The following is a 113,050-nucleotide window of genomic DNA, read 5'->3' on the forward strand; positions in this document are numbered from 1 at the left end:
CGGTGTGCTCGTGCCGGCCGCTGTAGGAGTGGCGGACGAAGAACGCGTCGAGCGCGGCGACGTCGGGCAACAGCTCTCCGTCGCGGCCCGCGGTGTTGACCAGTGCGGCGGTGGCGATCAGCGAACACTCGGTGTCATGAGCGAATAGCATCTTGACTCCTGTCAGGGCGGACGCTTAGCGTCATCAGTACAAGGATAGTTTGCTCATGACACGGTGCCGTCCCCGAGGAGCGCGACATGCACTCACGACCTGCTGCCGGCGCCGCGTTGGCGCTGCTCTCCGCGGTCACCTTCGCCACCTCCGGCACCTTCGCGCGATCCCTCATCGAGGCCGGCTGGTCGGCCGAGTCGGCGGTGATCGCCCGGGTCGGCGTGGCCGCCCTCGTGCTGGCGATCCCCGCCCTGTTGTCACTGCGGGGCAGGTGGTCAGTGCTGCGCGGCAACGCCACGTCGATCGGGATGTTCGGGCTCCTCGGGGTGGCCCTGGCCCAGGTCTGTTTCTTCAACGCCGTGCGCTACCTGCCCGTCGGTGTCGCGCTGCTGCTCGAATACCTGGGCATCATCCTCGTCGTGGGCTGGATGTGGCTGCGACACGGGCAGCGACCCCGCCGGCTCACCGTAGCCGGGTCGGTGGCCGCCCTGGTCGGGCTGGCGTTCGTCCTCGACCTCGCCGGCACCGCCGACTTCCACCCGGTGGGTGTGCTCTGGGGGCTGGGCGCGGCGTTCGGCCTGGCCGGCTACTTCGTGCTCGCCGGTCGGGTCGACCCCCGGCTGCCCTCGGTCGCCATGGCCAGCGGCGGAATGGCGGTCGGTGCCGGCGTGCTGCTCCTCGTCGGGCTGACCGGTCTGCTGCCCCTGCACGCCACCTTCGGCGACGTCACCTTCGCCGGACAGACCACCAGTTGGCTGCTGCCCATCGCCGGGCTGTCGCTGGTGGCCGCCGTCATCGCGTACCTGGCCGGGATCGCCGGCACCCGCATCCTCGGCCCCCGGCTGTCGTCGTTCGTCGGGCTGACCGAGGTGCTGTTCGCGGTGTTGATCGCCTGGCTCTTCCTGAACGAGCTGCCCACCGGCTGGCAACTCTTCGGCGGCGCGTTGATCGTCGCCGGCGTCGCGCTGGTACGCCTCGACGAGCTGCGCGGGTCGCCTTCGGAGCCGATGCCGGTCTCGCCCGAGCCGGCCCTGGCACTCGATGGCCGGTAGGCGTGCCGGGTCCCGGGCAACTCGGTGCCTGCCGCCGGCGCGCTGGTGCGCGTGCCGGCGCTCTCGGTCGGTGAGACAGTGGGCGTCGTGCTGACCGCCGTGGTGTTCGACGCCGATGAAACCCTGCTCGACCTGCGGCCGGCGGTGACCGGCGGGTTGGTCGCCGTCCTCGACGAGATGCGACGGCGCACCCCGGCGGCGACCGAGGTGACGCTCGACGAGCTGGAGTCGGACTGGGGCGCGGTCTTCGGCGAGCTGGCAGCCGCCCCGGTGATGGAGATCCGCCGCGCCGCGCTGGCCCGGTCGCTGGCCCGCGCCGAGCTGGGCGACCACCTGGACGAGTTCGCGGCCCTCTTCTTCGCCCGCCGGTTCGCCCTCACCCGACCGTTCCCAGACGTGCCGGCGGCGCTGGCCACGCTCCGCCGCAGCTACACGCTGGGTTTCGCCACCAACGGCAACAGCCGCGCCGAACGGTGCGGGCTCGCCGGGGAGTTCGCCTTCGAGGTGTACGCGCACGAGAACGGCCTGCCCAAGAAGCCCGCCCCCGAGTTCTACGACGCGGTCGTCAGCGCGGCGGGGGTGCCGGCCGAACAGATCGTGTACGTCGGTGACTCGTGGGAGCACGACGTGGTGGCGCCCCGGCACGCCGGCCTCCGCTCGGTGTGGCTGAACCGCGCCGGCCTGCCCCGCCCGCCCGGTCACACGCCCGATGCCGAGGTGTCCACCGTGGCGGACCTGTCGAAGGCGCTGGCATCGCTCGCGCCCGGAGCCGAGCCGGTCAGGTGAAGCAGAGATTCGCCGCCATAACGGACGTTCAGCTGGCGTAAATCTGCCGGGTGTTGTGTGATGGCTGCCACGTCCCTCAACGAGAGGATCCGATGTGGTGAGCAAGCGCTTCACCGCCGGTGCTGTCGCGACAGCGGCAGTGTTGGCACTGACGGCTGCGGGGCTGGGTGTACCGGCCAGCGCCGCGCCGAGCACCTCCCGCACCTTCACCGTCGTCGCCGAGGACGGCGTCGCGGCCGAGACGGCGGTAGCCGCGATCCGGGCGGCCGGTGGCACCGTGGTGTCCCGGTCCGACGAGGTCGGCATGTACCAGGTCACCAGCGACCGGGCCGACTTCGCGGCCAGGGCGACCGCCGCTGCGACGCTGATCGGCGCCGCCGAGCAGAAGGCCATCGGCCGCAAGCCCAAGCTGGACCGGGTCGAGCAGGAGCACCTGACCGCAGCCACCCGTGCTGCTGCCGCTGGTGCCGCCGCCCGCAAGGGCGCCAAACTCGACCCGCTCGACGACAAGCTCTGGGGCCTGACGATGCTCCGGGCCGACAAGGCCCGCAAGATCGAGCCGGGTGACCGTCGGGTGACCGTCGGCGTGCTCGACACCGGCGTCGACGCCAGCAACCCGGACATCGCGCCCAACTTCAACTGGGCGCTGTCGCGCAACTTCGCCCCCGACCTGACCGATGTGGACGGCCCCTGCGAGGTGCCGAGCTGCCTCGACCCGGTGGGCACCGACGACGGTGGGCACGGCACCCACGTGGCCGGCACCATCGGTGCCGCCGCCAACGGCTTCGGCCTCTCCGGTGTCGCCCCGAACGTCTCGCTCGTCGAACTCAAGGGTGGCCAGGACTCCGGCTACTTCTTCCTCGAGCCGGTGGTCAACGCCCTCCTACACGCCGGCCGGTCCGGCATCGACGTGGTCAACATGTCGTTCTACGTCGACCCGTGGCTCTACAACTGCACCGCCAACCCGGCCGACACGCCCGAGGACCAGGCCGAACAGCGCGCCATCATCAAGGCGATGAAGCGGGCGTTGGTCTTCGCCCACAACAAGGGCGTCACCCTGGTCGGTGCGCTCGGCAACAACAACGAAGACCTGGGCGCGCCGCGCACCGACACCACCAGCCCGGACTACGGCGCCGACCCGTACCCGCGACCGATCGACAACGAGAGCTGCTGGGACCTGCCCACCGAAGGCCCGCACGTCATCGGTGTGTCGTCGGTCGGCCCGTCCGGCAAGAAGTCGGACTTCTCCAACTACGGCACCGAGCAGATCTCGGTGGCGGCCCCGGGTGGTTGGTTCCGGGACGGCTTCGGCACCGACACGTTCCGGACCGACGCCAACATGATCCTGTCCGCGTACCCGAAGCACGTGCTCCAGGAGGAGGGCTCGGTCGACGCCGACGGCAACATTGTCGCCGGTTTCGAGGAGTCGGTCTTCAAGCAGTGCAAGGCCAACGGTGAGTGCGGCTACTACACCTACCTCCAGGGCACCTCGATGGCGTCCCCGCACGCCGCCGGTGTCGCCGCGCTGATCGTCAGCCGGTACGGCAAGGCGCAGGGCCGGTCCGGCTTCGGCATGTCGCCGGACCTGGTCGAGCAGCACCTTTACCGCACGGCCGCCGAGCACGCCTGCCCGGAGCCGCGGTTGCAGCAGTACCGCAACGAGGGCCGGGACGAGACCTACGACGCGTACTGCGCCGGTGGGGTCAACTTCAACGGCTTCTACGGCTACGGGATCGTCGACGCCTACGCGGCGGTGAAGACCCCGCTCAAGCCGAACGCCCGCCCGTAAGGCACCACCCGGCGGGCCCGGTCGACAGGGGTCGACCGGGCCCGCCGGCGTATCGGGTCGCTCGCCGGCCCTTCCGTGCGGGCCGCTCGCCGGCCTGGGTTTGATCCACTCGCGTTCTTGGAAATCGCGCTATCGAAGGCCGGTTGACACCGCGCTTGCAGGGAATTCGAGTCGATCAAGGCGGCCGGAGTGATCACCGTCGCCAACCTCGGCTGGCCAGCGCGGCACGTACCTCACGGAGCACCGCTGGGAACTCGCCGTGCAGTCGTCGACTCGTCACGTGCAACACCAGCCAACCCGCGCCGACCAGGAGGTTCAGTCGGCGGCGATCGCGGTGCAGCTGGTCTGCGTCGGAGTGCCACTGCCCGTCGTACTCGACCGCCACCCGATATTCCGGCCACGCCAGATCGGGATGCAGGACCACCCCGGTGGGCAGGCGTATCGGATGCTGGACGACCGGGCGCGGCAGCCCGCCGAGTATGAGACGCACGCGCAGGTGCGACTCCGGCGGAGACTGGGCTCCGCCGTCGGCCAGGTCGAAGAGCCACCGCGCCCGCCGCCCACCCGGCCGGTCGGCGTTGTGGTCGGCCATGGCGGCCAGCGCGCCGCGATCGGTCAACCCCTGACCGAGCAGCGAGTCGATGATGGCGACAGCGCGGAGCGGGTCAAGCCAGACGGCCGTTTCCCAGGCTGCCCGCTCGGGGTCGGAACGGGGGATCAGGCCACCCGGGTGACAACTGAAACCGGGCATCAAGGCAGTCGTCCGACTGTCGCCCGGTCGGAATGTCCTGGCCTCTGGTCCGACCGTCAACGCATTGGGACTGGTCGCCGTGTCTCCTGGCCTGGCGGTCGTGCCGTCAGGTCTGGTGGCGGTCGTGCTGCCAGGTCTGGTCGTCATGCCGCCCGGTGGCCGGCCTGCGCCGGGTGGTCGGCCTGCGCCGGGTGGTCGGCCTGCGCCCGGTGGACGCCCAGGGCCTGTCGGACGCCCAGGGCCGGGTGGACGGCGGAGGGACGGTGACTGCCCGGCTCGCTCCGGTGCCCCGCTGTCGGGCAGTGGGGTGATGGCGTTGACGTGCACGCGGAGGCCGCGCTGTGGCCCGATCCGAGGCGATCGCGGCACGAGGACGTGTACGTCGTCGGTGAAGGCCGCGGCGTGTTCGACACCGAGCAGGTACGCGGCCGATGGGCCACCGACGGTCACCCCGGGCGGAAGTCGGAGGAGCGCGGCGCGACAGGCCAGGGTGTGGTCCCGGTCGAGCCGTGCGTCGGCGTAGATGTCGTGGCGCAGCCGCACCCAGGCGGCGCTGCGTAGCTGGTGCTCGGTGAGCAGGCCCTCCCGAACGGCGTTGGAGCCACGGAAAACCTGCCAGGTCAGAGCATCGGGGCGGTGCGGACGAGGTGGCATGCGGAGCAGCCTGCCGACCGCCGACCGACCACCGGAACCCCTGTGGACAACCCGACCCGGGACGACCGGCCGAGCCTGTGGACGACCGGGACTCCGCACACTGATCGTGGTATGACCCGCCCGGCGTTGTGGGCGGAAGAGGCCGGTCATCGGGGGGCGATCCACTCGCGTTACTGAAAGTCGGGCCATCACTGGCAGTGCGATACCCCGTCATTCAAGAACACGAGTCGATCAAGCGCGTGTTGGGGCGGCGGGCGGTTGAGTGGAGAGCGGGCGGACAGCGAATGGGTCAGCTCAGGGCGTTGGCGATGGCTTCCGCGGCGGCCCGCACCTGGGGGCCGATCGTGTCGACGTCCAGCGGGGCGAGCGCGACCACCCCGACGCTGGCCTCCAGCCCGGGCACACCCAGCACCGGTGCGGCCACCCCGTACGCCCCGGCCTGCAACTCTCCGCTGCTGCTCACCGGCTCCGCCAGCCCGGTTCGACCGGCCAGGATGGCCCTTCCCGCCGCCCCCCGGTCCAGCGGATGCCGTGCCCCGGCCCGGTACGCGACGTGGAACGACGTCCAGCTCGGCTCGACCACGGCCAGCGCAACGCCGTCGCCGGCCTCGACCACTGTCAGGTGCGCGGTCGCGCCGGCCTGCTCGGCGAGACGTCGTAGTGCGGGCAGCGCGCCCTCGGCGAGCAGCGGCTGAGCGCGTCGGGCCAGGTGCAGCAGCCCGGCGCCGAGGCGCAGTCGGCCGTCGCTGTCCCGCCGCAGCATGCCGTGCCCGATCAGCGGACTGACCAGTCGATAGACGGCCGCGCGGCCGATGCCGAGTTGGTGCGCGGCCTCGGTGACGGTCAGACCGCCCGGGACGTCCGCGACCAGGTGCAGCAACCGCAACCCCCGGTCGAGGGTCTGCGACGCCTCCCCGACCCGCCCCGTGACGCCGCCGGCCTGTCCCGCACCGGTGTCGGCCTGTCCCGCGCCGGTGTCGGCCCGCCCCGCGCCGGTGTCGGCCCGCCCCGCCGGGCCACCTGCCCGCTCAGCAGAACCGTCGGCCCGCCCCGCCGGGCCACGTGCCCGCTCAGCAGAACCGTCGGCCCGCCCGGCAAGGCCGTCGGCCTGCACCGCTACGCCGTCGGCCTGGCTCGGGAGCCCGGCGGCGGGGGCGCTGGGGTCGGCCGGAGTCGCACCGGAGCGTGCGGTCGCATCCACGCCTGGCAGCGTACGACCCGGCACCGGCGGACCCGGACAGGCACGGACAGCTACCCTTGTGAGGTGACGCTACGCCTGTATGACACCGCCACCCGATCGGTGCGGGACTTCGTCCCGCGGGAAGCCGGCAAGGTGGGGGTCTACCTGTGTGGTCTCACTCTGCAGGCTCCGCCGCACATCGGTCACCTTCGCTCCGGCGTCAACTATGACGTGTTGCGTCGCTGGCTGCTGGCCGCCGGCTACGAGGTCACCTTCATCCGCAACCTGACCGACATCGACGACAAGATTCTCGTCAAGGCGGGTGACCAGGGGCGACCGTTCTGGTCGATCGCGTACGCGAACGAGCTGCTCCTCGCCGAGTCGTACCGGTCGTTGAACGTGTTGCCGCCCACCTACGAGCCGCGCGCCACCGGGCACATCCCGGAGATGCACGAGCTGATCACGAAGTTGATCGCGGACGGGCACGCGTACCCGGCCACCGACGGGTCCGGCGACGTCTACTTCGACGTGGCGTCCTGGCCGGCGTACGGGTCGCTGTCGGGTCAGTCGCCGGACGCGATGCAGTCGGCCGGGGACGCACCGGACCGGGGCAAGCGGGATCCGCGGGACTTCGCGCTCTGGAAGGGTGCCAAACCGGACGAGCCGGCCGACGCGTACTGGCCGTCGCCCTGGGGGTTGGGCCGCCCGGGCTGGCACATCGAGTGCTCGGCGATGTGCTGGCGCTATCTGGGCCCGGAGTTCGACATCCACGGCGGCGGGCTGGACCTGACGTTCCCGCACCACGAGAACGAGATCGCCCAGTCCCAGGCCGCCGGGCTGCCGTTCGCCCGCTACTGGGTGCACCACGGGCTGCTCAGCATCGGTGGGGCCAAGATGGGCAAGTCCGCGGGCAACGCGCTGGGCCTGGCGTACGTGGATTCGCTCGGGGTCCGGCCGGTGGAGCTGCGTTACTACTACGCCGCCGCGCACTACCGCTCGGTGATCGACTACTCGGAGGATTCGCTGCGCGACGCGGCCACCGCGTACCGCCGGATCGAGGGTTTCGTGCAGCGGGCGGCCGAGCGGGTCGGCGCCGGGCAGTTGGGCGAGCTGCCGGCCGGGTTCGTGGCGGCGATGGACGACGACCTCAACACGTCCGCCGCGCTGGCCGTGCTGCAACAGCACCTGCGGGACGGCAACACCGCGCTGAGCGCCGGCGACGATGTGACCGTCCGCACCACCCTGGCCGTGGTACGGGCAATGCTGGATATCCTCGGGATCGACCCCCTCGACCCGGCCTGGACCGGTGGCGGCCAACCAGATGATCTGCGTGCCGTGGTGGACTCCCTGATCGCGCTGGCCCTGGAGCAGCGCGCGCAGGCCCGGGGCCGCAAGGACTGGGCCGCCGCAGACGCGGTACGTGACCAGCTCAAGGTGGCCGGCGTGGTGGTCGAGGACACCCCCCAGGGCCCCCGTTGGACTATTGGAGAGCAGGACTGATGGCCGGCAACTCGCAGCGCCGTGGCCGGCGACTGACGTCGAAGGCGGGCGCCCCCAAGGGCTCCGGCGGCAAGAACAAGGACTCGTTGGCCGGACGGGGTCGCACCCTGCCCGCTGACGAGCGGCCGTGGCACAAGGGCTACTCGGGCACCGAGAAGCTGCCGCAGCGCACCGCCTGGAAGCAGGACAAGGAGCGCCGGGTGGCGGCCGAGGAGGGGCGCGCCCCGAAGATCGGTCAGCCGGGCACCAAGGACACCACCTGGGGCAAGGGTGGCGGTCGGGGCGTACCGATGGGTCGTGGCGCGACCGGCGGTCGGGGTGGCAAGCCCACCGCGCGGTCCGGTCCCCGGGTCTCCCCGGGGCGCAAGTCCAACCCGTCCAAGGACGCCCCGGAGCTGTTGGTCGGGCGTAACCCGGTGCTGGAGGCGCTGCGCGCCCAGGTGCCGGCGACGGCGCTCTACACGGCCCAGGGCATCGACGTGGACGAGCGGACCAAGGAGATCATCCGGACCGCCGCCGACCGGGGCATCGCTAACCTGGAGATCAGCCGGGCCGAGTTGGACCGGATGACCGGTGGGGTGCTGCACCAGGGCGTCGGGTTGCAGGTGCCGCCGTTCGCGTACCAGCCCTTCGAGGACATGGTCGCCGCTTCCCTGGAGCAGCAGGCCCCACTGCTGGTCGCGCTGGACGGTGTCACCGATCCCCGCAACCTGGGTGCGGTGATCCGGTCGGCTGCGGCGTTCGGCGCGCAGGGTGTCTTCGTACCCGAGCGTCGTGCTGCCGGAATCACCGCGACCGCCTGGCGGACCAGCGCCGGCGCGGCCGCGCGGGTGCCCGTGGCGCAGGTGACCAACCTGACCCGGTCGTTGAAGGCGTGCCGGGACGCCGGCTTCATGGTGGTCGGCCTGGACGCCGACGGCGACACCGACCTGTACGACCTGGAGGCCGCCGTCGGCCCGCTGGTGGTGGTGGTCGGTTCCGAGGGCCGGGGTCTGTCCCGCCTGGTCGGGGAGACCTGCGACCTGACCGTCAGCATTCCGATGATCTCCGAGGTCGAGTCGCTCAACGCCAGCGTGGCGGCGGCGGTCGCCCTGGCCGAGGTCGCCCGGCGGCGGTCCGTCGAGCTGTAGACCCGATCCAGCCCCTCCCGCACGCGGGAGGGGCTAGATCTGGTGGGTCCACGCGATGAAGAGCAGCGCCCCGGCGACCGCCATCAGCAGCACGGTCGGCAGCAACCAGAACGGGCTCCGCTCCCCGTGCAGGCGACCGGTGAGCCGCTGGTGCACGGCGGCGATGCCGATCAGCGCGACCAGCCCGGCGGCGGCCAGCGGTAGGCCGATGAGGAAGTGCGCCAGCCAGGCGCCGCCCCGGGTCGGGCCACCCCAGGAACTGTCGTACGGGCCGGGCTCCACCACGCCGTACAGCACCCCGCGCAGCACCATGAGCACCTCGACGCCGATCGGGAGCAGGGCCACCGCACCGACGAGCAGGCTGAGCGCCGCGTGGCCGAGCACCGCGATCGTCCCGGGCCGTCGGCCGGGCTCGGCCGTCGACGGCAGTCGAAGCAGCCAGGTACGCAGAGCGCGCCACCGTGCGACAGCGGCGGCGGAGCGCCCCAGTGGGGCGGCCACCAGTGCGAACACGGCGACCGGGACCAGCGCCGCGGAGTAGGCGAGGCTGCGGCCGGCCAGGCGGGCGGCCCGGTACGGCCGACCGGGGATGGTCGGGTGGGCGGTGGCGGTCGTGCGCATGGTGTCTCCTCGGCGTCGGGATGCCGTGAAGATACGACCATGTCCGCGCGCGCCGGGTCACCCCACGGAGCCATTTCCGCGCTGGCTCCAGGGTCTGACAACCCCTCGCCGGTACGACGAAGGGGGCGGCCCGCCGAAGCGGACCGCCCCCTGTCGGTAGGGCGTTACGTCAGATCCGGCTGCCGGTGGAGGCGTGGAAGACGTGGCTACGACCGGCGGTCGGCTTGACGAACACGGTGTCGCCCATGTTCGGCATGTTGCGCCGGTCGGTGCGGACGACGAAGCGCTCCGAGTTGCCACCGAGCGCGGCGTGACCGTAGACGTTGGCGTCCGAGCCGAGGTCCTCGACCAGCTCGACGACGACCGGCATGCCGCCCTCGGTCGGGCTGACCAGCTCGCAGTCCTCCGGGCGGAAGCCCACGGTGACCTTGCCGTCGCCACCCTCGGCGCGGGCCGCCTCGACCTGCTCCCGGGTCAGCGGGATGTACATCTCGGCGAACTCGGCGCCCTTCTCGTTCAGGGGCACGGTCTTGATGTTCATGGCGGGCGAGCCCATGAAGCCGGCGACGAACACGTTGGCCGGGGTGTCGTAGAGCGCCCGCGGGGTGTCCACCTGCTGGAGGACACCGTCGAGCAGCACCGCGACCCGGTGACCCATGGTCATGGCCTCGACCTGGTCGTGCGTGACGTAGACCGTGGTGACGCCCAGCTTGGCCTGCAGCGACGCGATCTGGGTACGGGTCTGCACGCGCAGCTTGGCGTCGAGGTTCGACAGCGGCTCGTCCATGAGGAAGACCTGCGGCTCGCGGACGATCGCCCGGCCCATCGCGACACGCTGACGCTGACCACCGGAGAGCGCCTTCGGCTTACGGCTGAGGTATTCCTCCAGCTGGAGCAGCCCGGCCGCCTCCTTGACCCGCCGGTCGATCTCCGACTTGGAGGTCTTGCGCAGCTTGAGGGCGAACGCCATGTTCTCGTACACCGTCATGTGCGGGTAGAGCGCGTAGTTCTGGAAGACCATCGCGATGTCGCGGGCCTTCGGGGGGAGGTGGGTGACGTCACGCTGGTCGATGTAGATCGAGCCGGCGTCCACGTCCTCCAGGCCGGCGAGCATCCGCAGGCTGGTGGACTTACCGCAACCGGAGGGGCCGACCAGGACGAGGAACTCACCGTCGCCGATCTCGAGGTCCAGCTCGTTGACGGCGGGACGCTCTTGGCCCGGGTAGACCCGGGACGCCTTGGAATAGGTGACCGTAGCCATGGTGAAGCGCTTCCTTTCACCGGCAGGAACGTGCCGGACGATCCGAGTGAAGGAGCGACCGGCACGTGTCCGTGCCGGCCAACGGACGGCGGCTCGGTCGCGAGGGCGCCGGGTCGTCGTCCGTGTCATGAACCGTAAACGTGTTTCCCCGTGCTGCCAAGGTGAGGGAGCAGGGAACGACGGTGGACCGGCTACGCATTCCGGTCACTCCGGCACGCTCGGACATCAATCGGCACACCGCCGAGCGCCGTGAAGGCGTATCGGCGTCGGGTTGTTGACGTTTCCCGTGCTCGGGAGGCCTCGCGAGCGGGATATCCGGAAGTCACTCGCTATGCTGACCTCGACACACGCGCCCCTGTAGCTCAGCTGGCCAGAGCACTCGCCTTGTAAGCGAGATGTCGCCGGTTCGATCCCGGCCGGGGGCTCCATCTATACCCTCCGATCCCGCATCGGGGGGCGCAACGGTCGACCGGGTGAGACAGAGGCCGATGAGTCGGGCGGTGGAGGAGTCGAACCGGGCGATGCTGCGCGCCCGGGATGCCATGGACCGGGCGTACGCCGAGCCCCTGGACATCCCCGCCCTGGCCCGGATCGCGCACGTCTCCGAAGCCCACTTCATCCGTACGTTCCGGGCCACGTTCGGTGAGACCCCGCACCGTTACCTGCAACGTCGTCGGGTCGAGCGGGCCATGACAATGCTGGTGGAGACCGACCGGGACGTGACAGACGTCTGCTACGCCGTCGGCTTCGGCAGCCTGGGGACGTTCAGCCGGACGTTCCGGCAGATCGTCGGCGAGTCACCCTCGGATTTCCGGCGTCATCGCGTCGCGTCGGCCAACGTCCCGTCGTGCTTCACCAAAGCCTGGACGCGACCCAGCAGTTTTGGATAAGCAGCAGGTCACGGTCGACCTCTAACGTCATGGGCATGACGATGAACGCGATCAGCCGCTCCCAGATCTACGTCCTCGACCAGGACGAGGCGCTCGATTTCTACGTGAACAAGCTCGGCATGGAGGTCAACACCGATCAGGATCTCGGCTTCATGCGGTGGCTGACTGTCAACCTGCCCGGCGACCCGGAGCGGGAGATCCTGCTGGAGAAGCCCGGCCCACCGGCGATGGACCCGGCCACCGCCGAGCAGGTCCGCGAGTTGCTCACGAAGGGCGCCCTGGGCGGGTACCTCTTCATGACCACCGACGACGCCCACAAGACGCACGAGGACCTCGTGGCGAAGGGCGTCGAGATCACCGACGAGCCTACCGAACGCCCGTACGGGATCGACTTCGGCATCCGGGACCCGTTCGGCAACAAGATCCGCATCGGCCAGATGTTCCCGCGCGCCTGACGGCGCGCAGCCGGAAGGCGCGGGGTCGCAACCGCGCCTCCCGGTGTGTTGGGGTGTTCGACATGGTGACCCGACTGCTGTACCTCGCCCGGCACGCCGAACAGGACCTGACCGGTCTGAGCGGCGCCGCGACCGAGGAGCCCGACTCCGGCCTGTCGGAGCGGGGCCGGCAGCAGGCAACCCTGCTCGGCGAACGGTTACGGGGCCGGCGGTTCGCCGCTGTCCACCACGGGCCGCTGCGCCGGGCCGCGCAGACCGCCGAGCTGATCGCCAGGTCGCTGCCCGAGGTTCCGGTGTACGAGACGGAGCTGGCCGGTGACCACCTTCCACACGACACGGATCCGACCGGCCTGCCGCCCGCGTACGCGACGTTTCTGGCCCAGTTCACGGCGGCCCAGCGGGTCGACGGGCCGCGGGTGACGGCGGCGGCCGTGCGGCGGTTCGCCGGGCCGGCCGTCGAGGCGACAGCCGGTGACGAGCCGGTCCGGGAGCTGGTCGTGACGCACACCTTCCTGATCGGCTGGCTGGTGCGGCACGCCCTCGACGCCCCGGAGCGGCGCTGGCTGGGCTTGAACTCGCACAACGCGGGGTTGACCGTGATCCGGTACAGCCCCTCCGGCCCGCCGAACCTGCTCGCCGTCAACGACGTGGCTCATCTGCCGCCGGAGTTGCGGGCCACCGGCCTGCCCCCGGACTACCTGGTGTAGGTGCCGGTGGCCCGTAGCAGCAGCTTGACCACCGCCTGGGTGGCCGGCGGCGGGCTCGCGTCGGCCGGGCAGTCGGCGTACCCGCTCTCGTTGCCGCCGACGGTCAGCCGGTAGTGGAACACGTCCGAGCAGCTGGTCGAGGTGGGTGGCGGCCCCGCCTCGGCGGCCAGCCGGGGGTCGGCGGCCAGGTTGGTCAGGGTGCCCAGGTCGGCGGGAGTGAGTGTGCCGCTGCGTCGACTGCCGGCCCGGTCGACCATGGTCCACCGGCCGTCCGGTTCGACGGTGATGGAGTCACCACGCCCGGCGAAGCCGCCGGACATCCGTAGCGTCACCTGGGCGGCGGCACCGACAGTCGGCGCGACCGTGGGGGTGACGCCGGGCGTCGGGGTGCCGGTGGCCGGGACGGTGGCCGTCGGGGCGGGGGTCTCCGGAGGAGGATCTCCGGCGGTGCCGTTCCGGTCGATGCTGGTGCATCCGGCCAGCAGGGCGACCAGTAGCGCGACGGTGACGCCGGTTGTCGACGTGGCTCTCATCCTCGTTCAGACGCGCTGTCCGCGGCGTCGGTTCCCCGTCGACGGCTTCCTCCGGACGGCGTCGTCGATCCCGTGCCGCGCTCGGTTATGGTCGCCGGGCCTGGGGTGCGGCGTCGCGGGGTCGGGCGCGTCGCCGGTTGGTCGGCGTCGTTGCGCACTGTGGTGCGGATGGGGAGGTGGGCGTGTCGGACGCGGAGTTGACAGTCGAGGTGACCGGACCGGTCGCGACGGTGGTGATCCACAACCCGGCTCGGCGTAACGCGATGACGGCAGCCATGTGGCGTCAGCTCCCCGAACTGCTCGACCGGCTGGAGCCCGACCCCGACGTACGGGCGTTGGTGCTCACCGGCTCCGGCGACGCCTTCTGCGCGGGTGCCGACCTCGGTGATCTGGCCGAGTTGCTCGACGCCGGTGACGCCAGCATCGCAGTGGACGCCGAGGAACGGCTGGCCCGCTTCGCCAAGCCGACAGTGGCGGCCATCCGGGGTGCCTGCGTCGGCGGTGGCGCCCAGCTCGCGGTCGCCTGTGACCTGCGGATCGCCGCCGAAGACGCCCGTTTCGGCGTACCGCCGGCCCGGCTCGGTCTGGTCTATCCGGCACCGACGACGCGCCGGCTTGCTCGGCTGGTGGGCCCGTCCGCCGCCAAGCACCTGCTGTTCACCGCCGAACTGATCGACGCCGAACGCGCCCTGCGGGTCGGCCTGGTCGACGAGGTGCTGCCGGCTGACCGGCTCGCCGGACGGGTGGACGAGCTGACGGCGACGATCGCTCAGCGGTCGCCGGTGAGCGTCGCCGCCGCGAAGGAGATCATCGACGATCGGGCCGGGTCGGCGCGGGTGGCGTGGTGGCACCGGAAGGTGCTGACCACGGGCGAGGCCAGGGAAGGTGTCGCGGCGATCGTCGAGCGTCGTACGCCGCGCTTCGCGTGGCAACCACCGGCCGGCGACTGACCACAGGGGTCTGTGCGGGGCTGACCTGCACCCATTGCGAGACCTCGATCCCGGGTGGCCCAACGTCGGGGCGGTACGGCAGGCTGTCGGTCGTGCAGCGTGATCAGTTGCTTGCGGGCCGCTACCGGCTCCTGGAGCGCCTCGGCAGTGGTGGCATGTCGGAGGTGTACCGGGCGTACGACGAAGTGCTCGAACGGGATGTCGCGGTGAAGGTGCTGGTCGCCTCGGACGCAGGCGCGCGGCAGCGGATCCAGGGCGAGGCCAGGGCGGCGGCCCGACTGTCGCACCCGCACGTCACAAGCGTCTACGACTACGGCGAGTCGTCGGTCGACGGCGTCCAGGTTCCGTTCGTGGTGATGGAGTTGCTCGGCGGCCACACCCTCGAACAACGGCTCGCGGTCGGGCCGTTGCCGCCGCGCGCCGGTCTGCGGGTGTGTGCCGAAGTGGCCTCCGCGCTCGCCGACGCGCATGCGCAGGGGTTGGTGCACCGCGACATCAAGCCGAGCAACGTGATGCTCACGCCCAAGGGCGCGAAGGTGCTCGACTTCGGCATCGCCGCGGCGGCCGGAGACTCGGAGATCGACTTTGAGGGGCGGCTGCTGGGTACGCCCGCCTACCTGGCCCCGGAACGGCTGGAGGCCGGCGAGGTCCTGCCGGCCTGCGACGTGTACGCCCTGGGCCTGCTGCTGCACCGGGTGCTCACCGGTCGGCTGCCCTGGCCTGCCGAGGCGCAGAGCGGGATGCTCCGTGCCCACACGCACGTCGAGCCGGCCCCGCTGCCCCCGATCGACGGTGTGCCGTCCGAGGTCCACCGTCTCTACCGCTGGTGCCTGGCCCGCGATCCCGCCGACCGGCCGCCGGCCGTCGAGGCGGCCCGCATCCTGCTCGCCGCCGCCGCCGCTGCCAGCCCGGCCGCCGGGGTCGGCGGGACCGCTGCCGGCCCGGCTGCCGAGGTGAGCGGAACAGCCAGCCCGGCCGCTGGGGTCGGCGGGACCGCTGCCGGCCCTGCCTCCGAGGCCGCCGAGCCGGCCGCTGGCACGGGTGGGACGGCCGCCGAGCCGGCCGCTGGCACGGGTGGGACGGCTGCTGGCAAGGCAGGGACGGCTGCTGGGCCGGGCGTGGACGCGGACGGGTCGGGCGCCGGCGCGCGGGCGGGCGGCACCGAAGACGACCCCGTGCCGCGCGCCGATCCGACCGCACGAGGGAGCGCCGAGCCGGCGCCCCGGCGGGGGACGTGGCGTCGGCGACGGGCCATGGTGGCGGTCAGCGGAGCGGTGCTGGTCGCGGTGGCGATGGCCGGGTCGCTCGGCGACTCGGACAACCGCCGGCACGGGCCGAAGGGGCCCACGACGGGCAGCGGGCCGGGCACCACCACCGTGGGGATGCCGAGCATCGAGGAGCCGCCCGTGGTGGGCGACACGGGACCGGCCGCCGTCCCGTCGTTCCGCACCGCCGCGCCGGCTACCCGGTCGGTCCCTCCGGCCGGACCGAGCCCGTCCGTCAGCAGTCCGGCGCCGAACCCGACCGGGAGCCCGACCGCGGTCGGGCCGACGCCCACCCCGGGCGAGGGTACGTCGGCGGACGCCCGCGGCGGGACCGTCACCTTCCGGTGCGTCGGGAAGTCGGTCGAGGTGCTCGCGGTGACGACCGCCCCCGGCTTCCGGGTCGAGGCGTATGACCCGGGCCCGGCGAAGCAGATCCAGGTCGACCTGACCTCTGTGGAGCATCGCAGTGAGATCCGCGTGAACTGCCCCAACGGTCGCCCGAACCCGAAGGTCAAGGAGCGCCCCGTCTGATCGGGGGCCGGCGGGTGCCGTGCCCGGGACGTACCCGGACACGGCCCCCCGTTCCCGCCGGCCGGTCCGTCACCGCCCGGCCAGCGCCCCCCAGCCCGGGTTCACCGGTTCCCGACGCAGGGGCATGCCTGCCTCCGCCGGCGTCCGGTCGCCCTTGCGCTGGTTGCAGGCGTAGCAGGCGGCGGTGGTGTTCCGCCAGGTGTTCCGGCCGCCGCGCGAGCGGGGCAGGATGTGGTCGATGGTGGAGGCCGCTCCGCCGCAGTACGCGCAGCACCTGTCGTCGCGGCGCAGCACCCCGGAGCGGGACCAGGCCGGTCCGGAGCTGAAACGCCACCTGGTGACCACGTAGCGGACCAGCCGTACCACCCGGGGCATCGGGAAGACCCCGATCACCTGGTCCGGCTCGGCCTCGTGGATCTCGGCCACCCGACGGCAGAGCATCCGGACGGCGTGTTGGACGGTGACCCGGTGCAGCGGGCCGAGGTCGGCGTTGACGACGAGGACGGCGTCCACCGGGACTCCTTTCCCAACGGTGACCGGACAGCGAAGAGCCGCCCGGTCCGGCTGTCGGACGGGCGGCTCGACGCGTACGGGGACGCGTCAGTCGGGCCGGCCCGCCCTTGGGCGTTCCGCTCGCCAACCGTCGCTGGGCAGCGACGACGGCACGGTGGTGACGTGCGACATCGTCATAGCTGCTCCTGCGGTGGTGGTTGACCTTGCGCGATCACGGTAGGTCGGCGGGGGAGACACCGGCAACGTATTTCGATCGGCCCGCGTTCTCGGGACGCCGCTGGCGGCGAGACGTCGGCCGCGGCGGCGTCTGCGCGGTGGTCAGTGGTCGGTTCAACCGCACGGCCATCCGCGCGGTGAGTTCGCTGTCCAGCAGGGGGCGGTTGACCTCGCCCGCGACCGCCAGCGCCGGCCCGGACACCGACCGCCAGATCGCGGCCAGTCCGGCGCCGAGGCCCACCAGGGCGACGGTGGCCCGGGTGGCCGGTGAGCCGGCGGCCGCGGCGGCACTCACGCCCACCACCGCGACGAGCAACGCCAGCACGGGTACGAGCACCGGCCAGAAGATGCCCCGTGCCGCCTGCGCCACCAGTCGCCGGTCCCGGATCATCAGGTTCCTGGCGATCACCGCGTAGTCCTCCTCGTCGAGCAGGTCGCGCGGGTGCAGGCCGCCGGTGAGCACGTCGCGCCAGAGGTCGCCCTGACCGCGTAGCGCCCGGCTCAGCTCGGCGGGCGTCGGCACGGCCGGGTCGCCGTGGCCCGCCCTGTCGACGGCGTTCGACCAGGCGGCCAGTGACCGACGCACCACGGCTGCCGAGTACGGGGGCAGGACAGTGGCCAACTCGTCCAACCACCTGCTGATCTGGATCTGCCGACCGCCGAACTGCCTCAGCAGTTGGGTGGCGTCGCCGGCCCGGACGGTGTCGGCCACCGACCGGCCCAGCCGGTACGACAGACCGACCCGGTGGTTGGTGGCCATCGCCCAGCGGAGCACGTCCACGTTGAGGTCGTCGAGCGCGAGCAGCAGGGGTGCCGGGCCGACGTTGTCGGGCCGGTCCAGGTCGGGCAGGAGGGCCCGGGCGGCGGCGGTGTCGGGCACCGGCCCGTTGTGTCGGGTGAGTTCGGCGATCTGGGCCAGGGCGACGTCCACGCCGTCGAGGTACATCCGCATCCGTCGGCGCGGGGACATCTCGGTGAGGTTGGAGAGTTTGGCCGGCGGCACGGCGGGACGCGCCTCGGCGGACGCTGCTGCCAGGTCCGCGTGCTGACCGTGGTGGTAGGCGTCGGCCATCCACCAGCCCAGCCGTAACGCGGTGACGATGCAGGAGCGCTCGTCGCGGATCAGGGGGTACGCGTCGTCGCGGCCGATCTCGTCGACATGGTTCTCGCCGCCGGCGCGGTGCAGTGGTGACATCGTCCGCTGCCCTCCCGCCCGGCCGATCGACGGTTGATCAACCGAGCGTACGACAGCTTATGCGGCTTATGTCGGGTTTTGTCGATTCGGCTTGCCTCGTCCGGCCAGCAGCCCTCGCGGCCGGATCGACCGAACCGGCTCGGCCGACGCTCCCTCCGCCCGCAGGATGTGGTTCGCGGCGATGATCCCGGTCGCCGCGGAGCGTTCCATCAACGCGCTCGGGAAGTCCGTGGCGATACCGTCGCCGGCCAGGTAGACGCCGGGCGCGTCGGTGCGTACCCCCGGACGCCAGGCATGGCTGCCCGGCGTGAACGCCGGTGCCTGCGCCTCGACCCGGGCCCGCAACTCGCGGACCCGCAGGTCGCCGGCCTCCGGCCAGAGCGCGACCAGCTCGCGGCGCATGCGCTCGGCCAGCTCGTCGGCCGGAACGTCGGGCTCGCAGGCGTACGCGTGCAGCTCGATGACCGACCCGCCGGTCTGCCGCGCCCAGCGCCTCGGCTCGTTCTCCAACCGGTGGTAGAGCGTCACCGAATCCAGGGTGGGCTGCCGGGACACCCCGCTGAACACCGCCCGCTCGGCGGCCACGTCCCCGTCGCACCAGTAGCGCGCCACCGCGTACGGCGGACCGGGCCGGCCGAACGCGGGCATCCGTGCCGCCAGCTCCGGTGCCCGCTCGACCAGGTCGGGAGACGCCGCTACCAGCGCGGCGAGCGCCGGCGGGTCGACGGCCAGCACCACGTGCCCGGCCGGGTGGCTGCCGCCGTCGGTGGTCGTCACCCGCCAGCCGTCGGCGTCGCGGCGCACACCGGTCGCGGCGGAGCTGGTGAGCACCCGCCCGCCGTGCTTCTCGACGTGCCGGGTCAGCGGCTCCCAGATCGCCGTGGCGTAGTCCTCGTCGGGGCAGTCGAACGCCAGCCCCTCCGGATTGCCGAGCAGGTAGAAGTGGAACTGGGCGACCATCTCCGCGGCCGACATCTCGGCCTCGTGGTTGAAGAACGAGTGCGAGAAGACCTCGAACAGCATCGCCCGGGCCCGGTCCGGCAGCCGCAGCGAAGCCAGCAACTCGTCGGCGGTGGTGTCGTCCAACTCGGCGTAGGTGCGCACCGGATCGTAGGTGAGCAGCGGCAACGCGGCGTCCCGATCCATCAGTCGCAGGTCGGCCAGGCGCAGGCTGGGGCTGCGCAGCAGCAGCGCGAGCAGGTTCGCCGGTGGCGCCGGGGGCAGCCTGCCGAACTCCTCGGTCGGCCACTGTGCACTGAGGATCGGGTAACCCGGGACGGGCTTGAGGAAGCCCAGGTCAGCGTCGACCCGACGGAGGATCGAGCGCCAGTTGTAGTACTGCCGGAAGAACGCGTGGAAACCGTGCTCGTTCTGCTGACTGCCGTCAGGGAGCGCCTCCGGCCAGGCGCCCAGTCGACCGCCGAGCGTCGCTGCGGCCTCCAGCACGGTCACCGTCACACCCCGCTCGGCCAGCACCACCGCCGCCGACATGCCGGCGATGCCGCCACCGACCACCACCGCCGTGGTGGGTCGCGGCACGCGGTCCGCGCCACCACCGCCCGGGTCCACCACGTGTTGTCGTACGCCGACGAGCCGACCCACCACTTGCGACAGCGCCATGGCACACCTCCGTCGGCCAGTCTCCCCTACGGCAGGCAGCGGCGCTCGCGGTCCGAGGCGGGCCAGACGTACTCCAGGTCCTCCGGCACGTCGTCACCGAACAGGGGGCGGTAGTGCGACGGGTCCTTGCGCAGCAACGACGAGCGGTGGCTCAGGTGCAGGTCGTCGCGACCCAGCCACGGCGGCAGCTCACCGGCGCGATCCAGCTCCGCCTGGGTGCGTACGACAGTGGCCCCGCAGGCGGCGGCGAGGTCGACGGTCATCGTGGTGGCGCAGGTGTCCGCCCGCCCCGGCTCGGTCCACACCGCGCACATGTCCAGCCCGTAGCGGGTGAGCGCCTCCTCGTACCCGGCCCACATCTTCACGGCCGGGTGGTTGCGCCAGCCGTAGTCGGGTCGGGTGAGCCCGCGCAGCACCTGGATGGCCTCCACCCGCTGCTTGCCCAGCCGCTTCTGGTCCAGCGTGCGGGCGCTGGCCAGGAAGTCCGGGTACGGGAGGAACGTCTGCATGCCGCTGCTCTACCCGTCGCCGGGTCGGGCATGCCTGACCCGGGGGATGATCCGGACAGGGTCGCCCAGCAGGGCAGCGCTGATTACGATCCGGGCATGGCAGAGCCGTGGCGGGACCGGGCGCGACGGGCGGTCGAGTGGAACTGGCGGCTGCGCTCCGCCGGCGATCCGCGCCCGCACTACGTGGTCTGCGGCAAGGACGCGCTCGCCTACTACGTGGCCCGGGCGATGCTCGAATCCGACCTGCCGGTCGGTGGGGCCCGGGTGACGGTCGTGGTGCCCGAGCGCTACCGCAGCAACGGCCCGGACGTGGCAGCGCTGCGGGGGGTCCGGGTGGTCCGCTCGGATCGGCTGGACGTGGCCACCTTCGAGGCCGCCGGTCTGGTCGGGGCCGCCGGGTTGGCCCTGCTGCACCAGGACGACGTGGGCAACCTGCACGCCGCGCTCTGCGCGCAGGCCGTCGACCAGCGGGTCCGGCAGGTGCTGCGGATGTTCAACGGCACCCTCGCCGACGGCGTACGCAAACTGCTGAAGGCACCGGTCGAGGTGCTCTCCGACGCCGAGATGGCCGCGCCGGCCTTCGTGGCCGCCGCGCTCGGCGAGGTCGACCCCAGCTCCTTCCAACATCGGGACAAGACGCTGCGGGTGGCGCGGCGGGCCGACGTCCGACCGCAGGACGTGGTGTGCGCGTTGGCCCACCTCACCGAGGCGCAGGGCGTGGAGTTGCTGCCGGCCGAGCAGGCCGGCGCGGACCTGGTGCTCGCCGAGGCGACCGGGCAACCGCCGGGCACCGAGGTCGCCGCCCGTCGGTTGGTCCGGGCCCGTCGACGGCGTCGCCCGGTCGCCGTACTGGTGCGGGCCGTACGGGGTTTCGCCACCCGCAAGATCGGCATCGCGGTGATGCTGGTGCTCGCGCTGATCGCGGTGCTGGGGGCGCTGATCTCCCGCGCCGAGGACGTGTCTCCGTTGGAGGCGTTGTATCTGACGCTCGTCACCACGCTCAGCGGCGCCGACCCGGACACCGCCAAACCGGCGGACGCGCAGATCATGCAGGTGGTGCTCAACCTGGCCGGGTTGGCGCTGATCCCGCTGATCACCGCGGTGGTGGTGGACGGCATCGTCAACGCCCGGCTGGCCCTGCACACCGGCCGGTTGCTGCCGGCCCGGGCCGGGCACGTCGTGGTGATCGGCCTGGGCAACGTCGGCACCCGGGTCATGGCGCAACTGCGCGAGTACGACGTCGAGGTGGTGGCGATCGACAAGGATCCGGAGCCGCGCGGTGCCGCCCTGGCCCGTCAACTGGAGGTGCCGCTGGTCGTCGGGGACGCCGCGCTGCCGGAAACGCTCGTCGCCGCGTCGGTGGGGGACTGCCAGGCGCTGGTGGTGGCGTCCACCGACGACGTGGCCAACCTGGAGGCGGCGCTCGCCGCTCGCGATCTGCGCAGCGATCTGCGGGTGGTGCTGCGGTTCTTCGACGGTGACTTCGCCGAGCGGGTGGAGGAGACCTTCGCCCTCGGGGTGTCCCGGTCGGTCTCCTACCTGGCCGCCCCGGCCTTCATCGGGGCGCTCACCGAACGCGCGGTGATCACCACCATTCCGGTCGACAGGCACGCGCTGCCGGTGGCCGAGGTGCCGGTCGCCGCCGGCTCCGAGCTGGACGGACGACCGCTGGACGTGGTCAACCGGGACGGGCAGGTCCGGCTGATCGCCCGGACCCCGGCCGGCGGTGGCCGGACGATCTGGTGGAAGGACCTCGACCCCCGGCAGGTGATCTTCGCGGGCGACCGGTTGACGGTGGTCGCCCGGCGGCGTGGGCTGGACTGGCTGACCCGACAGTGCGCGCCACCCGTGCCGGGCCGGACGCTGACGCCCCCCGGCCACGTCGGGTCGGTGCCCCGGCCCGTGCCGGCGGCACCAGGTGCCGCCCGATCGCTGCCCGTCCCCGCCGAGCACGACTCGGCGGTTGGGCCGAGCGATCAGGAGGTCGCGGCCTCCGCCCCGGGCGCGGCCCACCCGGTGTCACCGTCCCGCTCGTCGGCCGTCGGGGCCGTGCCGCCAGCCCAGGTTGGGGGCGCTGACCTGTGGTCCGGCCCTTCGACGGATGACGCCCGTACCCGGGACGAGCCTGATCCCCACGCGACACGGTCGGGCTGATCGTCCTGCATCTGCCGGCGTGGTTGTCGCACCCTGGCGTACGTTGTGCGTACAATCGTCTGGTGAGTGCGAAAGCGGAGCGGCTGCATCTACGGATAGACGAGCAGCAGAAGGCGTTGTTGGAGGCGGCGAGTGAAGCCGCCGGGGACAGCGTGTCGACGTTCGTGTTGAAGGCGGCGACCGAGGCGGCGGCCGACGTGTTGGCTGACCGGCGGGCGTTCCTGCTGGACGAGGAAGCCTGGCGGGTCTTCGACGAGGCGTTGCAGGGGCCGGCGCAGGACGTCGCCGGGCTGCGGGAACTGTTGACCGGCCCGACGGTGCTCGACCCGCCGAACGACGGTGCGTCCCGGTGAGTTCCCGCTTCTCGGCTGTCGAGCCGCTGTCGGCGGGGTGCGTGGTGAACGGGTTCGACTGCGGCTCGCGCGCGCAGTCGATGTGGCTTGTCGACCACGCCCTGCAAGCCCACCGGGCGGGTTTGTCGCGGGTGTACGTGGTGCGGGACAACGAGCACTCGGATCAGCGAGTGGTCGGCTACTACGCCCTGGCTGCCGGCAGCGTCGCCCCGGCAGACGCCTCGCCCCGGCTACAACAGGGCGCTGGGCGCTATCACCAGCCGGTGGTGATCCTGACCCGGCTCGGGGTTGATCGCAGCGCCCAGGGCGTCGGGCTCGGTCGGGCGTTGGTGGTCGACGCCCTGCGACGAATCGCGGCTGCTGGCGAGGTCATCGGCGTGCGCGCGGTGCTCATTCACTGCGAGACAGACGCCGCCCGTGACTTCTACCAGCGGTTGGCGAAGTTCGAGGCCAGTCCGACCGACCCCATGCATCTGCTGCTGCTGATGAAGGATCTCCGCCGCGCGCTCAGCGGCTGACCCTGCCGAACCGGGCAGTCGGCGGATCGGGCCGTAGGGACCGACCGGCGCTGAGTGACAATCCATGCATGCGATTCCGCATCCTGGGGCCGACCCAGGTGCTGCTGGCCGACGGGCGCGAGATTCCCGTCGGCGGCCCTCGGCTGCGCGCGTTGCTGGCGCTCCTCCTGCTCGACGCCGGACGCGTCGTCTCCGCCGACCGGCTGATCGACGGCCTGTACGGCGAACACCCGCCCCGGGGCGCGGCCAACGCGCTCCAGTCCCAGGTGTCGCGCCTGCGGCAGGCGCTGCCCGCCGAGGAGAACCCGGTCGAGCTCCACCCGGCCGGTTACCGCCTCGCCGTGGACCCCGAGGACGTCGACGCCTACCGGTTCGAGCGACTCGCCGAGGCCGGGCGGCGTGCGCTCGACGGTGGTGACTGGCCCCGAGCGGCGACCGTGTTGCGCGAGGCGCTGGAGCTGTGGCGTGGCCCCGCCCTGACCGATGTGCCGGGCAGACCCGCGCGGGCGGCCCGGCTGGACGAGCTGCGGCTGGCCGCGATCGACGACCGGGTCGACGCGGACCTGGCGATGGGTGCGTCGGCCGCACTGGTCGCGGAGCTACGGGAGTTCGTCGTCGCGCATCCGCTGCGGGAGCGGTCACGGGGCCAGCTCATGCGTGCCCTGTCCGCACTGGGTCGGCCGGCGGAGGCGCTGGCCGAGTTCGAGGCCGCCCGAAGCACGCTGGCCGAGCAACTCGGCACCGACCCGTCGGCGGAGCTGGCCGCGATCCACCTCGCGGTGCTGAGGGGCGCGGAGAACGGGTCGACCCGACGGGCGTTGCCGAGCCAGCTCACCACGTTCGTCGGCAGGGACGAGGAGCTCAAGCGCGTCGGTGAGCTGCTCGGTGAGCGGAGGCTGGTCACCCTCATCGGTCCCGGGGGAGCGGGCAAGACCCGGTTGGCGATCGAGGCAGCCGGCCGCCAGGACGGGGAGGTGTGCTTCGTCGAGTTGGCCGGGTTGGCAGACGGTTCGGACGTACCGCAGGCGGTGTCGACAGCGCTCGGCCTGCGCGACGCGGGCCTGCGCGCCCCGGCCGAGCCGGGTCGGCAGCCCACCGACCGGCTGGTCGAGGCACTCGTCGAGCGTCGGCTGCTGCTGGTGCTCGACAACTGCGAGCACGTCGTCGCCGATGTCGCCCGGCTGGCCGCCCGGCTGTTGGGCGCGTGTCCGGCGTTGCGTGTCCTGGCCACGAGCCGCGAGCCACTCGGGTTGGCCGGCGAGGCGCTGTGCCCGCTGTCCGGGCTCACCGTGCCACCAGCGGGTGCGTCCGCGCGGCACGCCGACGACGTCGCGGCCGTCCGACTCTTCGCCCAGCGGGCCGCCGACGTCGCGCCCGACTTCACCGTCACGACGGCCAACGTCGACACGGTGCTGCGCATCTGCCGCACCCTCGACGGCCTGCCGTTGGCGATCGAGTTGGCCGCCGCCCGGCTGCGTGCGCTGCCCGTCGCCGAGGTGGCCGCCCGCCTCGACGACCGCGTGCGACTGCTGTCGATGGGCAGCCGGGCCGCGTCGCCGCGACACCGCACCCTCCGGGCGGTGGTCGAGTGGAGCTGGGACCTGCTCGACGACGCCGAACGCAGACTGGCCCGCCGCCTCACCGTCTTCGCCGGCGGCGCGACGCTGGAAGCTGCCGGCCAGGTCTGCGGCCTGCCCGGCGAGGACTTCGTGGAGGCGCTGACCGGTCTCGTCGACAAGTCCTTCGTGGAGATGTCCGGTGGTCGCTACCGGATGTTGGAGACGGTCCGTGCGTTCTGCGCCGAGCGTCTCGCCGACGCGGGCGAGGCCGACGACCAGCGTCGCGCGCACCTCGCGTACTTCCTGGAGTTCGCCTGGACCTCCAGCGACCACCTCCGGCGCTCGGAGCAGTTGCACTGGTTGCGACGGCTCGACGCCGAACGGGACAACCTCCACGCCGCGCTGCGCCGCGCCACCGCAGCGGGCGACGCGGCCGACGCGGCCGGGATGGTCGCGGCCCTGTCGTTCTACTGGTGGCTGCGCGGCATGCGCGGCGAAGGCGCCCGGCTGGCCGCCGACGTCCTCGGTCTGCTCGGCGTCGAAGCGCCTCCGATGCTGCGCGAGGAGTACGCGCTCTGCGTCTACAACGCCTCGCTCAGCGGAGCCGGGGCGCTGGACTCACTGGGTACGCAGCGTGCCGTCATCAGCAGTCTCGACCGACCGCCGCGGCAACCCTTCCTGCTCTATCTGTCGGGAATCTCGGCCGGCCCGCCGTCGGGCGGATCCGAGCACGTCAACGAGCTGATGCGGGAGCTGCGGCGGCTGGTCGGCTCGGACGTGTGGATCAACGCGCTGGGCACGATGGGGAGCGGCTCGGCGCAGATGTGGAGTGGTGAATGGGACCAGGCCGGGACGCAACTGGAGATCGCCCTCGACGGTTTCCGACAGGTCGGGGACCGCTGGGGATCCATGATCACTCTGGGGGCGCTCGGCGAGCTCGCGGCCTGGCGCGACGACCCCGAAGCGGCGGGCGCCTACATGGACCAGGCCATGAGGCTGGCCGAAGAACTCGAATCGGTGGTCGACCAGGCCGACATGCTGCGTACCCGGGGCGAGATCAGGCTGCGCGCCGGTGACCTCCCCGCGGCGCGCGACGACTTCGCCGCCGCCCTGCTCCTCGCGCAGCGCAGCGGCGCACCGGAGTTCGTCTCCGCCGCCCGGCTCGGCCTCGCCCAGGTGGCACGACTGGGCGGCGACCTGGTCGAGGCGAGGCGGTTCTGCGAAGCGGCGTTGACCGGTGGCCTCACCGGCTGGTACGTCGGCGAGGCCACGAGGACGGAGGTCATGTTCGTTCTCGGACAGATCGCCGAGGCGGAGAAGGCCGGGCCTGGTGCGCTGCCGTCAGCGGACGGTGCGTGACCCGTCAGCGGACCCCCGCACCGTGGGGGCATGACGACATTCGAAGTGGTCGCCGAGGGCCTGGGCAAGCGGTACGGCCCGACCCGCGCGCTGGACTCGTTCGACCTGGCCGTCCCGGCCGGCACGGTGTACGGGCTGCTCGGCCCCAACGGCGCGGGCAAGACGACGGCGGTACGGATCCTTGCCACGCTGCTGCGTTTCGACGCGGGCCGGGCCAGCGTGGCCGGGTACGACGTGCTGCGCCAGCCGGACGAGGTGCGCGCCCGGATCGGGCTGACCGGGCAGTACGCGGCGGTCGACGAGACCCTCAGCGGCCGGCAGAACCTGGAGCTGTTCGGCCGGCTTTTCCGGCTCGACCGTCGGGCGGCCCGTCAACGCGCCGACGAGCTGCTGGAACGGTTCGCACTGGGGGACGCGGCGAGTCGCTCCGCCGGTGAGTACTCGGGCGGGATGCGCCGACGGCTGGACCTCGCCGCCAGTCTGATCCGTACCCCGCGGGTGCTCTTTCTCGACGAACCCACCACCGGCCTGGACCCGCGCAGCCGCAACCAGGTGTGGGACCTGGTTCGCGCCCTCGTCGCGGACGGGACCACAGTGCTGCTCACCACGCAGTACCTGGAGGAGGCCGATCAGCTCGCCGACCGCATCTCGGTGATCGACGCCGGGCGGGTGGTGGCCGAGGGCTCACCGGACGAGCTGAAGGCGATGACCGGCGGTGACCGGGTCGAGGTGGTGGTCCGCGAGGCCGTCGCCCTGACCCGGGCCGCCCGCGTCGTCGCGTCGATCTGCGACGCCGAACCCGACGTCGACCCGGAGGTCCGGCGACTCAGCGTCCCGGTGGCCGACCGGGTCGCCGGGCTGGTCGACGTGGTGCGTGCGTTGGACGACGCCGGAATCGCGGTCGAGGACATCGGTCTGCGGCGCGCGACGTTGGACGAGGCTTTCCTGTACCTGACCGGGCACCGGCCCGACGAGGCTCGCGAGCCCGTCGGGGTGGGACGAGAGGCGGACCTGGCATGACGGCGGCGGTGGCCGACGGTTGGACGATGACCAGGCGGAACATGATCCACGTGGTCCGCTCGCCGGAGGAGCTGATCCTCTACTTCTCACTGCCGATCATGTTCGTGCTCGTCTTCGGGTACGTGTTCGGCAGCGGCATGCAGGTGGCCGGCGGTGGCAACTACCGCGAGTTCCTGCTGCCCGGTGTCTTCGTGATGACGATGCTGTACGGCCTGGGCGCCACCGCGACCGGCGTGGCGTTGGACCTCAGTCGCGGTGTCGTGGACCGGTTCCGGTCGATGCCGATGGCCCGGTCCGCCCTGATGACCGGTCGCAGTGCGGCCGACCTGCTCCGCGCGCTGCTGGAGATGTCCACCCTGCTGGTCTGTGGTCTGCTCGTCGGGTGGCAGTGGCGGGAGGGTGTGGGCAGGGCGCTGCTCGCCGTCGGGCTGCTCCTGCTGCTGCGCGTCGCGATCACCTGGATCGGGATCTACCTGGCGCTGCTGGTCCGCAACCCGGACACCGTCGGCGTGATCGTCTTCCCGGCCGCGTTTCCGCTCACCGCGATCTCCAACGTGTTCGTGTCGCCCGAACTGATGCCGCCGGTCATCGGAACGATCTCGGAGTGGAACCCGTTGTCGGCCACCGTCGCGGCGATGCGTGAGCTGTTCGGCAACCCGGGGCTGGGTGGCGACTCCTGGCCGGCGGAGCACGCCCTGCTGTTGGCGGTGCTGTGGCCGGTGCTCCTGATCGCGATCTTCGCCCCGTTGGCGGTGCGCCGCTACCGGCGGTTGAGCCGCTGACCGGACCGCCGGTGGCCCGCGCGTAGCGCGTACCAGGCGGCCCCGACGGCGAGCACGCCGAACCCGGCGAGGACGCTGCCGAGCGGCAGGTTGACCGCGAGCAGCAGACAGCCGACCAGCCCCAGACCGGCGACGACCCGGACCGGCAACCGTCGGTCCGGGTCCCGGCCCAACGTGAGCGCCGCCGCGTTGGTGATCGCGTAGTAGACCAGCACCGTGCAGCTGGAGAAGCCGATCGCCTGCCGTACGTCGCCGAGCAGCACCACGACGATCACCACGGCGGCCACCGCCACCTCGGCCCGGTGGGGCACCTGGCGTACCCGGTGCACGGCGGCCAACGCCCCGGGCAGGTCGTGGCGGCGGGCCATCGCGAGGGTGGTCCGGCCCACCCCGGCGACCAGGGACAGCAGCACGCCGACGACCGCGATCGTCGCCCCGGCCCGGACCACCCAGGCCAGGCCGGGCAGCCCGGCGGCGGTCACCACGTCGACCAGGGGCGCGGCGGACCCGGCCAGCCGGTCGGCGCCGAGCACGCCGAGCGTGACCACGGCCAGCACCAGGTAGATCACGAACACCAGCCCGAGGGCCAGCGGCACCGCGCGGGGGATGGTCCGGTGCGGGTCGCGGACCTCCTCGCCGAGGGTGGCGATCCGGGCATAGCCGGCGAAGGCGAAGAACAGCAGCCCGGCCGCGGTGAGCACGCCCCGGGCGGAACCGCCCGGCTCGCCCAATCGGTCCAGGCGCACCGGACCGCCCACCACGCCGACCACAGCGACCACTGTCAGCACCGCGAGCACGAGCACCACCAGCAGCTTCGTGGCGGTGGCCGTCTTGGCGATGCCGCGCAGGTTCACGGCGGTCACCGCGAGGACCGCGCCGACGGCGACCAGCCGGGCCTGCCCCGGCCACAGGTACGCCCCGATGGTCAACGCCATCGCCGCACAGCTCGCCGTCTTGCCGACCACGAATCCCCAACCGGCCACGAACCCGGCGAACGGCCCGAGCCGTTCCCGCCCGTAGACGTAGGTGCCGCCGGACTCCGGGTACCGGGCCGCCAGCAGCGCCGAACTGGTCGCGTTGCAGAAGGCGATGAAAGCGGCGAGCACCAGCGCGGGCAGCAGGCCGGTGCCGCCGGCCGCCGCCGCGGCCGGACCGAAGACCACGAAGACGCCCGCGCCGAGCATCGAGCCCAACCCGATGACAACCGCATCGGGTACGCCGAGTCGCCGCGCCAGTTGATCCACGGACCGAAACCCTAGGGGTACGACGTGAACGGTCGGTCCCGTTTTCGTAACCGGCCGGGAAGGGGGAGGTCGTCCCAGGGCACCCGGTGCAGCAGCCGGTCCAGGAGGAGGCCCAGCAGCAGCCCGGCCACCGAGTCAGTCAGCCAGTGCCAACCCAGGTAGGTGGTGGTGGTGAGGACCACCAGCGGCGGGACGACGCGGATCACGGTGACGAGCCGGCTCGGGAGTTGCCGGCCGAAGCTGCGGGCCAGCGGAGCGAGCAGGAGCGCGATGACGCCGTACCAGACGATGGCGTTGGCGACGTGCCCCGAGGGGTAGGACTGGGCGAATCGCACCGGCAGGTCGTCGTGGAACAGCGGCAGGGTCTGCTCGGGTGTCAGGAACGGCTCCTTGACGCTGGCGCTCGGTGCCGCCCGCGCGGTCCAGACCTTCAGCGGACCGATCGTGAAGGTCGTGATCACGAACCCGACCACCGGCAGCAGGATCGGCCGCACCGACCGCAGCCGGACGGCCAGCAGCACGCCCAGCCCGACGCCGATCAGGGTCAGCGGGGTGCCCTGGCCGAGGAAGTTCAACACCCGGGCGACCCAGTACGCGGCCGTCGGCCGATGCGCGTCGGCCCAGTCGGCGACAGCCCGGTCCAACCCGAAGAGCTGATCGGCGGCCAGCGCCACCGTCAACCCCACCAATCCGACCAGCAGCAGCGCGTCGAACCACCAGCCGGCCGGGCGGACGGGCCGTAGCCGCAGGTCACGTCGTACCGCCGTGGGTGTGAACACGCGACCACGCTACCGGCCCGGCGCGAGGCCGGGGTGTCCGGCGCTGTGGGCCCAACCACGATCAGAGGCGGATGCGGGGGGCGAGGCGTCATGCTTGTGCCCGTGCGGATCACGTCTGCCCTCGTGGACCCGGCGCTGCTCGACCTGCCCTGGTCGACTCCGCTGGAGGAGTGGCCTGCCCAACATCTGGTGGCCCTGCCGCAGGGCATCTCCCGACACATCGTCCGGTTCGTCCGGCTCGGTGACTTCGTGTACGCGTTCAAGGAGACCCGCGAGCGGATCGCCGAGCGGGAGTACGACCTGCTCCGGGCCCTGGAGCGGATCGACTTCCCGGCGGTCGAGGCGGTGGCGGTCGTCGCCGACCGGCAGACCGAGGACGGCGAGCCCCTCGAATCCGTGCTGATCACCCGGCACCTGCAGTTCTCGCTGCCGTACCGGGCGCTCTTCTCGCACACGCTGCGACCGGAGACGATGAGCCGGCTGCTCGACGCGCTCGCCGCCCTGATCGTGCGGATGCACCTGACCGGCTTCTTCTGGGGCGACTGCTCACTGTCGAACACACTGTTCCGCCGGGACGCGGGCGCGTTCGCCGCCTACCTCGTGGACGCGGAGACCGGCGCCTTGCACAACTCGCTCTCCAACGGTCAGCGCGGTGAGGACCTGGAGATCGCCCGGGTGAACATCTTCGGCGAGGCGTTGGACCTTCAGGCCGCCGGCCTGCTGCACGAGTCCATCGACCCGGAGGTGGTCTGCGAGGAGGTCGTGCAGCGCTACGAGCGGCTGTGGCACGAGATCACCTACGAGCAGGCGATCGAGCGGGAGGCCCGGCGCGACATCGAGGGCCGGATCCGCCGCCTCAACGAACTGGGCTTCGACGTGGCCGAGGTGGCCATGTCGGGCGGCGAGGACGGGCGTTTCCTGGTCCGGCCGAAGGTGGTGGACGCGGGTTACCACACCCGGCGGCTGTTACGGCTGACCGGTCTGGACGCCGAGGAGAACCAGGCCCGCAAGCTGCTCAACGACCTCGACGCCTACCGGGCGGAGAGCGACCTCGTCGACGAGCAGCAGGCCGCGCACCGTTGGCTGACCGAGGTCTTCGAGCCGGTGGTCCGGGCGGTTCCCGCGCACCTGCGTCGCAAGTTGGAGCCGCAGGAGCTGTTCGCGCAGATCATCGAGCACAAGTGGCTGCTCTCCGAGCAGGCCGGCCGGGACGTCGGGATGCGCCACGCGGTCCAGTCGTACCTGACCGACGTGCTGGTGCACCGCCCCGACGAGCAGGCCATCCTCGGCGTGGAAGTCTCCAGCCTCAGCTGAGGCCCACGCCGACCGCGACCTGCTGATCCGGGCCTGGTCGTCTGGGCGTGGTCGTCCGGGCGTGGTCGTCCGGGCCTGCTGGTTGTCCGGGCCTGAGCTCTCATGGATGCTTCGTCGGCTCGGCGACCGGACTATCTGTCGGCTGCCTTTGGAGCTGATGTCGTAAACGATTCAGCCCTGGCCGGTTTGGGCCGGGCCGGTTTGGGCTGGGCCGGTTTGGGCTGGGCTGATTGGGCTGGGCCGGGTTGGGCTGGGCCGGGTTGGGCTGGGCTGATTGGGTTGGGCTGGGCTGGGCTGGGCTGATTGGGTTGGGCTGGTTGGGTTGGGCTGGTTGGGCTGGGCCGGTTGGCTCGGTTGGTCAGTTCGGCGGGTCGGCTGGGGCCGGTCAGGCCGGCTCGGCTGGCCCGTGCTCCTGGACTGCCGGGCCGCTCGTTGCCCGGTCGCGTCGCATGGCCGGGGCACGCCGCTGACGAGACCGATGTCGTAAACGATTCAGCTCCAAAGGCTCTGAGTGCCGTGTCGAGTTGCCCCCGACGTGGGCAGCGCGACGTGACCGGCACTGTGCAGGCGATCCGGCGTCAGGCTGCTCGCGTGCCTGTTCTGTTCCCGGATGTGGGGCCGCTCGACCGGCGGCGCAGCCGGCAGCGGCCGAGGGTCACTCCACCCAGGAGCCTCCGTGCAGCACGCGCACGACGTTCAGGTCGTCGTCCAGCACCACCAGGTCGGCGCGGAGTCCGACCTGGAGGGCGCCGACCCGGTCACCCAGGCCGATGGCCCGGGCCGGGGTGGTGGCCACCATGCGAGCCGCGTCGGCCATCGGGATTCCGGCATTGACGGCGTGCCGCAGTGCGGCGTCCATGGTCAGGGTGCTTCCGGCGATCGCGCCGTCGCGGGCGAGTCGGGCCACGCCGTCGGTCACCGTGACGGCCTGACCGCCCAGCTCGTACTCCCCGTCCGCCATTCCGGCGGCGGCCATCGCGTCGGTGATCAGCGCGGCCCGGTCCGGACCGGCGGTCGCGGCGACGTAGGTCAGCATGCCGTCGTGCAGGTGCACCCCATCGGCGATCAGCTCACAGGTCACTGTGGGCGCGTCGAGCAGGGCGACCACCGGGCCCGGCTCACGGTGGTGCACCGGTCGCATGCCGTTGAACAGGTGGGTGCCGACACTCGCTCCGGCGGCGACGGCGGCCTGGGTCTGCGCGTACGTGGCGTCGGTGTGGCCGACCGCCGCCACCACCCGCTGCGAGGCGAGCAGCCTGATCGCCTCCAACGCGCCCTCGCGTTCCGGAGCGAGGGTCACCATCCGGACCGCGCCCCGACCCAGCTTGATCAGCTCGGTCAGCTCGTCGGTCGACGGGTCGCGGAGGTACTCCGGGTTCTGCGCGCCGCACCGCACCGCGGAGAGGTAGGGCCCTTCGAAGTGGACACCTGCCAGCACGCCCTCCTCCACCAGCGGGGCGAACGCCTCGGTCGACGAGCGCATCAACTCGAAGGGAGCGCTGACCAGGCTCGCCAGCAGGGTGGTCGTACCGTGCGCGAGGTGGAAGTCGGCAGCCGCCCGGGCCTCGGCGGCATCGCCGGTGGTGAAGGTGTGCCCGCCCCCGCCATGCGTGTGCATGTCCACGAAGCCCGGCAGGATCCAGTGCCCGTCCCGGACCGACGGGTACTCGGCGACCGCGGTGATCCGATCCCCGTCCCACTCGACACAGCCCTGTCGGATGACACCGGTCGGGGTCACCACGCGGCCGTTCACCCGTACCGTCATCGTTTCTCCTGGTGGTCGTGGCCGCGCGCGGCGTCCAGTGCGAGCAGGGCGGCACCGAGGCAACCGGCCTCGTCGCCGAGGGCTGCCGCGACCAGTCGCGGCTCCCGGTGGAAGGTCATCCGTTCGTGCAGCGCCGCCCGCAGCGGGGTCAGCAGCAGCTCACCGGCCTGGGCGAGGCCGCCGCCGAGCACGATCGTCGCCACGTCGAACAGCGCCTGCCCGCTGGCCAGACCGTCGGCGAGCGCCTCGACCGTCTCCTGCCAGATCTGGCCGGCGAGCGGTTCGCCGGTTGCGGCCCGTTCGGCCACCTCGGCGGCTGACACCGGACCGTCGGCAGCCTCGCCGGCCAGCTCCGCGTAGCGGCGTCCGACCGCCGCGGCCGAGGCGACCGCCTCCAGGCAGCCGGGTCGGCCGCAGCCGCAGCGCGGCCCGTCCGGCCGGACCAGGATGTGGCCGATCTCCCCGGCGGCACCGTGCGCGCCGACGGCGGCGTGGCCGTCCACGACGTGCGCGGCGGCGATGCCGGTGCCGATCGCCACGAACAGCACGTGCCCGGTGCCGCGACCGGCGCCGAGCCGGGCCTCGGCGAGACCACCCACACGCACGTCGTGGCCGAGCGCCGTCGGCAGGCCGAGCCGTCGCACCGCCAGGTCCCGCAGGGGTACGTCCCGGAAGCCGACGTTCGCCGACCAGACCGCGACACCCCGTGCCTCATCCACCACACCGGGGACGGCGATGCCGACCGCGATCGGGGTGAGGCCGTCGGCGCGGGCCTTGTCGGCGAGCCCTTCGGCCACGTCCAGGATGGTGGCGACCACTGCCGCCGGGCCGCGCGCGGCGTCGGTGGGGTGCCGCTCGGTGCGTACCGGGACGCCGTCCGGCCGGACCAGGGCACACTTCATGCCGGTGCCACCGACGTCCAGCGCGACGACCACCGGGTCGGTAGGCGCGGTGGCGTCGTCGTCGTTCATGCCAGCACCACGGCCCGGGACAGGTGCCGGGGCGCGTCCGGGTCGAGGCCCCGGCTGGTGGCCAACGCGACCGCGAAGCGTTGCGCCAGGATCAGGTCGGCCATCGGGTCGACCGGGGTACGACCAGCGGACCAGCTGCCGAGCACCGTGCGCCAACCGTGGGTGCGGCTGTGGACGAAAGCCGCGCCGGTGGCGGCCACGTCCTCGGGGAGCCCGTCGGGCAGGTCGCCGAACGCCCAGACCAGGCGGCCGGGTGCGGCGACCGAGATGGGCCCGTGTCGGTAGTCCATCGCCGGGTACGCCTCGGCCCAGAAGATCGCCGTTTCGCGGCACTTCAGGGCGGCAGCCTGGGCCAACCCGATCGTCCACCCCCGACCGAGGAAGGTGACCTGCCCGATGGCGGCCGGGTCGATCGGCAGTGGGGAGCGCACCGCCACCTCGGCGTCGGCGGCGAGCGCGGTGACCGGGTCGCCGAGGTGGGCGCGGAGCAGGGCCAGCGCGGTGGTCGCGAAGCGGGTCTGCACCACCGCCCGCTCGTCGGCGAAGGGCATGGTCACCGCGGCGGTGGCGAGGTCGACCGCCGGGGACGCCGGGTCGCCGACGATGACAGTGGTGGGTGTCCGTCCACGTAGTGCGGCGAGCAGTTCGAGCACCTCGGTGGTGCAGCCGGAGCGGCTGATGGCGATCAGCCGGTCGTAGTGGCGGTCGGTGGGGAACTCGGACGCCTGGAACGCGTCGGTCTCACCCTGGCCGGCCTGCTCGCGGCGGGCCGCGTACGCCATCGCCATGAACCACGACGTGCCGCAACCGACCACCGCGACGCGTTCACCGGGGTGCGGCAGGTCGCCGTGGACGACGCCGGCCAGTTCGGCTGCCTCCCGCCAACAGTCGGGTTGGCTCGCGATCTCCGCGTCCACGTACGCCATGGCAAACTCCTCGCAGGGGCGACCGGTGCGCAATACGGCTCGTTAGAGCCGCATTTCGCGCGTTATTCTGCGCGAATGCCGGTGGCCGTGGCAACCGGCCAGCCGATCGCGCAGGTCAGTCTTTTGCGCCCACCTAGTTTCGCGCACTAGTGTGCACGCAATCAATCACCGTCCGTGCAGTTGCTGGGAGGGCCTCCGCGGTGGACCGGTACGCCAGATGGAACGCCCTTCTCGAGATGCTGACCGACAACGGCCGGGTCAGCGTCGAGGCGGCGGCCGAGCGGTTGGACGTCTCCCAGGCCACCATCCGGCGCGACTTCGACCAGCTCGCCCAGCAGCAGATGATCACGAGGACGCGGGGTGGGGCGGTCGCCAACGGCGTCTCGTACGACCTGCCGCTGCGCTACAAGACGGCGAAGCACTCGGCGGAGAAGCAGCGGATCGGCGCTGCCGCCGCCGCGCTGGTCACGCCGGGCACCGTGGTCGGCCTGAACGGCGGCACCACCAGCACCGAGGTGGCGAGGGCCCTCGCCGTCCGGCCCGACCTGAACACCAGCGCCGAGGGCGCCCAGCTCACCGTGGTCACCAACGCGCTGAACATCGCCAACGAGCTGCTGGTGCGGTCCCGGATGAAGGTCGTGGTGGCCGGCGGGGTGGTGCGCCCGAAGTCGTTCGAACTCGTCGGCCCGCTGGGCGGGGCGCTGCTGCGTGAGGTCACCCTGGACGTCGCGTTGCTGGGTGTGGACGCGATCGACCCGCAACTCGGCGCGGCCGCCCACCACGAGGGTGAGGCGGCGATGAACAACCTGATGGTGGCTCGGGCCAAGCGAGTGGTGATCATCGCCGACTCGTCCAAGTTGGGCGGCCACGCCTTCGCCCGCATCTGCCCCGTCGAGCGGGTGGAGACGTTGGTGACCGACTCCGGTGCCGCGCCGGAGGTGGTGGAGGCGTTCCGCGCCGCCGGCGTCCAGGTCGTCTGCGCCTGAACCGTCACGCTCCGTCGATGAAGTAGTCAGTTCGGCGCGTCGATGCATACCGCGTATTGCGTGCGTCTGCATACCGCGTATGGTGTCGGCTGTCACGCCCACCCATCGGGGGAGGTGCAGCTTGCCAGCTGTCCTGGAGATCGAAGGTCTACGTAAGACGTACAAGAGTCGTCGACGCGGCACCCGCAACGCGCTCGACGGGTTCGACATGCGGGTCGAGGCAGGGCAGGTGCACGGCTTCCTGGGTCCCAACGGGTCCGGCAAGACCACCACGCTGCGTACCCTGCTCGGCCTGATCCGACCCGACGGCGGCCGGATGGCGCTGCTCGGGCACGAGGTCCCCGACGCGCTGCCCACCGTCGCCGGCCAGGTCGGCGCGATCGTGGAGAGCCCGCAGTTCTTCCCACACTTCACCGCCCGGGACACGCTGTCCCTGCTGGCCGGGGCGGGCGAGGTGCCGGCCACCCGGGTCGACGAGGTGTTGGAGCTCGTCGGGCTGCGCGACCGGGCCGGCGAGCGGGTCAAGACGTACTCGTTGGGCATGAAGCAGCGGCTCGCCGTGGCCTCAGCCCTGCTGAAGAACCCGAAGCTGCTCATCCTCGACGAGCCCGCCAACGGCCTCGACCCGGGCGGCATCCGGGAGATGCGTTCGCTGATGCGCAATCTCGCGGAATCCGGGATGACAGTGCTGCTGTCGAGTCACATCCTCGGCGAGATCCAGCTGATCTGTGACTCGGTCACCATCATCTCGCTGGGCCGCCGGGTCGCGTTCGGCCCGGTCGACGAGGTGCTCGCGCAGCACTCCTCGGGTGCGGTCCGGGTCCGGCTGGAGGCGGTCAGCGACCTGCCGGTGGCCACCGAGGCGCTCACCAAGGCCGGGATCCGGGTCACCGGGCACCCCGACCACCTGATGCTGACCGGCGTCGACAAGCCGGCCACTGTGACGCGTCTGCTCGCCGAGCAGAACCTGTACGTCAGCGAGTTGGCGCCGATCGCCGTCGATCTGGAGAGCGTCTTCCTCGAACTGACCGCCACCGCGCCGGTCCCCGGTCAGCACCGGCAGGTCGACGAGTCCATGAAGGTCGGCGGGACGGGTCAGCCCGGCCCCGCCGGAGGAGGGTGGGGCGCGTGAGCCTCTATCGTACGGAGCTGCGCCGGCTCACCAAGCGGCGTTTCACCAGGTACATGACGCTGCTCGGCCTGGTGGTGCTGGCCGCGGTGGTGGTCGGCGTGTTCTTCACCAACCAGAAGATCGATGCCACGCAGCTCGCCCGGGCCGAACGTCAGGCCGACCAGCAGTACCAGGAGCAGGTGCGCTGGAGCGAGCAGGAGCGCGCCGAGTGTGAGAAGGCCAAGACGGCCGGCACGCCGAGCGACCGCCGCTTTCCCGACGACTGCTCGGTGATCACGGCCCCGCCCCGGGAGCAGATCGAGGCGGAGTGGTTCCTGCCGTCGACGTTCAACTTCCGGGAGACGTTCGACGAGACGCTGATCCCGTTCGCGGCGATCCTCGCGCTCGTCGGGTTCGTGATCGGCGCGTCCTTCGTGGGCGCCGAGTGGAGCACCGGCGGCATGATGAACCTGCTCCTCTGGCGGCCGAAGCGGCTCACCGTACTCCTCACCAAGCTGGCCGCGCTGCTCACCGGCATCCTCGCGGTGACGTTGCCCGCCGCGGTGCTCTGGTTCGCCGGGTTCTGGGCGGTCGCCACCTTCCGGGGCAGCACCGACAAGGTGACCTCCGGCGTCATCCAGTCGGCCATCCTGACCGGGGTACGCGGTGTGGCGCTGGTGCTGGTGCTGACCACCATCGGCTTCGCCCTCGCCTCGCTGGGACGGCACACCGCGATGGCCCTCGGTGGCGTGGTGGCGGTGATGGTGGTCGGCCAGTTCGGCCTGGGCATCCTGCTGTCGATGGCGAGCGTGAAGTTCGCCGAGGCCTGGCTGCTACCCACGTACGCGCTGGCCTGGATGACGAAGACGGTGACGTTGCAGAACTGGAACTCCTGCAACGCGACCTACTTCGGGGAGTGCAAACCGGAGACGATGGACATCACCTGGCAGCAGTCGTCAGTGCTGTTCTCGGTCGGGTTGGTGGTGATCCTCGGGGCGGCGCTCTGGGCGATGCGTCGCCGCGACATCTCCTGACATACCGGCTACGGAGGCCCCCGGCACGCGCCGGGGGCCTCCGTGCGTCCCGGCACCGTCGCGCCGGCTGCTGCGACCGGGGTCCGCGCTGGCTAGGCTGAGCGAATGTCCGCCGACGCCACCACCCCAGAGTCGTCCGCCGACGCTCGTCCGGGTGGCGTCGGGCCGACCGTTCCGACTCCCCGGCCGGCGCCGCCCATCGAGACCGCCGACGAGCCGGCGCAGCCGGCCGAGCCGACCGGGACCGCCGACGAGTCGGCGTCGCCGACCGAGCACGCGCACGTCCAGCCCGTCGACCCGGCGGCCGGGTTGACCGAGCGCGAACGCGCCATCCTCACCTTCGAGCAGCAGTGGTGGCGGCACGCCGGGGCCAAGGAGCAGGCCGTCCGGGACACCTTCGGGGTCTCCTCGACCCGCTACTACCAACTGCTCAACGGGCTGCTGGACAATCCGGCCGCACTCGCCGCCGACCCCGTGCTGATCGGTCGACTCCGTCGGCTGCGTTCGTCGCGGGCCCGCAACCGTCGCCGCTGACCGGCTCCGCTGGTCGTGCACCGCGGGAGTGAGTCATCCGGCCAGGAATGTCACCCGACCCAGGGGGTACGCGGGCAGCGTTCCGGCCTCGCTGGTAGCTGGGACCGGAGGCGACGGAGGGAGCGGGCGGTGGCGGGTGCCAACCTTCGGCAGGTGTGCCGATGATGCGGGTGCGATCCGCGTCCGCGCCGGCCCCGGGCCGACCGGTCAACGAGGATCTGGTGTTCCGGATCGCTCCGCTCGTCGGCGTCCTCGACGGCGCGACAGTGCCGGAGGGCTTCGACACCGGCTGCGTACACGGGCCGGAGTGGTACGTCCGGCACCTCGCCGCCCGGATCGCCGTGGCGGAGGCGGTCCGCCCGGCGGCCCGTCTGACCAGTAACCTGGCCGCCGCCATCCTCGCGGTACGCGCCGACCACGGCGAGCAGTGCGACCTCGACCATCCCGGCCCCCCGTCCAGCACGGTCTGCCTCCTGCGCGACTGCGGTGACCAGGTCGACTACCTGGTGCTCTGCGACAGCCCGCTGGTCCTGGACTGTGGCGGTCAGGTGAGCGTGGTGACCGACAACCGGCTGGACACGGCGATGGCGGAGTTGCGGGAGACGGTCGCCGTGCTGCCGGGCGGGGCGGCGGACCCGGCCACCCGGTTCCGGCACGCGGTGAGCGTCCAGCGGGAGCGGATGAACCGCACCCACGGCTACTGGGTCGCGGCGGCCGACCCCGACGCGGCCTTCCACGCCGTCACCGGGACCCTGCCCCGGCACGGTCCGACGGCGCTGCGCCGGGCGGCTCTGCTCAGCGACGGCGCGTCCAGCGCTGTGGAGCAGTTCGGGTTGACCGACTGGCCCGGTCTGCTGGACCTGCTCAGCGCGGACGGGCCGGGCGGGTTGATCGACCGGGTCCGGGCTGCCGAGCGCGACCACAGTGACCGGTTGCGCCGACACAAGGCCACCGACGACGCCTCGGTGGTGTTCTGCGAGTTCGAGCCGACCGGCTGACCACCAACGGGTGACGACAGAGCGTGATGAGCAACACCCAGGCCGCCCGACCGGCCGGGACCGGTAGCCGGACCGCCAGTGCATCGCCATTGGGGTGGACTTCGGCCGATGGGGGCGGCAGACTGCGGCACGTGGCGGGTGCGGTCCGGCTGGAGCCGGTGGACGAGGGGAACCTGGAGCCGTTGCTCTCCGTAGCGGCTGCCGAGGCGGAGCCGGGCGATGTCATGCCGCCGGTCGAGGCGCCCGCCGGTTGGTCGCTCGCCCGCCGCGAGGCGTTCCGGGAGTTCCACCGGGCGAGCTTCGGCGGGCTGGACGGCCCGACCCGCTCGCAGATGTACGCGATCCTCGCCGGCGGCGAGGTGGTGGGTATGGTGCGGATGACACGTTGTGACGAGCCCGACACGGTCGAAACCGGGATGTGGCTCGGTCGCTCGGCGCGCGGGCAGGGGATCGGCGCGGCAGCCCTGCGGGAGTTGTTGAACGCCGCCGCCCGGGCGGGGATGCGAATCGTCGTCGCGGAGACGGATCCGGACAACGCCGGTGCCGTCGCCGTCCTCAAGAAATGCGGCGCGAAACTGCATGAGCAGGACGGGAAGGTGCGTGCCGAGATCTGTCTCGACTCGACGCCACCCGCACTCTGACGCCGGCCGGTCGGCGGCGACCGGGCTGGCCGCCGCCGACCGTCGGCGGTCAGGCCGGTACGCGGACGATGTCGTAGTCGGTGCTCGGCGTCGACTCCACGTCGAAGCGGCCGTTCACCACGTACAACGCGGAGCCGAGCAGGTCGCCGGTGGCCGGTGACCGCAGCTGCGGCCCGGTGATCTCCCGCTGCACCACCCCGGCGGTGTACGCGCCGTTGAGCCGGACCACGGCGATGACGTTGGACAGGTTCCGGATCACGTGCAGGGTGCGCCCCCGCAGCACCAGCCCGTCGGCCCGGTCGACCGAGTAACCACCGAGGTCGAAGAGCGCGCTGCCGCCGGTACGCGGATTGACGCGGACCAGTTGCCCGGTCAGCATCTGCGCGACCAACAGGTCTCCGTTCGGCAGCGCCACGATCCCGTTGTTGAACGCGTCCGGCGTCGCCCCCGGACCGGTCAGCGGCAGCACCCGGACTGCGGTGGGAGCCGGCAGACGACCGCTCGGGCCCAGCGGCACCACGTACAGCACCGGGCGTACGGAGTCGGTGAGGTAGACCGCCCGTTCGGTGATCACCATGTCGTTGACCAGAGTGTTCGACCCGTCGTTGAACTGGTAGTGGGCCAGGCGGGCACCGGTGCGCGGGTCGTACACGCTGGCCCCGCCGGTGTAGAAGTCGGCGGTCCAGAGCCGGCCCCGCCGGTCGAGTTCGAGGCCCGCCTTGGGCTTGCCCGGTGTGCCGGGGATCAGCACCGAGCCGCGTCCGGTGCGGAGGTCACCCCGCCACACCGCGCCGTCGAGGACGGAGCCCACATAGACGGTGGTGCCGTCGCCGATGGTCAACCCCTCGGGCGTGAAGCCGTCGGGCAGGGCGATCCGGGCCGGGAACGGCTTCGACGGGTGTGCCGCCGCCGACGAGCCGACCGTGGACACTGTCGCCGCCGCCAGCAGCGGGACGACGAGGAGAGAGAAGAGTCTGTGCAAGGAGCACCGCCTGACGTCGGAGTGGACGACTCCACTGCGGACCATGACGTTCTACGGACGTCCGGGGCGCGACGAAAGGTTGTGCTGCTCTGCTCACTCCCGGTCAGCGGCGTACGCGGCCAGCCAGGCCACCTGGGCCGGGTCCAGCGACGGGCGTACCCGTGCCCGCGCGGTCGCCACGTGCGCGGCGGTGACCGTCGCGGCGGCGAGCGACTCCCGCATGGCGGCCAGCGCCGCCTCCCGCACCAGCGCGGCGCAGTCGGCGGCGGAGAAGCCGGTCAACTCGTCGCCGAGGGTCGACAGGTCCACGTCCGGGGCCAGCGGCACCTGGCGGGACGCGGCCCGCAGGATCTCCGCGCGGGCCGGCCCGTCCGGCGGCGGCACGTAGACCAGCCGCTCCAACCGGCCCGGCCGCAGCAGCGCCGGGTCGACCAGGTCCGGCCGGTTCGTCGCGCCGACCACCACCACGTTGCGCAGCGTCTCCACCCCGTCCAGTTCGGTGAGCAGCGCGGCGACCACCCGGTCCGTGGTGCCCCCGTCGGTGGCCTGCCCGCGTACCGGGGCCAGCGCGTCCACCTCGTCCAGGAAGATTAGGGTGGGGGCCGCCTCCCGGGCCCGGCGGAACAGTTCCCGGACCGCGCGCTCGCTCTCGCCGACCCACTTGGAGAGCAGTTCGGCGCCCTTCACCGACAGCACGTTGGCCCGCCCCGACCCGGCCAGGGCCGTGACCAGGTACGTCTTGCCGCAGCCAGGTGGCCCGTAGAGCAGCACGCCACGCGGCGGCTGGACGCCGAGCCGGGCGAAGGTGTCCGGGTAGGTCAACGGCCACAGCACCGACTCGGTGAGGGTCTGCTTGACCTCGTCCAGGCCACCCACGTCGTCGAGGGTCACCGACGCGAGGTCCAGGGTGGACGCGGCCATCGTGGTCGGCCGGACCACCTCCAGGGCGGCGGCGAAGTCGGCCATCGACACCGTCGGCGTCTCGGCGGACTTCTGCCGCAGCGCCGCGCGTACCCCGGCCTCCCGAACCAGCGCGGCCAGGTCCGCCGCGACGAACCCGGGGGTACGCCCGGCCACCTCGTCCAGCCGGACGTCGTCGGCCAGTGGCACCTGCCGGGTCAGCACGGTGAGCTGTTCGCGGCGCAGCGCCTGGTCGGGGAGCGGGACGCTGATCCGCAGCGACAACAGGTCCGGCGCGCGCAGCGCGCTGTCGACCGCCTCCGGTCGGCTGGTGGCGCAGACCACCGCGACACCGGCCCGGACGCTCTCCACGAGGACCTGCCGGAACACCGTCGCCACCGGGCCGGGCTCGTCCGCCGGTGCGAGCGCCTCGACGTCGCTGACCAGCAGCACGGCGGGTCCGCCGGCACGGGCCGCTGTCGCCGCGGCGCGCAGTCGGTCGGCGGCGGCCTGGTTGGCCAGCGCGGCGACCTCCGGTGCCCAGATCGGGTGGACACGGGCACCGACCCGGGCGGCGACAGCCCGCACCAACGCCGACTTCCCGGAGCCCGCCGGGCCGACGAGCAGCACCCCCAGCGAGATCGTGGTGCCCAGCCGGCCCAGTACCTCACGGTGGTGGAAACCGAGATCGAGCAGTTCGGTCAGCTCCTCGGCCTGGGCCCGCAGCCCGGGTAGCTCGTCCACGTCCGGGGCGTCGTCGTCGGCCGGGGCCGTGTCGGCCGTTCCGCGCGGCTCGGGCGGTGCGGTCTCGACCGGGCCGGGCCCGTGCGTGGTCGCGCCATGCTCCCAGGCGACCGCCGTGTTCATGGTGACCAAAGCGCCGGCGACCGGCTCGACCGCGACCACTGTCAGCAGGGTGCTGGTCCAGGCGAAACCGACGGTGTTGGCGAGGCTGCGACGAGCCGCCTCGACCAGGCCGCGCACCGACGCGTCCGGCAGCACGTCCTGCGGCAACAGCGACACGTCGTCACCGGCGGTGAGCACCTTGCCCAGCAGAGCGAGCCGGAGCATCTCCGGGCTCACCGCCGCCACCACCCCCGCCGGACCGGCCAGGACGACCCGACCCGCCGGGGTCAGCGGCACCGGGCTGACCCGCACCTGACCGCCGTCGCGCAGGCCCAGGTTGCCCAGGACCAGGTCGTCGGCGTACAGCAGGGCGCTGCTCGCGCCCGGAGCAGCCGCCGCCACGATCCCGGCCGTCTCCCGGCGGCCGGCGAGACGGACCGGGTCACCGGGACGCAGGTTCAGCGCGGTCATCGCCTCCGGGTGCAGCCGCACGATGCCCCGTCGGGCGTCCAGCGCGGCCGACCGAAGGCTCGCCGTCAAGGTCAGGTCGGGTTGCGCCACCGCCCGACCGTAGCGGTCGTCGGCCACCTCCGCCGGTCAGCGCCGTGGATCCAACGTGTCCAACAACGACGGGTCCCGTCGGATCAACTCGGCCAACCGGGCCGCCGGATCCGGGGTCAACCCGACCGGTCCCGGAGCCCAGGCGGGCACCGTCCGACCGGACAGCGGCCACGTCGGTGGAGGTTCCACCGGCGCCACCGGAGACAGCGGACCGACAGTGACGTCCGGCCCGTCCCAGGACACCCGCAACGGGTACGTCCGCCCGTCGTGCTCCACGTGCACGGTCACCACCAGCCCCGGGTGGGCGCCGACGACCTGGCGTACCGCCTCGGCCACCTCCTCGACCGGACCCCACCCGGTCGTGTCACCCGAGGGGTCGGCCCCCGCGTGGCGGGGGTCGTGCCGGCCCGGCCGGGCGTTGCCGCGCCCGAGAACCGGCTGACCCGTCGGCGGTGTGGTGTCGTCCGGGTCGTTGACCCGTCGGCGCTGCGCCTCCTCGCGCCGGGCCAGCCGCGCCAGCGTCTCGTCGAGGTCACCCCTCACCAGATCACTCCTTCCCGCCACGGCCGGAGCCGGTCGGCTCAGGCCCTCCGGTCCCGCGTGGCCCGGTCCAGCGCACGGTCCAGGACGACCAGCAGGGCGTCCCGCACCGAGAGCCGGTCCCGGGCGTCGAACTGCACCAGGGGCACGTGGTCGCCGATGGCCAGCGCCCAACGGATCTCGCCGAGTTCCAGGGCCAGCCGCCCGTCGAAGGCGTTGACCCCGACCACGAACGGCAGCCCGGCCCGTTCGAAGAAGTCGATCGCCGGGAAGCAGTCGTCCAGCCGGGAGCTGTCCACCACCACCAGCGCGCCCAGCGCCCCCCGCGCGAGGTCGTCCCACATGAAGCCGAACCGGGACTGCCCCGGCGTGCCGAACAGGTAGAGCTTGAGACTGCGGTCGATGGTCACACAACCGAAATCCATCGCCACGGTGGTGGTCGTCTTGGTCGACCGGGCACCCGGGTCGTCCACGCCGATCCCGGCGGTGGTCATCTCGGCCTCGGTGGTGAGGGGTGCGATCTCGGAGATCGCGCCGACCGTGGTGGTCTTGCCCACCCCGAAGCCCCCGGCGACCAGGATCTTGACCGGGATCGGCGGCGCGGCCGGCTTACCGACCGGCGGCGTCGGCAGCCCGCCCGACGAGGGCCGGTACGGCGGCGGTGCCGCGCTCGGAGGCGGGCCGGCACGCCCGACCACCGGCCCGGTGCCCGGTGCCACGCCGTACCGGGCGGCGGCGCTGTTCGCGGAGGCCCCGCCCAGCGGGGCGACCGGCCATTCAGGAGATCGCACGGAGTCCATCAATCACTCGCAGGATGAGATGGGGATCGAGGGCGTCGTCGGTGTCGGAGACGTGCACGTCCAGGTGCCCGGACGCCCGTAGGTCACCGACCAGGACCCGCGTCACACCGAAGTGCAACCGGGTCCGGGCCGAGATCTCGGCCACCGAGATCGGCTCGGCGCAGAGCGCGATGATCGCCTGGATCTCCGGTGCCATCACCGCGTCCGGCGGGCCGGACCACCAGCCGCTGTCCATCCGGACGGTCACCTGGGTCTCCAGCCCGATCGCCGGGTCCGCGCCGGTCACCCGCCCGGAGGTGAGCACGAACGGACGCGGACCTGCCGGCCCGCCACCGCCCACCTCCGGCTCGGGCAGCGCCGGTGCCGCCGCGCCCTCCCCGGCGGGAGACGGCGTGCGCAGGTACGGGCGGATCCGGACCCGCGGGTCCGGGTCCGCGTCCTCGCCGGCGACCTCCGGGGTCACTGCTGGACGGCGTTCTTCAACTCGACGATCAGACGCGGGGTCAGGGCACCGCCGGCCCGCCCGGCGAAGAGCGTCATCTCGTATGCGACGGTGCCCAGGTTCGCCGACCGGTCGGCGACCACCCCGAGCACGGAACCGCTGCTGATCGCGCTGATCAGCAGGTAGCCGTCGGCCATGTCGACGATCACCCGGTTCAGGCCACCGAGCGCGTACCAGCTGGCTGCTCCACCGGCCAGGCTGGTCATCCCGGACACGACGGCCGCCAACCGTTCCGCGTTGGACCGGTCCTTGATCGCCGACATGGCCATCAGCAGGCCGTCCGAGGAGACCGCGATCGCCTCCAGGACCCCGGCTGTGCTGGACGTGAAGGAATCAAGCAGCCAGTTGAACGTACGGGCCTCCGGGCTGAGGTCCCCACTGGCGGCGGGCTGGCTCTGGTGCTCGACGTTGTCGTGCAGGAAGGGGCTGGTCACCGTGATGATCCTTCTTCGTTCCGGTCGTCTGGGCTGACTTCGCGCAGAGCGCGGGCAACGCCCGCCTCGAACTCGCTGATGAGGTTCCGGACCTCGGCCGGGTCACCGAGGTGCGTGCTGGGCGGCTGGCACGCCGGGACGACGGTGAGGTTCGCCCCCGGCACCCGTCGGCTCAGCCGGGGGCGACCCGGAGCGCCGTCCGACGGGCCACCGTTGCCGGCCACCGTCGGGCCGGCGCCTCCCGGTGTGCTCGGCAGGTCGACTGTCGCGCCCGGGTCGGCCACGCCCGACCTGACACCGGTCGCCTCGGCTCGGCGTACACCGGCTTGGAACGCCTCGACCAACGCGCGGGCCGCGGCGGGGTCCGCCCCGGTGGCGTCCACCGGCCGGGTCGGCGCGGTGGAGGCGCCCAGGCTGGCCCCGGGCACCCGCTGCCGGATGCGCGGCCCGGTCGGTGCGTCCGACGGTTCCGGCACCGGGGGCGTGGGGGGCGTGGCCTGCTCGGGCTGGCTGTGACCGAACGCGTTCCAGGACGGGCCGGCCTCCAGGCTGCGGGTGGCCCGGCTGAGGAGATCTGAGTCGAAGCGGGCCGGCGCGGCGACGGCCGCAGCGAGGGGGCGGGCGTCCTGCTCGGGCTCGGGCTCCACCGCCGCCGTACGCCGATCTCGTTCCGGCACGGTGGCCCGGGCCACGGCAGCTCCGGCCCGGTCGGCGCGACGCAGCACCAGTGACGTCGCCGGGATCTCCAGGTGTGCGGTCACCCCACCGCCTCCGGTGGAGGACAGCCCCACCTCCCAGCCGTGCCGACGTGCCAGCCGACCGACCACGAAGAGACCGAGCACCTCGGTGGGGGCCAGGTCGAGCCGTTCCCGGCGGGTGAACCGGGCGTTCTCCTCGGCCAGCCGTTGTTCGCTCATGCCGATGCCGTGGTCGACCACCGTGATCCGCGCGCCGAGTCCGGCCGCCTCGGCGGCCACCAGCACCCGGGTGTGCGGCGGCGAGAAGACCGTGGCGTTCTCCATCAGCTCGGCCAATGCCAGGATGAGGTCGCCGACCACCGCCGGCGCGGCCGAGATACCCGCCGGCACCCGCACCTCGACCCGGGTGTAGTCCTCGATCTCGCCCAGCGCCAACCGGACCAGGTCGGCCAGCGGCACCGGCGCGGTGTGGCCGTCGGCCCCGGCTGCGCCGGAGAGCACCACCAGGCTGCCGGCGTTGCGGCGCAACCGGCTGGAGATGTGGTCGAGGCGGTACAGGTGCTCCAGCCGGCCCGGGTCGGCCTCCTGCTGCTCCAGCCTGTCGATCAGCGCGATCTGCCGGCCCACCAGGTTCTGGGTGCGCCGCCCGACGTGACCGAACATCTGCGCCACGTTGCGTCGGCCGGCGACCTGCCGCTCGACCAGCCGCGCCGCGGTGTTCTGCACCCGGTCGAAGGCCCGCGCCAGATCGCCGATCTCGTCGTTGGCCCGGATGTCCACCGGTTCCAACCGGACCGGTTGTGGGCTCTCGGCCTCGTCGTCGGTGACCCGGACCAGCTCGGCCTCGGCGACGCGGGCGACCCGGTCGGCGGAGCTGGTGAGGCGGGTCAACGGTCGCGCCACCGTCCGCGCGACCGCCACACTGAGCAGCACCACCAGCGTCAGGATCAACGCCGCCGCGGCACCGACCAGGTACGCGGCGGTGAGCGCCCGCTGCTGCTCGGCGGTCGCCTCGGCGAGGACGTCGGCGATCAGCTTCTTCTCGACGAACTGACCGAGCCGAATCATCGTGCGGACGGCCGGGAAGAGCGCCTCCATCGGTACGGGACGGACCGCGGCGGCCGGGTCCCGGGCGCTGGTGGTCAGGAAGTCCGGGCTGGTACGAGCGGCCACGGCCGCGTCGTTGAGCTGGGCCACAGCGAGCTGTTCGGGCGTGATCAGGCCGCGGAAGCGTGCGTTGTCGACCTGGAGCGCGGCGATGCACGCGACGTAGCCGGCTACGGTGTCCGGGGTGCCGGCCGCCTTGACGAGCAGGCTCAGCGTGGCACAGGCGGCCAGGCCCTCGTCGGACCGGAGCAGACCGTCGAGAGCGAGCACCTGACGGCCGGGCAACGTGTCGGTGTCCACACCGATCACCAGTCGCAGGGACTCGATGATCCCCGTGTTGATCGGGCGGAACGTCTCCATCACCTGACCGGGGTTCGCGGTCCGGGCCAGCACGGCGGCCCGCAGGTCGACGAGGCTGGACACCCGGTCCAGGGCGCTGTCCACCCGGTCGGTCAACGCTTCGTTGCGACCGGCTCTCAGGTCGGCCACCCGGTCGTCCACGTCGGCGGACTTGCGGACCAGCTCGCTGCGTTCCACCCGGCCGAGCAGGTACCCGATGGAGAGGATGCGTTCCTGCTGCAACTCCTGGACCAGGCTGCCGACCCGGCTGGCGAGACGTACCCGCTCGGCGGTGTCGCCGGCCCGCTGTGCCGCGGCCACCCGGTCGAGCATGACCGGCACGGCCAGTCCGACCATGCTGAGCAGCGGGATCACCACGAGCAGGGCGAGCTTGCCGCGGATGCGGAGCCTACCGAGCAGCATCGAACGCCCCCCACTGTGCGGTCTCCGGTTCCCGGACGACGCCGACGGGTTGCGGCCCTCGGGGCTCGTTGACCGCTGGTTGCCACGGATCGTTGGGCACGGGGGTGTCAGTGCTCTCGGTGTGGTTGGCAGCGAGGGCGGCCCGGCGTCGGGCCCGGGCGGCGGCGTTGACCAGCAGCGCGGCGAGCCAGCCCAGCAGCAGCACCGCCACCACTCCCGCTGCGACGATCGACCAGCGGTCCCGGTCCAGCTCGTCGATGCGCTCGACCAGCAGGGCGTCGAGTTCGGTGAGGATGACCGGTTGCAGTTGACGCGCCGAGCGGTGCGTGTTGAGCGCGGCAGCTGCCAACTGGGCCTGGTCCACGACACCCGTGCCCCTGGCCGGGATCGAGTAGGCGGCCAGCGCCTCCACCGAGCGTTGGTAGGTGTCGAGCGGGGTCAGCACGTTCGCGCCGAGATCGGTGCTCTCCGAGCCGTCCACGGCGGAGCGCAGGTTGTCGACGAGGTCGCCGGCGGGTGTGAGTGCGGCCACCCGCAGACCGCTCAGCTCCATCAGGCCGCGGGCCTGCTCGGCGGCGGGCCGACGGGAGATCAGCGCACTCAGGTCGGCGAGCCGACCGGCGGCCACCACCGCCTCGGGCAACTCCTGGCCGGCGCTGTCCTGGAGGAAGAAGGAGTCGGCGACGGGATCCCGGACCAGCCCGGAGCTCTCCCGGACCTTGCGGTGCAGGGCCAGCAGGAGATCGGTGGCCTCCCCGTACGCCGTGTACGCGGACTCCGGGTCGGAGGCGCTGCGTCCGCGCAGCGCCTCCAGCTTGGCCCGTACGCCGGCCCAGCGTTCCTGGCTGAGGAGTTCGACGCCGATGCGCGCGTCCACCGCGGCGGCCTCCTCGACCGCCCGGTCCAACGCCTCCCGGGCGACCGGGCGGCCGTTGACGGTGGCGGACTGGGCCTCCACCAGGGCGTCGGTGACTCCGGCCAGGGCGGTGAGGTACTGCACGCCGAGCCGTTCGCGGGCGGCCAGGCTCCGGTCGTCACTGGTCTGTTGCCAGGCGAACGTGACGAGCAGCCCCACCGGCGCGAGTAGTGCCCCGATGAGCAGCAGGGGCAGCAGACGGCCCATGGTGGACGGCCGTCGACGGGCCCGCGGCGCGGGGACTGTCATGTGTTGTCTCCTCCGGCGGGGGCGCGGACTGGTGCGGTCCCGGGTAGCCGAACAGTCCCGTGCACCGGACCGGAAAACTAATCGAAACGCCCACTCAGCAGGCCTCGGTCGCCGAGTCAGGTTCGCGTCACTTCGAGCGATGTCACCATTTGTCCGCGTCTTGGGCACGCTCTGTTGCGTCGATGGGTGTGACATGGAGGGATCGGTATGGATATCCGGGAAAAGATCGGAATTCACGGAATCCGAAGTCAACTCGCTGGGCCGCGTCGGACGTTGCGCGCTCGCACCCCCATCCGCCACCGATCGGGGCAACCGGACGGACGTACGGCGGATCTCAGCCAACGCTCAGGCTGTGGGCCGTACCGTGTGCCGCATGACACCGCCGTCGCCGGCCGCGTGGTTCCGGCGTGCCCTGCCCACCCGCCGTCGCGCGATCGCCGCAGCGGCCGTCGTCGTGCTCCTGGCCGCCGCCGTGACCTGGGCCGTGTGGCCGCAGGGGGCGGGCGTACGCACCGAGGGCGCGATGCTCACCGTCCGCTCCGGACCTGCCGGCGACCAGCCGGTGGACCTGGACACGACCTTCTACCTGCCGGACGACGCGTCGTCGGGGCGGAAGGTGCCGGCGGTGCTGTTGGCGCACGGGTTCGGCGGCACGAAGGACTCGGTGCGTTCCGACGCGGAGGAGTTCGCCGGGCGCGGCTACGCGGTGCTCACCTGGACCGCACGGGGCTTCGGCCGCAGCGGTGGTCAGATCCACCTCGACAACCCGGACTACGAGGTGCGCGACGCCCAGCGGCTGCTGGACTGGTTGGCAGCCCGGCCGGAGGTGCGCACCGACGCCGCCGGAGACCCGCAGGTGGGCGTGGTCGGTGGCTCGTACGGTGGTGGGTTGGCCCTGCTGCTGGCCGCCCAGGACACCCGGGTCGACGCGATCGTCCCGATGATCACCTGGAACGACCTGTCCCGGGCGTTCCTGCCGGAGAGCACCGGCGGGGCACCGACCGAGGGAGTGTTCAAGAAGGGCTGGGCGGGCCTCTTCTTCGGTGGTGGGGGCAACGTGGGCTCCGGGCCGGCCGGGCTCTCCGGCGCGACCGCCGCCGGACCGCAGGGCGCGCCGGCGTCGGCCGGTCCGCCCAGCCCCGGGCCGGGCGCGGGCCCGGGTAACGGTCCCGGTAGCGTCCCGACCGGTGCCGCCGACCCGTCCTGTGGTCGCTTCGCCGCCGACGTGTGCGCCGCGTACCTGCGGATCGCCACCACCGGTCGCGCCGACCAGGCCGCCGTGGACCTGCTGCGTCGGTCCAGCCCGGCGGGCGTCCTGGACCGGATCAAGGCGCCCACCCTGCTGGTGCAGGGCGAGGCGGACACGCTCTTCCCCCTCGGCGAGGCCGACGCGAACGCGCGCGGTATCGCCGCCACCGGCACCCCGGTGCGCGTCGCCTGGTTCACCGGCGGACACGACGGCGGCAGTGGGCCCCGCTCGGACTCCGACCGGGTGAAGTTCCTGACCGTCCAGTGGCTCGACCACTACGTCAAGGGCGAGGGCGACGCACCCGGCGACGACTTCACCTGGTCCCGGATCGCCGGGTTCGACGCGCTCGACCGGGGCCTCGTCGCCACCGCCTTCCGCCGCGCCGACTACCCCGGCCTGGCCGGTGACGAACGCCGGGAGATCCCGGTCGCCGGTCCGGTCCAACCGGTCGCGAACCCGCCCGACGGCAACCCGGCCGCCATCTCCTCGATCCCGTTCGCCGGTGGTCTCGCCTCGCTGCTGGACGGCGTAGCAGGTGACGTGCCCGGCCAGCACGCCCGGTTCGAGTCGGCACCGCTGACCCAGGCGGTGGACGTCGCCGGGGCGCCCACGGTCACCGTGCGGGCCGCGTCGCCGACCGGCGAGGCGGTGCTCTTCGTCAAGCTCTACGACGTCGACCCGGACGGCGCGGCCACCCTGCCGAACGGGCTGGTCGCCCCGATCCGGCTCACCGGGCTGCCGCAGCAGGTGCAGGACGCCCGCCCGGTCACCGTGACGCTGCCCGCGATCGTCCGGCGGGTGGAGGCCGGCCACCGGCTGCGCCTCGTGGTGGCCACCTCCGACCAGGCGTACACCACGCCCGCGCCACCCACCGTCTACACGGTGGCGGTGGACGGCGCCGTCACCGTGCCCACGATCAGCGGCGCACCGATCCCCACCGCCGCGACGCTCTGGCGCTGGGTGCTCGCCGGCCTGCTCGCCGCCATCGCCATCGGGCTCGTCGTGGTCGTCGCCGTGGTCCGCCGCCGACACCGTCGCCAGGACCGCTCGGTGCATCCGGAGTACGCGGACACGCCGCTGGCCGTGCGCGCACTCCGCAAGGAGTACGCGGACGGCTTCGTCGCCGTGTCGAACGTGGACTTCGAGGTGCACCCGGGGCAGGTGGTGGGTCTGCTCGGACCCAACGGCGCCGGTAAGACGACCACCCTGCGGGTGTTGATGGGGCTGACCCAGCCGACCGCCGGGGAGATCTACGTCTTCGGCCGCCGACTGGTGCCCGGCTCCCCGGTGCTGTCGAGGATCGGCGCGCTCGTGGAGGGGCCCGGGTTCCTGCCGCACCTGTCGGGTCTGGAGAACCTGACGGCGTACTGGCGAGCCACCGGGCGGCCGTGGGAGGACGCGCAGTTCGACGCGGCGTTGGAGATCGCCGGTCTGGGCGACTCGGTGCACCGGAAGATCAAGAACTACAGCCACGGCATGCGTCAGCGCCTGGCCATCGCCCAGGCCATGCTCGGCCTCCCCGAGCTGCTGGTGCTGGACGAACCCACCGACGGGCTCGACCCGCCGCAGATCGCCGAGATGCGCCGGGTCCTCCAGCGCTACGCCACGGACGGGCGGGCGGTGCTGGTCTCCAGCCACCTGCTGGCCGAGGTCGAGCAGACCTGCACGCACGCGGTGGTGGTGAACAAGGGCCGGATCGTGGCGTCCGGGCCGGTGGAGGAGATCGTGGGCGAGTCGCCGAGCGTGCTGTTCGACGTCAGCGACCGGGTCGCGGCGCGGGCGGTGCTGGACCGGCTGCACGGTGTCCGGGTGCTGCCGGAGAGCGACGGTCAGTTGGTGGTCGACACCAACGGCACGGCCCGCAGCGAGGTGGTGGCCGAGCTGGTGCGCGCCGGCATCGGGGTGGACCGGGTGGTGCCCCGGCGCCGCCTGGAGGACGCGTTCCTCGCCCTGGTGGGCGAGAACTCTCGGGGAAGCGGTGACCGGTGATGGCAGGCTCTTCCGTCGAGACGCCGCTGGGCGTCACCGACCCGGCCGGCGCGGCCCGCGGTTACCGGGCGTCGGCCACCATGCCCTTCACGGCGGAGTTCCGGCGGCAGGCGTCCCGGCGGCGTACCCAGTTGGCGCTCGGCTTCATGGTGCTCCTGCCGCTGATCATCCTGATCGCCTTCCAGTTCGACTCCGGCGACGACGACAACGGCCGCAACGAGTTCTCCAGCCTGGTCGAGTTGGCCACCTCGGGCGGCCTCAACTTCACCCTGTTCTCGATCTTCGTGTCGGCGTCGTTCCTGCTGGTGGTCGTCGTCGCGCTGTTCTGCGGGGACACGGTGGCCAGCGAGGCGAGCTGGGGCAGCCTGCGCTACCTGCTGGCGGTCCCGGTGCCCCGGGCCCGGTTGCTGACGGTGAAGCTGGTGGTCGCGCTCGCGTACTCGGGGCTGGCCCTGCTGTTGTTGGCCGGCACCGCGTTGCTGGTCGGCACCCTGCGGTACGGCTGGTCGCCGCTGCGCAGCACCGTCGCCGCCGAACTGGAACCGACCGAGGGGCTGCTCCGGTTGCTGGCGGTGCTCGGCTACCTGGCCGTCGTACTCCTGGTGGTGGCCGGGCTGGCGTTCCTGCTGTCGGTGACCACCGACGCCGCGTTGGGCGCGGTGGGTGGGGCGGTGCTGCTGTGGATCCTGTCCAGCATCCTGGACCAGATCACCGCCCTGGGCGCGGTACGCGACTTCCTGCCCACCCACTTCAGCACCGCCTGGCTGGGATTGCTGTCGACCCCGGTGCAGACCGACGACGTGGTCCGGGGCAGCGTCTCGGCGATCAGCTACGCGACGTTGTTCTGGGGGTTGGCGTTCTGGCGCTTCACCCGCAAGGACATCACGTCGTAGCCGCTGCGCTCAGAGTCGACCGTCCGGCGGGCTCACCGACGACGGCACCGCGCTCGGTGCCGGAGGCCGGGCTGGACGCGTCGGCACCGGCGTGGCCGGGTCGGCCTTCTTCCAGGCGCTGACGCCGATCCGGCCGGTGTTGCCGAGGTCGACCGGCCCGTCCGGGTCGACGTCGGCGGCCGGTTGCCCGGCAGCGGGTGTCACGGTCAGGTACCTCCCGTTCGTGGCGACCACTGTCGAATCGGTGACGAGGTTGCGCCAGAGCACCACGGCGGTGGCCCGTTCGGCGGGGGCGAGGGTGACCGGCCGGGGCGGCTGGTCGAAGCCCGAGGTGATCTCCTTGGCGCCGTTGACCACGCGCAGCATGACCGGCTCGCGCTGTTCGTCGAACAGGTGCAGGATCGGGTACCCGTTGAGCTGGTACGGGCGGTCGCCGCAGTTCACCAGCTCAAGGCCGAGGGCGCGTAGGCCCATCGCGGCGTCCGACCCGGTGGACCGGATCTGCACGCCGGAGGCCGGACACACCGCCAGTGGTTCGACGCCGGCCGACGGGGTGGGGCTCCGCACGGCCGGCGGCGGGCCCGTCGGATCTCCGCCCTGGCCGCGATGGTCACCGGGGGTGCAGGCGGTGAGCAGAAGAACCCCCGCGACCGCTGCGCCGGCCCGTCGTCGAGGTGTCGTAAGGCTGGAGATCATCTGTCGATCCTCGCCCATCGAGGTGTCCCGCCACCGCCCGACCCTCGCAGCGCCGGTCGGGCCGTTCCAGGGCGGCGCTTCCGCCAGGCAGCCGGACAGGTGCCATCCACATTATGGGAGCGTGCCCACGGGGCGTTTGCCTGTGTTGTTCGCGCATTGGTGCAGGTCGGTGGCTTGGCAGCCTCCTCGCGCCGCGCGGAGCGCTCGACGCGGAGCGCTCGACAGCGGTACATTCCGACCGGGGACTTTCCCACTAGCAAGGAATTTATAAGCTTCGATACTTTCATGCCTCACATTGAAGAGATCTGTTTCCTTCGATGGAGGTACCCATGAACGTCACTCGGCTCGGCGGGCCGACCCTGTCCCTGTTCCGCATCGTGATCGGTCTGCTGTTCGCGCTGCATGGTCTGACTTCGGTCTTCGGGTTGTTCGGCGGCAACCCCATGACCGGCCAGGCGGTACCGGTCGGCACCTGGCCCGGCTGGTGGGCCGCGCTGATCCAACTGGTCTGCGGCGCCCTGGTGCTGGTCGGGTTGTTCACCCGACCCGCCGCCCTCCTCGCGTCCGGCTCGATGGCGTACGCCTACTTCGTCGTGCACCAGCCGGACCATCTGCTGCCGCTGCAGAACGGGGGCGAACTGTCGGCCCTCTTCTGCTGGTCGTTCCTGCTGGTCGCCGCGCTCGGCGCCGGCCCGTGGGCACTCGACTCACTGCTCTTCCGACGCCGCACCGACGCTCCGCCGTCCTCGGTGGCCGAACCCAGCCCGGTGTCCGTCTGACCGCACCCGTTCCGCGCGTCGCCGGAGCTCCGACGAGGGGTTCCGGCGACGCGCGCCGGGGGAGTGGTCCGGGGAGCGGTCCGTCGGGTGATGCCGTACACGATTCAGCTCCAAAGGATGCGCGGGAGAGGTTGGGCCCCCGCCGGGCGCGGCGGTCGGGCCGGTGGGCGGCAGGGCGGTCAGGCCGGCGGGCGGGAGGTGAGGACCGCGTCCAGGAGACCGGGGTAGAGCTTGTCCACCTCGTCGCGGCGGAGCCGTACCAGGCGGCTGGTGCCGGCGGCGCGGGTGCGGGTCAGGCCCGCCTCGCGCAGCACCTTCAGGTGGTGGCTGCGGGTCGCCTTGGAGATGCCGAAGTCGAAGCTTCCGCAGGCGGCCTCGCCGCCCTCGGCGAGCGCACGGACGATCTGTAGCCGCACGTCGTCGGCGAGTGCGGCCAGCACGGCGGTGACCGGTACGGCGGACAGTTCGGGCTCGTGCGGCTCCATGTGACCAGTGTAACCCTTGTTCGACAATTCTCGAACAAGCTCCTACTGTCGGTGTCGTTAGTTCGACGATACTCGAACATTGGAGCTGTCGATGCGATCCCGCGCCGTCGCATACCCGCTGATCGCCGTCCTCGGCTGGGGGGTGATGTTCCCGGTCCTGGCCAGCGCGTTGAACCGGGTCGACCCGCTCAACCTGACCACCGCCCGTTACCTCCTCGCCGCCGTCGTACTGGTCGCCATCCTGCTGCTCCGCGAGGGTGCCGACGCGCTGCGGCCCGGCACCCGGCTGGTCGAGGTGGTGGTGCTCGGAGTGGTCGGCTTCGCCGGCTTCAACCTGCTCACCAACCTGGCGCTGGAGCACGCCGCCCCGCAACAGGTGTCGCTCTTCGTGGCCACCACCCCGGTGATCACCCAACTGGTCCGTTGGGCCCGGGACGGCGTACGCCCGAGGCCGCTCCTGCTGAGCCTCTCGCTGGTGGCGCTCCTCGGTGTCGGCCTGGTGATCACCCGCGGAAGCCTGGCCGGGCTCGGCCAGTTCGGTCTCGGCGGGCTGATGATGATCGGCGCGGTGCTCGGTTGGGGCATCTACACCCACGGCGCCACCCGCTTCGGCGAGTGGTCGCCACTGCGCTTCACCACCCTGACCGCGCTCGCCGGCACGGCCGCCATGCTCGTGCTGAGCATCGGCGCCGACGCCGTCGGCTGGCAGCACGCGCCCGGCGTCGCCGACCTCGTGGCGGTCACCCCGCAGTTGGCGTACGCGGTGCTGGTCGGCGCGGTGGTCGCGGTCCTGGCCTGGAACACCGGTGTGCAGCGACTCGGTGCGGCCAACGCGGCGCTGTTCATGAACCTGGTCCCGGTGACCACCTTCGTCGTGCAGATCGTCCGCGGCTACCGCCCGGTCGGGATCGAGCTGGCCGGGGCGGCGCTCACCATCGCTGCCCTGGTCGCCGCCAACGTGGTGACCCGCGCACGCACCGCCCCCGCCTACCAGGCGACCGCCGTCGCCGACCCGGTGGCGGTAGTCGACCCGGTCGCGGTGGTGAGTCGTTAGCTAGGCGGGCCGGGTCAGTTCGACGGCGACCAGACCACCGGCGGGGTGGTTGAGCACGACGCGGTAGTCGCCGACCCGGCCCTCCTCCCGCTCGGGCTGCGCAGCCTTGGCGGCGGTGATCCGGCGGTCCAGCCAAGCGTCGAGGCTGTCGCGGTCCGCACCGACAGCGAGAGCCCCGAGGGCGCAGTCGTCGATGAACTGCCGCCCCTCGCCGGTGAGCGGTCGATCGCCCGGACCGCTGGCCCCGCAGTACACGCCGCGCAGCCGCTTCTCCTGGTCGACGAGCAGCGTCACCTGCCGGGTTCCGCTGGCCGCGTCGCCGGCTGCCCCACTGTGCCGGGTGGCGGAGCCGAAGTACGGATTGCTGTAGAGCCGCAGCTTCCACCGCGCTGCCAGCCGCTGCAGCAACGCCTGGGGATCGACACCAGCCATCACGGTGTCGCCGTTGTCGAAGGGTGAGCGAGTGGGCGCCGGGTTGGCCCCGTTCAGGGAAGCGTCGGGCACGGCGGAAGACCCTGCGGGCGCGCTGGTGTCCGGCCCGACCGCGCCGGGAGGGCCCGGGGCGGCGGCGCTCGGTGTGGTCTCAGCCGCGTCCCGCTCCACCTGCGGGTCGTCGGTCTGTCTGGTGACGGCGACCACCACGGCGACGACCAGGGCCGCGACGGCCAGTACGAGGGCCAGCCACCACAGTGGTCGCCGATGTCGGTGCTGCTCGGGAGAGTCGGTCGAAGGCTGGCCGGCGGCCTGGTCGATGGTCATGCGCGTGCCACCATGCTCGATCCCCGTTTCATCCACCCCGCCGAGCCGTCGGGGAATGCCCGATGTCTACCACGAGGCATCGACACACCCAAGTCTGTCGTGCGCACCTCTGTTATGGCTAGCGTGACCGAAGGTCACGTCCTACCTACACGGCTCCGGTCAGCACTCCACCCTCGTCTCCGGCACCACAAAGACCGACCGGACGGTCCTGGTGAGCTGGGACAACTCGATGATGCTGTGTTTCGGCGACGGTTACCGGCAGCCCCTTCGGCTCGTACGCAGCCCTGTACGGCCAGATGGACCTGCACCAGATCGTCTGCTCGATCGACCAGAACTCGGCGAACTGGCAGGACAAGTGGGTGTCGCTGGGTTGGACGTGGCTGTACACCGCCGCGCGTACGGCAGGGCCCCGCGTGTCGGTCGATGGCGGGGCTGGTCGAACTGTTCACCACGCGGGACGCCCGTGGGTGTCCCGCGTGGTGTTGCGTAGACTCGGCGGCACAACTGCATACCTCATCCAGAGGGGCTGAGGGATACGGCCCGACGACGCCCCGGCAACCACCCCGTGCGCTCATCGCTGAGCGACAGGCGGGGCAGGTGCCAATTCCGTCCCCGCCGCACCGTGCGATGCGGGGAAAGATGAGAGGAATCTCGACATGACGTCGACGCTCGTCGCCTCCGGCATCGACACCTCCGCCAGCCCCGCCCGCGCCTTGGTCTGCCGTGCCTGTTCGGCGCGCTACCCGCTCGTGGCCCAGCACGCCTGTTACGAGTGTTTCGGCCCGCTGGAGGTCGACTACGACACCGCCGCCCTGGCGACGGTCACCCGGGAGCAGATCGAGGCCGGGCCGAAGAACATCTGGCGGTACGCCGCACTGCTCCCCGCCGGTCAGGACCCGACCACCCGGGTCACCCTCGACCCGGGGCTGACCCCGTTGGTGGCGGCCCCGCACCTCGCCGCCGAGCTGGGCATCACCGCGCCGCTCTGGGTCAAGGACGACAGCGCCAACCCCACCCACTCCTTCAAGGACCGGGTCGTCTCGGTGGCCCTCACCGCGGCGAGGGCGCTCGGCTTCACCCGGTTCGCCTGCGCGTCGACCGGCAACCTGGCCAACTCGGTGGCCGCACACGGCGCCCGTGCCGGAGTGCCCTCCGTCGTCTTCATCCCCAGCGACCTGGAACAGGGCAAGGTCATCACCACCGCCGTCTACGGCGGCGAGCTGGTCGCGATCGACGGCTCGTACGACGACGTCAACCGGCTCTGCGGCGAACTGGTGGAGACCGACGAGTTCGAGGACACCGCGTTCGTCAACGTCAACGTCCGGCCGTACTACGCGGAGGGCTCCAAGACCCTCGGCTACGAGGTCGCCGAGCAGCTCGGGTGGCGGATCCCCGCGCAGGTGGTCATCCCGATGGCCAGCGGCGAACTGCTCACCAAGATTGACAAGGCGTTCACCGAGCTGGTGGAGATCGGCCTGGTCGAGGCGCCGGCCGGCGGGTGGAAGGTCTTCGGCGCCCAGTCGGCCGGATGCAACCCGATCGCCGTCGCCCTGCACGACGACGCCGACTCGATCACCCCGGTCAAACCCACCGGCATCGCCAAGTCGCTCAACATCGGCGACCCCGCCGCCGGCCTCTACGCGCTGGAGGCGGTCCGCCGCACCGGCGGCTGGATGGAGTACGCCGACGACGACGAGATCCGGGCCGCCATCCGCGATCTGGCCCGCACGACAGGTGTCTTCGCGGAGACCGCCGGCGGTGTGACGGTGGCGGTGCTGCGGAAGCTGGTCGAGTCCGGTCGGCTCGACCCGACCGCGGAGACCGTGGTGTTCAACACCGGCGAGGGCCTGAAGACCATCGACGCGGTGGCCGGTCAGGTCGGGCCGACCCACCGCATCAAGCCCTCGCTGCGGGCGGCCCGCGACGCCGGTCTCCTCGGCTGATCCCGCATCGTCCGGACGGGGCCGGGCGATCCGCCGGGTAACTGGGTTTTCGCTGTGAGTGTGGAAAACCCGCCGCTACGGACTTGACGGCAGGAACCGGACGGCGCAAGATGCTCCGTGCGGGAGGGCATTTCGCCGAAGACTTTTGAAGTTCTTACGACCCAACGCCGGAGGCGTTGTGCGAGTGTCCCTCCCGACCACGTTCGATCGGGCCAGCGAGTAATTCGCTGGCCCGATCGCTTTTCCCGGGTGCACGCTCAGCGGCATGAGCATCACCATCACGTCGTTCGACGGCGCCGACCGGGTGGCTGTCGACGAGGCGTACCGGATCGGGTCGACGGCCAACGACGTCGACCTGCCGGACTTCCCGCCGTTCTGCCGGCGACGCTTCGACGCGCTGATCCACACGCCGATGCCCGGCACCCGTTCGCTCTGGGCGCTCGCCCGACTGGACGGTGTGCCAGCCGGCTACCTCCAACTGGACCTGCCCCAGTTGGACAACACCGAGAACGCCACTGCCGAGCTGGTCGTGCACCCCGACCTGCGTCGGCGGGGCGTCGGGCGGGCGCTGCACGAGTACGCGGCGCGTCTGCTCCGTGAGCACGGGCGCAAGCGGGTCGTCGCGATGGCCGTGTCCGCGCTGCCCGGCGGGCCGGCACGGTCGGCGGCCGGTGACGCCTTCGCCGCCGCCACCGGCGCCAAGTCCGCGTTGGCGGAGGTGCGTCGCCGGCTCGACGTCGGCGGGATCGACCGGGTCGCGTTGCGCGCGGCGCTGGCCGAGGCCCGACCCCGGGCCGAGGGCTACCACTCGGTCTGCTGGCAGGGAACAACCCCGCAGGAGTACGTAGCGGACATCGCCCACCTGGACGGCCGGCTGCTCATGGACGCTCCCATGGACGACGTGCAGTGGGAGCCGGAGCAGGTCGACGCCGACCGCATCCGCGGCAACGAGCGTGCCCTGGACGCCAGGGGGCGGCGGCGCTACCACCTCGGGATGCGACACGAGGCGTCCGGTCGGCTGGTCGCCTGGACCCTGCTGGACGTGGGCGCGTCCGCCGACTGGCACGCGTTCCAGCAGATCACCATCGTCGACCCGGCCCACCGTGGGCACCGGCTCGGCCTGATCGCCAAGGCGGAGAACCTGCACCACCTGCTCACCCACGAGCCGGCGGTCCGCGTGATCGACACGTTCACGCCGCCAGCAACAGCTACATGGTGGCGATCAACGAGCAGCTCGGCTTCCGCCCGGTGGACGCCTGGACCGACTGGCAGCTCACCCTCTGACGGGCATTCGCGCTACTGCTCGCGGTCGGTCCTCAGGCATGATGGCGGGCATGACGGAGACCCCGCATCCCCTGTACGAGAGGCACGCCGACACCCTCAACCGTGCGCTGACCGCGATCACGGAGCGGGGCTACTGGTCCGCCTATCCCGAATCTCCCAGCCCCCGGGTGTACGGCGAGACCGCCGCCGCCGACGGCAAGGCCGCCTTCGAGGCGTACCTCGGTGGTGATTTTCCGCTCGACCAGCCGGGCGCCGGTGTGCGGGTCGCCACCGAGACGAGCCCGTTCGGGGTGGAGTTGGCGGTGCGGTACCCGCACGCCGGTCCCGGCGAGCTGGTGAGCGCCGCCACCGCCGCGCTGCCCGTGTGGCGCGACGCCGGCCCGCAGGCCCGGGTGGGCGTCTGCCTGGAGATCCTCGACCGGCTGCACAAGCACATCTTCGAGCTGGCCAACGCGGTGCAGTTCACCAGCGGGCAGGCGTTCGTGATGGCCTTCCAGGCCGGCGGCGCGCACGCGCTGGATCGTGCCCTGGAAGCGCTGGCGTACGCGTACGCCGAGATGACCCGGCACCCGGGCACCGCCGGTTGGGAGAAGTCCGCCGGCAAGGGCGACCCGCTGCGGATGACCAAGACGTTCCACGTGGTGCCGCGTGGGGTGGCGCTCGTCATCGGCTGCAACACCTTCCCGACCTGGAACTCGTACCCCGGGCTGTTCGCCTCGCTCGTCACCGGCAACCCGGTGATCGTCAAGCCGCACCCGCGCGCGGTGCTGCCGCTGGCCATCACCGTGAGGTACGCCCGGGAGGTGCTCGCCGAGGCCGGCTTCGACCCGAACCTGGTCACGCTGGCGGCCGAGGCCCCCGGCGAGAAGCTCGCCAGCGACCTGGCCCTGCACCAGGCTGTCAAGATCGTCGACTTCACCGGTTCCACCGAGTACGGCGACTGGCTGGAGACGCACGCCCGGCAGGCGTCGGTCTACACCGAGAAGGCCGGTCTGAACACCGTCGTCATCGACTCCACCGACGACTTCGCCGGCATGTGCCGCAACCTCGGTTTCACGCTGACCCTCTACAGCGGTCAGATGTGCACCACCTCGCAGAACATCCTCATCCCGGCGGGTGGCATCGAGACCGACCAGGGGCACAAGAGCTTCGACGAGGTGGCCGGCGGCATCGCCGCAGCGGTCGGCAAGCTCACCGCCGACCCGGCCCGGGGTGTGGAGCTGACCGGCGCCATCGTCAACGACGGGGTGTTGGAGCGGCTGGCCGAGGTCACCAAGGTCGGCGAGCCGGTGTTGGAGTCGCGGGCCGTGGACCACCCGGCGTACGCCGACGCGGTGGTGCGTACCCCGACGATCGTGAAGCTGGCCGCGGACGACACGGAGACGTACGGCCGGGAGTGGTTCGGGCCCATCTCGTTCGCCATCGCGACCGACTCGACGGCGCACAGCCTGGAGCTGCTGCGTCGCACGGTCGGTGAGAAGGGCGCGCTCACCGCCGGGGTCTACTCGACGGACGAGGCGGTGCTGGACGCCACCGAGGCGGTCGCGGTCGAGGTGGGGGTGCACCTGTCCTGCAACCTCACCGGCGGTGTCTTCGTGAACCAGTCGGCGGCGTTCTCCGACTTCCACGGCAGTGGTGCCAACGCGGCGGCCAACGCGGCCCTGACCGACGGCGCGTACGTGGCGAACCGCTTCCGCATCGTCCAGTCCCGACGCCCAGCCTGACGGCCCCCAACGGCCGAAGTGATCAAGAGGTTTGCGTCAGCGCGAGGCGATCCCTGACGCAACCTCTTGATCACCGGACGCTGGCGGGAGGGGGCGGGGGAGGAGGCGGGTTGGGTTAGGCTGCGCGGCGCATTTGGAGCTCCGTCATCGCGGGGATGTTGGGGTGGGGGACCCGTACGCCGGTGTCCTCGAAACCGAGCCGTTGGTAGGCGCGGTAGGCACGGTCGTTGCCCACCACGACCTCCAGCAGCAACTCCGGTCGGCCGCAGGACCGCGACCAGGCGGCCACACCGTCGATCAGCTCACCGAGCAGGCCGCTGCCCCGCCAGGTCGGCGTGACGTAGACGGCGTAGATCACCGTCAGCCCCGCCTCGGTCGGAGCGATGGTGCCGCCGGCGTGCCCGACCAGCCGTCCACGGCCCGGGTCCGCGACGAACTGAGCGTTGTTCGGGCCGGCGGAGGTGTACGCGACCCGGGCGGCGTACTCGGCGTGGGACCGGGCCGCCGCCTCCGCGATCGTCTCCAGGAAGGCCAATGGCGCGTCGGCGAGCATCTCCAGGCGCAGCGCCCGCATCCGGGCGGCATCCATCGGCCGAACCCGGCGGATCTCCGCCTGCCGCAGGCCGGGCGAACCGGTGTCGATGGTCATGTCCGCATGCCTACCACAGGGCCGGATCCGGTTCCGGCCGCGCCACTCCTGCCGCCGGTAGCCCCTGGGCGATCCACCGGATCCACCACCCTGGATCCGGTGGATCGGAAAAGCGGTCCGCCGACGATGATCCAGCCGCATTGAAGTATGCCCGGTTTGTGGTCGTGCGCGGCTGTCACTCCTCGTGTAGCGTGCGATTTCGGTCACCGCTTTCAATGGCCGTCATCGATTGCTGAGGCGGTGCTCCGATGGCGTCCGGCTGTGCCGGGCGCCGGGCAGGCAACGCCGCGCAGAGTGAGGGAAGTGGCACCGTGGCACAGGGTTCCGTGAAGTGGTTCAACGCCGAAAAGGGTTACGGCTTCATCGCCGTCGACGGCGGTCAGGACGTGTTCGTTCACTTCTCCGCGATCGAGATGGACGGCTACAAGGCGTTGGAGGACGGCCAGCGGGTGGAGTTCGAGATCGCGCAGGGCCAGAAGGGTCCGCAGGCGGAGCACGTACGCGTCATCGGCTGAACGTCGCGCGCCGACAACCCCGCGCGTCGGGGCAGCGGCACGGGCGCGTAACCGGGAAGATCGTGAACCGTTCCAGCCGATGCTGAGGAGCGTTCATGACCGACCAGCCACCCTCGTCCACCCCGCCGTCCGGGTCGGGTGAGCCGGGCCCGTCCGACCCGACCCAGAGCCAGCCCGGCCCGGCCGGTCTGCCGCCGGGCGGGGAGCCAGGCGTGCCGCCGGCCGGTCCGCCGCCGGGGTGGGACCCCGCACCGGGTGCCTGGGGTGCGGGCGGTCCGCCGCCGGGTGCGGATCCGGCGCAGGGTGCCTGGGGTGCGGGCGGTCCGCCGCCGGGTGCGGATCCGGCGCAGGGTGCCTGGGGTGCGGGCGGTCCGCCGCCGCAGGGCTGGGTGTTTCCGCCCACCGGGGGCTACCCGCCCGGGGCCGGTCCCTACGGCGGGCAGCAGTGGCATCCGGGGCCGCCGGTCGGGTGGTACCCGCCCGGTTACGGCTTCGACCCGAACGACCCCCTGGTCACCCCGCCCGGTGCCGGCATCGGCGGCTGGTTCAACAGGTGCGGGGAAGCGCTGCGCCGGGGCTGGCGGCAGCTGGTGCCCATCATGCTGCTCACCCAGGTGCTCCCCGCGGCGGTGCTGTCGGTGATCTCTCTCGGGTTGGACCCGTCGGCCAGCTGGGCTGCCGAGGTCGAGACGAGTTCGACAGCGGCGCTGCCGGACAACTTCGTCGCGGAGCTGGCGGGTCTCCTGGCCGTGCTGGTCGGCGGGAGCCTGGTGATCGGCCTGGTGCAGGCCGTCGGATGGGCCGCCGGCAGCTGGGTGATCACCCGGCAGGCCGTCGGTCAGGCGGCCGGCCTCGACTCCGCACTGCGCTACGGCCTCCGTCGGGCGCTCGGGCTGTGGGGCTGGACCCTGCTGATCAGCCTGCTCATCGGCATCGGCATCTGCTTCTGCGTCCTACCGGGCATCTACCTGGCGTTCGCGCTGAGCATGGCCGGCCCGGTCTACCTCTTCGAGCGCCACAACCCGATCGGCCGATCCTTCCGGATGTTCCACGACCGGCTCGGCCTGCTGCTCGGTCGGGTGGCGCTGGTGGCCCTCGCGGTGATCGTCGTCAGCTTCGTCGCCAGCGCCATCGAGGGGGCCGGCACCGCCGCGTTCGGTACGGATCCCTTCGCCTCGGCGGGCACCGCGGTCGGCGCGGTGGTGGTGATCGGAGTCACCGCGGTGCTGGCCCTGCCGGCCCACCTCGCCCAGATGATCGGTCTGCTGCTGACGTACACCGAGCAGCGCGCGCATGAGGCGCCGGTGAACACCGCCGGACTGGCCGCGGAACTCGGCTGAGCGGCCACATCGTGCTTGCACTCGACAGGGGAGAGTGCTAAACAAGTCATTGGCACTCGCATACCGTGAGTGCCAATGGTCGGGACGGTGGGGCCAGGTTGCACCGGCGTGGAGACGCCGGGGCGGCACATGGCCGGTCGTCGCGGGCTATCCGGCCCGGCCGAAGGACGTCGTCGTCGCCAGGTGGCGACGTCCCAAGGTGCGTACACCAGGCGGCCCATCCGGGGCAGACATCTCGGGTGGCCCGTGAGTGTCCAGGAGGACAACGCCGTATGGCCAAGATGATCGCGTTCGACGAAGAGGCGCGCCGCGGCCTCGAGCGGGGCATGAACCAGCTCGCCGACGCCGTGAAGGTGACCCTCGGCCCCAAGGGCCGCAACGTCGTGCTCGAGAAGAAGTGGGGTGCCCCCACCATCACCAACGATGGTGTGAGCATCGCCAAGGAGATCGAGCTCGAGGACCCGTACGAGAAGATCGGCGCTGAGCTGGTCAAGGAGGTCGCCAAGAAGACCGACGACGTTGCCGGTGACGGCACGACGACGGCGACCGTCCTGGCCCAGGCCCTGGTTCGCGAGGGCCTGCGCAACGTGGCCGCCGGCGCCAACCCGATGGCCCTGAAGCGGGGCATCGAGACCGCGGTCGCGAGCGTCTCGGAGGAGCTGTCCAAGCTCGCCAAGGACGTCGAGACCAAGGAGCAGATCGCCTCCACCGCCTCCATCTCCGCCGGCGACAGCACCGTCGGCGAGATCATCGCCGAGGCGATGGACAAGGTCGGCAAGGAAGGCGTCATCACCGTCGAGGAGAGCAACACCTTCGGGCTGGAGCTGGAGCTCACCGAGGGTATGCGCTTCGACAAGGGCTACATCTCGGCCTACTTCATGACCGACCCGGAGCGTATGGAGGCCGTCTTCGACGACCCGTACATCCTGATCGCCAACAGTAAGATCTCATCGGTGAAGGACCTGCTCCCGATCCTGGAGAAGGTCATGCAGTCGGGCAAGCCGCTGCTGATCATCGCCGAGGACCTGGAGGGCGAGGCTCTCGCCACCCTGGTGGTCAACAAGGTCCGTGGCACCTTCAAGTCGGTCGCCGTCAAGGCGCCGGGCTTCGGTGACCGCCGCAAGGCCATGCTGACCGACATCGCCATCCTCGCCGGTGGCCAGGTCATCAGCGAGGAGGTCGGCCTCAAGCTCGACGCCGCCAGCCTCGACATGCTGGGCCGCGCCCGCAAGGTCGTGGTGACCAAGGACGAGACCACCATCGTCGACGGTGCCGGTGACGCCGAGCAGATCCAGGGCCGGGTCAACCAGATCCGGGCCGAGATCGACAAGAGCGACTCCGACTACGACCGCGAGAAGCTGCAGGAGCGGCTGGCCAAGCTGGCCGGCGGCGTCGCGGTCATCAAGGTCGGCGCGGCCACCGAGGTCGAGCTCAAGGAGCGCAAGCACCGCATCGAGGACGCCGTTCGCAACGCGAAGGCCGCCGTCGAGGAGGGCATCGTCCCGGGTGGTGGCGTCGCGCTGGTCCAGGCCGGCAAGACCGCCTTCGACAAGCTCGACCTGGTCGGCGACGAGGCGACCGGTGCGAACATCGTCAAGGTCGCGCTGGACGCCCCGCTGCGGCAGATCGCCGTCAACGCCGGCCTCGAGGGCGGCGTCGTGGTGGAGAAGGTCCGTAACCTCGAGTCGGGTCACGGCCTCAACGCCGCCAACGGCGAGTACGTGGACCTGCTGGCCGCGGGCATCATCGACCCGGCCAAGGTGACGCGCTCCGCGCTGCAGAACGCCGCTTCCATCGCGGCGCTGTTCCTCACCACCGAGGCCGTCGTCGCGGACAAGCCGGAGAAGACCCCGGCTGCCCCGGCTGGCCCGGGTGGCGGGGACATGGACTTCTGAGTCCAGTTCCGACACACCGAACGGGGCGGGCCGCTGACGCGGTCCGCCCCGTTCGTCGTCAGGTCGGTAGTGGGCGCTGGTTGCGCTGTTTCCGCGTCCGGTCGTACGGCGGAAGCAGTTGGATCGGAGCGTCCACCATCTCGCGCGGCTCCTCGACCACCGGCGGCTCCCCGTCGGTGGTCATCTCGGCGAGTTGCTCGGCATCGCCGTAGTCGAGCCGGTCGAACGGCAGTTGGCCGGGGAGCTCGCCGACCGGTTTCCAGGTGATCGGCGGGCCGTCCTCGGTCTGGTCGTCATCCGTGGTCATGGCTGCCTCCTCTACCGAAACGGTAGGGGGCGTCGATGGCCCGACGCGGGCGAATGGATCCATGTCCCCTTTGACGTGTTTATTCCGTCAACGTCCGTCGGTACAGGAAGAAGACCCGCTCGATCCAGGCGCCCGCGCTGCCCGAGTAGAACGGCACCGGGCCCACCCAGCCGATCTGCGCCCGATCCAGCCCGGCTGCCTGCTGATCCCGGAGGCAACGCCGCAGCAGCACCCCACCGATGCCCGAGCCCTCGGCGGCCGGCGCGGTGCCCATCGGCCCGAACCAGCTCGGCCGCGACGACCCGTACGCGGCGAAGCCGAGCACCTCGCCATCGCGTTCCGCCAGGTGGCAGCCGGCGCCGGCACGACCCACCGACCCGGTCAACTCGCCGTCCCACGTGCCGCCGAAGGTGGACCGGGCGAACGCGGTGAGCGCCGGCAGGTCCCTCGGCTCCGCCCGGCGTACGGTCACGCCCTGGTCGGCCAGCCGACGCTCGGCCGCCTCGGTGGACCGCAGTGCCGGCGACCCGTCGTACGACAGGTCGGCGGTCATGTTCCAGGCGGTCCGGTCCTGCTGGTAGCCCAGCGCGAGGGCGGCACACACCGCCGGCGTGTAGCGGACGTCGATGCCCGGCCACGCGTAGTACGGCGGGTTCCCGGCCAGCAGCACCTCGGTCATCCCGTGCTCGGCGAGCACCTGCTCGGCCCGGCGCAGCAGCGAACGGCCGACACCCTGGCGGCGCTGCTGCGGGAGGACCGCGGCCAGGTCGACGTGCCCGACGCCCGGATCGGTCGACGACTCCGAGCAGATCAACGCCCCGACCAGGTCCGCGCCCCGGTACGCGCCCAGCACCACCACCCGCCGGTCGCGGGCGGCCCGAGGCCAGAGCACGTCCACGACGGGGGCCGCCTCGGCGGCGTCCTCGGGCAGGTCCAGAGCCTGCTCGCAGAGCCGTACCACGGCGGGGATCAGATCGGCGCTCAGCTCGGTGACGGTGATCTCGGCGTCCATGGTCGCCGACCCTAGATCACCGGGTACCGGGTCGCACCCCTGCGGCGGCGCGGACCGCTGCGTACGCGTCGACCTGACCGACGCCGGTGACGTTCGACGGGGTGCCGCAGTCGTCGGACGGGTTGCGGGAGCGGTAGGTGGGGGTGGCCGCCGTGGCGGTGTCCCGCAGGATCTGCCGGGTCCGGGTCACGTCGCCGACCAGCGCCGGGTTCGCCGACCACATCAGGGCGACCACCCCCGCCACCTGCGGGGTCGCCATCGAGGTGCCGTCCAGCGCCGCGTACGTGCCACCCGGCATGGCCGACACCACGCCCACACCCGGCGCCAGCACGTCCGGCTTACCCGCGCCCGGGACCGGCCCCCGCGAGGAGAACTCGGCGACCCGTCCCTGCGAGTCGACCGCGCCCACGGTCAGCACGTCGGGGAACGGGGCCGGCGGGTCGTCGATCGACGCGCACCACGGGCCGGTGTTGCCGGCCGCGGCGACCACGAAGATCCCGGCGGCGTCCAGTGCCGCGGTGGCCGGGCGCAGCACGCGCCGGTCGCACCCCTCGATGGGTGGGCAGCCCCACGAATTGGTCAGCACCTGCGGCGCGCGCTCCGGGCGGCCGTCCGTGAACGGGTCGCCACCGGTCGGGAACGGGGCCAGCATGAACTGGAGGCAGTCCAGGTAGTGCCCGGGGCTGCCGAGGTTGCGGTCCAGGTTGACGCAGCCCACCCACTGCGCGTCCGGGGCCACCCCGATGCCGTCCCGCCCGACCGCGCTGCCGACCGTGTGGGTGCCGTGCCCGCCCTGGTCAGTGGGGTTGCGGGTGCCGTCCCACGGGTCGTACCAGGAGTCGTCGCCACCGCGGAACTGCGCCCGCAGCGCCGGATGGGTGCCGTCCACCCCCGAGTCCGAACTACCGACCACGATGCCCGATCCGGTCACCCCGAGCTGGGACCAGACCTTGTCGGCACCGATCTGGCTGATGTTCCACTCCGGACCGGTGGGCCTGGGCGCGGTGCCCCGGCTCGGCCCGGCCGGGGCCGGCAGCGGACGGAGGCGTTGGCTGATCAGCACCCGGTCCACCTCCGGTCGGCGGGCGAGCCACGCGCGCACCGCCGGGCCGCCGTCCACCTCGACGGCGTTCACGAGGTAGTACGACACCGGGTCGAGTCGCAGTCGGTCCAACTCCCGGACCAGGTCGGCCTGGCTCTGCTCGGCGGTCGTCACCAGCCGCCGGTAGACCTCCGTCGCCCGGGCGTCCCGACCGGCCCGACCCGCGGCGCCGGTCGGCAGACCGGTCAGGTCCGCCTGCGCGCGCAGCACCACCAGCAGCCGCTCGCCGTGGAGGCCGGGCTGGCCGGGGCCGAGGTCGACCACGCCGAACGCCACCACCATGACCACGGCGGCCACCGCGGCGACCCGACGGTTCGGGGTACGCGCCGACGGCCGGGCGAGCAGCACCGCGTACCCGATGGCGACCAGGACGGCGACGGCGAGCCCGGCGCCGGCGGCGGCCGCCACCCAGAACGGAACGTCCCGGGTGCCGACCAGCAGCAGGCTGATCTCCTCCGGGTCGGTGAAGGCGAGCGGGCCGAGCGCGGTCAGGCCCACGAGCCAACCGGTCGCCGTCCGGCCGGCGCGCGCGGCGTCGGCCGGCTCGACGGTGGGCCGCCAGGCCGCCGCCCACAGGGCGGCCAGTGCGAAACCCGTCGGCGGCAGGGTCCACAGCGCGGGCAACTGGGCGCCGGAATGGCCGGTGCCGGCCGCGAGCAGCAGCAGCGCCACCCCGGCGACCAGGCCTCCGACCAGCACCAGCCGGACCGGCCGGGGTGGCCGGCCGACCGCGAACCGGGTCCAGAACGTGGCGTCCAGCAGGGTCGCGGCCAACAATCCGAGCGCGGCGGACGCCAGCAGCGCGAGCAACGTCTCCAGGAGCCCGCCGAGCGCGCCCAGCCAGGCCCACGGCAACAGCGTCGCCAGGCCGGCCGCGACCGCGAGCAGCGGCACCGGCCCGGGTCGGCGTGCACGCCCGGCCGACTCTGCCCGGACCTCGGTCCCGGTCCGCGCGGCGTCGTCGGCCCCGGCCCGCGCGGCGTCGTGGGCTTGGGTCTGCGCGGCGTCGTCGGCCTCGGCCCGTGTGGCCTCGCTGTTGTCGGTGGGTGCCGTGCCGCTGACCGCTTCGGCCGGTCCCTGGTACGCCTGCTCGCTGGTCGACCGGCGGACGACGAGCGCGGTGAGCGTGGCCACGGCGGCCAGCGCGGCGAGGTACGCCTCGTGGTGCACCGGCGGCACGACCCGCAGCGCGGTGAGCGCCCCCAGTGCGACGGCCCCGACGAACCAGACCCGCCCGGTGGCGCGGACCGTTGTCGACCGGGGCACGACGGCCAGCAGCAGGGTGGGAGTGCCCACCAGCACGACAGCGGCCAGGCCGAGCACCGGCCAGAGCCAGCCGACCCGATCCCGTCCGAAGCCGAGCATCACCTGGTCGGTGACCCAGCCGCCGGACTGGACGGCCACGGTGACGGCGACGGTCCAGCAGCCGACGAACACGGCCGCCACCGCCGACCAGGGAAAGCCGCGGTGGTTGAGTCCGGGGTGCGAAGGCTCACCGTGCATCCGAGAACCTTACGACCACGACGAAGGGTTTCGACCCGACCGCCGGGTCGCGGGGTATCAGAGCCGTGCAGATCTTGGACAGTTTCCGTCAGCCGATGACGGAAACTGTCCAAGATCTCCGGTCGGGCGGCCTGCCAGGAAGTCGGACGGTTTTGATCAATGGCAGGCTCTGCTCGGGGCGGGGCGGGGCGGGGCGGGGCGGGGCGGGGCGGCCGGAGGCGTCGGAGCGGCCGGGCGCGCTTCAGGTCGGGCGACGAATGTCGACAGGCTGGCGCAGGGTTACCGTGGACGGGTGCGTGACCCCAACATCTCCCGATCCGTCGCCGGCCAGCTGTCGCCGGTCCGCCGTGCGTCCGACCTGCGTCGACTGCGCGCCGAGCGCTTCGACGTGCTGGTCATCGGGGGCGGGGTGACCGGTGCCGGCGCGGCCCTGGACGCGGCGTCCCGGGGCCTCAAGGTGGCCCTCGTCGAGGCGCGCGACCTCGCCTCCGGCACCTCCAGCCGGTCCAGCAAGCTCATCCACGGTGGCCTGCGCTACCTGGAGCAGTTGGAGTTCCACCTGGTGCACGAGGCACTCACCGAGCGCGGCCTGCTCGCCACCCGACTCGCGCCGCACCTGGTGCGTCCGGTGCCGTTCCTGGTGCCGTTGCCGGCCGGGCGGGGCCTACGCGACCTGCCGGCCCGGATCTTCCGCCGCTCGTACTACGGCGCGGGCGTGGCCACCTACGACGCCTTCGCGGGGCTCTTCGGCGGCGGCCGGGGGATGCCACTGCACCGGCACCTGACCCGGGAGAGCGCCCGTCGGATCTTCCCGAGTCTGCGGGCCGACGCGCTGGCCGGGGCGATCCGCTACTACGACGGGCAGGTCGACGACGCCCGCCTGGTGGTCACCCTGGCCCGCACCGCCGCCAGCCTCGGCGCGACAGTGGTGAGCAGCGCCCGTGCCGTCGGGCTGATCCGGCAGGCGCGTGAGGTGACAGGTGTCCGCGTACGCGACCTGGAGGCGCCGGCGGGCTCACCGGACGCGGAGTTCGAGGTGCACGCCCGCACCGTCATCGCCGCCACGGGTGTGTGGAGCGACGACATGTCCCGGATGCTCAACGACGTGGGCCTGCGGCCCGGCATCCGGGTGCGTGCGTCCAAGGGTGTGCACCTGGTGGTGCCCCGGTCGGCGATCACCGGTGAGACCGGGCTCATCCTGCGTACGGCGAAGTCGGTGCTCTTCGTCATCCCGTGGGGCGGGCACTGGATCATCGGCACCACGGACACCGACTGGCGGTTGGACCGGTCCCACCCGGCGGCCTCCGCGAGCGACATCGACTACCTCCTCGACCAGGTCAACACGGTGCTGGACCGTCCGTTGACCACCGCCGACATCGAGGGCGTCTACGCGGGGCTGCGGCCGCTGCTGGCCGGCGAGGCCGACTCGACCTCGAAGCTCTCCCGCGAGCACGCGGTCTTCGAGCCGATGCTCGGGTTGCTGCTGGTCGCCGGTGGCAAGTACACGACGTACCGGGTGATGGCGTCCGACGTGGTCGACCGTGCGGCCCGCAGGCTCGGCGGGACCCGCCCGTCGCGTACCGCCGACCTGCCGCTGCTGGGCGCCGACGGGTACCCGGCGATGTGGCGGGACCGGGCCGACCTGGCTCGCCGGCACGGCGTGCCGGTGGGTGTGGTGGAGCACCTGCTGGAGCGGTACGGCAGCCTCACCCGGGACCTGCTGGCGCTTGTCGACGCCGATCCGCTGCTCGCGTCTCCGCTGGCGGGCGCCCCGGAGTACCTGGCGGCCGAGGTCGCGTACGCGGCGCGGGCCGAGGGCGCGCTGCACCTGGAGGACGTGCTGACCCGACGGACGCGGATCTCGTTCGAGACCAGTCACCGGGGGTTGGAGTCGGCGGAGCACGCCGCCGAGCTGATGGGCGCGGTGCTCGGCTGGGACGCGGCGACCCGGGCCCGCGAGGTGGAGCACTACCGCGTCCGGGTGGAGGCGGAGCGGCAGTCTCAGTTGATGCCGGACGACGCGGCGGCGGACGCGGCCCGGCTCGGTGCTCCGGACGTTCGGGGTTACGCGGCCGACCGGGGTGGCGACGACGACCAGGCGGAGCTGCGATCGTCCGCTCGATGACGAATTGCGACGTTACCGATGGGTAACCATCGATACCGACCCGGATGGTGGTTTCGAACGCTACCTACGGTGGGGTAGGTTTCCGCGCGTGCTACCCCGCGCGCACCCACGTCTGCTCTCACCCCTCCTCGCCGTCGCGCTCGCCGGTGCCCTGACCGGGTGCTCGCTGTTCGCCGGCGACGAGCCGGGTAAAACCGTCGCGCAACCGACCGCAGCCGCGGCGGGAGGTGGGTCACAACTGGAGATACCCACCACCGTCGCCGCAGGTCAGGTCAGCCTGATCCAACGGCTCGGCGAGGACGGTCCACTGCGCACCCTGAGCGTCGAGCGCAACGGCGCGTGGCAGTGCCTCGACTGCGCCGGCGACGGGGTGACCTCCCGGGGCACCCTCGCCCCGGAGTTGACCGAGCGGCTCCAGGTGCTGCTCGCCAACCCGGCGCTGGCCGACGAGACCGACCAGGCCCGGCGCTACCGGACCACCTGCATCGACGCGCTGACGTCCAGCCTCATCACCTCGGCCGGGCTGATCACCTCGCAGGACTGCCCGGGTGAGGAGCGCACAGCTGTCGCCGGCGAGATCCTGCTGCTGCTCACCCAGGCGACCCCGGCCGAGGTCAAGGGCTGACCCCAGCCGGTCAGAGCACCTTGCCCGGGTTGAGCAGACCGGCCGGGTCCAGCGCCGACTTGATCGCCTGGTGCACCCGGACACCGACCGGCCCGATCTCCCGGGCCAGCCAGTCCCGCTTGAGCAGCCCCACCCCGTGCTCGCCGGTGCACGTGCCGCCCAGGTCGAGGCCGAGCCGCATGATCTCGTCGAACGCCCGCCGGCCCCGCTCCACGCTCGCCGGGTCGGCCCGGTCGACCACGATGTTCGGGTGCATGTTGCCGTCCCCGGCATGCCCCACCACGCCGATCGGCACCTCGCACTCCGCCGCGATCCGGGCCACCCCGTCCAACAGCGCCGCGAGCGAGCCGCGCGGCACCGCCACGTCGTCGATCACCAGACCGCCGTTGCCGCCCGGGTACGCGTCGGCGGCGAACTTCTCCATCGCCGGGTGCGCCAGCCGACGGGCCTGCAGAAGCGCCGCCGCCTCCACCGAGTCGGTGGCCGCGTAGACCTCGTCGGCGCCGGCCGCCTCACACACGGCGGCCAGGCCGGCCAGGTCGTCGGCGGCCCGGGGGCCGGTGTCCGCCGCGGCCAGCAGCAGCGCCTGCGCGTCGGTGCGCAACCCCATCGGCTGGTACGCCTCGATCGCCCGCAGGTGGGTCTGGTCGAGCAGCTCCAACAGGCTCGGGGTGAGGCCACGAGCCGCGATCTCGGCCACCGCGGCGCCGGCCGCCGCGGTGGACGGGAAGACCGCGACCAGGGTCAGCGAGTCGGCCGGCGCGGGTCGCAGCGCCACTGTCACCTCGGTGATCACGCCGAGGGTGCCCTCCGAGCCGACGAAGAGCCGGGTCAGGTCGTAACCGGCCACCCCCTTGGCCGTACGCCGACCGGTGCGCAGCACCTCACCGGAGGCGAGCACCACCTCCAGGCCGAGGACGTACTCGGTGGTCACGCCGTACTTCACGCAGCACATGCCACCGGCGTTGGTGGCCACGTTGCCGCCGATCGTCGACGACTCCCAGGAACCGGGGTCCGGCGGGTACCAGAGCCCCTGCTTGGCGACCGCCCCGGCGAGCGCCGCGTTGACCACCCCCGGTTGGACCACGGCGATGCGGCTCACCGGGTCGATCTCCCGGATCTCGTCCATCACGACGGTGCTGATCACCACCGCGCCGTCCACCGCGTTGGCCGCGCCGGCCAGCCCGGTCCGCGCGCCCTGCGGCACCACCGGTACGCCGTGCCGCGCCGCCGCCCGCACCACGGCGACCACCTGTTCGGTGCTGCGCGGGCGGGTCACCACGAGCGGGGTGCCGGCGGCGCACAGGTCGGCCTCGTCCCGCTGGTGCATCCGCAGCAGGTCCGGGTCGGTGAGCACGGCGTCGTCGCCGAGCGCGTCGCGCAGGTCGTCGAGGAGATCGGTGGGGGCCATGCAGCCGAGGCTAGGTCGCCGGCCGCCGATCATCAACATGATCGACTACGCGGGATAGCTTGGGCACCATGCTCTACCTGGACCGGCCTGCCTGGCCGTGGCGCGGTCGACTCTGGTCGCACCTGATCAGCGACGTCTCGTACGCCGAGCTGCACGCCTTCGCCGAGACGCTCGGCGCGCCCCCGCGCGGCTTCGACCGGGACCACTACGACATTCCGGCCGACCGGTTCGCGGCGGCGGTGTGGCTCGGCGCCCAGGTGGTGCCGAGCCGGGAACTGGTCCGGCTGCTCCGCACGGCCGGGCTGCGTCGCCCGAAGCACCTGGTCAGCCCTCGTCCTCCGACTCCCCGCTGAGCGCGGCCAGCTCGCGGCGCAGGTTGTCCCGGGCGGGCTCCTCCCACCGACCGGCCAGCGGCGGCAGGCGGAACAGCGCGGGCAGCGCCAGCAGACCGGTCAACACCGCCGCCCGCCCGGCCCGGAAGGCGGGCTCCGGCACGTGGGCGTACTCCCGTCGGATCGCCGCCGCGTAGCGCTGATACCCGGCCGCGGGCGTGGCCAGCACGGCGAGGTCCGCGTCGCAGAGCAGCGCGCCGTCCCGGTCGCCCGGCGCCACAGCGTGCCCGGCGGTGAGCAGCACCAGCCGGCGCACCTCGGAGACGGAGGACGCCGGCACCCCGAGCCCGGTGAGCACCTCGTCGGCCAACGCGGCGCTGTCGTGCTCGTTGGCGTACCCGGGGGCTCGCGGGTCGTAGACGGCGTCGTGGAACCAGGCCGCCAACCGCACCAGGTCGACCTGGCCGGCGAGGTCGGCGTGCTCGTCCACCACGTCGAGCACCGCCGTCAGGTGAGCCGGAGTGTGATAGTGCCGGTGCGGCTCCCGCCACCGACCGAGCAACTGCTCCCCCGCACCGCCCGACGACGCGTCCGGGGACGCGCCAGCACCCCGGACCGCTGTCCGCCACCGATCCAGCAGATCAATCACCGCCCGAGTCTGCCGCATCCGTCCGCGACGCGCGCGAAGGGAGGATTCAGCGGGCGCACCACGGGTAGTCGCGCCCATGGCCGTGGCCCGGGACAAGCGACCGCCGGTGGTGCGACGTACCGCGCTGCGTGACGGGCTGGTGGACATCGACGGTGCCCGGATCGCCGAGGCGACCGAGCAGCTGCGCCACCGGAGCCGAGCCACCCTGCACGACCGCCTGCACCGGGTGCGGATGGCGGGCGGGCTGGCCGTGCAGGCCGGGCTGGCTGCCGGAATCGCGTACGTGATCTCGCACAAGGTGCTGGGCAACCCGCAACCGGTCTTCGCGCCGATCTCCGCGGTCGGCACCCTGGCGGCGTCGGTGGGCCAGCGGTTCCGCCGGACCGTCGAGTTGATCGTCGGGGTGGGGGTGGGGGTGGCCGTCGGCGACCTCTTGATCTATCTGCTCGGCACCGGAGCCTGGCAGCTCGGTCTGGTGGTCACTGTCGCGATCCTCCTCACCATCTTCGCCGGGGCGAGCGTGGCCATCGTCATCCAGGCGGCGGCCACGGCGGTGCTGATCGTGACGCTGAGCCCCTCCACCCAGGACCTGGAGATCCCCCGATTCGTCGACGCGTTCCTCGGTGGCGGGGTCGCCCTGCTGGTCACGGCACTGCTGCTACCGCTGAACCCGCTGCGGGTGATCAACCGGGCCGCCCGGCCGGCGCTCGACCTGCTCGCCACCCAGCTCGACGTCACGGCGGACGGTCTCCGCAGCCGGGACCGGGCCACCATCCAGGGCGCCTTGGAGAGGCTGCGCGACAACAAGGAGGAACTGGCCACGTTGGGCGAGGCGATCGAGGGCGCGAAGGAGACGGCCACCCTCTCCCCGGCCCGCTGGCACCGCCGCAGCGAGCTGATCCACTACGCGGAGGCGGCCGACCCGATCGACCGGGCGATGCGCAACAGCGGCACCCTGATCCGCCGGTCGGTCACCCTCGTCGAGGACGAGGAACCGGTGCCCGACTCGATGCCGGACGCGGTCGGTCACCTCGCCGAGTCGGTCCGGCTGCTCAAACACGAGTTCGCGGCCGGGGACGAACCGGAGAAGGCCCGGGAGCGGTCCCTGCGGGCGGTCAGCGAGGCCGGTCGGGCGTACGGCGCCGGGGTCGGCTTCTCCGGCAGCGTGGTGGTCGCCCAGATCCGCACCACAGCGAGTGACCTGCTGGTGGCCTCCGGGATCGAGCAGGAGGAGGCGAACCGCTGGATCCGCACCGCCTTCGGGGAGCAGGAACGGCCGGTCGCCGAGCCGGCCAGGCCCGACGAGACGCCGAAACCGCCCACCGCCCCACCCGTCGGCTGAGCCCTCACCCCAGGTCGGCCAGCGCGGCGAGCAGCTTGTCCACCTGCGCCTCCGTGGTGCCCAGGCCGATGCTGGCCCGCAGTGCCGTGGACGGCAGGTCCCGTCGGCCGGTACGCCCCGCCGCCTCGCTGAGCAGACGTCGCGCCAGCGGGTGGGCGCAGAACAACCCGTCGCGTACGCCGATGTGGTGCTCGGCGGCCAACCGCGCGGCCACCGCACTGGAATCCCAGCCGACGACCACGAACGAGACGATCCCGACGCGGGGCGCGTCCGGGCCGAAGGTGCGCAACTCCACGACGTGCGGCAGAGCGGCGATGCCGGTCCGCAGTCGGGTCAGCAGCGCCTGCTCGTGAGCGGCCAGCGCGGCCCGGTCGGCGTCGTCGAGCGCCGTGCACACGGCCGCCAGCGCCACCGCGCCGAGCAGGTTCGGGGTGCCGCCCTCGTGCCGTGCCGGCCCGGTCGCCCAGTTCACGTCGTGGGTCGCCGGTCCGACGTGGCTGGTGGCACCGCCGCCGGCCAGGTACGGCGGTGCGGCGTCCAGCCAGTCCGCCCGGCCGATCAGCACACCCGCACCGAACGGCGCGTACAGCTTGTGGCCGGACACCGCCAGGTAGTCGACGTCCAGCGCGAGCAGGTCGACCGGGGCGTGCGGGGCGAGCTGAGCGGCGTCCAGCACGATGCGGGCACCGTGCCGGTGCGCCACCCGGGCCAGCTCGGTGACCGGCCACAGCTCCCCGGTCACGTTGCTCGCACCGGTCACCGCGACCAGCACCGGCAGCGCCGGGTTACTGCCCCGGCGTAGTTCGGTGAGGGCGGCGGCGAGGTCACGTACCGCGGCGTCCGGGTCGGTGGGCACCGGCAGCCGCACCGAGCCGCGCGGCCAGGGCAGCAGGTTGGCGTGGTGCTCACCGGCGAAGGTGACCACCGTCGTGCCGGCCGGCAGGGCCCGTGCCAGCAGGTTCAGCGCGTCGGTCGTGTTGCGGGTGAAGAACACGTGATCGTCGACTCGGGCGCCGAAGGCGTCACCGACCGTCTGCCGGGCCTGCTCGTACGCGAGGGTGCAGCGTCGGGACAACGCTCCCGCCCCCCGGTGGACGCTCGCGTACCAGGGCAGCAGCTCGGCCACCGCGTCGGCGGCGGCCCGCGCGCACGGCGCGCTGGCGGCGTAGTCCAGGTTGATCTCGCCCGGTACGCCGAGGACGTCGAGCGGCCCCGACGAGGCCGGCTCGGGCGCGGCTGGCTCGGTTGCGGCCGGCTCGGGCGCGGCGTCGACGCGGGTGGGCAGCGAGGGGAGAAGAGTGACGGGCACGCCGGAACCTCCGGGGTCAGGGACCCCGGGTGCACTGTCGGGACGGGGTCCGCGCTTGCCCAGCACACCGATCGGGCTGGGCCCGGTCATCACCCGGGGCACCCCACCGCGAACTCGACGAGGGTTGCCGGCCAGCAAGCCGGGGCTTCGCGCTGGCACTCGTGACCTGCCGGCAGCATAGCGGCTACCGATGCGACCGGACCAGCCGGCGGCGGATGGCTACGCTGACCGCATGGCCGACACCCCGCCCGGTTCACCCCTGCCGTCGCCGCCCGCATCCACGGCCCCGCCCGTCGTCGACGCGCCCCCGATGCCGCGGCGCCGACTGGGCTGGCGGCGGTTCCTGGCGCTGGCCGGGGTGGTGCTGCTCATCGCCGCCTGCGCGGTGTTCATGGTCTTCACGCTCGGCCAGTCGCTCGGCGCGCAGGCCCTGCTCATCGGGGTCGCCGCCGCCATCCTGCCGGTGCCGGTGCTGGTCGCCTGTTTCCTCTGGCTGGACCGGTACGAACCCGAGCCGCTGAAATATCTGATCTTCTGCTTCGCCTGGGGCGCGTTCGTCTCCACCGCCGCCTCGCTGACGGTGAACGACTTCGCCGCCGGCCGCTTCGCCGACTGGGGTCTGCCGGCCGCGCTCACCGGGGTGCTGGTGGCGCCGTTCATCGAGGAGTCGACGAAGGCGCTCGGCCCGATCCTGCTGCTGGTGTTCCGCCGGCGCGAGTGGTCCGGGATCACCGACGGCCTGGTCTACTGCGGGCTGTCGGCGGTCGGTTTCGCCATGGTGGAGAACATCCTCTATTTGGGCGGGTTGGGTTACGCGTCCGGTGTCGACAGGTATGGCCCCGCCACCGGCATCCAGCAGGTCATCGCGATCTTCATCCTCCGGATCCTGCTGTTCGGGTTCGCCCATCCGCTCTTCACCTCGATGACGGGTTTCGGCCTGGGCATCGCCGCGCGGACGGCGGACCGGCGGGTCCGGGTGCTCGCCCCGATCGCCGGCCTGCTGCTGGCGATGATGTTGCACGGCACGTGGAACCTGCTGCCCACGCTCACCCAGGCCACCGGCGAGGCCGTGATCATGCTGTACGGCTTCCTGGGCCTGATGGTGCCCGTCTTCTTCGGCACCGTGGGGCTGGCGGTGTGGCTGCGCGCCTGGGAGGGGCGGCTCACCGAGCGCGTCCTGCCGGACTACGTACGCGCCGGCTGGCTGAGCCCGCCCGAGGTGGCCGCGCTGAGCAGTCTGGGGCGACGGCACGCGGCCCGCAGTTGGGCGCGCCGGGTGGCCGGTGACGCCGGGGTCCGGGCGATGCGTGGTTACCAGTCCGCCGCCACCCGGCTGGCCCTGCTGCGCGACGGCACCCTGCGGGGTCTGGACCGGAAGGCCGCCGACCAGGAACGGACCGCACGGGAGGAGCGGGAGCTGCTGGACGCGATCAGCGCGTACCGGTCGGTCTTCGTCGGTCGGGATCCGCAGGCCCCGGCGGGGCTCTGGGACGGCAGCCGCTACCACCTGCGCTTCCCGGACGGCCACCAGCGTCCGGTGGACGCGCCGGACGAGCCGGTGGTGCCGATTCCGGTGGTGTTGGCACCCGCGCCGCCCCCGGTCGGGTACGCCCCACCCGGCTGGCCCGGCCTGCGCCCGCCCGCGCCCTGGCCCCCGGGTCACCACTGACGGCGCGTGCCGCCGACCGCCGGCTCAGGTCATCAGCGAGGTGAGGAAGTCGCCGAAGCCCTGGAACATCGCGATCAACGCGGCCCCGATCGCCCGGAACATCTGCGCGGCGCCGTCCGGCCGGAAGGCCACGAAGTAGATCAGGAACGCGACGAAGCCCCAGGTCAACAGCTTCTTCACGAATACCGGCATCGTCCCTCCCCAGGGCCACGGTCGCCGGATGGCTTCCCGTCGTGCAGCCGGGCAAACGGTGCGCGGCAGGGGGAGGGTGGGTCAGAGGTAGAGGCCGGTGGAATCGTTCTCGATCCGCTCGGCGGCCACGGCGTGCACGTCGCGTTCGCGCAGCAACACGTACCCGCGGCCGTGCAGCTCGACCTCGGAACGGTCGTCCGGGTCGAAGAGCACCCGGTCGCCGGAGACGATGGCCCGCACGTTCGGGCCGACGCCCACGGCGGTGGCCCAGGCGAGGCGTTTGCCGACCGCGGCGGTCGCCGGGATGACGATGCCGGCGGTGGAGCGGCGTTCGCCCTCGCTGCCCTCCATGCGCACCAGCACCCGGTCGTGCAGCAGGCGGATCGGCAGGCCGGCGTCGAGATCGTTGTCGGCGGTCACGCCGCAGACGCTACCGTGTGGCCGACGGCGCGCCGCCGGTGGTTACGCCGGTGGTGGCGGGGGCACTGTGTGGCGGAACTGCCCTACGGTGTCGGCAACGGACGTATGCTGTCCGACCTGCCGCCGTGGGTGGACCGGTCTCTTCTGCCAGGAGGTGCGCTTGAGCCGCTTCGAGCGGGTACGCGGGCGGCTTCGCCGCGCCTACCAGTCGCGACAGCAGTCGGCCCGTGCCGACGAGGGCACGCTGGACGACGTGTCGACGGGCGCCCGGGTGGCGTCTCCGGCCGTACCGGGGCCGACCGCGCCGCCGAGTGCGTCGGTCTACGGGGCCGAACCTCCTGTGGACCTGCACAGTTCGACCTCCAGCCGGGACGACGCCGACGTCCCGCACGGGCTGCGGATCGCCGCCGCGTGGTGCTGGCGGCTGATCGTGATCGGTGTGGTGGCCTGGGCCCTGCTCCGGATCGTCGGCACGATCAAGATCGTGATCATCCCGTTGGCCATCGCGCTGCTGCTCTCCGCGCTGCTCGCGCCGGCGGTGGGCTGGCTGCTGCGGGCCCGGTTCCCCCGCTCGCTGGCGACGGCGGTGGTGCTGGTCGGCGGCCTGGTCGCGGTCATCGGCACGCTGACGCTCGTGGTCAACGAGTTCATCCGGGGCGTGCCGGAGTTGAGCGCGAAGTCCTCGGAGGGTGTCCGGCAGATCCAGAACTGGCTGAAGACGGGCCCGCTGCACCTCTCCGACACCCAGCTGGACCGTTACATCGACGAGGCGCAGGGCTGGATCAACAACAACACCTCGAAGTTCACCAGCGGGGCGCTGAGCACCGCGGCGACGCTGGCGGAGGTGCTGACCGGCACGCTGCTCGTGCTCTTCGCGACGTTCTTCTTCCTGCGCGACGGCACCCGGATCTGGCGTTTCCTGGTCCGTCTGCTGCCGGTGGCCGCCCGGTGGAAGGTCGACGACGCGGGTCGGGCCTCCTGGCAGACGCTTGTCGCCTACGTCCGAGCGACCGTCCTGGTCGCCTTCATCGACGCGGTCGGCATCGGCATCTTCCTGGTCATCTTCGACATCCCGTTCGCCTTCCCGCTGGCCGCGCTGGTCTTCCTCGGCGCGTTCATCCCGATCGTCGGTGCGGCGCTCTCCGGCGGCGTCGCCGTGCTCGTCGCGCTCGTCGACAGCGGCCCGGTCACCGCCCTGATCATCCTGGGCGCGGTGATCGGTGTGCAGCAGATCGAGGGGCACGTGCTCCAGCCGCTGATCATGGGCCGGGCGGTCGCCCTCCACCCGCTCGCGGTCATCATCGGTATCGCCGCAGGCGTCGTCCTCGCCGGCATCACCGGCGCGCTGGTCTCTGTGCCGCTCATCGCGGTGCTGAACACCGCCGTCCGTCGGCTCGCCGCCCGAAGGGTCCCGGACACCCCACCCGACGCCGTGGTCGTCGCCGCCCAGGCCCCGTAGGACCGCGCCCGCCCCATGCGGGCCGCCGGGCGGGGCGCTCCTCAGTGCATGTGGGTCAGGACTTGGCGAGGCGTTCCAGGGCGCCGCGAGCCACCTCGGGGCGGGTCGTGTACCAGAAAGGCGGCAGCGACCGCCGCAGGAACGGCCCGTAACCACGAGCCGTCTCCAACCGGGAGTCGAGCACCGCGACCACGCCCTTGTCGCCGGTCGCGCGGATCAGCCGGCCCACACCCTGAGCCAGCCGCACCGCCGCGATCGGCACGCTGACCGCGGCGAAACCCGAGCCGCCGCCCGCGTCCACGGCAGCCGCGCGGGCCGCCGCCAGCGGCTCGTCCGGGCGCGGGAAGGGCAGCCGGTCGATGACGACGAGCTGACACGCGTCACCCGGCACGTCCACGCCCTGCCACAGCGACATCACACCGAACAGGCAACTGGCCCGCTCCTCGCGGAACCGGCGGACCAGCAACGGCAGGGCCTCCTCGCCCTGCAACAGCACCGGCAGGTCGGTCCGCGCGCGCAACAGCTCCGCGGCCTGCTGCGCGGCCCGCCGGGAGGAGAAGAGCCCGAGGGTACGACCACCGAGTGCTCCGACCAGCCCGAGCAACTCCTCTCCGGCAGCCTCGGGCAGCCCGGAGACGCTGGGGCGGGGCAGGTGCGCGGCGACGTACAGGATGCCCTGCCGGGCGTAGTCGAACGGCGAGCCGACGTCGAGTGACCGCCACCCGGGGCCCTCGGTGGCCGGTACGACGGCACCGGGGGTCACGTCTCCGGCCAGTCGACGGCCCGGTGTCTCGGCGACCGGACGACCCGGGCCGGTGCGGGCAGCCAGCGCGGCCGACGCGGGGGACGGCGGCGCGGGCGGGGGAGCGTCCAGCCCGAGGGCGCGGGCCACCGTGTCGAAGCGCCCGCCCAGCGCCAGGGTCGCCGAGGTGGCGACGACGGTGCGCTCGTCGTACAGGTGGGTGGCGAGGGTGCCGGCCACCGAGAGCGGCGCGACCACCAGGGCCCGGCGACTGCCGCTGTCGTTCTTCTCGACCCAGGCCACGTCGTGGTCGCCCTCCTCCAGCAGCCGCTGCGCGGTGGTGGAGAGTTCGTCCAGCGCGGCCTTGGCCTGCTGTTTGCGGACCGGGTCGGGGTCGTCGGCCTTGATGTCGCCGATGGCGTCCAGGGCGGAGCGGGTCGCCGCGTCGAGCAGCGTGCACGCCTCCCGCAGGGGTGTGGGCAGCCCGGCGGTGAGGCGCCCGGCCGGTGCCTCGGCCAACCCCACCGCGAGGGCGTCACCGGCCGCGGTGAGCGCTTCGGCGGTCTCCGGTCGCAGCAGTGTGCGGGCCCGGCGGGTGGTGCGGTCGATCAGCTCCGGCACCAGCTCCGCCTGGGCCGCGGAGGAGACCCGGTCGGCCAGCTCGTGCGCCTCGTCGACGATGAGCAGCTTGTGCGGCGGGACGATGTGCCGGTCGGCGAGCATGTCGACAGCGAGCAGGCTGTGGTTGGTCACCACGATGTCCGCCTCGCGGGCACGGGCCCGGGACGCCTCGGCGAAGCACTCCTGCCCGAACGGGCAACGGCTCGCACCGACGCACTCCCGGGCGGGCATCGACACCAGCCGCCAGGCCTGGTCGTCCACGCCCGGGTCCAACTCGTCGCGGTCGCCGGTGGCGGTCTTCTCGGCCCAGTCGCGTAGCCGCTCGATCTGCTTGCCCAGCCGGCCCGCCTCACCGAGCCACTTCGTCCCCCCGCCCGGGCGAGCGGCGGGGGCGTCGAAGAGGGTGTCCTCCGGCTCCTCCTCGGTGGAGTTGTCGAGTCGGGCGAGGCACAGGTAGTGGTGGCGGCCCTTGAGCACCGCGAAGGTGGGCCGACGACCGAGCACCGGCTCGACCGCGTCGGCCAGTCGGGGCAGGTCGTGGTCGACGAGCTGGGACTGCAACGCCAGGGTGGCGGTGGAGACCACCACCGGGCCGTCCACGGTCAGCGCCGGCGCCAGGTAGGCCAGCGACTTGCCGGTGCCGGTGCCGGCCTGCACGAGAAGGTGCTCACCGCCGGCCACGCACTCCTCGATGGCCGTGGTCATCTGCAGCTGGCCGGGACGTTCCGCGCCGCCGGGCACCGCGCCGACCGCCGCCGCCAGCAGCTCCGTGCCGCTGGGTTGGGCACCCCGCCGCCGGCCCTTGGCACGGGCCGACGGGGTGGCGGAACCGGTGGCGGTGCGGGGCGGAGTCACCGTGCGACGGTACCCGTCGCCGCCGACACCGGCCGCGCCCATCCGTCGCGTGGCGCGAGGCCGGCCGGGGCGATGGACGCCGGTCCGTGCCGTCCGGTTACCGCCGCGCTACGACGCGTGGGCAGTATCGGTTAGGGTGCGAATCATGCCGAGCGACATGGTCCGAGTGATCTACCGCAAGTACGACGGCAGCGCCCACCGCGACTACCCGGCCCGCCGGCTCACCGAGGACGATCTCGGCGTCTGGCTCGGCGTGCCCGAGGGCACCGAGTCGGTCTACCACGGCCGGCCCTCGGTAGAGAAGATCCCGTTCGTGTTGCTGGTGCCCCGTCGCGCCTGGTGGACGGCCATGTTCAACCCCCCACCGCGCACCAGCGAGGTCTACTGCGACATCACCACCCCGGCCCGCTGGGAGTCCGACGACACCGTGAACCTCATCGACCTGGACCTGGACGTGGTGCGGCGTCGGGCCACCGGCCTGGTGGAGTTGCTCGACGAGGACGAGTTCGCCGAGCACCGGGCCCGGTTCGGCTACCCGGACGACGTGGTGGCCGAGGCCGAGGCGGCCGCTCAGCGGCTGTTCGGGGCTCTCGGCGACGGCACCGAGCCGTTCGCCGGGGCGTACCGCAAGTGGTTGGCTCTCGTGGTCTGACACCGCCCACGGCGGGTCGGTTCACCAGCGCGGCGGCCAGGTGTCGTCGTCGCCCAAGGCCACCAGAGCGGTGAGCTTCTCCGGATTGAGCTGGTTGTAGATGGCGGTGATCCGCCCCTGGTGCACGGCGAACGCGGTGACCAGGCGGATGGGCCGGCCGTCGCTGTGCGTCGTCTCCATCTGCAGGCCGAGTACGCCGTCGACCAGCACCGGCCGGGACCGGACGCGTGGGGCGTACCGACCGGTGCGGCCGAACAGACCGAGCGTGAGACGGCCGACGGCGTCCGCGCCGAGCACCGGCCGTCGTGCCGCCGGGAAGTACCCGCCGGAGTCGCCGACGAACACCACGTCCGGGGCGAGCACCCGGAGCAGTTGGTCCAACTCGCCGGACTCGGTCGCGACGACGAACGCTTCGAGCACCCGACGCTGCTCGGCCAGGTCGGCGGTGTGCCGGGGGACGTCCGGCGCGGCGACCGCCCGGCGTGCCCGGGAGGCGAGCTGTCGGGCCGACACCTCGGTGGTGCCGAGCACCTCGGCGACCCCGGCGAACGGGACCGCGAACACGTCGTGCAGCACGAGAGCGACCCGCTGCTCCGGTGCGAGCCGCTCCAGCACCACCAGCAACGCCGCACCGACCTGCTCGGTGCGGATCGCCCGGTCCGCCGGGTCGGGTGCGTACCCGTCCGAGGACGGCCCGCCGCCCAACGGGCTCACCACCGGCTCCGGAAGCCACTGACCGGGGTACGCCTCCCGGCGCACCCGGGCCGAGCGGAGCACGTCGAGACAGATCCGGGCACAGGTGGTGGTCAGCCACGCGGACAGTTCACGGATCTCGGCGCGGGCACCCGGGTCGGCGAGCGCAGCGGCGCAGCGCAGCCAGGTCTCCTGCACCGCGTCCTCCGCCTCGGCGCGGCTGCCCAGCATCCGGTGTGCCACCGCGAGCAGCCGACCCCGTTCGGCCTCGAACTCCGTCGCCAGGTTCCGCACGACCCACCATCCTCCCGGTCGGCACCGTCCTGGCGTACATCCTCGTGGCAACCGCACGTACCGGCTGCCCCGGACGGTCGGGCGGCCGTCCGGGGAAGGTCCCTTGACGGGCGGATGGCCTGCGGGTGGGCGATGATCCGGGGATGAGCTCACCCCAGCAACGGCAGATCGTGGCACCCACTGGCGGCTCGGTGCGGGAGTTGCTACGGGTCACCGCGCCGGTGGACCTCAGCGCCGTCGACCCCCGATCCACGCCCGGCCTGCCGGAGACGGCCGGGCGCGGCGAGCACCGCAAGGCCTGGGCGCGAGAGCAGGTGGAGCTGGTCGGCGGCGAGCTGGCCCAGCAGCAGGAGATGCTCTTCGCGATGGCCAAGACCGGGTCGGAGCGACCGGCGCACCGGGTGCTGCTGGTGCTCCAGGCGATGGACTGCGGTGGCAAGGACGGCACGATCAAGCGGGTGGCCGGTGCGATGAACCCGCTGGGCCTGCACATCCGCTCGTTCGGCCCGCCGACCCGCCAGGAGCTGCGGCACGACTTCCTGTGGCGGATCCGTCGCGAGCTGCCCCCACCGGGGTACGTGGGGATGTTCAACCGGTCGCACTACGAGGACGTGTTGATCGCCCGGGTCGGGTCGCTGGTGCCGGAGGCGACCTGGCGGGCCCGCTACGACGCGATCAACTCGTTCGAACGGGAGCTCGCCGAGGGCGGAATGACCCTGGTGAAGGTCATGTTGCACATCTCGTACGAGGAACAGGGCAAGCGCCTGCTGGAACGCCTCACCGACCCCCGCAAGCACTGGAAGTACAACCCGTCCGACATCGACTCCCGGGGGCACTGGGACGACTACCAGGCCGCGTACGCCGAGGCCCTCAGCCGGTGTGGCACGGACGCCGCGCCCTGGTTCGTGGTGCCGGCGGACCGCAAGTGGTACAGGGACTGGGCGGTGGCCCACCTGCTGCGTGAGACGTTCGACACTCTCGACCTGGGGTATCCGGCTGCCGATTTCGACGTGGACGAGGAGCGGGAACGGCTGCGTGCTGGGAGACCGGGTACGCGTGGGACAGCCGAGATGAACAGTAGGTAAACGAGCGGTGAATGAGGCTTGGCCAGGGGTGGGCCGACGAATTCGCGGCTCGGCCGTTTCCTAGCATTCACCGAGCGGTCGCTCATCGGGCGCCGCCACCCTTCCACCGACGCGACGAGGTCTGTGCTGTGAAGTTTTCCTTCCGCCCCACCGAGGGCGCCTTCTACGAGCTCTTCACCAGGGCCGCGCAGAACCTGGTCCGGGGCACCGAACTGCTCAACGAGCTGGCCCTGCCCGGCGTGGACGTGCAGTCGGTCAGCGAGCGGTTGACCGAGGTCGAGCACGACAGCGACCAGATCACCCACGAGCTGTACAAGAAGATCAACTCGACCTTCATCACCCCGTTCGACCGGGAGGACATCTACCGGCTCGGCTCGCTGCTGGACGACGTGATGGACCACCTGGAAGCGGTCGGTGACCTGCTCTACCTGTACGGGTTGACCGAGCTGCCGGCGCTGCCCCGCGAACTGCACGAGATGGTCAACGTGCTCGACCAGCAGGCCAAGTTGACCGCCGAGGCGATGCCCCGGTTGAAGTCGATGAAGGATCTCGAGGACTACTGGATCGAGTGCAACCGCCTGGAGAACGAGGGCGACCGCATCAACCGGCAGTTGCTCGTCCGGCTCTTCTCCGGTGAGTACGACGCGCTGACCGTGCTGAAGATGAAGGAGGTCGCCGACGAGTTGGAGGCCGCCTGCGACGCCTTCGAGCACGTGGCCAACACCGTCGAGACCATCGCGGTCAAGGAGTCCTGAGCCGGTGTCCCCCGAACTCATCGCCGTGCTGGCGGTGATCGCGGTAGCCCTGGCGTTCGACTACACCAACGGCTTCCACGACGCTGCCAACGCGATCGCGACAAGTGTCTCCACCCGGGCGCTGACGCCCCGGATCGCCCTGCTGCTCGCCGCGGTGGGCAACTTCATCGGCGCGCACTTCGGCGCGGGGGTGGCCAAGACCGTCGGCGACGGCCTGGTCACCCTGCCCACCGGCGTGAGCAGCCTGGGGGTGGTCTTCGCCGGTGTGCTCGGCGCCATCGCCTGGAACCTGATCACCTGGTACTTCGGTCTGCCCTCGTCGTCCTCGCACGCGCTCTTCGGCGGCCTGGTCGGCGCGACGCTGCTGTCCGCCGGAGGCGTCGTGCAGTGGGTCACCATCGGCGAGAAGGTCATCCTGCCGATGGTGCTGTCGCCGATCGTCGGTCTCACCCTCGGCTACCTGCTGATGCTGGCCATCCTCTGGCTGTTCCGAAAGGGGCAGCCGGGCAAGCTCAACCGGGGCTTCCGGTGGGCGCAGACCGCCTCGGCGGCCGCCATGTCCGTCGGTCACGGCATGCAGGACGCCGCCAAGACCATGGGCATCGTGGTGCTGGCGCTGTACACCGGTGGTTTCCAGGAGAGCAAGACGCACATCCCGGGCTGGGTGTTCTGGACGTCGGCGACGATGCTGGCCCTGGGCACGTACGCCGGTGGTTGGCGGATCATCCGCACGCTGGGCCGGAAGATCATCGACCTCGGGCCCCCGGAGGGCTTCGCGGCCGAGACGGTGGCCAGCGCGGTGCTCTACTTCAACGCCCTGGTGCTCAAGGCGCCCATCTCCACCACCCACACGATCACCTCGGCGATCATGGGTGTGGGCGCGACCAAGCGGTTGTCAGCGGTCCGCTGGAACGTCGCCGGCAACATCGTGATCGCCTGGATCATCACGTTCCCGGCCGCCGCGCTGATCGCCTGCGTCACCTACCTGCTGGTCCGGCCGATCTTCGGCTGACCGTTCCGTCGAGAAGGAGGCCCCCGGCGCCGGCCGGGGGCCTCCTCGCTTCACTCGTAGCGCACGCCGATCTGCTCGCGCACCGTGTCGAGCAGTGCCATCACCTCCAGGGTGGTGGTGTGCGGCACCAACGGGCTCTCGGTCAGACCGGCGGCCAGGCAACGCTGCACCTCGATTGCCTCGTACTGGTAGCCGTTGCCCGCCGTGTCCGCGGTGATCGTCTCCGGCGCGGCGCCGTCCCGGTACACGGTGAGGGAGCCCGGCCGGAAGAACGGCTCCGGCAGGTCGATGCGGCCCGCGCTGCCGGTGATCGAGGCGGACAGGTTGGTCGCCCCGACCATGCCGCAGCTCAGCGTCGCCAGCGCGCCGGCGTCGTAGCCGAACAGCATGCCGGTGTTCTCGTCGGTGCCCTCCGGGCCGATCTGCGCCCAGGACCGGATGTGCTGCGGCACCCCGAGCAGCAGGTGGGCCAGACTGATCGGGTAGATGCCCAGGTCCAGCAGGGCGCCTCCGCCCAGTGCGGGGTTGCGCATCCGGTGGTCCGGCGGGAACGGCCCGGCCACCCCGAAGTCGGCGCGGACACCGCTCACGGTGCCGATCGCGCCCTCCCCGATCAGCTCGACCGCGCGGAGGACGAGCGGGTTCGTCCGCATCCACATGGCCTCCATCAGGAAGACCCCGGCGGCGCGGGCGGTGTCCACCAACTCGGTGCTGGTGGCCAGGTCGAGGGTGAACGGCTTCTCCAACAGCACCGCCCGCCCGGCGGTCAGGCAGGTCATCGCCGCCTCGTAGTGCGCGGAGTGCGGGGTCGCCACGTAGATCGCGTCCACCTCCGGGTCGGCGGCCAGCTCCACCCAGGAGCCGTGCGCGCGCTTCGCGCCGTACGTGTCGGCGAAACGCCGCGCGCTCTCCACCGAACGGGAACCAACCGCGACCAGCTCGGCGTCCGGCACCAGCCGGAGGTCTTCGGCGAAACGGCTGGCGATGTGGCCGGTGGCCAGGATGCCCCAACGAGTCATGTCGGAACGCTAACCGAGCTGGGTGAAGGGTTCGCCGCCGGCTCAGCTGTCGGACATCGCGGTGCGGGCCCCGGTCGCCTCGCCGTTGCGCCCCCGCCCACCTCACGCGCGTCCTTTGCTCTGCTTATGCCGACGCACCACCTCACCGCCGGACTTGGTGCACCCGCATCTGCAGAGCAAAGGACGTCTGGACCGGTGCGGCTGCCGGAGCGGCGCATCGGCCGGCCGGGGCAGCCCGACGGGGGGAACTAGGCTCGCGGCATGACGATCGACAGTGACGGCTTCGCCGCCCCGGCCGCCCTGGTCGAGCACGCCCGCCGGTTCCAGGCCGAGGGTGGCACCCCGGCGGTGCCCCGGGTCGCGGCCACCGTGCTGCTGCTGCGTCCGACCGACGCCGACTTCGAGGTGTACGTCATCCGCCGGGTCGCCGCCATGACCTTCGGGGGCATGTACGCCTTCCCCGGCGGCGGGGTGGACCGCTCCGACTCCGAGACACACCTGGACTGGGCCGGGCCCACGCCGGACGAGTGGGCCGGGCGGCTCGGGGTGGCCCCGGGCGCGGCCCAGGCGGTCGTCTGCGCCGCCGCGCGGGAGGTCTTCGAGGAGGCGGGTGTGCTGCTCGCCGGCCCGGACCCGGCGACGGTGGTGGGCGACGTCAGTGGCGACGACTGGGAGGCGGCCCGCCAGGACCTGGAGGGGCGCCGGCTGGGCTTCGCCGCGCTGCTCGCCGACCGTCAGCTCACCCTCCGGTCGGACCTGCTGCTGCCGTGGAGCCGGTGGATCACCCCGGAGTTCGAGCCGCGCCGCTTCGACACGTACTTCTTCGTCGCCCTGCTGCCGGCCGGCCAACGGACCCGCGACGTCTCCGGCGAGGCCGACCACACCCTGTGGATCCGGCCGGCGGACGCCCTCGCCCGGGCCGGAGCCGGTGAGTTGACCATGCTGCCGCCGACCCTGGTCACGCTGGCCCAGGTGGCGGCGGCCGGCGACCTGGCCGGAGTGGCCCGGGCGGCAGCCGACCGGGACGCCGCCACCCCGGTCACCCCCCGCCTGGACCTCCCCCCGAACGGCACCCCCCGCTTCCTGCTGACCTAACTCGACCCCGCCCCCAACCTGGGCGATCATGGAGTTGTGGTGGGGACGAAAGCCCTCTCTCGCCCCCTTGTCGGGCACCACAACTCCATGATCGACGGGACAAGTGTCGCCGCGGTCGGCTCAGCCGAAGCGGCCGGTGATGTAGTCCTCGGTCTTCTTCACGCTCGGGTTGCTGAAGATCTTCTGGGTGTTGTCGTACTCGATCAGACGGCCCGGGTCGCCGGTCTTCTCGATGGAGAAGAAGGCGGTCCGGTCCGAGACCCGCGCGGCCTGCTGCATGTTGTGCGTCACGATGATGATCGTGAACTTGTCCTTGAGCTGGAACATCAGGTCCTCGATCGCCAGCGTGGAGATCGGGTCCAGCGCCGAGCACGGCTCGTCCATCAGGACGACCTGCGGCTCGACCGCGATGGTCCGGGCGATGCACAGTCGCTGCTGCTGACCGCCGGAGAGACCCGCCCCGGGCTTGCCGAGGCGGTCCTTGACCTCGTCCCACAGGTTCGCCGAGCGCAGCGCCTTCTCGGCGGCCTCGTCCAGGATCGACTTCTTGCGGACCCCGTTGAGCTTCAGTCCGGCCACCACGTTCTCGAAGATGCTCATGGTGGGGAACGGGTTCGGCCGCTGGAAGACCATGCCGATCGTGCGCCGGACCGCCGTGACGTCGACGTCGCGGTGGTAGATGTCCTGGTCGTCGATGGTCAGGCTGCCCTCGACGCGGGCCCCCGGCAGCACCTCGTGCATCCGGTTGATGGACCGCAGGAACGTCGACTTGCCGCAACCGGACGGCCCGATGAGGGCGGTGACCGTCTTCGGCTCGACCGTCAGGTTGATGTTCTCGATCGCCTTGAAGCCGCCGTAGTACGCGGTGACGTTCGAGGCGGAGACGCGCTTGGCCATGGTGGTACCTCCGGGGTTCATCGGCTGAGCCTGTTGCGACGGGCCAGCAACTTCGCCGCGATCGTCAGGATGAGTACGAGGGCGACCAGGGTGAGTGCCGCGGTCCACGCCCGTGCCGGTGCGTACTTCGACGCGTCACCGGCCTGCTGGTAGACGAAGAGGGACAACGACGACTGGTTGTTCTCGAAGGGGTTGGTGTTGATCGCGGCCCCGCCGCCGGCGACCAGGAGGACCGGCGCGGTCTCGCCGGCCGCGCGGGCGATGGCCAGCATGACGCCGGTGATGATGCCGGGCAGTGCCGTCGGCACCACCACCCGCAGGATGGTCTTCCACTTGGGTACGCCGAGCGCGTACGCGCCCTCGCGCAGTGGCGCCGGGACGAGGCGGAGCATCTCCTCGGTGGACCGGACGATGGTCGGCAGCATGAGCACGCTCAGCGCGAGCGCGGCGGCGAAGCCGGAGAAGCTCGGTCGGCCGTCGTTGAACCACGGGGACACGACGAGCACCCAGAAGGCCAGCACGAACAGGCCGGAGACGATCGACGGGATACCCGTCATCACGTCCACGAAGAACCGGATCGCGAAGGCGAACTTACCGCGGCCGTACTCGACGATGTAGATCGCGCAGAGGACGCCGAGCGGCACGGTGATCAGGGTGGCGATGCCGACCTGCTCCAGCGTGCCGACGATCGCGTGGTACGCGCCACCGTTGGCGTCGCGGGCCCCGATGTTGTTCATCGAGGTCTGGAAGAAGTTGACGTCCAGCCGGTCGACGCCCTTGCTGACCAGCGTCCAGACCACGGACACGAGCGGCAGCACCGCCACCACGAACGCGGAGTGGATCAGCGCGCTCCAGGTGCGGTTACGGGCCGACCGGCGTCCCTCGACCGCGTTGGCCGCGGCGAAGAGCCCGGCCAGGTAGAGGACCGCGCCGAGGACGACCACGAGGACCGGGCCACCGATGCCGGCGCCGTAGACGATCGCGGCGGAGAGCGCCAGGGCCACCACGGCGATGACCGGAGCGGCGTACGCGGGCAGCCGCTTCGCCCGCAGCGACTCGGGCTGCGCCGGCGGGCGGGTGCGGTGGGAGGTGACGGTTGTGGTCATGCGGCCGACTCCGTGAACTCCCGGCGGCGGTAGATGATCGCCCGCGCCGTGATGTTGACGATCAGCGTGATGGTGAACAGCACCAGGCCGGAGGCGATGAGCGCGCCCCGGCCGGTCTCGTTCGCCTCGCCGAACGCGTTGGCGATGTTGGCGGCGATGGTGTTGCCGCCGTTCTGGATCAGGTTGAACGAGATGCCGAAGGTGATGCCGAGGGTCATTGCCAGGGCGATGGTCTCGCCCAGGGCCCGGCCGAGGCCGAGCATCACCGCGGCGATGATGCCCGGGCGGCCGTAGGGGAGGACCGCGGTACGGAGCATCTCCCACCGGGTGGCGCCCAGGGCGAGGGCGGCCTCCTCGTTGGCGGTCGGCGTCTGGAGGAACACCTCGCGGGAGAGCGAGGTGATGATCGGCAGCACCATGATGGCGAGCACCAGGGCACCCAGCATGATCGACTTACCGAAGGGCCCGTCACCGCCGAAGATCGGGATCCAGCCGAAGTACTCGTTCAGCCAGACCGAGAAGTCGCGGACCGGGTTGATGAAGATGTCCCGCCCCCAGAGGCCGAAGACCACACTCGGCACGGCGGCGAGCAGGTCGATCAGGAAGCCGAGCGCGGTGCCCAGCCGGCGGGGTGCGTAGTGCGAGAGGTAGAGCGCGATGCCCAACGCCACCGGCACCGCCATGAGCAGCGCCAGCGCCGCGCTGAGCACGGTGCCGAAGGCGAGGGTGCCGATTCCGAACTTCGGCTCTGTCTCGTTGGGGGACCAGCCCTCGTAGGTCCAGAAGTTCTCGGTGTTGGCGCGCAGGGCCGGCACCGCCTTGGCGATCAGGAAGATCGCGATGGCGGCGATGATGACCAGAACCGCGGTGCCGGCGGCCATGGTGAGACCGCGGAAGGCCCGCTCGGCGCCGAACTTCCGGCTGCGCGGCAGCGCGCCGCCGCCGCCCAGCCCGGCGCCGCCCGGGGAACGGGTGCTGACTGGTGCCTCGGCCACACGCGCCGAGGCACCGGCGGGCCACTCGTGACTCTGGGTCACGCGCGTCCCGCCGGTGCCGGCGTCGGCCGAGCGGTGAGGGGTTTCACCCATCTGCTCGCTCGATTCGGTTGCGGAGGTGGTGGGTTCGGGTCAGGAGAGGTTCTTGACCGCGGTCTCGACCTTGGTGCGGACCGACTCCGGCAGCGGGGCGTAGCCCAGGTCGGTCAGCGAGTTCTGGCCCTCGGCGCTGGCGGCGTAGCCCAGCAGGCCCTTGACCAGCGCGAGCTTGTCGGCCGCGAGGCCCTTGCTGCAGACGATCTCGTACGTCGCCAGGACGATCGGGTAGGCCCCGGCCTCCTTGGTGTTGTAGTCGATCTTCAGCTTGAGGTCGTCGCCCTGGCCCTCGATCGCGGCACCGGCGATGGTCTTGCCAGCCGCCTCGGCGGTCAGCGCGGCGAACTCGCCGGCACCGTTACCGATCTTGGCCATCTTCAGGCCGGCGTTCTCGGCGAACGACCACTCCATGTAACCGATGGAGCCGTCGGCGCCCTTGACCGAGCTGGCCACGCCGTCGGAGCCCTTGGCGCCGGTGCCGCCCGGGGCCTTCCACGCCTTGGCCTTGCCGAGGGTCCAGTCCGCCTCGGCGGTCTTGGAGAGGTAGTTGGTGAAGTTGTCGGTGGTGCCCGACTCGTCCGAGCGGTGGACGGTCTGGATGGTGGTCGACGGGAGCGTGGCGCCCGGGTTGTCGGCCTTGATGGCCGCGTCGTCCCACTTGGTCACCTTGCCGGCGAAGATCTTCGCCAGGGTGGCCGGCTTGAGCTGGAGGTTGTCCACGCCGCTGACGTTGTAGGCGACGGCCACCGGGCCGATCACCATCGGCAGGTGGATGGCCTTGCCACCGGCGCACTTGGCGTCCGCCTGTGGCTGCTCCTCCGGCTTGAGGGCGGAGTCGGAGCCGGCGAAGTCGGCGGTCCCGGCGATGAACGCCTGGATGCCCGCGCCCGAGCCGGTCGGCTCGTAGTTGATCGTCGTGCCCTGGCACTTCTGCTGGTACGCCTTGATCCATTCGGCCATGGCGTTCTTCTGCGCCGACGAGCCCTGGGCGTTCAGCGTGCCGGTAGCGCAGTCGACCGCGGCGGCCGAGCCCGAAGCGCTCGCGCCGGAGGCGGGCCCGTTGTTGTCCGAGCCGCATGCGCTGAGACCGAGCGTCGCGGCAAGAGCGAGGCCGGCAATAGCGCCGTACCGCTGGAGCTTCACCTGAGGGGTTTCCCTTCGCGTCTGACTTGGCGCCCCGATCCCGGGGCCCGAGGACCGGCAGTGACCGGCTGACACGAAAGTTAGAAGTGCCAGGTAGCCGGTTCGCCGGTCGCAAGTGAACGCGAGGTGAACACGTACGGCCGTCGAGGTGACCGCTCGCTGAGGGTGAGTTGTCCGTAAAGTGAACCCAGGTGCACCTGTCGGAAGTATGGGTATATTTCCGGTTCGCCGTTATGCCGCCGACGCCCGGCCGTTACTCACCGGTGACCGCGCTCGACGGTCAGCCCAGGTGGTAGTTGATGTGCGCGGACCAGCGGGCGAAGCCCATCCGCTCGTAGAGCGCGACGGCTCCGGTGTTCGAGTCGTCCACGTAGAGCATCACCCGGTCCAGGCCACGCCTGTCCCGCAGGTAGGCCAGCCCGGCGGTGGTCAGTGCCCGGCCCAACCCACCACCGTGCGCGGTCGGCTCCACCCCCAGCACGTACACCTCGCCGATCCGGGCCGTGCCCGGTTGCTCGTGCACCTTGGTCCAGTGGAAACCGAGCAGCCGACCGGTCCCGGTCTCCTCGGCGAGCAGGAAGCCGTCCGGGTCGAACCACGGTTCGGCCAGCCGGACCCGCAGGTCGTCCGAGGTCCAGCGCCCCTGCTCGGGGTGCTCGGCGAAGGCGCGCGCGTTGAGAGTCAGCCACGCCGCGTCGTCCGCCCCGGGCCGGAACGCGCGCAGCGCCACCCCGTCGGGCAGCCGCGGCTCGCCGAGCGGAGCGGCCAGGGATCGGCGCAGTTGCCACAGCACCCGTGCCCGGGTGAAGCCGAGGTCGACGCCGAGCGCCGCAGCCGAGGGGTGGTCGCCGTGCGCCCACGCCCGCAACGGTCCGGTAGCCGACGCGAGTACGCCCCGGGCCAACGCGCGACCGGTGCCCCGCCGCCGGTACGCCGGGTGCACCACCAGTTCGACGCCGATTCCGCCGACCGGATCGGTGGTGTCCAGGTGCGCGTACCCGGTCAGGGTGCCGTCGTCGGCACGGGCGATCAGGTGCAGGGCCGGGGCGTCCGGGTCGCGCAGTCGGAGCAGGACGTGCTCGTCGAGTGGGTTCGCGCCGTCGGTGTCAGCCGCGGTGCTGGCCAGGGCCAGCACGTCGGCGACCTCCCCGGGTGCCAGTCGGTCGGTCCGGGTCACCTGGTCGCTGGTCGGCTCCGCGCTGCTCATCCCGTCACCGTATCCGTTGCGTGTCGTGCCGCCCGGACCGTCGCCGCGCAAAGACCGCGGTTCAGGTCGGTTCGGTCGGTAGTGCCTCCAACTCGAAGCGCGCGGTCAGGTCGGGCAGGATCCGGCGCAGGGCGTCCACCGTGCCCTGCCGGTCGCCACCGGCGTCGTGCAGCAGCACCACCGAGCCCGGCGCGGCCTGGGTCACCACCGTCGCCGTGATCTTGCTGGCGCCGGGCAGGTCCCAGTCCGACGGGTCGACCGACCAGTGCAGCGGGGTCATGCCGAGCTGCCGCGCCACCGACACCACCGGGTACGTCCAGGCCCCGCCGGGCTGGCGGTACCAGACGATGGGCGCGTTCGGCACCGCTGCCCGGATCGCGTCGTTGGTACGCAGCAGGTCGGCGCGGATCGCGTCGGCCGATCGGGTGCCCAGGCTGACGTCGTGGTGCCACGAGTGGTTGCACAGGGTGTGGCCGTCGTCGACGATCGCCTGGATCAGGTCGGGATGGTTCTGGGCGTTCTCCCCGACCACGCAGAACGTGGCTCGCACGTCGAACTCGCGCAGCGTGGCGAGGACCTGCGGGGTGTACCGGGGGTCCGGACCGTCGTCGAAGGTCAGCGCGAGCCGGGGGGACCCGGTGGTCTCGTGCGCGCCGAACAACTTGTCGCCGCCGGCGTCACGGCCGGAACCGTCCTGGCCGGTCTCGGCGGGGCCGTCGCTGCCGCCGGGGCGCGGTGCGCTGTCCGGGTCGCCGTCGCTGGGCTGGTCGGCGTAGTGCGGCCCGTCGGCGTCGGTGATGGCGTTGGTGGGGTGCCGGGGGGCTGGATCAAGGAGGAGACTGCGGCCCAGCGCGTACGCGGAACCGAGCAGCGCCACCAGCACCAGCGTCACGATCCCCGTCGCCTTCGCTGTCGAACCGCCCCGCGTCACGGCTTCCGCCCGGCTGGCCGGCCAGGCCGCCCCGTCGCCCCCGTGCTGACTGCGCGCACCGTCACCCCTTTCTCCGGCAAACCCGGCAGTCAGAATAGAACCGCCAAGCTGCACAAAAAGGGCATATCGGAAATCGGTGGCGCGACTTCGGGGTCAGACGGGCCGGGCACGCGGATCGGACGGGTAGCGGCGCGGGCGCAGACGCGCCTCCGGCGGGCAGGGGCGGGTGCGTCAGGCGGGCGGGGGCGTGCGTCAGACGGGCAGGGGCGCGTGCTCCGCCTCGGCCAGGGAACGCGACGGCGGCACGACGAACTTGTAGCCGACCTGGCGGACCGTGCCGATCATCGACTCGTACTCCGAGCCGAGCTTGGCGCGCAGCCGCCGGACGTGCACGTCGACGGTGCGGGTGCCGCCGAAGTAGTCGTAGCCCCAGACCTCCCGCAGGAGCTGGTCCCGGGTGAACACCCGGCCCGGGTGCTGGGCCAGGAACTTCAGCAGCTCGAACTCCTTGTAGGTGAGGTCGAGCGGGCGGCCCTTGAGCTTGGCCGCGTACGTGTCGGGGTCGATCGTCAGCTCGCCGGCCCGGATCGAGCCACCGGCGCCCGCCGTCGCGTTGCTCAGGCGGCCGACCGCCAACCGCAACCGTGCCTCCACCTCGGCGGGACCGGCCGAGGCGAGGATGACGTCGTCGACGCCCCAGTCGGCGTTCAGCGCGATCAGGCCGGCCTCGGTCACCACCGCGACCAGCGGCACGCCGAGCCCGGTGGCGTGCAGCATCCGGCAGGTCGCTCGGGCCTCGCTCAACTCCGACCGGGCGTCCACCAGCACCGCGTCCGGGCTGGGGCCCGCGACCAGGGTGCGGACGTCGCGTGGCGCGGTGCGGACCGAGTGCGGCAGCAGGTCGAGTGCCGGCAGCACAGCCGACGGTTCGCCTGCGCGCGCGGTCACCAGCAACAGGATCTCCACGATCACCTCCGTCCCGGCGGCGCTCGGCCGCACGCGACCAGTCGCACCCACGGGGGAGTGCGCTGAGAAATTGCGTGGCCCCGGCGTCGCTGACGGGCGGGTAACGAGGTTGAGCGTAGCGGATCGCCCCGGTCGCGCCCTCAGGCCATTTCCCGTTTGTCTACCTTGCCCCTGATCGTGGCGCAGTTTTTAACGTTGCTGAAACCCGGGACCACCGTCTCCGGCGGTCGGTCTGGCACGATCGGGTCGTGTTTCCCTCCACCTCGCCCGAGGCCGGCCGTGAATCGTGGCCCGCTGAGCCCCACGCGGGCCCGGCCGCCGCGGCGACCCGCGCGCCGCGTACCGGCCCGGCCACCACCGATGGCGATCGCCGCGAACGGGGTGGGCCTCGCCGGGCCCGTCGCACCGGTGAGCCGGCGCGCAAATCCGAGGACGAGGTCGACGAGCCGGAGGAGGAGGTCGTACCCCCGGTCGAGGTGCACCGCCAGCTCGCGTTGACCATCGCCGGCTTCGCCGCGCTGCTCGGCGTCGGCCTGGTGCTCGGCGCGCAGACGTCCGGCCCCGGCCACCGGCTGCCGTTCGCCTTCATCGTCTTCGGCGTCCAGTTGCTCTTCGTGCTCGCCTGGACGATGGCCATGCGTCCGCCCGCGCTGCTGGTCGTCGCCGGGATCAGCGCCGGGGTGGCGGCGCTCGCCGACGTCGCCGCGGTGCGCAGCGACATCGCCGGGCTGGCCCCACTGGGCTACCTGGCCGTCGGCGGGTTCGTCGCCGCGGTGCTCGGCCAGTTGGTCCGTCGGGTCGACCGGGTCCGGGTCACCGACTCCCTCGGCGCGACGCTGCTGATCGTGGTCGGGGTGGTGGCCTTCGGCACCCTGATCGTGCTCAGCCGGATCCCGGCCGGCACCCAGGCGATCACCGTCTGCCTGACGGCGAGTGGCGTCGCCCTGACCGTCGCCCGGCTCACCGACGCCGTACTCCCGTGGCCCCGGCTGGCCCCGCAGGTGCCCCGCGGCGCCGCCGGCGTGGTGGCCGGCGCGATGGTCGGCACGCTGACCAGCGCGCTTCTGGGCAGCTACCTGGTGGCCCCCTTCACGCCGACCCGGGCCGCCGTGATCGGCCTGGTCGCGGCGGTCACCGCCGTGCTCGCCGACCTCGCGGTGGGGTACGCGGAAGCGGGCCGGCTGATGGCCGGGGAGCCGCCCACGATGTGGGTGGCCCGGCACATGCAGGGTCCGCTCGGTGGCTTCGCCCTGGCGGCGCCGGCCGCGTACGCCATGTGCATGCTCTTCCTCTGAGTCACGGTTGAGCCCGGGGCCGGTCGGGTACCTACGGGTGCGCCGCGCTGCGGCACCGGTGTGGACGATCCGTCGCGGCGCGACGGACGAGGACGGGAGGCGGCGTGGCGGAGGACTATCCGGCGGACGGGGCACGTCCCCGACGGCGCGGGCGCAAACTGCTCGTCGGCCTGATCGTCCTGCTCCTGGTGGTGGGCGGGTTGCTGGTGGTCGCCGACCGGGTGGCGGTCGGGGTGGCCGAGCGGACCATCGCCGACCGGGTCGGCCAGGAGATCGCCAAGCAGGGTGCCCAGGCCGCCAGGCCCGACGTGGAGGTGGCCGGCACGCCGTTCCTCACCCAGGTGCTCGACGGCCGCTACCAGCGGATCACCATCAACCTGCGGGACGTGCGGGCCTCGGTCGAAGGTGACGCCGTGCAGCTGCCGGTGCTGGACGTGACCGCCCGCAACGTACGGGCCGCACTGGACACGCTGCGCACCGGTCAGGGGGACATCGTCGCGGACACGGTCAACGGCGCCGGCACGATCAGCTACGACAGCCTCGCCGCCCTGTTGAAGCGCCCGGGGCTCAAGCTCGGCGAGCAGAACGGCAAGCTCGCCGTCACCGCGCCCGTCGACATCCTCGGTCAGAAGCTGACCGTCGCCGGCACCGCCGACGTCACCGTCGCCGACAACGGTGCTGTCGCCCTGCGTTTCAACGACCTGGACGCGGCCGGTCTGCCGAACCTGCCGCTGGCCCGCGCTCTGCTGAACAACTACGCCAAGGGCATCTCGGTCGACGTACCCCTGCCCGACCTGCCGTTCCAGCTCACCGTGCGCGAGGTCCGGCCGCTGCCGGAGGGCCTGGCGGTCACCGTCGACGCGAAGAACGTGCCGATCAATTCCGTTGGCTGACTCCCCGGTCAGTGCTGTCGTCCACCATTCGGTCGATCCCGGATGGTGGTCGGCTGAGTGGCAGCACGGTCACTGGCTGGTAGGCTCCCTGGCCATGGGGACCCACCTCACCAAACGGCGCGCGGTCGACCTGTGCCGCGTGGCCACCTGCCTGTGTCGCCCCGTCATCTGACGGCGGGGCTGTCTCCGGCCGCCTGACGGCGGCCACCGGCACAGGGTTTTCGCACCCTCCGGTCATCCCACCGAACGCCCGGCAGCGGCGCCGTCGCACGAACCCGTGATCCGTCCTTCCGCTGGGTCCCGCGCGTGGTGCGACAGTTGAAACCATCGATACTCGCGCGTTGGCTCACCATCCATCCTCACCAGGGAGTGATTCGATGAGTCGCGACACCGCACTCGTTTCGGCCGAGTGGGCCGAGAAGAACCTCGACGCCCCGGGCGTCGTCTTCGTCGAGGTCGACGAGGACACCTCGGCCTACGAGACCGGCCACATCGCCGGTGCCATCAAGATTGACTGGAAGACCGACCTCCAGGACCAGGTCCGCCGGGACTTCGTCAACAAGTCCCAGTTCGAGGCGCTGCTCTCCGAGCGGGGCATCAGCAACGACGACACCGTCATCCTCTACGGCGGCAACAACAACTGGTTCGCCGCGTACGCCTACTGGTACTTCAAGCTCTACGGCCACGGCGACGTGAAGCTGCTCGACGGCGGTCGCAAGAAGTGGGAGCTGGACGCCCGTCCGTTGGTCACCGACTCGGTGACCCGTCCGGCGACGCAGTACGTCGCGCAGGAGCCGGACACCTCCATCCGGGCCTTCCGCGACGAGGTCGTCGCCGCGATCGGCACCAAGAACCTGGTCGACGTGCGTAGCCCCGACGAGTTCGCCGGTCGGCTGCTCGCCCCCGCCCACCTGCCGCAGGAGCAGGCGCAGCGGGCCGGCCACATCCCCACCGCGATCAGCGTCCCGTGGTCCAAGGCAGCCAACGAGGACGGCACCTTCCGGTCCGACGACGAGCTGCGCAAGATCTACGGCGACGCGGGGCTCGACGACGGCAAGGAGACCATCGCCTACTGCCGCATCGGCGAGCGCTCCTCGCACACCTGGTTCGTGCTGCAGGAGCTGCTCGGCCACCGCAACGTGAAGAACTACGACGGTTCCTGGACCGAGTACGGTTCGCTGGTCGGCGTGCCGGTTGCCCTCGGTGACGAACCCGGGGAGGCCTGATCATGACGCTCCCCACCGCCGCGGGTTGCGCGGCACCCGACCAGGCCGCGCCGCTGCCGGCCAGCCTGGACCTGGAGAAGGAAACCGTCATCACCGGGATCGTCCGCTCGGCCGAGGACGAGCCGGTGCCGGGCGCGTACGTCCGGCTGCTCGACTCGACCGGTGAGTTCACCGCCGAGGTGGTGACCTCGACGGCCGGCCAGTTCCGGTTCTTCGCCGCGCCGGGTTCCTGGACGCTGCGGGCACTGTCCCGGCACGGCAACGGCGACACCGCCGTCACCGCCGGCCGGGGCGTCAACGAGGTTGCCGTCACCGTCGCCTGACCCACCGCTCTCATCGACCGGGGCCGGTCACCCGCCATGGGTGACCGGCCCCAGTCGATCTTCTGGGGGAATTGGTGACGAGAAGTAATTTCAGTGTCACCCACGGCTCGGCGGACCAATCACATCAATCGGTATGCGTCACTATCTAGCTGTGGATATCGAGGTTGGCGCGAGTGACGGCGGTGCGTCCGGTGACGAGGTTCCGCTCGTGGTCTGCGTGAGCGCTGATGCCGCCGTGGTCGAGCGGGTGCTCCGACAACTCGACGGGACCGGGCAGGTGGTGAGCTGCCCGGACCTGGCCGAGTTGCGGGCCATGCTGTTCCCGTCGCCGCACGACCCGACGCCGACAGCGCCGCAGGAGCCGTCGCGGCCCGTCTGACCTCGTGGCCGCCGTCCCACGCCACCGCTGCCGGCTCAGCGGCGGAGGCGTGACACCATGGCCGGGTGAGCGGTGCTGTCCAGACGGGTTGGGCTCCTTCGGCTGGTCCCGCCGCGCCGGCGCCTGTCCGGCCGTGGCGGCGGTGGTTGCTGGTCGCGACGGCGGCCTGGGCCGTGTTGCTGGCCGTGCTCACCTGGACGTCGGTCCGCGACGATCCGCCGACCGTGCGGGAGCAGCGCACCCTGCACCAGGCCGGCCCGGTGGTCGACCGGGCGATCGGCGAGCTGGTCCGTGCGGCGGGGCCGAGCAGTCTCCTGGAGCTGGGCCCGGCGAAGGTCGCGGAGGGCTGCCGGGTCACCCCGTTCGCCGACGGGGCGAGGTTGCGACGGGACGTGGGCGTGCTCGCGCCCACCGGCACCGAGCGGACCGTGTTGACCGGGATCGCCGAGCGGCTGCCGGCCGGTTGGCAGGCCCGGGTCGGGTCCGGGCTGAACGGCCCGGAGCTGTACGCCGACGCCGGAGAGTTCGTGGCCGTCGAAGGGCGGCCGACGGTGGACGGGCAGGTCCGACTGGTCGTCGACACCGGTTGCCGGCCCACCGGCGCGGGCTACACGCCGGCCACGGCCAGTGCGACCGGCCCGGCAGCCGCCGCGTTGACCGCGGCGCTGGGGGCGCTCGGCCGGCCGGGCGACGCGACGCCGGAGCGGGTCACCGCGCCCTGCCCGGGTGGCGGGCTGGCCCAGACCGTGCGGTCCGCGGGCGGTCCCGGCCCGGCCGCCTCGACGGCTTCGCTCGCCGCGCTGGCCGGCAACGCCCCCCTGGTGGACGCACCCCCGGTGTACGCGTACCGCACCGGCCCGGTCACGGTGCTGGCCGAGCTCGGCCCGGACGACGCCGTCCGGGTGGCCGCCACCGTCGGCTGCCCGGGTTGAGTCGGGCGGCCAGCTCGGATCAGCTGCCGTCCGGCTGATCCGTCGGGCCCCGGCTGCGGCCCAACGCGTCCACCTTGCCCCACCGGCCGGGGATGTCCAGTAGTTCGACGCGGCCCATCCCCGGAGGCACGGCCGGGTCGATGATCAGATGCTCGCCCTGCGGGTCCAACCCCAGCATCACCCGGAGCAGCAGCAGCGGGGTTCCGCTGGACCAGGCCTGCGGGCTGCACGCGGTCGGGTACTCCACCGGGTAGTCGGTGAGATCACGGGTGTACCCGGCGAACGCCTCCGGCAGCCGCCCCTCGAAGTACCGGGACGCCGCCAGCATCGTGTCGCAGATCAGGCCGGCCTCCTCGCGGTAGCCGTACCGCCACAGGCCCCAGGCGATGATCGAGTTGTCGAACGGCCACACGGTGCCCACGTGGTACCCGATCGGGTTGTACCGTCCCTCGTCCTCGGCGAGCGTCCGCACCCCCCACCCGGAGAACAGGCGCGGCCCGAGCAGGTGCTCGACCACCTTGCCGGCACGGGACTCGTCCACGATGCCGCTCCACAACAGGTGCCCGATGTTCGACGTCAGCGCGTCCACCTGCCGCCCGTCGGCGTCCAACGCGAGCGCGTAGTACCCGCGGTCGGCGATCCAGAAGTCGCGATCGAACCGTCGCTTGAGATCGGCGGCCTCCCGCTCCAGCCGGTCGGCGTACGCCCTGTCGTTCCAGAAGGTCCGGGCCAGCCGGGCGGCCCGGATCTTTGCGTCGTACGCGTACCCCTGCAACTCGCACGTCGCCCGGGGGAAGCCGGGTATCGCACCGTCGGCGTACGAGATGCCGTCCCAGGAGTCCTTCCAGCACTGGTTCTGCAGACCGCTCTGCGGGTTGCGGGTCTGATACCAGAGGTAACCGGTGCCGAGCAGGTCGCCGTACGTGTCGATCCACTCCAGCGCGGCGCGGACCTGCGGCTCCAGCCGGCGGACCAGCGCCGCGTCGCCGGTCCACCGCTCGTACTCGTCGATCAGGATGACGAACAGTGGCGTCGAGTCGGCCGACCCGTAGTACGGCGAGTGCGGCTGCTCCTCGAAGCCGGCGGTCTCCCCGTACCGCAGCTCGTGCAGGATCTTGCCGGGCTCCTCGTCCCGGAAGTCGTCCACCCGGTGCCCCTGGAGGCCGGCCAGCATCAGGATGGTGGGCGGGACCAGCTCCGGCAGGAACGGCAGCACCTGCAACGAGGTGATGATGCTGTCCCGGCCGAACAGGGTCATGAACCAGGGCAGCCCGGCGGCGATCAGCCGTACGCCCAGGGCGATCGACTCGTAGCGCAGCGCGGCCAGGTCGTTGAGGCTGCGCCGGTACGCCCCGGCCAGTGGCTCGCAGTCGCAGCCGAGCTTCGGTGCCCGGTCGATCAGCTCCTGCTGCTCGGCCCGGATCGCGTCCGCGCTGCGGCTGCCCCCGTACGGCAGGGTTGCCCGGATGTCCTCGCCGCGTGCCCCGTAGACGACGCTGGACACGTGCAGCCGGGTGGTCCACCTGCTGTTGCGGGCGATCCGGACGCGGAAGGTCAAGCCGTCGGTGTCGACCTGCGCCGGCCCGGTGGTCGTGACAGTCGTCTCCCGGTGGAACGCGTCCCGCCGGTAGGTGAGTCGGAGCTGGTCGTCCGAGACCGTGACGCTGGTCGTCCCCAACTTCTGGCGGGAGTCCTTGATCTCGAACAGGTCGGCGAAGTCGGCCTCGACGTCGATTCGGACGGTGAATTCGACGTCCGCGCCGGTGTGGTTCAGCACGGTCAGCTCCTCCTCGAAGCTGCCCACGATCGCCCGGCTGCGGATCACCGACGCCTTCGCGTCCAGGTAGTGCGTGGGTTCGCCGGGGGCGAGGAAGAACGTGGTGCGGTACGACTCGGTGTCGTCCGTGGAGAGGGCGTGCAGCCGTTGGCCGTTCAGGGTGAGCACCCACTTGGACAGGAACCGGGTGTCGAAGGAGAACAGCCCGGTGGGGAAGTCGTGGGACGGCTCGATGTCTCCCCGACGGTCGCTGACCAGGAAGGTGTTGCCGTCCAGGATGCTGACGAGCTCCCTCACGCCGGTCGCCCGACTGCTCTGCGGGCCGTCTCGCGGGGGTCGCGGGTGCCGGGCGGGTTGGGGAAGAACCGGCGGAAGGCGAGGAAGAGCACCACGTTCCCGCTGAACGTGCTCTCGTTGCGCAGCACCGCCGCGACCCCCTGCGCCTCACCGCTGATCAGTCGGTCGAAGAGGGCCGCGCTGCTGTACCAGATGGCGTCGGCAGGGCCGCGTTCACGACTGACCTGCACCGAACCGGCTCGCATGCGTACCAGCCAGTGTTCGACCTGGTGGTCGCTGCCGAGGTCGATCTGGAGGGTCCCCTCGGGCAGGCCGACCAGGACGTCGGGGGCGCGCGCCGGCAGTGATTCGAAGAACCTCTCCGCCGCCTCGGTCACATCCGAATCGTAGGCAGTCGCCCGAGATGTCGGGTCGGTATCGGCACTCCGGTGGTGCTCAGTAGACCAACGCCTGGGCGCCCTCGGTCATCGCCTCCTCGACGAAGACGGCGGCGCCCGCGATCCGGACCCCGGGCAGCACGTCGTCCGGGCCGATCTCCCGTCGGGCCGCGCACTGGGTGCAGGCGGTCACCCGACCACTGGTCAGGATGACGTGCAGCAGCTCGGCCAGAGGCGCGGAATGTGGCAGCTCGAACTGTTGGGCGCGCCCGGGCACCGCGAACCAGGTCGACTCACCGGTCAGCCAGAGCGACACGTCCACCCCGGCCGCGACGGCGGTCGCGGCGACCGTGAATGCCTGCGCGCACCGCTCCGGGGCGTCCGCCCCCGCGGTGGCCTTGACGACGAGAGTGCGGGCCATGTGGCCCAGCATAGGATGGTCGGGATGGTTACCGAGATCGGGTTTGTCAGCCTGTTGGTCGCTGGCCTGGGCGGACTCGCCGGTGGCCTGGTCTACCTTGCCGTACGCATTTCGAGAGGACGCTGGTGACGCCTGTGAGCGAGAATCCGCTGCAGCCGCCGTGGCTGAACGCGCCGCCGGTCGAGAAGTACCCGTTCGAGGAGAGTCACGACCTGCGGGTCGGGCCGAAGCTGCACCCCGCCCTGGACGGCCTGCTGCCCTACATCGGGCTGTGGCGGGGCCGGGGCAAGGGTGGTTTCCCCACCATCGAGGACTTCGACTACGCCCAGGAGATCCGGATCAGCCACGACGGGCGGCCGTTCCTGCACTACGAGTCCCGTGCCTGGATCCTGGACGAGCAGAGCAGGCCGGTCCGCCCGGCCGGCCGGGAGGTCGGTTGGTGGCGCCCGGTGCTGGTGGACGGGCGGGCTACCGACGAGCTGGAGGCGGTGCTCACCACGCCGACCGGGGTGATGGAACTGCACCTGGGCAAGCGCACCGGCACGCAGGTCGAGTTCGCCACCGACGCGGTGGTCCGGACCCCGACCGCCAAGGAGGTCACCGGCGGGCACCGACTCTTCGGCATCGTCGAGGGCGCGCTGCTCTACGCGCAGGAGATGGCGGCCATGGGGCACGGGCTCAGCCCGCACCTGTCCGCCCGGCTCGTCCGGGTCGGTGGCTGACCAGCCGGGAAAACCCAGCAGGCTAGACGGGGAAGCCCAGCAGGGCTTGCAGGGCGGGGGTGCGCGGGCAGTGGTGCCGGCGCACCCCGTCCAGTGTCCGGACCTCGACGAGCCCGCGTACCGAGGAGCTGAACCACACCCCGTCGGCGTCGTGCAGCTCGGCCGGCGTGACCATCCGTTCGGCACCGCCCAGGCCCAGCTCGTGGGCGTGGGCGAGCAGCCAGGCCACTGTCGTGCCGGGCAGGATGCCGGTGGTGGCGGCCGGCACCGTGCAGAGTGTGTCTCCGGTGAGCCACACCACGTTCGCGATCGGCCCCTCCAGGGCGTACCCGTCCGAGGAGACCCAGAGCACGTCGTCCACCCCGGCCCGGTGCGCCCAACGGCGGGCGGCGCTGTTGACCGCGTACGAGGTGGACTTGATGCCGGCCGGCAACCAGTCGAGACCGGTCCGCGCGTCGGCGGGCACCCCCAGAGGCAGGATCGCCACGGTGATCCCGGTGTGGCGGGCCGCCCGCGACGACGCCGGCACCTCGGTCACCGTGGCGTAGACGGTCGGCGGGCCGCCGGCCTCGGAGCCTCGGGTGCAGACCAGCCGCAGCGCGGCCTCCACCTGGACGGGCCAGCCGGCGCACACCGTGTCGAGCAGGTCGACGAGCGTGTCGGTGGGGGGCAGGTCCAGGTCGACGGCTGCCGCGGCGGTGGTCATCCGGGCCAGGTGTTCGTCGCGCAGCCACGGCCGGCCCTCGCGCAGGTGCATGGACTCGAAGAGCCCGTCGCCGCGCAGGACGCCCAGGTCGTCGCCGCGGAGCACTGGCTCGTCGGCCGCGACGAGGCCCCGGCCGAGCACGGCGATCCGGGTACGCGGAGAGACCGGGGCGTTTCCGACGGACGACGTCACCATGACCGCCGAGCCTAGCGGCGACCGGCCGCTCGAAGGGGGTCGCAGCGATTGCCGAACTATGATCGGACCGTGTCCGAATCCTCCCTCGCGGAAATGCTGCGGGCCCGTGGGCTGCGGCTGACGCCCCAACGGCAGCTCGTCCTCCAGGCGGTGCTCGATCTGGGGCACGCCAGCCCGGAGCAGGTGCACACCGCCGTGCGGGAGGTCGCCGCCGGCGTCAACATCACCACCATCTATCGCACGCTTGAGCTGCTGGAACGGCTCGGCCTGGTCACCCACACGCACCTGTCGCACGGGTCGCCGACGTACCACGCGGCGGGTGAGCACCAACACGTCCACCTGGTCTGCCGGGAGTGTGGCGCGATCGACGAGATCGATCCGGAGATGCTGCGCCCGCTCGCCGACCAGTTGGCCACGCAGCGGGGGTTCCGGGTGGACATCGGGCACGTATCACTCTTCGGCGTCTGCGTACGCTGCGAGAACGGGGACGACAAATGATCGACATCGCGGGTGCGGTGGCCGTCGAGAGCATCGACGAGGCGAGCCGGGACCAGCCGGACGCGGCGCACGTCGCGGCCGGTGTGCGGGGGGTGGCCGCCCACTACGGCGACCCGTTGCGGGAGCAGCGCACCCTCGACACCGCTGTCGGCCTGGTCGACAGGTCGCACCGGGGGATCATCGCGGTGCCCGGCGAGGAGCGGGCGAGTTGGCTGCACACCGTCACCTCGCAGCACCTGACCGCGCTGGCCGCCGGTGAGGGCACCGAGTTGCTGGTGTTGTCCCCGCACGGGCACATCGAGCAGCACGCGGTGGTCGCCGAGGACGGCGAGACCGCCTGGCTGGACACCGAGCCGGGGGCGACCGAGGGCCTGCTGGCCTACCTGGAGAAGATGCGGTTCTTCAGCAAGGTCGAGCCGCGCGACGCGACCGCCGAGCGGGCGTTGCTGTCGCTGGTCGGGCCCGGGGCGACGGAGGCGCTGGGCACGCTCGGCGTGACCGGGCTCGCCGCGCCGGACCTGGTCGCGGTGCCGGGTCCGAAGTTCCCCCACGGCGCCGTGCCACAGCGGGCCAGCGTCCGGTACGACGTGAAGCCGCTGCCGATCGGTGGCTGGGCCCGACGCGTCCCCCTCGGGGTGGACCTGCTGGTGCCCCGCTCGGCGATGGACCAGGTGGTGGCGGAGCTGCGGGGCGCCGGTGTGCCCGTCGCGGGCCTGTGGGCGTACGAGGCGATTCGGGTGGCGGCCCGCCGGCCCCGGGTCGGGGTGGACACCGACCACCGGACCATCCCGGCCGAGGTCGACCTGATCGCCCCCGCCGTGCACCTGGACAAGGGTTGCTACCGGGGGCAGGAGACGGTGGCCCGGGTGCACAACATGGGTCGACCGCCGCGTCGCCTCGTACTGCTGCATCTGGACGGGGTGACCACCGACCAGCCGCCCACGGCCGGCACGCCGGTGATGCTCGACGGCCGGGCGGTTGGCTTCGTCGGCACCGCGGTGCTGCACCACGAGCTGGGTCAGGTGGCGCTCGCGGTGGTCAAGCGGAACGTCCCGGACGACGCGGCACTGCTGGTCGGCGAGACGGCGGCGGCGATCGACCCGTCCTGACCCGGGCGTCTAGGATCGCCGGCATGACGACAGGGACGTTGATCACGGTGGCCCCGACCGGCGCCGAGTCGGCCAAGGCGGAGGTGCCGGCGCTGCCGGTGACCCTCGACGAGCTGCTGCTCACCGCGAAGGAGTGTGAGGCGCTCGGCGCCGCCGTGATCCACGTCCACATCCGTGACGACGACGCGCGGCCGACCCTCGACCCGGTGCGCCTGGCCGACACCGTGGCGGCGTTGCGGGACAGCACCGACCTGATCGTGCAGCTCTCCTCCGGCGGCGCGGTGACGGACCCGGAGGCCGCCCGGCTGGCCGTGCTCGACGCCCGGCCGGACATGGCCTCCTGCACGATGGGCACCGTCAACTTCGGCGACGACGTCTTCCTCAACCGCTGGGAGTTCATCGTCGACCTGCACGCCCGGATGCAGGAGCGCGGGATCGTGCCGGAGTACGAGATCTTCGACCTCGGCCACCTGTCCGCGTTGCAGCGCCTCCTCGGCAGGTACGGGCTGCCGGCCGGGGGGCATGTGCACGTCGACTTCGTGATGGGGGTGCCGGGCGGGATGCCGGGCACCACCGAGACGCTGGTGGCGGCCCACCGAATGCTGCGGGACCTGCCCGAGGGCACCACCTTCTCGGCCACCGGCATCGGCCGCAGCACGATTCCGGTCCTGCTGGCCTCGCTGTCGACGGGCGGGCACCTGCGGGTCGGCATGGAGGACACCGTGACGTACGCGAAGGGCCGCCCGGTGGAGTCGAACATGCAACTGGTCGCCCGCGCGGTGGGTTTCGCCCAGCTCGCCCAGCGTCCGCCATTGACCACCACCGAGGCGCGCGAGCTGCTCGGGCTGTAAGGCCGGGTCTGCCCCGCGCTCCTGTCACCCGGGCGGTGGACCACCTGGTCACCCCGCCGACGGGCACCCCAGGAGCGTCGGTACCGTCCAGCCCGTGACGAAGACGTACGAGGGTGGCGACCCGCTCGCCGAGGTGGTTCGTTCCGGGTTCGTGGAGGGTGCGCACCGCGGCTCGGTGGTGGTGCTCGACGCCGCCGGCGCGGTGCTGGCATCAGCCGGGGACGTGACCTCGCCGATCTTCCCCCGCTCGGCCAGCAAGCCGATGCAGGCGATCGGGATGCTCCGCGCCGGCCTGCCGTTGACCGACCCGGCCGATGTCGCGCTGGTCGCGGCGAGTCACGCCGGTGAGGACTTTCACCTGTCCCGGGTCGGCGCGCTGCTGGAGCGGGCCGGGTTGGACGCCTCGGCTCTGCACTGCCCGCCCGACCTGCCGGTGGGGGCGGCGGCCCGGGAGGCTGTGCTGCGGGCCGGGGGCGGCCCGACCAGGGTGCAGATGAACTGCTCCGGCAAGCACAGCGGAATGCTGCTGACCTGCGAGGCCGCCGGTTGGCCGCTGGACGGGTACTGGCGGCCGGAGCACCCGCTCCAGCAGCGGTTGCGGGCGGCCATCGAGGAGTTCACCGGCGAGCAGGTGGCGGCGGTGGGGGTGGACGGTTGTGGCGCCCCGGTGCTCGCGGTGTCGCTGACCGGGTTGGCCGGGGCGTTCCTCCGGTTGGTCGACGCCGAGCCGGGCTCGGTGCCGCGGACGGTGGCCGACGCCATGCGCGCGTACCCGGAGATCGTCGGTGGCACCCAGGCCGACGACACCCGGCTGATGCGTGGCGTTCCGGGCCTGCTGGCCAAGGTCGGCGCCGAGGGTGTGATCGCGGTGGCGGTGCCGGGCGTCGGCGCCGTCGCCCTGAAGATCGACGACGGCGCCGACCGGGCGCGGATGCCGGTGCTGGTCTCCGCGCTGCGCCGGCTCGGCGTGGACGCACCGGTGCTGACCGAGTACGCCGAGGTGCCGCTCTTCGGCGGCGGTGTTCCGGTCGGGGCGGTCCGCCCGCTCTGGTGAGCGGCACTCCGGCATCGGTGGGGAGGGTCGGCGTGGCTCACCGTCGGTGACCGTGCCGGCTGGCGGTGGCCCGAACATCGTGATGCCACAGCGGAATCAAGATGCCGCTGTGGCATCACGCTCATTCGCGGGTCGGGCTCCGAACGGCCGGGTGTGCGTGTGCGTGTGGCCCGCCCTGGCTGCGGGGTTGGTCAGCTCAGGAAGTCGAGCAGCGCGGCGTTGACCGCCTCCGGACGCTCCAGCGGCAGCAGGTGCGCGGCGTCCGGGATGTCCGGGAGCCGTACCGCGCCGGGGGCGTCGGCGGCGATCCGGTCGGCGAGCCGACGGATGTCCGGCAGGTCCGCGGCACCGGCGGTGACCAGGACCGGCACCGTCAGCTCACCGAGACGGTCGATGGCCGGAGGCGTCAGTTCTCCGACCTCGACCGCGCCGAGCGCCAGCTCGGCGGCGAGGGCCCGCTGGTCCATCTCCTGCGCGAACGCGATCAGCTCGCTGTCGACGTCCTCCGGCTGTCGACCCGGGCCCACCACCCAGAACCGCACCTCGCCGGCCGCGCCCGCGACGAAGTCGTCGGGGTCGACCTCGCCGACCAGGTCGTCCCAGAGGTCGTTCGCCTCGTCGGACCACTCGTTGCCGGAGACCGCCGTGTCGAACAGCGCGAGCGCGCTCACGCGGTCGGGGTGGGCGAGCGCGGTGTCGATGGCGACGGCCCCACCGAAGGAGCAGCCGACCAGCGTGGCCCGGGGCAGGTCGAGTGCGTCCAGCAGCCCCGCCACGTCGTCGTGGTGTGTGAACGGCGTCGGAGGCAACTCGGAATCCCCGTAGCCGCGGAGGTCCGGGACGATCACCCGATGGCGGGCGGCGAGCGCGGAGATCTGCCCCCGCCACATCCGCCGGTCGGCGATGCCGGCGTGCAGGAGTACGACGGGCGAGCCGGTGCCTGCCTCGTCGTACGCGATGCTTGCTCCGTTGACTGTGATCTTGTGCACGGACGGACCGTACGGAGCCGCGGAGCGGGGCGCAACCACGGTGCTGAGACGTTGCTAACTGTGGCTAGCGTTTTGCTTGCAGGAGCTAGCGCAGCCGGTTACCGTCGCAGTCATGGCCACACCGAAGGACCTTCCCGACGTCGGCGGGTTCATCCGCGATCTACGGCGTAACGCCAAGATCTCGCTCCGGCAGCTCGCCGAGCAGGCGGGGGTCAGCAACCCGTACCTCAGTCAGATCGAGCGCGGCCTGCGCAAGCCCAGCGCCGAGGTGCTCCAGCAACTGGCGAGCGCGCTGCGGGTCTCCACCCCGGCGATGTACCTGCGCGCCGGTCTGCTCGACGACAAGGAAGGCCACGGTGTGCTCGCCGCCATCGCCGTGGACACCGACCTGACGATGGCCCAGAAGCAGTCCCTCACCCAGATCTACGAGACGTTCCGCCGGGAGAACACCCGGCTGGCCGAGGCCCAGGCGGCTGCCGAGGGCGGCGGCACCGGGCCCACCGGCGGCACACCCCGTGCGAGCACCC

At 72.2% G+C, this 113,050-nt stretch carries 107 protein-coding genes, 1 tRNA gene, 2 pseudogenes and 2 riboswitches (2 of these 112 cut by a window edge); of the genes and pseudogenes, 60 read left to right on the forward strand and 50 right to left on the reverse strand.

Annotated elements, in window-relative coordinates; all coding sequences use genetic code 11:
- Nucleotides 1-151: the 5' end (the start) of a CGNR zinc finger domain-containing protein gene (locus GA0070612_RS08040; RefSeq protein WP_088987342.1), read on the reverse strand. 395 nt of this gene lie to the left of the window's left edge; the window shows 151 of its 546 coding nt (coding positions 1-151); the start codon lies at nt 149-151; the stop codon falls past the left edge of the window.
- Nucleotides 152-237: 86 nt separating this feature from the next.
- Here GA0070612_RS08040 and GA0070612_RS08045 point away from each other — a divergent pair, with 86 nt between their 5' ends.
- From GA0070612_RS08045 to GA0070612_RS08055, 3 genes are all read left to right on the forward strand, one after another.
- A complete protein-coding gene (locus tag GA0070612_RS08045; protein ID WP_088987343.1) occupies nt 238-1,203 on the forward strand; it encodes an EamA family transporter in 966 nt (321 codons plus the stop codon).
- Between the two features lie 87 nt (nt 1,204-1,290).
- Nucleotides 1,291-1,989 carry an HAD family hydrolase gene (locus tag GA0070612_RS08050; RefSeq protein WP_088991348.1) on the forward strand — a complete coding sequence of 233 codons (699 nt, stop codon included), beginning with the start codon at nt 1,291-1,293 and terminating at the stop codon, nt 1,987-1,989.
- Nucleotides 1,990-2,086: 97 nt separating this feature from the next.
- Nucleotides 2,087-3,778 (forward strand): S8 family serine peptidase, encoded by a 1,692-nt coding sequence (locus GA0070612_RS08055; protein ID WP_167393608.1) that lies wholly within the window; start codon nt 2,087-2,089, stop codon nt 3,776-3,778.
- A 193-nt stretch (nt 3,779-3,971) separates the two neighbouring features.
- Here the strand turns inward: GA0070612_RS08055 and GA0070612_RS32435 are convergent, their stop codons facing one another.
- Nucleotides 3,972-4,529, reverse strand: a complete 558-nt coding sequence (locus GA0070612_RS32435; protein ID WP_231924503.1) for an endonuclease domain-containing protein — start codon at nt 4,527-4,529, stop codon at nt 3,972-3,974.
- A gap of 155 nt (nt 4,530-4,684) precedes the next feature.
- On the opposite strand from GA0070612_RS32435, the gene GA0070612_RS32440 reads away from it, so the two are divergent.
- Nucleotides 4,685-4,840, forward strand: coding sequence for a hypothetical protein (locus tag GA0070612_RS32440; RefSeq protein ID WP_231924504.1), 156 nt, complete (start codon nt 4,685-4,687; stop codon nt 4,838-4,840).
- A 632-nt stretch (nt 4,841-5,472) separates the two neighbouring features.
- Here GA0070612_RS32440 and GA0070612_RS08065 read toward each other — a convergent pair.
- Nucleotides 5,473-6,069 carry a helix-turn-helix domain-containing protein gene (locus tag GA0070612_RS08065; protein WP_088987346.1) on the reverse strand — a complete coding sequence of 199 codons (597 nt, stop codon included), beginning with the start codon at nt 6,067-6,069 and terminating at the stop codon, nt 5,473-5,475.
- Nucleotides 6,070-6,447: 378 nt separating this feature from the next.
- Between GA0070612_RS08065 and cysS the strand changes: the two genes are divergently transcribed.
- Together cysS and rlmB are read left to right on the forward strand one after the other, a co-directional pair.
- A complete protein-coding gene (gene cysS / locus GA0070612_RS08070; RefSeq protein WP_088991349.1) occupies nt 6,448-7,863 on the forward strand; it encodes a cysteine--tRNA ligase in 1,416 nt (471 codons plus the stop codon).
- Entirely contained in the window at nt 7,863-8,993 is a 1,131-nt protein-coding gene (rlmB, locus tag GA0070612_RS08075; protein ID WP_088987347.1) for a 23S rRNA (guanosine(2251)-2'-O)-methyltransferase RlmB, read from the forward strand. The genes cysS and rlmB overlap by 1 nt, the downstream gene beginning before the upstream one ends.
- Nucleotides 8,994-9,026: 33 nt before the next feature.
- Here rlmB and GA0070612_RS08080 read toward each other — a convergent pair whose 3' ends face one another.
- Nucleotides 9,027-9,614, reverse strand: a complete 588-nt coding sequence (locus GA0070612_RS08080) for a hypothetical protein (RefSeq protein WP_088987348.1) — start codon at nt 9,612-9,614, stop codon at nt 9,027-9,029.
- A 169-nt stretch (nt 9,615-9,783) separates the two neighbouring features.
- The gene (locus tag GA0070612_RS08085; protein WP_088987349.1) at nt 9,784-10,875 is read right to left on the reverse strand and encodes an ABC transporter ATP-binding protein; all 1,092 of its coding nucleotides are present in this window, start codon (nt 10,873-10,875) and stop codon (nt 9,784-9,786) included.
- A 351-nt stretch (nt 10,876-11,226) separates the two neighbouring features.
- On the opposite strand from GA0070612_RS08085, the gene GA0070612_RS08090 reads away from it, so the two are divergent.
- The 4 genes from GA0070612_RS08090 (at nt 11,227) to GA0070612_RS08105 (ending at nt 12,927) form a co-directional block, all read left to right on the forward strand.
- Nucleotides 11,227-11,303, forward strand: a tRNA-Thr gene (locus GA0070612_RS08090).
- A gap of 60 nt (nt 11,304-11,363) precedes the next feature.
- On the forward strand, nt 11,364-11,765 hold the full coding sequence (locus GA0070612_RS08095) for a helix-turn-helix domain-containing protein (protein WP_088987350.1): 402 nt from the start codon (nt 11,364-11,366) through the stop codon (nt 11,763-11,765).
- 35 nt (nt 11,766-11,800) lie between these two features.
- The gene (locus GA0070612_RS08100; RefSeq protein WP_088991350.1) at nt 11,801-12,220 is read left to right on the forward strand and encodes a VOC family protein; all 420 of its coding nucleotides are present in this window, start codon (nt 11,801-11,803) and stop codon (nt 12,218-12,220) included.
- Between the two features lie 62 nt (nt 12,221-12,282).
- Nucleotides 12,283-12,927: a histidine phosphatase family protein gene (locus GA0070612_RS08105; protein ID WP_088991351.1), complete on the forward strand. Its 645-nt coding sequence runs from the start codon at nt 12,283-12,285 to the stop codon at nt 12,925-12,927.
- Here the strand turns inward: GA0070612_RS08105 and GA0070612_RS08110 are convergent.
- Nucleotides 12,915-13,460, reverse strand: coding sequence for a hypothetical protein (locus GA0070612_RS08110; protein WP_088987351.1), 546 nt, complete (start codon nt 13,458-13,460; stop codon nt 12,915-12,917). The genes GA0070612_RS08105 and GA0070612_RS08110 overlap by 13 nt on opposite strands.
- 176 nt (nt 13,461-13,636) lie before the next feature.
- Between GA0070612_RS08110 and GA0070612_RS08115 the strand changes: the two genes are divergently transcribed.
- Together GA0070612_RS08115 and GA0070612_RS08120 are read left to right on the forward strand one after the other, a co-directional pair.
- Complete coding sequence (locus GA0070612_RS08115) at nt 13,637-14,410, forward strand: enoyl-CoA hydratase/isomerase family protein (protein WP_088987352.1); 774 nt, start codon at nt 13,637-13,639, stop codon at nt 14,408-14,410.
- A 92-nt stretch (nt 14,411-14,502) separates the two neighbouring features.
- Nucleotides 14,503-16,206 (forward strand): serine/threonine-protein kinase, encoded by a 1,704-nt coding sequence (locus tag GA0070612_RS08120; protein WP_231924505.1) that lies wholly within the window; start codon nt 14,503-14,505, stop codon nt 16,204-16,206.
- Between the two features lie 69 nt (nt 16,207-16,275).
- Here GA0070612_RS08120 and GA0070612_RS08125 read toward each other — a convergent pair whose 3' ends face one another.
- The 4 genes from GA0070612_RS08125 to GA0070612_RS08140 form a co-directional block, all read right to left on the reverse strand.
- The gene (locus GA0070612_RS08125; RefSeq protein ID WP_088987353.1) at nt 16,276-16,719 is read right to left on the reverse strand and encodes an HNH endonuclease; all 444 of its coding nucleotides are present in this window, start codon (nt 16,717-16,719) and stop codon (nt 16,276-16,278) included.
- A 211-nt stretch (nt 16,720-16,930) separates the two neighbouring features.
- Entirely contained in the window at nt 16,931-18,130 is a 1,200-nt protein-coding gene (locus tag GA0070612_RS08130; protein WP_088987354.1) for a hypothetical protein, read from the reverse strand.
- A gap of 66 nt (nt 18,131-18,196) precedes the next feature.
- Nucleotides 18,197-19,750: a hydroxysqualene dehydroxylase gene (locus tag GA0070612_RS08135; protein ID WP_088987355.1), complete on the reverse strand. Its 1,554-nt coding sequence runs from the start codon at nt 19,748-19,750 to the stop codon at nt 18,197-18,199.
- A gap of 26 nt (nt 19,751-19,776) precedes the next feature.
- Nucleotides 19,777-20,259: an MSMEG_6728 family protein gene (locus GA0070612_RS08140; protein ID WP_088987356.1), complete on the reverse strand. Its 483-nt coding sequence runs from the start codon at nt 20,257-20,259 to the stop codon at nt 19,777-19,779.
- 96 nt (nt 20,260-20,355) lie between these two features.
- Here GA0070612_RS08140 and GA0070612_RS08145 point away from each other — a divergent pair, with 96 nt between their 5' ends.
- The 6 genes from GA0070612_RS08145 to GA0070612_RS08170 all read left to right on the forward strand — a co-directional run bounded on the left by GA0070612_RS08145 (nt 20,356) and on the right by GA0070612_RS08170 (nt 28,004).
- Complete coding sequence (locus GA0070612_RS08145) at nt 20,356-22,413, forward strand: potassium channel family protein (RefSeq protein ID WP_231924506.1); 2,058 nt, start codon at nt 20,356-20,358, stop codon at nt 22,411-22,413.
- A 62-nt stretch (nt 22,414-22,475) separates the two neighbouring features.
- Complete coding sequence (locus tag GA0070612_RS08150; protein WP_088987357.1) at nt 22,476-22,766, forward strand: type II toxin-antitoxin system TacA family antitoxin; 291 nt, start codon at nt 22,476-22,478, stop codon at nt 22,764-22,766.
- The gene (locus GA0070612_RS08155) at nt 22,763-23,284 is read left to right on the forward strand and encodes a GNAT family N-acetyltransferase (RefSeq protein ID WP_088987358.1); all 522 of its coding nucleotides are present in this window, start codon (nt 22,763-22,765) and stop codon (nt 23,282-23,284) included. Before GA0070612_RS08150 ends, GA0070612_RS08155 begins: the two co-directional genes overlap by 4 nt.
- A gap of 68 nt (nt 23,285-23,352) precedes the next feature.
- Nucleotides 23,353-26,202 carry a BTAD domain-containing putative transcriptional regulator gene (locus GA0070612_RS08160; RefSeq protein WP_088987359.1) on the forward strand — a complete coding sequence of 950 codons (2,850 nt, stop codon included), beginning with the start codon at nt 23,353-23,355 and terminating at the stop codon, nt 26,200-26,202.
- Nucleotides 26,203-26,232: 30 nt separating this feature from the next.
- The gene (locus tag GA0070612_RS08165; RefSeq protein WP_088987360.1) at nt 26,233-27,222 is read left to right on the forward strand and encodes an ATP-binding cassette domain-containing protein; all 990 of its coding nucleotides are present in this window, start codon (nt 26,233-26,235) and stop codon (nt 27,220-27,222) included.
- Nucleotides 27,219-28,004 (forward strand): ABC transporter permease, encoded by a 786-nt coding sequence (locus tag GA0070612_RS08170; protein ID WP_088987361.1) that lies wholly within the window; start codon nt 27,219-27,221, stop codon nt 28,002-28,004. Before GA0070612_RS08165 ends, GA0070612_RS08170 begins: the two co-directional genes overlap by 4 nt.
- Here the strand turns inward: GA0070612_RS08170 and GA0070612_RS08175 are convergent.
- Nucleotides 27,983-29,248: an APC family permease gene (locus tag GA0070612_RS08175; protein WP_088987362.1), complete on the reverse strand. Its 1,266-nt coding sequence runs from the start codon at nt 29,246-29,248 to the stop codon at nt 27,983-27,985. The genes GA0070612_RS08170 and GA0070612_RS08175 overlap by 22 nt on opposite strands.
- 11 nt (nt 29,249-29,259) lie before the next feature.
- The gene (locus GA0070612_RS08180) at nt 29,260-29,997 is read right to left on the reverse strand and encodes a phosphatase PAP2 family protein (protein ID WP_197699415.1); all 738 of its coding nucleotides are present in this window, start codon (nt 29,995-29,997) and stop codon (nt 29,260-29,262) included.
- Nucleotides 29,998-30,129: 132 nt separating this feature from the next.
- Here GA0070612_RS08180 and GA0070612_RS08185 point away from each other — a divergent pair, with 132 nt between their 5' ends.
- Nucleotides 30,130-31,341: a DUF4032 domain-containing protein gene (locus GA0070612_RS08185; protein WP_408630538.1), complete on the forward strand. Its 1,212-nt coding sequence runs from the start codon at nt 30,130-30,132 to the stop codon at nt 31,339-31,341.
- 655 nt (nt 31,342-31,996) lie between these two features.
- Here GA0070612_RS08185 and nagA read toward each other — a convergent pair.
- From nagA to GA0070612_RS08200, 3 genes are read right to left on the reverse strand one after another with little or no spacing between them, the layout of a single operon-like run.
- Entirely contained in the window at nt 31,997-33,106 is a 1,110-nt protein-coding gene (nagA, locus tag GA0070612_RS08190; RefSeq protein ID WP_088987365.1) for an N-acetylglucosamine-6-phosphate deacetylase, read from the reverse strand.
- The gene (locus GA0070612_RS08195; RefSeq protein WP_088987366.1) at nt 33,103-34,077 is read right to left on the reverse strand and encodes an ROK family protein; all 975 of its coding nucleotides are present in this window, start codon (nt 34,075-34,077) and stop codon (nt 33,103-33,105) included. The genes nagA and GA0070612_RS08195 overlap by 4 nt, the downstream gene beginning before the upstream one ends.
- The gene (locus GA0070612_RS08200; protein ID WP_088987367.1) at nt 34,074-35,003 is read right to left on the reverse strand and encodes an SIS domain-containing protein; all 930 of its coding nucleotides are present in this window, start codon (nt 35,001-35,003) and stop codon (nt 34,074-34,076) included. Before GA0070612_RS08200 ends, GA0070612_RS08195 begins: the two co-directional genes overlap by 4 nt.
- Before the next feature lie 200 nt (nt 35,004-35,203).
- Here GA0070612_RS08200 and GA0070612_RS08205 point away from each other — a divergent pair, with 200 nt between their 5' ends.
- The 6 genes from GA0070612_RS08205 to GA0070612_RS08230 all read left to right on the forward strand — a co-directional run bounded on the left by GA0070612_RS08205 (nt 35,204) and on the right by GA0070612_RS08230 (nt 40,307).
- Nucleotides 35,204-35,989 (forward strand): DeoR/GlpR family DNA-binding transcription regulator, encoded by a 786-nt coding sequence (locus tag GA0070612_RS08205; protein ID WP_088987368.1) that lies wholly within the window; start codon nt 35,204-35,206, stop codon nt 35,987-35,989.
- A gap of 208 nt (nt 35,990-36,197) precedes the next feature.
- Nucleotides 36,198-37,121 carry an ATP-binding cassette domain-containing protein gene (locus GA0070612_RS08210; protein ID WP_197699416.1) on the forward strand — a complete coding sequence of 308 codons (924 nt, stop codon included), beginning with the start codon at nt 36,198-36,200 and terminating at the stop codon, nt 37,119-37,121.
- Nucleotides 37,118-38,134, forward strand: coding sequence for an ABC transporter permease subunit (locus GA0070612_RS08215; RefSeq protein ID WP_088991353.1), 1,017 nt, complete (start codon nt 37,118-37,120; stop codon nt 38,132-38,134). The genes GA0070612_RS08210 and GA0070612_RS08215 overlap by 4 nt, the downstream gene beginning before the upstream one ends.
- Nucleotides 38,135-38,239: 105 nt before the next feature.
- Nucleotides 38,240-38,668 (forward strand): DUF3263 domain-containing protein, encoded by a 429-nt coding sequence (locus tag GA0070612_RS08220; protein ID WP_088987370.1) that lies wholly within the window; start codon nt 38,240-38,242, stop codon nt 38,666-38,668.
- Nucleotides 38,669-38,829: 161 nt separating this feature from the next.
- Nucleotides 38,830-39,666 (forward strand): hypothetical protein, encoded by an 837-nt coding sequence (locus tag GA0070612_RS08225; RefSeq protein ID WP_231924507.1) that lies wholly within the window; start codon nt 38,830-38,832, stop codon nt 39,664-39,666.
- Between the two features lie 131 nt (nt 39,667-39,797).
- Entirely contained in the window at nt 39,798-40,307 is a 510-nt protein-coding gene (locus GA0070612_RS08230) for a GNAT family N-acetyltransferase (RefSeq protein ID WP_088987372.1), read from the forward strand.
- 49 nt (nt 40,308-40,356) lie between these two features.
- Here the strand turns inward: GA0070612_RS08230 and GA0070612_RS08235 are convergent, their stop codons facing one another.
- The 8 genes from GA0070612_RS08235 to GA0070612_RS08270 all read right to left on the reverse strand — a co-directional run bounded on the left by GA0070612_RS08235 (nt 40,357) and on the right by GA0070612_RS08270 (nt 49,604).
- Complete coding sequence (locus GA0070612_RS08235) at nt 40,357-41,289, reverse strand: NHL repeat-containing protein (protein WP_157742443.1); 933 nt, start codon at nt 41,287-41,289, stop codon at nt 40,357-40,359.
- A gap of 93 nt (nt 41,290-41,382) precedes the next feature.
- Entirely contained in the window at nt 41,383-43,596 is a 2,214-nt protein-coding gene (locus tag GA0070612_RS08240; protein WP_088991354.1) for an AAA family ATPase, read from the reverse strand.
- A 36-nt stretch (nt 43,597-43,632) separates the two neighbouring features.
- Entirely contained in the window at nt 43,633-44,139 is a 507-nt protein-coding gene (locus tag GA0070612_RS08245) for a hypothetical protein (protein ID WP_088987374.1), read from the reverse strand.
- Nucleotides 44,140-44,177: 38 nt separating this feature from the next.
- Nucleotides 44,178-44,936: a GTP-binding protein gene (locus tag GA0070612_RS08250; RefSeq protein ID WP_197699334.1), complete on the reverse strand. Its 759-nt coding sequence runs from the start codon at nt 44,934-44,936 to the stop codon at nt 44,178-44,180.
- On the reverse strand, nt 44,914-45,399 hold the full coding sequence (locus tag GA0070612_RS08255) for a DUF742 domain-containing protein (protein WP_088987375.1): 486 nt from the start codon (nt 45,397-45,399) through the stop codon (nt 44,914-44,916). The genes GA0070612_RS08250 and GA0070612_RS08255 overlap by 23 nt, the downstream gene beginning before the upstream one ends.
- The gene (locus GA0070612_RS08260) at nt 45,396-45,872 is read right to left on the reverse strand and encodes a roadblock/LC7 domain-containing protein (RefSeq protein ID WP_197699335.1); all 477 of its coding nucleotides are present in this window, start codon (nt 45,870-45,872) and stop codon (nt 45,396-45,398) included. The genes GA0070612_RS08255 and GA0070612_RS08260 overlap by 4 nt, the downstream gene beginning before the upstream one ends.
- Nucleotides 45,869-48,439 (reverse strand): sensor histidine kinase, encoded by a 2,571-nt coding sequence (locus GA0070612_RS08265; protein WP_088987376.1) that lies wholly within the window; start codon nt 48,437-48,439, stop codon nt 45,869-45,871. The genes GA0070612_RS08260 and GA0070612_RS08265 overlap by 4 nt, the downstream gene beginning before the upstream one ends.
- Nucleotides 48,426-49,604, reverse strand: a complete 1,179-nt coding sequence (locus tag GA0070612_RS08270) for a hypothetical protein (RefSeq protein ID WP_088987377.1) — start codon at nt 49,602-49,604, stop codon at nt 48,426-48,428. The genes GA0070612_RS08265 and GA0070612_RS08270 overlap by 14 nt, the downstream gene beginning before the upstream one ends.
- A gap of 373 nt (nt 49,605-49,977) precedes the next feature.
- On the opposite strand from GA0070612_RS08270, the gene GA0070612_RS08275 reads away from it, so the two are divergent.
- Both GA0070612_RS08275 and GA0070612_RS08280 read left to right on the forward strand, forming a co-directional pair.
- Nucleotides 49,978-52,842, forward strand: coding sequence for an alpha/beta fold hydrolase (locus GA0070612_RS08275; protein ID WP_088987378.1), 2,865 nt, complete (start codon nt 49,978-49,980; stop codon nt 52,840-52,842).
- A complete protein-coding gene (locus GA0070612_RS08280) occupies nt 52,842-53,735 on the forward strand; it encodes an ABC transporter permease (protein ID WP_088987379.1) in 894 nt (297 codons plus the stop codon). The genes GA0070612_RS08275 and GA0070612_RS08280 overlap by 1 nt, the downstream gene beginning before the upstream one ends.
- Nucleotides 53,736-53,744: 9 nt before the next feature.
- Here GA0070612_RS08280 and GA0070612_RS08285 read toward each other — a convergent pair whose 3' ends face one another.
- Nucleotides 53,745-54,431: a DUF4232 domain-containing protein gene (locus tag GA0070612_RS08285; RefSeq protein ID WP_231924508.1), complete on the reverse strand. Its 687-nt coding sequence runs from the start codon at nt 54,429-54,431 to the stop codon at nt 53,745-53,747.
- A gap of 329 nt (nt 54,432-54,760) precedes the next feature.
- On the opposite strand from GA0070612_RS08285, the gene GA0070612_RS08290 reads away from it, so the two are divergent.
- Nucleotides 54,761-55,210, forward strand: a complete 450-nt coding sequence (locus GA0070612_RS08290; RefSeq protein ID WP_088987381.1) for a DoxX family protein — start codon at nt 54,761-54,763, stop codon at nt 55,208-55,210.
- A 179-nt stretch (nt 55,211-55,389) separates the two neighbouring features.
- Here the strand turns inward: GA0070612_RS08290 and GA0070612_RS08295 are convergent, their stop codons facing one another.
- Nucleotides 55,390-55,695 (reverse strand): ArsR/SmtB family transcription factor, encoded by a 306-nt coding sequence (locus GA0070612_RS08295; RefSeq protein ID WP_088987382.1) that lies wholly within the window; start codon nt 55,693-55,695, stop codon nt 55,390-55,392.
- Nucleotides 55,696-55,786: 91 nt separating this feature from the next.
- On the opposite strand from GA0070612_RS08295, the gene GA0070612_RS08300 reads away from it, so the two are divergent.
- Entirely contained in the window at nt 55,787-56,749 is a 963-nt protein-coding gene (locus GA0070612_RS08300) for a DMT family transporter (RefSeq protein WP_088987383.1), read from the forward strand.
- Here the strand turns inward: GA0070612_RS08300 and GA0070612_RS08305 are convergent, their stop codons facing one another.
- A complete protein-coding gene (locus GA0070612_RS08305) occupies nt 56,750-57,508 on the reverse strand; it encodes a hypothetical protein (protein WP_088987384.1) in 759 nt (252 codons plus the stop codon).
- Nucleotides 57,509-58,018: 510 nt separating this feature from the next.
- A riboswitch (SAM riboswitch) is annotated at nt 58,019-58,154 on the forward strand.
- Nucleotides 58,155-58,164: 10 nt separating this feature from the next.
- Here GA0070612_RS08305 and thrC point away from each other — a divergent pair.
- The 3 genes and pseudogenes from thrC to paaN all read left to right on the forward strand — a co-directional run bounded on the left by thrC (nt 58,165) and on the right by paaN (nt 62,459).
- Complete coding sequence (gene thrC / locus GA0070612_RS08310) at nt 58,165-59,451, forward strand: threonine synthase (protein WP_088987385.1); 1,287 nt, start codon at nt 58,165-58,167, stop codon at nt 59,449-59,451.
- Nucleotides 59,452-59,716: 265 nt separating this feature from the next.
- Nucleotides 59,717-60,735 (forward strand): annotated as a pseudogene (locus GA0070612_RS08315) (GNAT family N-acetyltransferase).
- Nucleotides 60,736-60,785: 50 nt separating this feature from the next.
- Nucleotides 60,786-62,459: a phenylacetic acid degradation protein PaaN gene (paaN, locus tag GA0070612_RS08320; RefSeq protein WP_197699336.1), complete on the forward strand. Its 1,674-nt coding sequence runs from the start codon at nt 60,786-60,788 to the stop codon at nt 62,457-62,459.
- A 115-nt stretch (nt 62,460-62,574) separates the two neighbouring features.
- Here the strand turns inward: paaN and GA0070612_RS08325 are convergent, their stop codons facing one another.
- Nucleotides 62,575-63,108, reverse strand: a complete 534-nt coding sequence (locus tag GA0070612_RS08325; RefSeq protein ID WP_088987387.1) for a GNAT family N-acetyltransferase — start codon at nt 63,106-63,108, stop codon at nt 62,575-62,577.
- A 311-nt stretch (nt 63,109-63,419) separates the two neighbouring features.
- Here GA0070612_RS08325 and GA0070612_RS08330 point away from each other — a divergent pair, with 311 nt between their 5' ends.
- The 3 genes from GA0070612_RS08330 to groL all read left to right on the forward strand — a co-directional run bounded on the left by GA0070612_RS08330 (nt 63,420) and on the right by groL (nt 66,858).
- A complete protein-coding gene (locus GA0070612_RS08330; protein ID WP_088991357.1) occupies nt 63,420-63,623 on the forward strand; it encodes a cold-shock protein in 204 nt (67 codons plus the stop codon).
- Nucleotides 63,624-63,718: 95 nt separating this feature from the next.
- Complete coding sequence (locus GA0070612_RS08335) at nt 63,719-64,963, forward strand: hypothetical protein (RefSeq protein WP_088987388.1); 1,245 nt, start codon at nt 63,719-63,721, stop codon at nt 64,961-64,963.
- A gap of 272 nt (nt 64,964-65,235) precedes the next feature.
- Nucleotides 65,236-66,858 (forward strand): chaperonin GroEL, encoded by a 1,623-nt coding sequence (groL, locus tag GA0070612_RS08340; RefSeq protein ID WP_088987389.1) that lies wholly within the window; start codon nt 65,236-65,238, stop codon nt 66,856-66,858.
- Between the two features lie 58 nt (nt 66,859-66,916).
- On the opposite strand, the gene GA0070612_RS08345 is transcribed toward groL, so the two are convergent.
- The 3 genes from GA0070612_RS08345 to GA0070612_RS08355 form a co-directional block, all read right to left on the reverse strand.
- Nucleotides 66,917-67,165 carry a hypothetical protein gene (locus GA0070612_RS08345; RefSeq protein ID WP_088987390.1) on the reverse strand — a complete coding sequence of 83 codons (249 nt, stop codon included), beginning with the start codon at nt 67,163-67,165 and terminating at the stop codon, nt 66,917-66,919.
- Nucleotides 67,166-67,244: 79 nt separating this feature from the next.
- Complete coding sequence (locus tag GA0070612_RS08350; RefSeq protein WP_088987391.1) at nt 67,245-68,177, reverse strand: GNAT family N-acetyltransferase; 933 nt, start codon at nt 68,175-68,177, stop codon at nt 67,245-67,247.
- Nucleotides 68,178-68,193: 16 nt separating this feature from the next.
- Nucleotides 68,194-70,782: a S8 family serine peptidase gene (locus tag GA0070612_RS08355; RefSeq protein WP_088987392.1), complete on the reverse strand. Its 2,589-nt coding sequence runs from the start codon at nt 70,780-70,782 to the stop codon at nt 68,194-68,196.
- A gap of 307 nt (nt 70,783-71,089) precedes the next feature.
- Here GA0070612_RS08355 and GA0070612_RS08360 point away from each other — a divergent pair, with 307 nt between their 5' ends.
- Together GA0070612_RS08360 and GA0070612_RS08365 are read left to right on the forward strand one after the other, a co-directional pair.
- The gene (locus tag GA0070612_RS08360) at nt 71,090-72,907 is read left to right on the forward strand and encodes a glycerol-3-phosphate dehydrogenase/oxidase (RefSeq protein ID WP_088991358.1); all 1,818 of its coding nucleotides are present in this window, start codon (nt 71,090-71,092) and stop codon (nt 72,905-72,907) included.
- A gap of 88 nt (nt 72,908-72,995) precedes the next feature.
- On the forward strand, nt 72,996-73,532 hold the full coding sequence (locus GA0070612_RS08365) for a hypothetical protein (protein WP_088987393.1): 537 nt from the start codon (nt 72,996-72,998) through the stop codon (nt 73,530-73,532).
- Nucleotides 73,533-73,542: 10 nt separating this feature from the next.
- Here GA0070612_RS08365 and GA0070612_RS08370 read toward each other — a convergent pair whose 3' ends face one another.
- Nucleotides 73,543-74,943, reverse strand: a complete 1,401-nt coding sequence (locus GA0070612_RS08370; protein WP_088987394.1) for an FAD-binding oxidoreductase — start codon at nt 74,941-74,943, stop codon at nt 73,543-73,545.
- A 68-nt stretch (nt 74,944-75,011) separates the two neighbouring features.
- On the opposite strand from GA0070612_RS08370, the gene GA0070612_RS08375 reads away from it, so the two are divergent.
- Complete coding sequence (locus GA0070612_RS08375) at nt 75,012-75,296, forward strand: DUF4031 domain-containing protein (protein ID WP_088987395.1); 285 nt, start codon at nt 75,012-75,014, stop codon at nt 75,294-75,296.
- Here GA0070612_RS08375 and GA0070612_RS08380 read toward each other — a convergent pair.
- Nucleotides 75,268-75,924 (reverse strand): HD domain-containing protein, encoded by a 657-nt coding sequence (locus GA0070612_RS08380; protein ID WP_231924509.1) that lies wholly within the window; start codon nt 75,922-75,924, stop codon nt 75,268-75,270. The two genes, GA0070612_RS08375 and GA0070612_RS08380, sit on opposite strands and share 29 nt — an antisense overlap.
- A gap of 139 nt (nt 75,925-76,063) precedes the next feature.
- Here GA0070612_RS08380 and GA0070612_RS08385 point away from each other — a divergent pair, with 139 nt between their 5' ends.
- On the forward strand, nt 76,064-77,266 hold the full coding sequence (locus GA0070612_RS08385) for an FUSC family protein (protein WP_231924606.1): 1,203 nt from the start codon (nt 76,064-76,066) through the stop codon (nt 77,264-77,266).
- Nucleotides 77,267-77,270: 4 nt separating this feature from the next.
- Here GA0070612_RS08385 and GA0070612_RS08390 read toward each other — a convergent pair whose 3' ends face one another.
- Complete coding sequence (locus GA0070612_RS08390; RefSeq protein ID WP_088991360.1) at nt 77,271-78,551, reverse strand: aminotransferase class V-fold PLP-dependent enzyme; 1,281 nt, start codon at nt 78,549-78,551, stop codon at nt 77,271-77,273.
- Nucleotides 78,552-78,621: 70 nt separating this feature from the next.
- Nucleotides 78,622-78,742, reverse strand: a riboswitch (SAM riboswitch).
- A 23-nt stretch (nt 78,743-78,765) separates the two neighbouring features.
- Between GA0070612_RS08390 and GA0070612_RS08395 the strand changes: the two genes are divergently transcribed.
- On the forward strand, nt 78,766-80,244 hold the full coding sequence (locus GA0070612_RS08395) for a PrsW family intramembrane metalloprotease (protein WP_088987397.1): 1,479 nt from the start codon (nt 78,766-78,768) through the stop codon (nt 80,242-80,244).
- A 24-nt stretch (nt 80,245-80,268) separates the two neighbouring features.
- Here GA0070612_RS08395 and GA0070612_RS31800 read toward each other — a convergent pair whose 3' ends face one another.
- Nucleotides 80,269-80,436: a hypothetical protein gene (locus tag GA0070612_RS31800; RefSeq protein WP_167393609.1), complete on the reverse strand. Its 168-nt coding sequence runs from the start codon at nt 80,434-80,436 to the stop codon at nt 80,269-80,271.
- An 81-nt stretch (nt 80,437-80,517) separates the two neighbouring features.
- Complete coding sequence (locus GA0070612_RS08400) at nt 80,518-80,856, reverse strand: GroES family chaperonin (RefSeq protein WP_030327790.1); 339 nt, start codon at nt 80,854-80,856, stop codon at nt 80,518-80,520.
- Nucleotides 80,857-81,016: 160 nt separating this feature from the next.
- On the opposite strand from GA0070612_RS08400, the gene GA0070612_RS08405 reads away from it, so the two are divergent.
- The gene (locus GA0070612_RS08405; RefSeq protein WP_231924510.1) at nt 81,017-82,315 is read left to right on the forward strand and encodes an AI-2E family transporter; all 1,299 of its coding nucleotides are present in this window, start codon (nt 81,017-81,019) and stop codon (nt 82,313-82,315) included.
- 55 nt (nt 82,316-82,370) lie between these two features.
- Here GA0070612_RS08405 and GA0070612_RS08410 read toward each other — a convergent pair whose 3' ends face one another.
- Nucleotides 82,371-84,575 (reverse strand): ATP-dependent DNA helicase, encoded by a 2,205-nt coding sequence (locus tag GA0070612_RS08410; RefSeq protein ID WP_197699337.1) that lies wholly within the window; start codon nt 84,573-84,575, stop codon nt 82,371-82,373.
- Nucleotides 84,576-84,678: 103 nt separating this feature from the next.
- Here GA0070612_RS08410 and GA0070612_RS08415 point away from each other — a divergent pair, with 103 nt between their 5' ends.
- Complete coding sequence (locus GA0070612_RS08415; RefSeq protein WP_088987399.1) at nt 84,679-85,185, forward strand: DUF402 domain-containing protein; 507 nt, start codon at nt 84,679-84,681, stop codon at nt 85,183-85,185.
- A gap of 21 nt (nt 85,186-85,206) precedes the next feature.
- Here the strand turns inward: GA0070612_RS08415 and sigJ are convergent, their stop codons facing one another.
- Nucleotides 85,207-86,172: an RNA polymerase sigma factor SigJ gene (sigJ, locus tag GA0070612_RS08420; protein WP_088987400.1), complete on the reverse strand. Its 966-nt coding sequence runs from the start codon at nt 86,170-86,172 to the stop codon at nt 85,207-85,209.
- Between the two features lie 143 nt (nt 86,173-86,315).
- Here sigJ and GA0070612_RS08425 point away from each other — a divergent pair, with 143 nt between their 5' ends.
- The 3 genes from GA0070612_RS08425 (at nt 86,316) to GA0070612_RS08435 (ending at nt 89,024) form a co-directional block, all read left to right on the forward strand.
- Entirely contained in the window at nt 86,316-87,257 is a 942-nt protein-coding gene (locus tag GA0070612_RS08425) for a PPK2 family polyphosphate kinase (protein WP_088987401.1), read from the forward strand.
- 128 nt (nt 87,258-87,385) lie between these two features.
- Nucleotides 87,386-88,012 (forward strand): DUF47 domain-containing protein, encoded by a 627-nt coding sequence (locus GA0070612_RS08430; RefSeq protein WP_074314917.1) that lies wholly within the window; start codon nt 87,386-87,388, stop codon nt 88,010-88,012.
- 4 nt (nt 88,013-88,016) lie between these two features.
- Entirely contained in the window at nt 88,017-89,024 is a 1,008-nt protein-coding gene (locus GA0070612_RS08435) for an inorganic phosphate transporter (RefSeq protein ID WP_088987402.1), read from the forward strand.
- Nucleotides 89,025-89,074: 50 nt separating this feature from the next.
- Here GA0070612_RS08435 and GA0070612_RS08440 read toward each other — a convergent pair whose 3' ends face one another.
- Entirely contained in the window at nt 89,075-90,043 is a 969-nt protein-coding gene (locus GA0070612_RS08440; RefSeq protein ID WP_088987403.1) for a Gfo/Idh/MocA family protein, read from the reverse strand.
- A 261-nt stretch (nt 90,044-90,304) separates the two neighbouring features.
- Between GA0070612_RS08440 and GA0070612_RS08445 the strand changes: the two genes are divergently transcribed.
- Nucleotides 90,305-91,138, forward strand: coding sequence for an NUDIX hydrolase (locus GA0070612_RS08445; RefSeq protein ID WP_088987404.1), 834 nt, complete (start codon nt 90,305-90,307; stop codon nt 91,136-91,138).
- A gap of 120 nt (nt 91,139-91,258) precedes the next feature.
- On the opposite strand, the gene pstB is transcribed toward GA0070612_RS08445, so the two are convergent.
- The 7 genes from pstB to GA0070612_RS08480 form a co-directional block, all read right to left on the reverse strand.
- A complete protein-coding gene (gene pstB / locus GA0070612_RS08450) occupies nt 91,259-92,035 on the reverse strand; it encodes a phosphate ABC transporter ATP-binding protein PstB (protein ID WP_088987405.1) in 777 nt (258 codons plus the stop codon).
- A 17-nt stretch (nt 92,036-92,052) separates the two neighbouring features.
- A complete protein-coding gene (pstA, locus tag GA0070612_RS08455) occupies nt 92,053-93,141 on the reverse strand; it encodes a phosphate ABC transporter permease PstA (protein WP_088987406.1) in 1,089 nt (362 codons plus the stop codon).
- Nucleotides 93,138-94,229, reverse strand: coding sequence for a phosphate ABC transporter permease subunit PstC (pstC, locus tag GA0070612_RS08460; protein WP_088987407.1), 1,092 nt, complete (start codon nt 94,227-94,229; stop codon nt 93,138-93,140). Before pstC ends, pstA begins: the two co-directional genes overlap by 4 nt.
- Nucleotides 94,230-94,268: 39 nt before the next feature.
- Nucleotides 94,269-95,375, reverse strand: coding sequence for a phosphate ABC transporter substrate-binding protein PstS (gene pstS / locus GA0070612_RS08465; RefSeq protein WP_088987408.1), 1,107 nt, complete (start codon nt 95,373-95,375; stop codon nt 94,269-94,271).
- A gap of 280 nt (nt 95,376-95,655) precedes the next feature.
- On the reverse strand, nt 95,656-96,582 hold the full coding sequence (gene mshD, locus GA0070612_RS08470) for a mycothiol synthase (protein WP_088987409.1): 927 nt from the start codon (nt 96,580-96,582) through the stop codon (nt 95,656-95,658).
- 61 nt (nt 96,583-96,643) lie between these two features.
- Nucleotides 96,644-97,513, reverse strand: a complete 870-nt coding sequence (locus tag GA0070612_RS08475) for a polysaccharide deacetylase family protein (protein WP_088987410.1) — start codon at nt 97,511-97,513, stop codon at nt 96,644-96,646.
- Between the two features lie 252 nt (nt 97,514-97,765).
- Nucleotides 97,766-98,485, reverse strand: coding sequence for a winged helix-turn-helix transcriptional regulator (locus GA0070612_RS08480; protein ID WP_197699417.1), 720 nt, complete (start codon nt 98,483-98,485; stop codon nt 97,766-97,768).
- A 242-nt stretch (nt 98,486-98,727) separates the two neighbouring features.
- On the opposite strand from GA0070612_RS08480, the gene GA0070612_RS08485 reads away from it, so the two are divergent.
- The 7 genes and pseudogenes from GA0070612_RS08485 (at nt 98,728) to GA0070612_RS08510 (ending at nt 103,527) form a co-directional block, all read left to right on the forward strand.
- Nucleotides 98,728-99,774 (forward strand): hypothetical protein, encoded by a 1,047-nt coding sequence (locus GA0070612_RS08485; RefSeq protein WP_088987411.1) that lies wholly within the window; start codon nt 98,728-98,730, stop codon nt 99,772-99,774.
- Nucleotides 99,775-99,878: 104 nt separating this feature from the next.
- Nucleotides 99,879-100,667: an LmeA family phospholipid-binding protein gene (locus tag GA0070612_RS08490; RefSeq protein WP_088987412.1), complete on the forward strand. Its 789-nt coding sequence runs from the start codon at nt 99,879-99,881 to the stop codon at nt 100,665-100,667.
- A 94-nt stretch (nt 100,668-100,761) separates the two neighbouring features.
- Nucleotides 100,762-100,839 carry an Ms5788A family Cys-rich leader peptide gene (locus tag GA0070612_RS32910; RefSeq protein WP_310503780.1) on the forward strand — a complete coding sequence of 26 codons (78 nt, stop codon included), beginning with the start codon at nt 100,762-100,764 and terminating at the stop codon, nt 100,837-100,839.
- A 205-nt stretch (nt 100,840-101,044) separates the two neighbouring features.
- Entirely contained in the window at nt 101,045-101,893 is an 849-nt protein-coding gene (locus tag GA0070612_RS08495) for a sulfurtransferase (protein WP_088987413.1), read from the forward strand.
- 2 nt (nt 101,894-101,895) lie between these two features.
- Nucleotides 101,896-102,216 carry a DUF1416 domain-containing protein gene (locus tag GA0070612_RS08500; protein ID WP_088987414.1) on the forward strand — a complete coding sequence of 107 codons (321 nt, stop codon included), beginning with the start codon at nt 101,896-101,898 and terminating at the stop codon, nt 102,214-102,216.
- A gap of 208 nt (nt 102,217-102,424) precedes the next feature.
- A pseudogene (locus tag GA0070612_RS08505) lies at nt 102,425-102,592 on the forward strand (winged helix-turn-helix domain-containing protein); the annotation flags it as partial.
- A 68-nt stretch (nt 102,593-102,660) separates the two neighbouring features.
- Nucleotides 102,661-103,527 carry a hypothetical protein gene (locus GA0070612_RS08510; RefSeq protein WP_088987415.1) on the forward strand — a complete coding sequence of 289 codons (867 nt, stop codon included), beginning with the start codon at nt 102,661-102,663 and terminating at the stop codon, nt 103,525-103,527.
- Between the two features lie 19 nt (nt 103,528-103,546).
- Here GA0070612_RS08510 and GA0070612_RS08515 read toward each other — a convergent pair whose 3' ends face one another.
- From GA0070612_RS08515 to GA0070612_RS08525, 3 genes are read right to left on the reverse strand one after another with little or no spacing between them, the layout of a single operon-like run.
- On the reverse strand, nt 103,547-105,601 hold the full coding sequence (locus tag GA0070612_RS08515) for an amylo-alpha-1,6-glucosidase (protein ID WP_088987416.1): 2,055 nt from the start codon (nt 105,599-105,601) through the stop codon (nt 103,547-103,549).
- Nucleotides 105,598-105,978, reverse strand: a complete 381-nt coding sequence (locus GA0070612_RS08520; RefSeq protein ID WP_088987417.1) for an SCP2 sterol-binding domain-containing protein — start codon at nt 105,976-105,978, stop codon at nt 105,598-105,600. Before GA0070612_RS08520 ends, GA0070612_RS08515 begins: the two co-directional genes overlap by 4 nt.
- 58 nt (nt 105,979-106,036) lie before the next feature.
- Nucleotides 106,037-106,411: a DsrE family protein gene (locus GA0070612_RS08525; RefSeq protein WP_088987418.1), complete on the reverse strand. Its 375-nt coding sequence runs from the start codon at nt 106,409-106,411 to the stop codon at nt 106,037-106,039.
- A gap of 12 nt (nt 106,412-106,423) precedes the next feature.
- Here GA0070612_RS08525 and mtfM point away from each other — a divergent pair, with 12 nt between their 5' ends.
- Nucleotides 106,424-106,528 carry a small membrane protein MtfM gene (gene mtfM / locus GA0070612_RS32800; protein WP_030327764.1) on the forward strand — a complete coding sequence of 35 codons (105 nt, stop codon included), beginning with the start codon at nt 106,424-106,426 and terminating at the stop codon, nt 106,526-106,528.
- A 5-nt stretch (nt 106,529-106,533) separates the two neighbouring features.
- Entirely contained in the window at nt 106,534-107,121 is a 588-nt protein-coding gene (locus GA0070612_RS08530) for an FABP family protein (RefSeq protein ID WP_269458282.1), read from the forward strand.
- A gap of 22 nt (nt 107,122-107,143) precedes the next feature.
- Here the strand turns inward: GA0070612_RS08530 and GA0070612_RS08535 are convergent, their stop codons facing one another.
- Complete coding sequence (locus GA0070612_RS08535) at nt 107,144-108,022, reverse strand: aminotransferase class IV (protein WP_088987420.1); 879 nt, start codon at nt 108,020-108,022, stop codon at nt 107,144-107,146.
- A gap of 69 nt (nt 108,023-108,091) precedes the next feature.
- Between GA0070612_RS08535 and GA0070612_RS08540 the strand changes: the two genes are divergently transcribed.
- The 4 genes from GA0070612_RS08540 to GA0070612_RS08555 all read left to right on the forward strand — a co-directional run bounded on the left by GA0070612_RS08540 (nt 108,092) and on the right by GA0070612_RS08555 (nt 111,534).
- Entirely contained in the window at nt 108,092-108,520 is a 429-nt protein-coding gene (locus GA0070612_RS08540; protein ID WP_088987421.1) for a Fur family transcriptional regulator, read from the forward strand.
- A complete protein-coding gene (ygfZ, locus tag GA0070612_RS08545) occupies nt 108,517-109,629 on the forward strand; it encodes a CAF17-like 4Fe-4S cluster assembly/insertion protein YgfZ (RefSeq protein WP_088987422.1) in 1,113 nt (370 codons plus the stop codon). Before GA0070612_RS08540 ends, ygfZ begins: the two co-directional genes overlap by 4 nt.
- Nucleotides 109,630-109,652: 23 nt before the next feature.
- Nucleotides 109,653-110,480, forward strand: a complete 828-nt coding sequence (locus tag GA0070612_RS08550; protein WP_088987423.1) for a BKACE family enzyme — start codon at nt 109,653-109,655, stop codon at nt 110,478-110,480.
- Nucleotides 110,481-110,574: 94 nt separating this feature from the next.
- A complete protein-coding gene (locus GA0070612_RS08555; RefSeq protein ID WP_088987424.1) occupies nt 110,575-111,534 on the forward strand; it encodes an asparaginase in 960 nt (319 codons plus the stop codon).
- A gap of 191 nt (nt 111,535-111,725) precedes the next feature.
- On the opposite strand, the gene GA0070612_RS08560 is transcribed toward GA0070612_RS08555, so the two are convergent.
- On the reverse strand, nt 111,726-112,523 hold the full coding sequence (locus tag GA0070612_RS08560) for an alpha/beta fold hydrolase (RefSeq protein ID WP_197699338.1): 798 nt from the start codon (nt 112,521-112,523) through the stop codon (nt 111,726-111,728).
- A 112-nt stretch (nt 112,524-112,635) separates the two neighbouring features.
- On the opposite strand from GA0070612_RS08560, the gene GA0070612_RS08565 reads away from it, so the two are divergent.
- Nucleotides 112,636-113,050, forward strand: partial view of a helix-turn-helix domain-containing protein gene (locus tag GA0070612_RS08565; RefSeq protein ID WP_088987426.1) — the 5' portion only. It continues 218 nt past the right edge of the window; the window shows 415 of its 633 coding nt (coding positions 1-415); it begins with the start codon at nt 112,636-112,638; the stop codon falls past the right edge of the window.

It is taken from the genome of Micromonospora chokoriensis, from assembly GCF_900091505.1.
Classification (GTDB): domain Bacteria; phylum Actinomycetota; class Actinomycetes; order Mycobacteriales; family Micromonosporaceae; genus Micromonospora; species Micromonospora chokoriensis.

Bases quoted from the DNA above. Each gene is read 5' to 3' on its own strand.
- GA0070612_RS08045 (WP_088987343.1), top strand. From the start codon at position 238: ATGCACTCACGACCTGCTGCCGGCGCCGCGTTGGCGCTGCTCTCCGCG.
- GA0070612_RS32435 (WP_231924503.1), bottom strand. From the start codon at position 4,529: ATGCCCGGTTTCAGTTGTCACCCGGGTGGCCTGATCCCCCGTTCCGAC.
- rlmB (WP_088987347.1), top strand. From the start codon at position 7,863: ATGGCCGGCAACTCGCAGCGCCGTGGCCGGCGACTGACGTCGAAGGCG.
- GA0070612_RS08080 (WP_088987348.1), bottom strand. From the start codon at position 9,614: ATGCGCACGACCGCCACCGCCCACCCGACCATCCCCGGTCGGCCGTAC.
- GA0070612_RS08085 (WP_088987349.1), bottom strand. From the start codon at position 10,875: ATGGCTACGGTCACCTATTCCAAGGCGTCCCGGGTCTACCCGGGCCAA.
- GA0070612_RS08095 (WP_088987350.1), top strand. From the start codon at position 11,364: ATGAGTCGGGCGGTGGAGGAGTCGAACCGGGCGATGCTGCGCGCCCGG.
- GA0070612_RS08100 (WP_088991350.1), top strand. From the start codon at position 11,801: ATGACGATGAACGCGATCAGCCGCTCCCAGATCTACGTCCTCGACCAG.
- GA0070612_RS08105 (WP_088991351.1), top strand. From the start codon at position 12,283: ATGGTGACCCGACTGCTGTACCTCGCCCGGCACGCCGAACAGGACCTG.
- GA0070612_RS08110 (WP_088987351.1), bottom strand. From the start codon at position 13,460: ATGAGAGCCACGTCGACAACCGGCGTCACCGTCGCGCTACTGGTCGCC.
- GA0070612_RS08130 (WP_088987354.1), bottom strand. From the start codon at position 18,130: ATGTCACCACTGCACCGCGCCGGCGGCGAGAACCATGTCGACGAGATC.
- GA0070612_RS08135 (WP_088987355.1), bottom strand. From the start codon at position 19,750: ATGGCGCTGTCGCAAGTGGTGGGTCGGCTCGTCGGCGTACGACAACAC.
- GA0070612_RS08140 (WP_088987356.1), bottom strand. From the start codon at position 20,259: ATGCAGACGTTCCTCCCGTACCCGGACTTCCTGGCCAGCGCCCGCACG.
- GA0070612_RS08145 (WP_231924506.1), top strand. From the start codon at position 20,356: ATGGCAGAGCCGTGGCGGGACCGGGCGCGACGGGCGGTCGAGTGGAAC.
- GA0070612_RS08160 (WP_088987359.1), top strand. From the start codon at position 23,353: ATGCGATTCCGCATCCTGGGGCCGACCCAGGTGCTGCTGGCCGACGGG.
- GA0070612_RS08165 (WP_088987360.1), top strand. From the start codon at position 26,233: ATGACGACATTCGAAGTGGTCGCCGAGGGCCTGGGCAAGCGGTACGGC.
- GA0070612_RS08170 (WP_088987361.1), top strand. From the start codon at position 27,219: ATGACGGCGGCGGTGGCCGACGGTTGGACGATGACCAGGCGGAACATG.
- nagA (WP_088987365.1), bottom strand. From the start codon at position 33,106: ATGACGGTACGGGTGAACGGCCGCGTGGTGACCCCGACCGGTGTCATC.
- GA0070612_RS08195 (WP_088987366.1), bottom strand. From the start codon at position 34,077: ATGAACGACGACGACGCCACCGCGCCTACCGACCCGGTGGTCGTCGCG.
- GA0070612_RS08200 (WP_088987367.1), bottom strand. From the start codon at position 35,003: ATGGCGTACGTGGACGCGGAGATCGCGAGCCAACCCGACTGTTGGCGG.
- GA0070612_RS08210 (WP_197699416.1), top strand. From the start codon at position 36,198: ATGCGGGTCGAGGCAGGGCAGGTGCACGGCTTCCTGGGTCCCAACGGG.
- GA0070612_RS08220 (WP_088987370.1), top strand. From the start codon at position 38,240: ATGTCCGCCGACGCCACCACCCCAGAGTCGTCCGCCGACGCTCGTCCG.
- GA0070612_RS08225 (WP_231924507.1), top strand. From the start codon at position 38,830: ATGATGCGGGTGCGATCCGCGTCCGCGCCGGCCCCGGGCCGACCGGTC.
- GA0070612_RS08250 (WP_197699334.1), bottom strand. From the start codon at position 44,936: ATGGACTCCGTGCGATCTCCTGAATGGCCGGTCGCCCCGCTGGGCGGG.
- GA0070612_RS08265 (WP_088987376.1), bottom strand. From the start codon at position 48,439: ATGCTGCTCGGTAGGCTCCGCATCCGCGGCAAGCTCGCCCTGCTCGTG.
- GA0070612_RS08270 (WP_088987377.1), bottom strand. From the start codon at position 49,604: ATGACAGTCCCCGCGCCGCGGGCCCGTCGACGGCCGTCCACCATGGGC.
- GA0070612_RS08275 (WP_088987378.1), top strand. From the start codon at position 49,978: ATGACACCGCCGTCGCCGGCCGCGTGGTTCCGGCGTGCCCTGCCCACC.
- GA0070612_RS08280 (WP_088987379.1), top strand. From the start codon at position 52,842: ATGGCAGGCTCTTCCGTCGAGACGCCGCTGGGCGTCACCGACCCGGCC.
- GA0070612_RS08285 (WP_231924508.1), bottom strand. From the start codon at position 54,431: ATGATCTCCAGCCTTACGACACCTCGACGACGGGCCGGCGCAGCGGTC.
- GA0070612_RS08290 (WP_088987381.1), top strand. From the start codon at position 54,761: ATGAACGTCACTCGGCTCGGCGGGCCGACCCTGTCCCTGTTCCGCATC.
- GA0070612_RS08295 (WP_088987382.1), bottom strand. From the start codon at position 55,695: ATGGAGCCGCACGAGCCCGAACTGTCCGCCGTACCGGTCACCGCCGTG.
- GA0070612_RS08300 (WP_088987383.1), top strand. From the start codon at position 55,787: ATGCGATCCCGCGCCGTCGCATACCCGCTGATCGCCGTCCTCGGCTGG.
- GA0070612_RS08305 (WP_088987384.1), bottom strand. From the start codon at position 57,508: ATGACCATCGACCAGGCCGCCGGCCAGCCTTCGACCGACTCTCCCGAG.
- thrC (WP_088987385.1), top strand. From the start codon at position 58,165: ATGACGTCGACGCTCGTCGCCTCCGGCATCGACACCTCCGCCAGCCCC.
- paaN (WP_197699336.1), top strand. From the start codon at position 60,786: ATGACGGAGACCCCGCATCCCCTGTACGAGAGGCACGCCGACACCCTC.
- GA0070612_RS08325 (WP_088987387.1), bottom strand. From the start codon at position 63,108: ATGACCATCGACACCGGTTCGCCCGGCCTGCGGCAGGCGGAGATCCGC.
- GA0070612_RS08335 (WP_088987388.1), top strand. From the start codon at position 63,719: ATGACCGACCAGCCACCCTCGTCCACCCCGCCGTCCGGGTCGGGTGAG.
- groL (WP_088987389.1), top strand. From the start codon at position 65,236: ATGGCCAAGATGATCGCGTTCGACGAAGAGGCGCGCCGCGGCCTCGAG.
- GA0070612_RS08345 (WP_088987390.1), bottom strand. From the start codon at position 67,165: ATGACCACGGATGACGACCAGACCGAGGACGGCCCGCCGATCACCTGG.
- GA0070612_RS08350 (WP_088987391.1), bottom strand. From the start codon at position 68,177: ATGGACGCCGAGATCACCGTCACCGAGCTGAGCGCCGATCTGATCCCC.
- GA0070612_RS08355 (WP_088987392.1), bottom strand. From the start codon at position 70,782: ATGCACGGTGAGCCTTCGCACCCCGGACTCAACCACCGCGGCTTTCCC.
- GA0070612_RS08370 (WP_088987394.1), bottom strand. From the start codon at position 74,943: ATGGCCCCCACCGATCTCCTCGACGACCTGCGCGACGCGCTCGGCGAC.
- GA0070612_RS08375 (WP_088987395.1), top strand. From the start codon at position 75,012: ATGCTCTACCTGGACCGGCCTGCCTGGCCGTGGCGCGGTCGACTCTGG.
- GA0070612_RS08395 (WP_088987397.1), top strand. From the start codon at position 78,766: ATGCGACCGGACCAGCCGGCGGCGGATGGCTACGCTGACCGCATGGCC.
- GA0070612_RS31800 (WP_167393609.1), bottom strand. From the start codon at position 80,436: ATGCCGGTATTCGTGAAGAAGCTGTTGACCTGGGGCTTCGTCGCGTTC.
- GA0070612_RS08410 (WP_197699337.1), bottom strand. From the start codon at position 84,575: ATGGGCGCGGCCGGTGTCGGCGGCGACGGGTACCGTCGCACGGTGACT.
- GA0070612_RS08415 (WP_088987399.1), top strand. From the start codon at position 84,679: ATGCCGAGCGACATGGTCCGAGTGATCTACCGCAAGTACGACGGCAGC.
- GA0070612_RS08425 (WP_088987401.1), top strand. From the start codon at position 86,316: ATGAGCTCACCCCAGCAACGGCAGATCGTGGCACCCACTGGCGGCTCG.
- GA0070612_RS08440 (WP_088987403.1), bottom strand. From the start codon at position 90,043: ATGACTCGTTGGGGCATCCTGGCCACCGGCCACATCGCCAGCCGTTTC.
- GA0070612_RS08445 (WP_088987404.1), top strand. From the start codon at position 90,305: ATGACGATCGACAGTGACGGCTTCGCCGCCCCGGCCGCCCTGGTCGAG.
- pstB (WP_088987405.1), bottom strand. From the start codon at position 92,035: ATGGCCAAGCGCGTCTCCGCCTCGAACGTCACCGCGTACTACGGCGGC.
- pstA (WP_088987406.1), bottom strand. From the start codon at position 93,141: ATGACCACAACCGTCACCTCCCACCGCACCCGCCCGCCGGCGCAGCCC.
- pstC (WP_088987407.1), bottom strand. From the start codon at position 94,229: ATGGGTGAAACCCCTCACCGCTCGGCCGACGCCGGCACCGGCGGGACG.
- mshD (WP_088987409.1), bottom strand. From the start codon at position 96,582: ATGAGCAGCGCGGAGCCGACCAGCGACCAGGTGACCCGGACCGACCGA.
- GA0070612_RS32910 (WP_310503780.1), top strand. From the start codon at position 100,762: ATGGGGACCCACCTCACCAAACGGCGCGCGGTCGACCTGTGCCGCGTG.
- GA0070612_RS08495 (WP_088987413.1), top strand. From the start codon at position 101,045: ATGAGTCGCGACACCGCACTCGTTTCGGCCGAGTGGGCCGAGAAGAAC.
- GA0070612_RS08500 (WP_088987414.1), top strand. From the start codon at position 101,896: ATGACGCTCCCCACCGCCGCGGGTTGCGCGGCACCCGACCAGGCCGCG.
- GA0070612_RS08525 (WP_088987418.1), bottom strand. From the start codon at position 106,411: ATGCTGGGCCACATGGCCCGCACTCTCGTCGTCAAGGCCACCGCGGGG.
- mtfM (WP_030327764.1), top strand. From the start codon at position 106,424: ATGGTTACCGAGATCGGGTTTGTCAGCCTGTTGGTCGCTGGCCTGGGC.
- GA0070612_RS08535 (WP_088987420.1), bottom strand. From the start codon at position 108,022: ATGGTGACGTCGTCCGTCGGAAACGCCCCGGTCTCTCCGCGTACCCGG.
- ygfZ (WP_088987422.1), top strand. From the start codon at position 108,517: ATGATCGACATCGCGGGTGCGGTGGCCGTCGAGAGCATCGACGAGGCG.
- GA0070612_RS08550 (WP_088987423.1), top strand. From the start codon at position 109,653: ATGACGACAGGGACGTTGATCACGGTGGCCCCGACCGGCGCCGAGTCG.